Here is a 114,141-nt window from a genome sequence, read left to right as displayed (position 1 = left end):
GAGCGGCAGCGCGCCCTGCGTCGCATCGAGGTGCTCGAGCATGTGCTCGACGAGCTGCGGCGTCTCGAAGCGGTAGCCGGCCATCTCCGCCGGCTGCACCAGCGCGTCGCGCAGGCCCTCGCGGTTGGGCGGGGAGAGGAAGAAGAGGCCCTGGCTCAGCTCGGCCATGAAGCGCTCGTCCTCGGACACGCGGTCCAGGAAGTCGGAGCGCAGCGACAGCACCACGCGCACCGGGGACGTGGCGTCGTCCGCGAGGCCCGCGAGGCACGCGGTGAAGGCCAGGCGCTCCTGGGCGTCCGGCACCAGCGTGTAGAGCTCCTCGAACTGGTCCACGAAGAGCAGCAGCTTGCGGCGAGAGCGGCGGGCGCGGCTGCGCAGCACGGTGCCCACGTAGCCGGGCTCCTGGGCCAGGCGCTCGACGAGCTGCCGCTGCTCCTGGATGTCGCCCTCCAGCGTGGTGGAGCTGCTCACCAGGGGCGCGACGATGCTGGCCAGCGCCGCCAGCGGCTGGCGGCCGGGGCGGATGACGAGCGACTCCCACTTCTCGCCGGAGCGCTTGAGCACGGGGACGAGACCGGCGCGCACGAACGACGACTTGCCCGTGCCGGAGGGCCCGACGATGGCCAGCAGCGGCCGGTCCTGGATGCGGTTCACCAGCGCGGCGATTTCGCGCGAGCGGCCGAAGAAGCGGTCCGCGTCCGATTCCTGGAAGGAGCTGAGGCCCGCGTAGGGGCTCTCGTCGATGCGCAGCTCCCGGCTGTAGCGGCCGGGGAGGAAGGGCTCCAGCGCCTGGAGCAGCGAGGCCGCGTCCGGGAAGCGCTCATCCTTGGGCTTGTAGAGGCAGCGGTCCACGACGGCCGCCAGGTCCGGCGGCACGTCCGGACACATGTCGCCCAGGCGGGGCATGGGCTCGTCGAGCTGCGCCGTCACCATGAGCTGCGGGCCGTACAGCGGATCCAACGGGTGCTTTCCGGCCAGCATCCGGAACAGCATGATGCCCACCGCCCAGATGTCCGTGCGGTGGTCGATGTCCACGCCGATGCCCCACTGCTCCGGGGACATGTACGGCATGGTTCCCATGATGGCGCCGGTGCGCGTGAGCTCGGCCTTCTCCCGGCTACCGTCGGTGTCGGCGGGCTCGGGCGAGGCGGTCCGGGCCTCGTCGAGGTCCACCTCCACCGAGGGCTCCGCCCCCTGGAGCACCTTGGCGATGCCGAAGTCCAGCACCTTGATGCCGCCCGAGTCGGTGACGATGACGTTGTCGGGCTTGAGGTCGCGGTGGACGATCTTCCGCTCGTGCGCGCACGCGAGGGCGCGGACGACGGGCACCATCAGCTCCACGGCGCGTGAGGGCGGCAGGCGCTGGCTGCCCTTGACGAGCTTGTTGAGCGGCTGGCCCTGGAGGAACTCCAGCACCATGTACGGGCTGCCCTGGAACTCGCCGACCTCGTAGATGATGACGATGTTCTCGTGGCTGCACAGCGCGGTGGCCTGCGCCTCGCGGATGAAGCGCCGCGTGACGTCCGGGTCCGTGGTGTGCAGGAACTTGATGGCCACGCGGCGGCCCAGCCGGGTGTCACGCGCGAGGAAGACGGTGCCCATGCCGCCACTGCCGAGCTGGCGGATCAGCTCGTAGTGGTGGATGCGCGTGCCGGGCCGGGGCAGGTGCTCCTGTCCCTCCGGCGGTGTGTCCCCGTACGACGGGTTGGAGTTGGAGGAGATTTCCCCCGTGCCCGAGCCGGTGTTCGGCGTGAACAGGGAGTCCACGTCAGCAGCGATGGTTCGCTCGTCCACTTCGAAGGCCACGGCTTCCTCGTGCCCCACTGGGCGCTCGTCCCCCTCCCACCATGGCCTCCCGCCTGGAAGACCCTGATGCAGGGGTTGAACGCCGTTTCAGGAATGGCGGCATTTTCGTTCTCGCTCGGTGAGAATCGCAAGACGCGGAGCGCTAGAGCCGCATATGACTTCAAGTGGGGGTCGGCAGGGGAGGGGACGCCCGCTCCACGCACACCCGCGGAAGGCTGGTAGAAAGCGCCCCACCCGATGATTCGCGCGCGCCGGAGGATGACTGGATGGGGGTCCTGGCTGACACACCGGGTCCCTGCGGTGCTCGTGTTCCTCGTCGTGGGCCTGCCTCCGGGGGCCTCGGCCGCGGAGCCCGTCGACACGCCCTATTACAAGGAGCGCCGCGCCCTCTCGCTGATCCTCGGCCCGGGCGCCGCGTACACCGAGTACATCGACCAGGGTGACGGCGACGCGGAGAAGGGGGCGGACGCGCACCTGGATTTCGGCGGCACCCGGACGGTGGGCTACGACGGGGACGAAATCTTCGTGCTGATCCGCGGCGGCCTGCGCGGGCCGGATCTGTCGTTCGCCGGCGGCTACCGGAACTTCTTCGGCGTCGACGCGTGGCAGACCTTCTTCGACGTGGGCGTGCTGGTGAGGCCGTTTTCTGGGCCGTGGGTGGGGCCTCGCATAGGTTTGGGCCTCAGACACACCTTCTCCGAGCGGCTCGCGGTGTTCGGCGGGCTGGGACTGACGCTCGGGTTCGGATCAGGCCTGCGCGGGGATGCCGAAGCCTTCACCGGGGTGCAGTGGATCTTCCCGGTAGGATCGCAGTGAAAAAATTGCGATCCCCGAGGTCTGTGAGATGGTGTGCGCATCTGTAGGAGGTTGCGCACTTGGACATGAATCCCCGCCTCACCTCGGTGGTCTTCCGGCTGAACCGCGAGAAGCTCGATGCCCTGAAGGAGCTGTCGCGCTCCACGCGCATCCGTCAGAGCGAGTACCTGCGGGAGGCCATCTCGGACCTGCTGGCGAAGTACGAGGAGCGGCTGGTCGACTGAAGACCGCCGCTTCGGACCCCGCCGCACGTCATCCGGCAGTGAAGGGTGGCTCCAGCGGCAGCCCCGGAGGGTGGAGGCGCTCTCCAGCGGTGAAGGGGTCCACCCCGGGAGGGTAGCGCACCTCCCAGAGCACCAGGCCGTGCGCGGGCGCCTTGAAGCCCTCCACGGCCGAACCCGTCTCCAGCGCCGCCTTCCAGGCCTCTTCCGGCAACAGTCCCGCCGCCACCTTCAGCGCGCTCCCCACGAGGTAGCGCACCTGGTAGCGCGCGAAGCCGTCCCCGCTCAGCCGCGCCTCGTAGAGCCCCCCGCCCAGCGCATGCAGGGTGGCGGACTCCAGGGTGCGCGGCTTGCGGGGGCTGGACTTCTCGTGGAAGGCGATGAAGTCCCGCGTCCCCACCGCCTGGCCCAGCAGCGCTTCCAGCCGCTCGGGCGTCACCCGCGTGCCGCCGCCTTGCAGCAGCGGCTCGGCGGGCACGTCCAGGGAGTAGGGCGCCCACGCCGCGTCGGGAGTCCCTTCGAGCCGGAGCCGGTAGCGGTACACCTTGCCGCTCGCGCTCCACTGCGCATGGAAGGAGCCGGGCCGGCGCACCGCGCACAGGCCCAGGCCGTCCGGCAGCCGGGCGGGCAGTCGCTTCTCCAGCGCCTCCGCCGAGTCCCCCGGCTCCAGCCGCACGCTCACCACCTGCATCCGCGCGTGGACGCCCCTGTCCGTACGCCCCGCCGGCATGATGGTGGCGGGCACGCCGACGGACGCCAGCGCCTCCTCGAGGGCCGCCTGGACGGTAGGCCCCTCCGGTTGACGCTGGAAGCCACGGAAGTTTCCGCCGCGGTACCAGATCCACAGTGCGACGGGAATCCGCTTGGAAGTCGATGGGAGCACGGCGTTGCGAGTGTGTGGGGGAACACGGGATACTCGCGCGCGAAATGGCGGCCGGACAAGACTTTGCGGTGGACGTGGAAGGACATTGGCTCTTTCGACAGGGGGACCTCGTCCTGGGGCCCGTGAGCGGCGGGCAGATTGTCGAGAAGCTCGTCTCGGGGGAGCTGACCCCGGACACGCCGGTGGCGCCCGCGGGTGAGCGCCACTTCCAGCGCATGGCGGATGTGGACGCCTTCCGGGTGCACGTGGCCCGCGCGGAGGCCCGTGCCCGCGTGGACGCCGCCGTCCAGGTGGAGCGCGAGAAGTCCCGCAAGCGGCTGACCTACCTCGGCGCCGGCGCGGGCGTGCTGGTGGTGCTGCTGGGCGTCGGCGGCCTGTGGGTGGCGCGAAACGCCGCCGTCTACGGGTGGCTCGGCGGTGAGGAGGACTTCGACGGCATCGAGATGGACGCGCCCACCATCCGCCTGGCCCAGGCCCGCGCCGACGAGGAGGAGCTCTTCGAGTACCCCACCAACGGCACCCGCCGCCCGGGGACGGAGGCCGGCACCACCACCAAGCCCGCCACCGGCACCACCGGCACCACCGGCACCGGCAAGACGGCCGTGGCCTCCGCCACCCGCGCCGACCCGAAGCGCCCCCGCCCGGCCGGCAGCGTGAGCACGGACCCGGACGGCCTGGAGATGACGCAGCAGTTCGACCAGTCCGCCATCAACCGCATCGTCGCCGGCAACAAGTCCACGCTCTTCAAGTGCCTGAAGGACGAGGCCGAGCGCACCCCGGGCCTGTACGCGAAAATCCCCCTGGAGTTCGTCATCGGCAACGACGGCAAGGTGTCCAAGCTCTGGGTGGACAACCCGCAGTTCAAGAAGGGGGCGCTCTACGAGTGCCTCTTCACGGAGCTGCAGAAGTGGCCCTTCCGGGCCTACGAGGGCGAGCGGGCCACGGTGGGCCTTTCGTTCACCATCGGTAAGCGAGGGTAGGGCCACTTTCTTGCCCACCCCCCGGGCATGGCCGATACCAGGGCCATGTCCGCTGCTTCCGTTGCCGAGGTCGAGATTGCGAAGAAGGCGCTGAGCGTCCCCCCGGGGACCTTCCGGCACACCGTCCTGGTGGCCGCCAAGCGCTTCAAGTCCACCTGGGCCGAGCTGGGCCAGCTGCTCGTTCAGGTCCGGGACGAGGCCAAGTTCGAGGAGTGGGGCTATCCCACCTTCGAGGCCTACTGTCTCAAGGAGCTGCACATCAAGAAGCAGACGGCCCTGAAGCTCACCCGCTCGTTCAGCTTCCTGGCCAAGCACGAGCCCGAGGAGGAGCTCAAGGCGCAGGAGTTCCCCGAGAAGGCCCCCGCCTTCGAGGTGATTGAAGTCCTGGCCGACGCGGAGGAGCGGGGGCAGCTTTCACCCACCGAGTACAAGTCCCTCCGCGACAGCATCTGGAGCCCGGAAAAGTCCCCGACAGAGCTGAAGAAGGAGTTCACCGAGCGCTTCCCGCGCCCGGCCCCCGAGCCCCCGCCGGAGAGCGCCCAGGTGCGGAAGCTGGCGCAGATGGCTCGGAAGCTCGCCAGTGAGCTGGCAGGGTGCCGTCGGATCCCGAACGCTGTCGCCGAGCGAGCGTCCGCCCTGGCGGAGGACGTGGAGGACATCGCCGCGGGCGTGACGGACGCCTGAACCGCTGTTACTGAACGCTGACCCGTGGCCGGGCATGTACGCTCGGCAACGGGCCTGTACCGCCGGGCTTCCTGCCCGAAGGGGAGGGCCCTATAGTGGTTCAGGGCCCCGTGTAGGTGGGCCTGACGGCTGTTCGAGACGTGGGCAGGCCGTGAGGGTAGGGGAGCGGTGGACGGCGTAGCAGGCTCCGGGGGAACCGGGGTCGGTGAACTCGGAGGCGGCAGTGAAGAAGGAGCACCACGTCAACCTGTCCTGTTCGTTCTGCGGTAAATCGCAGCGCGAGGTCCGCAAGCTGATTGCCGGGCCGACGGTCTACATCTGCGACGAGTGCATCAAGCTCTGTAACGACATCATCGCGGATGAGAACGAGCGAGAGGAAGGCAAGCCCCAGGTCTCCCTGCCGACACCGGCGGAGATCAAGGCGTTCCTCGACGACTACGTCATTGGCCAGGACCAGGCGAAAAAGGTCCTCGCGGTGGCGGTGTACAACCACTACAAGCGCATCTACCAGAAGAAGCCGGCCGCAAGGCCGCGCCCCGGGGTGAAGAGTCCCGGCGGCGAGGACGTGGAGCTGAGCAAGAGCAACATCCTGCTCATCGGCCCCACGGGCAGCGGCAAGACGCTGCTGGCCCAGTCCCTGGCGCGCTTTCTCAATGTTCCCTTCACCATCGCCGACGCGACCAGCCTCACCGAGGCCGGCTACGTGGGCGAGGACGTGGAGAACATCATCCAGAACCTCCTCCACAACGCCGACTACGACGTGGAGAAGGCGGCGCGCGGCATCGTCTACATCGACGAAATCGACAAGATTGCCCGCAAGGGTGACATGCCGAGCGCCACCCGCGATGTCGGCGGCGAGGGCGTGCAGCAGGCCCTGCTGAAGATCATCGAGGGCACCCGCGCCAACGTCACGCCGCGCGGCGGGAAGAAGTACAACCAGCAGGAGTACGTCCAGGTCGACACGACGAACATCCTCTTCATCTGCGGCGGTGCCTTCCACGGCATCGACGGCGTCATCAAGCGCCGCGTGGGTGAGAAGGGCCTGGGCTTCGGCGCGAAGATCACCCACCGCGAGGAGCGCAGCGTGGGCGAGCTGCTGGCGCTGACGGAGCCGGAGGACCTGATGAAGTTCGGGATGATTCCTGAGTTCATCGGCCGTCTGCCCATGATCGCCACGCTGAACGACCTGAAGGAAGAGGACCTCGTCATCATCCTCTCGCAGCCGAAGAACGCGCTGGTGAAGCAGTACCAGAAGCTCTTCGAGATGGAGAAGGTGAAGCTGACCTTCACCAAGGAAGCGCTGCGCGCCATCGCCCGCGAGGCGATGCGCCGTCACTCCGGAGCGCGCGGCCTGCGCGCCATCCTGGAGGACGCGATGCTGGAGATCATGTACGACGTGCCGTTCCGCGAGGGCGTCAAGGAGTGCAAGATCACCGAGCAGGTGATTACGAAGCACGAGCCTCCGCAGCTGGTGATGGAGAAGGAGAAGAAGACGGCCTAGCCGCCGCGCTTCTCTTCGAAGCCTGAGGGCCCTTCTTCCCGGTGACGGGGAGCGGGGCCTTCGCTTTTTCAGGCGGCGGAGGCCGCGGCGGGGGCGGGCAGGGTGATGATGAACTCGGCGTACTCGCCGGGGGTGCTCTCCACGCGAATCTGGCCGTGGTGCTCCTGGACGATGTCGTGGCACAGCGACAGGCCCAGGCCGGTGCCCACGCCCGCGGGCTTGGTGGTGAAGAACGGGTGGAAGAGCTTCTCGCGCACGTGCTCGGGGATGCCGGTGCCGTTGTCGCGCACGCGCAGCTCCACCGTGTCCCCGAGGCGGCGGGTGCGGACGTGGACGCGCGGGGTGAAGCCGACGCCGGCCTTCTGCTGCTTCTGCAGCGTCGCGTAGAAGGCGTTCTCCAGGATGTTGATGAACAGGCGGCTGATGTCGCTGGCCACCAGCTCCACCGTGCCCACCGTGGCGTCCAGCTCGGACTCCGTCTCCACGGTGGCGCCGCTCGAGCGGCTGCGCAGCCCCTGCACCGCGAGGCCCAGGCTGTCTCGCACCAGCGTGTTGAAGTCCGCGCGCGAGCGCGTCCCCTCGGAGCGGCGCGAGTGGCGGAGCATCGTCTTGATGATGTCCGACGCGCGCTTGCCGTGGGTGTGGATGCGCTGCGTGTTCTGGCGCAAGTCTTCCAAGAGTCCCAGCGCGTCCTCCAGCGCCTCGGCGTCCAGCTGGCCGGCCCTTCCGCGCAGCGTCTCCTCCAGCTCGACGGCCAGCCGCGTGGACAGGTTGGAGAAGTTGGTCACGAAGTTGAGCGGGTTCTGCAGCTCGTGGGTGATGCCGGCGGTGAGCGCGCCCAGGGACGCGAGCTTGTCCTGCGCCACCAGCTGCTGCCGCAGCTCCTCGACGTTGCGCTCCAGCGCCTGGTTCCGCTCCTTCAGGCGCGCGCACAGGGCGGCGTTCTCCAGGCAGACGGCGGCGGGGCCCGACAGCAGGCGCAGCAGCTCCTGCCGGTCGACGGCGAAGGGGCCGCGCGTGGCGTCGTTCTCCAGGTAGAGCGCGCCGGTGGCCATGCCCTCCTTCACGAGCGGGCTGCACAGCAGGGACGCGGGCCGGGCGGCGCGCAGATAGGGGTCCTCGGAGAAGGGCCCCGCGGGCGCCGTGTCGTGGAGGAGGACCGCCTCGCCCGTGCGAAGCACATGGTGGATGACGGAGGCCGGCAGCACGGTGCACGACGCCACCGGCACTTCCTGCTCCACGAGTACGTCCTCGGCCTCCGCCAGGCCCTCGGCGGTGATGAACAGGCCCTCGGGCTTCTTCAGGATGAGGACGCCGCGCCGCGCGCCGGTGTGCTCGAGGACCCCGGTGAGCAACCTGCCCATCAGCCTGCCCGGGACGAGCTCACCGGAAAGCGCGCATGCCATCTCGAGGACAGTCTGGTAGCCGGGGACCTCGGTCATTGCTCCACCCGTACGAGCCAAGGGGCGGCCCCCCGTGAAGCGCGAGGCTATCCCTGCCTTCCGGGGCTCGCAACCCGGCCCTGGTGCCGAGGGGGATGGCGCGTGCGGCCCGGGAGCCCCAAGGCTACTGCGAGAGCCAGTCGTCGTGGCAGCCGTCCCCTCCCAGGACGTACGAGCCATCGTCAATCGCCGTGAGGTAGTGGGAGGGAATGACGGCGCCGTTCGTCCCGATGCCATAGATGCAGCCGAGCACCTCGTACTGGCGGACCGAGCCATTGCGGCAGACGCCATAGCCCCAGCGGCGCATCGTTCCGCATGCGAAGGTGTAGTTGCCGGTCGGCCCCGGAAAGGCCGGGTCGCGCGTGAACGTGCCATCCGCATGGAACGTGAAGCGCTGGCCGCCCGTGCCGCTCACGGGATAGACGTGCACCGACCTGCCGACGAACGCCCGGTAGCCCGGGTTGCGCACCGTCACGAGTACCGGGAACTCGATGTTCCGATTCGCATCCGGGTCGTACGTCACGACTCGCTGGGTCGAGGCCGGGTGGTCGTTCGGCCCGAGGGCACCGTCGAACTGATGGAACACGAGCTCCCCGAGCGGCTGGCCGTCGCGGGTCCACTGGAAGACTTCCTGCGTCCCCGAGATGGCGTCGAAGGGCTCATTCCGCTGCAGCGTCCGGATGCGCTGGTGTGTCGAGGGTGAGTCGATACGGTGGTAGTCGAGTCCGTACGTCACGCACCGCCGAGGCGCGCCGGAGAGCGAGAGACAGAGCTGGTCCGCGGCGCAGGCCGTCGGGCACATCACGAGGCGAATCGGTACGTGCGCGACCTCGCGTGAGTCGTAGGTCACCACGGCGGTCCCGGTGACCTCGGAGACCGGCTCGTTGCCGGAGTACGCGACGTGCAGCTGGAACCCGTCGGTGAGTGCGGTGGCGGAGGCGGAGAGGCCAGGGTGGCTCGGGTTCGTGAGGGTGACCCGGACGCTCGAGTAGTTCACCAGCCGCGTCGGCGTCCCATCGGCGAGGGTGAGGATGAGCTTTCGCGGAGTTCCGGGGGTGAGGTCCACCACCGCGGGCAGCGCCGCGCCGGAGGCGTCCGCCACGTCGTAGTCGCAGGGGACCGAGGCCCCGTTCTCCTGACAGAGGACCGGCACGAGCCGCGCCTCGATGCGGATACGCGCCACCGGGTTGGAGGGGTCGTCGTACACGAGCTCGTAGGTGAAGGCGTAGTCACTGCCGGGTGTCACGGTGTCGAACCCGAGCCCGAGCTGCCCATCAAGCGCCTCGGTCGGGAGCGCGTAGACGAGGGTGTTCGCCACCACCGTGGCCCGGACGGCGCTCGGGTCGACCGGCACGTACGAAGGTGTCGCGGCCGCGAACGGGATGGAGAAGCGCCCGCCGAGCAGGGCGGGAAGCTTCGCGTTGTAGTCGTTCACCCGGGTGGCGATTTCGGAGAGCCAGGACTCGGGGCTGGCCGCGTCGCCGGGCTGAACGGGGCGGAAGCCGGCGGCGAGCGAGAACTTCACGAACCTGCGGGGAGTGAACTCGTTGAGGCTCGGGCTCCTGACCGCCGAGTTGAAGGACACATTGCCGAACTGGAACACCTCGGTCGACTGGGGGTGTGTCTGGCCCTCGGTCCAGAGAGGCACGACGACGGACTTCATGAACCTGATGCCGAGTGACTTCGCCTCCACCGCCCGCGTGAGGGCCAGACCGTAGGCGATGCCGCCGGTGATGGCGTAGCCGATGCGGCCGAGGGGGGAGAAGCTCAGGAGCGACAACCGCTCCAGCGCGTGCCCGATCCACAGGAGGGAGCCAACGCCCCCCATCTTCCTGACGAACTTGAGGAGGACGCAGCGGCGCCCCTCGACGGTTGTCTCGTTGCCGCAGTCGCCAGGCATGTACACGCGGGCAACCTGCTCGAAGCCGTCGAACAGCGCGAGTCCCTCCGCCGTGTGCTGACGGAGGAGGTGGGCGACGAACTCGACCTGTTCGGGGGGGAGCGTCGCAAGGTCTGCCTCGGCCCGTTGGAACCGCGCCGCTGCCTCGTCGAGGCCCGCATTCGCTTCGACGAGAGCTTCGCCGGAGAGGGTGTCGAGCACGGAGCCGCGCAGCCTGACGACCTCCGCGCGCACGTGGGCCTGCAGGTCGGCGACGTAGCCTGCCGGGTCGGGAATCGGGTCGCTCAGGGGCGTGACCTGGAGGTCGGTGCTGTAGCGGGCCTTGCCGTGGGCGAAGGACAGGGTGTGGCGTCCCTCCCCAATCTCCGGGGGGAGGAACAGGAGGAAGGTTCCGGGCGTGTCGTCCACGGCGTGCAGTGCGATGGTGACAGCGCCGAGCGTCGCGGTGAGCTCGGTCGCGTCGGTGATGGGCGGCCATTCCGTCTTCACACGGACCTGGCCGTAGCGCGGATGGCTCGGGGCATCCGGCGTGAGGCTTCCGTTGAAGTGCGGCCCCGTGCCGGCGTCTGGCCCGCCACCGACCTGCCCGCCGTCGGGGCCCGGAGGACCGCCCGCGTCGGGGCCTGGAGGACCGCCCGCGTCGGGGCCCGGAGGACCGCCCGCGTCGGGGCCCGGAGGACCGCCCGCGTCGGGCCGACCGCCCGGTCCCTCATCTCCCTGGCTCGAGCCCTTGCCTGGGCCACAGGCGAGCGCAGCTGTCAGCGCGAGGAGCAGCAAGAGGACATGGGGTTGGCGCGGGCTTGTCCACGACACTGGCAGGCCGTCGAGCGCGAGAACAGCCTTGGTGCGCTGCTCATATGGCATGTCGTTCAGGGCCGCCGTCTTCACCTGCAGCTCTTCGCAACTCAAGCCATTTCCCCCAGCTCCCTGCCGCGGCGCAGTGCCGCCGCCGATGACCGCATTTGTCCGCCACTTGATGGGCCTGTCAACCGGAGTGCGCTCTCCCTGGCCACCACCGTCCCGCCTGTCCGGCCAGGAGGGCAGGGGATACCTGCGTGACGCAGTACCCCCCGCAGACGGGGTGTGAGAAGATTCGCGCGTCTTGCGGGAGCCCCCACTCCCGTCGCACGGGGCGGACCCCCCCGAGGCCACCACCATGGATGAACACGGCATGTCCGAACGCCAGACTGTGGGCGGCAGGTACGTCCTGGAGCGACGCATCGCCGGTGGTGGCATGGGCACCATCTGGGTGGCGCTGGACCCCAAGCTCCAGCGCCACGTGGCGATGAAGCTGATGGCGTCCCACTGTGCCCCGGCTCCGCTCGCGCGCCAGCAGTTCGAGTGGGAGGCGCAGGCCATTGCCCGGCTGCAGAACCCGCACGTCATCCAGGTCCACGACTGCGACCTCTCCGGGGACACGCCCTACATCGTGATGGAGCTGCTCGACGGGGAGGACCTGGAGGCGCTCCTCAACCGCCGCGAGCGGCTGTCGCTGGCCATGGTGGACCGCGTGCTGACGCAGGCGGCCCGCGCGCTGACGGCCGCCCACGCCGCCGGCGTCATCCACCGCGACCTCAAGCCCGCGAACATCTTCCTGGCCCGCTCCGCCAGCGGCGAGCTGGTGAAGGTGCTCGACTTCGGGCTCGCGCTCCTGATGTCCGGCGGCGCGGCGAAGCCCCACCCGGAAGAGGAGATGGCGGGCACGCCCCGCTACATGAGCCCGGAGCAGCTGCGCGGCATGGAGCCCCGGCTGGACCACCGCTGCGACCTCTGGGCGCTGGCCGTCGTCGCGTACCGCGCGCTCACCGGGCAGCACCCGTTCGCCCTCGAGTCCCTGCGGCAGATGCGCCTGGGCCAGGTGCCCCCGCCGCCTCCGCCGCCCTCCAGCATCGTCCCCGAGCTGGGCGCGGAGGTGGACGCCTTCTTCGCGCGCGCGTTGGACCCGGAGCCCTCGCGGCGCTACCAGTCCGCGCACGAGCTGGCCGCGGCCTTCACCTCGCGCGTGGAGGCGGGCCGCCCGTCGCGCCCGGCGAAGGTGCTGGTGGTGGACGACGAGCCGGACATCGTCGTGCTGATGGAGCAGAGCTTCCGCAAGCAGATCCGCCGCTCCGTCTACGAGTTCCTCTTCGCCGCGGACGGTGAGGAGGCGCTGGAGCAGCTGCGCCAGCACCCCGACGTCCAGGTCGTCCTCTGCGACATCAACATGCCGCGCATGGACGGGCTCACCTTCCTGTCGCGCGTGGGCGAGGTCAGCTCCCTCACGCGGGTCGTCATCGTGTCGGCCTACGGCGACATGAACAACATCCGCACGGCGATGAACCGCGGTGCCTATGACTTCATCACCAAGCCCATCGACTTCCCGGACCTGGAGACGACGCTCGTCAAGACGCTGAAGCACGTGCGCGAGCTGCGCAGCACCATCCGCTCCACGGAGGAGAACGGCCTGCTGCGCATGTTCGTCCCCGGCGGCGTGCTGGAGCGGCTGCCTCCGCTGCTGCAGGGCTCGGACGCGCTGGCGGGGGAGCGGGTGGAGGGCACGGTGGCGTTCATCGACGTGGACGCCTTCACCCCCGTGCTCCACCAGGAGCCGCCCGCGGAGTCGCTGCGCCGGCTCAACGCCAACTTCGAGGCCATCGTCCCGGAGGTGCTGTCCCGGGGCGGCACGGTGGACAAGTTCGTCGGGGACGCCGTCATGGCCGTCTTCCGGGGGCCGGGCCACGCGGACCGCGCGCAGGAGGCGTGCCTCGCCATCCGCCGGCAGCTCGGCACGCTCGCGGACCGGGGCGGCGCGAGTGCCCCGTACGCCCACGGTGTCTGCATCGGCCTGGACTCGGGGGAGCTGGTGTCCGGCAGCATCGGCGCCAAGGCCTCCGGCCGGCTGGACTTCACGGTGCTGGGCGACGCGGTGAACACCGCCTCGCGGCTCGCGGCCGGGGCCGCGCGAGGCCAGGTGCTGGTCAGCGCCCGCGCCCGGGAGCTGGCGACGCAGCCCTTCGAGTACACGTCCCTGGGCGAGCAGGCCCTGCACGGGGCGGGCACGTCGGTGGCCGTCTTCGAGCTGGTGCGCCGTGCGGGCGACGCCCGCGTGGCCCCGGACGAGGCCACGCCCTTCATGCCGTCCCAGCCCCCGTCCCACGACGAGCCGGGGAAGCCGGGGCTCGCGGCCGGGCCGTCCCGGTAGCAACGCCGCAGGGCAGGGCGGAGTCCCGCCTACCGTGTTGCATCTTTATTCCATGACACACCTGTAGTATCGGTGTGGCTCGTCCCCCCCGCGGTGCAACTCCCAGGTCACCCTGGAGTTGTTCACATGCGTAAGAGTTGTGGCTCTTTGTTTCTGGGTACGGCGCTGTGGCTCATCACGGCCTGTACCCCGGTAGTGCCCGAGGCGGAGGAGGAGCAGCCGGAGCGGCTGTCCCAGAACGCGGAGGCCATCCAGGCCGCGCGGGACTCCGTCGAGGCCCGCCCCGAGGCGGACATCCGGGGCAGCCTGGGCAGCATTCCCACCGCGGTGGAAGGCGCGCTGGGCAAGGTGGCGCTGCCGGTGCGCACCGGTGCGGAGCCGTCGTTCCGGGCGGCGCTCGAGCGGCTCATGCCCATGTTCTCGCTCAAGGGCTCGGAGCTCGTGGTGCGCCAGGTGCTGCACGACGACCTGGGGATGACGCACGTGGTGCTCGCCCAGCGCAAGCAGGGGCTGGACGTGGTGGGCGGCGAGCTCGTCGTCCACCTGGAGAAGGACGGCACCATCGGCTTCGTCAACGGCACCGCGCGCGACGGGGTGGACGTGAGCCCCCAGCCGCGGCTGGACGCCGCCCAGGCGCGAGCCCTCGCGAGGGCGGACGAGCGCGGTGTCGCCGGGCTCCAGCGTGACACGCGCCGGCTCGTCTACTTCATCTCCCCCGTGGACCGGATGCTCTCGCTGGCCTGGGAGGTGGAGGTCTCCGGCCCGGGGAGGCTGGACCGGGTCTACGTGGATGCCCGGGACGGGCGGGAGCTGGACGTGCACCCGCAGATTCACACGGCCGTCAATCGCCGCATCTTCGATGCGGCCGGAACGTCCTCCTCGCCCACCACCGTCGCCCGCACCGAGGGCCAGGGGCCCACGGCCGTTCCGACGGTGAACGACAACTACGACTTCCTCGGCGTGGCGCACGGCTGCTACTCCACCTGGTTCGGGCGTGACTCGTACGACAACGCGGGCTCCATCATGTACAGCACGGTGCGGCAGTCACCGGCGTGCGGGGGCCCCAACGCCAACAACGCCTGCTGGCACCCCACGCTCAAGCGGCTCTTCTTCGGCACCGGGGACGGCTACTACTTCGGCGACCTGGGCCGCTCGTTCGACGTCGTCACGCACGAGTTCACCCACGGCGTCACCCAGACCACCTCCAACCTCACCTACAGCGGCCAGTCCGGAGGACTGAACGAGTCCATGTCCGACATCTTCGCGGCCGTCTGCGAGCAGTGGCGGGACGGCGGCATCACCGCGGACACGTGGCTGGTGGGCGAGGACGTCTACACGCCGCTCACCGGCGGAGACGCGCTGCGATACATGGATGACCCGAAGCGGGACGGGTCCTCGATCGACTTCTACGCGGACTACACTTCCGGCACCAATGTGCACCACAGCTCGGGCATCGCCAACCTGGCCTTCAAGCTGATGGTGACGGGTGGCAGCCACCCGCGCGGGCGCTCTTCCGTCGTCGTGCCGAAGCTGGGCATCGACCGGGCCGCGCGCATCTTCTACCGCGCCCAGGCCAACCTCTACCTGACCTCCAGCAGCAACTTCCAGGCGGCGCGCAACGCGACGGCGCGCGCGGCGAAGGAGCTCTACGGCCTGGACTTCGAGGCGTCGGTGCACCTGGCGTGGAACGCGGTGGGCGTGCCCGGCGCGCCCGCGGCCCCCGCCTGCACCGGCGGCACGGGAGGCTGGACCACCGGCTGCCGCGGCACCGGCTGCACGGTGTGCAACGAGAAGGTGGCGCCGTACCCCTGCTATTTCGACAACCACCCGCTGTGCAAGCTCAACACCGGCTGCCTGGGCGCCTTCTTCCTGTGCAGCCCGTTCTGCCCGGCCCCGACGCAGGCGGACCGCTGCGGCTTCGTCCCGCCCCCGTGCGGAGATGGCGTGTGCCAGACGGGGGAAACGTGTGACAGCTGCGCGTCGGACTGCGGCTCCTGCACCCAGTGCGGCGACGGCGTCTGCGACTGGGCGACGGAGGACTGCGGTTCGTGCGCCTCGGACTGCGGCACCTGCCCGGAGTGCGGTGACGGCACGTGCGACGCGACCGAGGTCTGCAACTGCGACCAGGACTGCGGGTACTGCGGGTACTGCGGCGACGGGGACTGCCTGTCCCACGAGCTCTGCAGCTGCGCCGCCGACTGCGGCTACGGGTACTGCCTGCAGTGATGTCGCGGGCCGTCGGGCCGTGGTGATGGCAGCCACGGCCCGAGGGCCTCGTTCCACTGCGGGAGGGCAGGGCGCTTCAGCTCTGCGTCACCCGCACCGTGGTCTTCATCTCCTTGCCCGTGGACGGATCCCTCGCGCGCATGGTGAGGATGCCTTCCACATTCACGTCGAAGGTGATCTCCACCTGCACGCCGCCGGCGCGGGCCTGCTGGATGCCGGAGAAGGTGAACTCGCCGAGCATGTCGTTGCGCGCCACCAGCTCGTGGTCACCCTGGTAGATGCGCATGGCCAGCTCGGTCTGGTTGTCCATGCTGGTGGTGGCCAAGAGCTGCTTGGCGTTGGGGATGGGCGCGTTGCGCGGGAAGACGACGTGGAAGGCGCCGCCCGCCTTCTCCAGGCCGATGGCCATGGGAATCACGTCCAGGAGCTGGATGCGCAGGTTGGTGTCGTCCTGCAGCGAGTGCGCATAGAGGGCCGCGCCGATGGCGACGGCCTCGTCCGGGTGCACGCCCTTGCTGGGCGGCTTGCCGAAGAACTTCGTCAGCCGGTCCTGGACGATGGGCATGCGCGTCTGCCCGCCCACCAGCATCACCTCGTCGATGTCCTTCGTGGACAGCCCGGAGTCCACCAGCACGCGCGCCACCATCTGCAGCGTGCGGTCCACGAGCTGGTTGGTGAGCTGCTCCAGCATCTTCCGGGTGAACTTCATCTCGATGTTCAGGGGCTGGCCCTGCGACGTCATCGTGATGAAGGGGATGTTGAAGGGCACTTCCTCGCGCGCGGACAGGTCGATCTTGGTGCGCTCGGCCAGGTCCTTGATGCGCTGCATGGCCACCGGGTCCGTGGCCAGGTCGATGCCCGTCTTCGCCGCGAAGTCCTTGAGGACGTGGTGGATGATGGCGTTGTCGAAGTCGATGCCGCCCAGGAAGACGTCGCCGCCGGTGGACTTCACCTCGAACACGCGGTCGCGGATCTCGATGATGGACACGTCGAACGTGCCGCCGCCGAGGTCGTAGATGACGACCTTCTCCTTGAGCCCCTTGCCCACGCCGTACGCCAGCGCCGCGGCGGTAGGCTCGTTGATGATGCGCACCACCTCCAGGTCGATGAGCTTCCCGGCGTCCTTCACCGACTGGCGCTGCCGGTCGTTGAAGTAGGCGGGGACCGTCACGACGGCCCGCTTGATGGGCATCTTCAGGTAGTTGGAGGCCACCTCGCGGATCTTCGCGAGGATCTTGGCGCTGATCTCCTGGAGGGTGAACTCCTTCTTGCCCACATCCAGGGTGACTTCGTTCTTCTTGCCGGGGCGCAGGTTGTACGCCACGACCTTCTTCATCGTCTCGACGACGTCGCTGCCGAAGGTCCGGCCCACCAGGCGCTTCGCGCCGTAGACGGTGTTGCGCGGGTTGAGCTGCCACTGGCGCTTGGCCTCGTAGCCGATCAACTCGTTCCCCTTGTCGTCGATCGCGAAGATGGAGGGGATGGTGTACTCGCCCCCCTTGTAGGGGATGAGCTTGACGTTCCCGCTGTCCTCGACAATGGCCGCGCACGAGTTCGTCGTGCCGAGGTCGATGCCGATGATGGGCTCCTTGTGCATCGTACTTGGACTCCGGGGTGGGGGGCGCCGCAGGGAGGAAGAATGGACGCTATCTCACCGCGAACACGTGCGCGAGTATGCTTACACCCCGGCCCCCTGCTCCCCCGGGTGGGAGGCACGGCCCCCGCCAGGGTGGACCGCGTGGCCCCGAACAGACGCCCTGCCGGGGGCTGGACATCCGCGCGGCCGGCTCGAAAAGTTCGGAAGCGTGACGGGGCCGTGCGGCCGTGCGGCACCATGGCTACATCGAACTGACCCCGTACCGAGGAGAGACACCCGTGGACGCGAAGGGCTATCTGCAGGAAGTGGGCGCGCAGGTGAACGCCGACTTCGTCAAGAACCGGTCGATCCTGTCCTTCGAGGAATATCTCTCCCTGTTCTTCAACGACCCGAAGGCCCAGGCGCGCAATGCCGCCCAGTACCTGCGGGACGTGATGGACCACTTCGGCACGGAGACGGTGGCGCACCCCACCGGCACCATCCGGCGCTTCAAGGTGTTCGACGCCCCGGGGGGCGACAAGGGCGACCGGGTGGCCGGCCAGGAGGAGGTGCAGAACGCCATCTACCGGTTGCTCGGCAACTTCGTGCGCGCCGGCCGCATCAACAAGCTCATCCTCCTGCACGGCCCCAACGGCAGCGCCAAGTCCACGCTGGTCAACGCCCTCAAGGAGGGCATGGAGGCGTACTCGCGGCAGCCGCAGGGGGCACTCTACCGCATCGCCTGGGTCTTCCCGTCGGAGAAGCTCATCAAGGGCTCCATCGGCTTCGGCGAGCGCGACAGCGGCCAGGAGGAGGTGACCACCTACGCGCACCTGGACGCGGAGTCCATCGACCTGCGGATGCCGTGCGAGCTCAGGGACCACCCGCTCTTCGCCGTGCCGCCGGGCGAGCGGCGCAAGCTGCTGGAGTCCGCCCTCAAGAAGAAGGGGCTGGGCAACGGGGACGGGGAGACGGGCGACTTCATCCTCTCCGACTATGTGCGGGACGGGGAGCTGTGCTCCAAGTGCCGCCGCATCTACACCGCGCTGCTCAATTCCTACGGCGGGGACTGGCTGAAGGTGATGCGCCACGTCCAGGTAGAGCGCTTCTACGTGTCGCGCCGCTACCAGGTGGGCACGGTGACGGTGGAGCCGCAGATGAGCGTGGACGCCGTCGTCCAGCAGATCACCGCGGACCGCACCCAGCTCAACGTGCCCGCTCCCCTGCACAGCACCGTCCTCTACGAGCCGCACGGCCCCCTGGTCCACGCCAACCGGGGCCTCATCGAGTACGCGGACCTGCTCAAGCGACCGCTGGAGGCCTTCAAGTACCTGCTCGGCTTCAGCGAGACGGGCGAGGTGCCACTGGAGCCCTTCGTCCTCCAGCTGGACGAGGTGCTCATCGCCTCCGCCAACGAGAAGCACCTGGGCGCCTTCAAGGAGCTGCCGGACTTCGCGTCCTTCAAGGGGCGCATCGAGCTGGTCCGCGTGCCCTACCTGCGCCGCTACAAGACGGAGCAGCAGATCTACGACGCGCAGATCACCGCGACCACCGTGGGCAAGCACGTGGCCCCCCACGCCACGGAGGTCGCCGCCATGTGGGCCGTGCTCACGCGCCTGAAGAAGCCCATTCCGGACCGCTACCCCAACGACGTGAAGGAGCTCATCGACCACGTCACCCCGGTGGAGAAGCTGCACCTCTACGAGGAGGGCGCCCCGCCGGACCGGCTGAGCCTGGCCAACACCAAGGAGCTCCGGAAGCTGCGCGAGGAGCTGTTCACCGAGTCGGACGCGTACCCCAACTACGAGGGCCGCTCGGGCGCCAGCGCGCGCGAAATCAAGACGGCGCTGTTCAACGCCGCGCAGAACGCAGACTACAAGTGCCTCAACGCCCTGGCCGTGCTGGAGGAGCTGGAGGCCATCTGCAAGGACAAGAGCGTCTACGAGTTCCTCCTCCAGGAGGTGGTGGACGGCTACCACGACCATGACGCCTTCGTGCGCGTGGCGGAGACCGAGTACCTGGACTGGGTGGACACCGAGGTCCGCGAGTCCATGGGCCTGGTCTCCGAGGGGCAGTACCGCGAGCTGGTGGAGCGCTACATCCAGAACGTCAGCCACTGGGTGCGCGGGGAGAAGATGCGCAACCGCGTCACCGGGGAGATGGAGAAGCCGGACGAGCACCGCATGGCGGAGGTGGAGGCCATCGTCATGCCCAGGGGCGAGGAGGCCGCCGAGTTCCGCCGCGGCCTCATCTCCGCCATCGGCGCGCACCGGCTGGACAACCCGGACTTGGAGATGGACTACCCGCGCATCTTCCCGGACATGTTCCGGCGCCTGAGAGACCACTACTTCGAGGAGCGCAAGCGGGTGCTGCGCAAGAACAAGGAGAACGTCCTCAAGTACCTCTCCGAGGACCGCAACCAGCTCACCCCGCGCGAGCAGACGCAGGTGCAGAGCACGCTCAAGACGATGTCGGAGCGCTACGGCTACTGCGAGTACTGCGCGAAGGACGCCATCCTGTTCCTGATGAAGAAGCGCTACGGGTGAAACCCACCCGCGCATGAGCGGGCAGGCGGACGGGGCCACGCCGGACGCCTGCTTTCAATACCGGCGGAGGCCCGGGATGATTCGAGCTGCAAGTGAGTTGAACCTCACAGTGCAGTCGTCCCCCCCTCGCCGGAGAGTCGATGAGCCGCTTCTTCCCGGGCGTCCCCGCCCTGCTCGCCCTCGTGTCGTGCGCCAGTGCTCCCTCGCAGCAGGCCGCCAGCGCGCCCGCGCCCGTGGAGGCTCCGGTGGTGGAGCACGTCATCGTGAAGACGGAGGCCGCGCGTCCCACGCGCAAGGAGCAGGTGCGGCGCATCCTCCCGCACAACGTGCGGCTGCAGGTCACGGAAGGCGGCAAGGCGCGCAGCACCGCGTCGGGCGTGGTGGTGGGCTCCGAGCGTGACGAGCAGGGCAGGGCGGTGGCCTGGGTCGTCACCAACGCGCACGCGGTGGAGCTGGGCCACCTGAAGGCCCCCGTGCTGCACGTGCTGGTGGACCGCCAGGGCGACGTGCTCGAGCACACTGGCGAGGTGGCGGCCATGGGCCAGGTGCCGGAGCTGGACCTGGCGCTGGTGCGCGTGCCGGGCCTGGCGCTGCCGGCGGTGGAGCTGGCGGACGACGCGGAGCTGGAGCTGGGCGAGGACGTGGTGGTGGCCGCTTCCCCCTTCGGCCGCGCGCTGTCGCTGTCCGGCGGCATGCTGTCCCAGGTGGAGTGGGACAAGGAGACGAAGCGCCCGAAGATGGTGAAGACGGACGCGCCCATCGGCTACGGCGCGTCGGGCGGCGGCATCTTCAGCCTGGAGACGGGGAAGCTGCTGGCCATCGTCGAGGGCTACCGCACCGCGAAGGTGGACTTCGCCGTCCAGGAGCAGAGCTACAGCTTCGACGTGCCCATGCCCGGCGAGACGTTCGCCGCGCCCAGCGCCAAGGTGCGCCAGTTCCTCACGGGAAAGGGCTTCGCGCGGCTGCTCCAGCGCACGGCCTCCACCGAGGGCGGCGTGGCGCAGGCGGCCGGGCGTTAGCCACCCCACGAAGCCTCCGCCCGGGCTCCGGCGGAGAACTGGCGTCTGCCCCCGGCCGGGTTACACCCCGGCCGGGAGGTAGGGATGTCCGGACGCGTTTCGTGGGACCAGTACTTCATGGACATCGCGAAGCAGGTGGCCACGCGGGCCACGTGTGATCGCAAGCACGTGGGCGCCGTCATCGTGCGCGGGAGGACCATCCTCTCCACGGGCTACAACGGCTCCATCCGCGGCCTGCCGCACTGCGACGACGTGGGCCACATGATGGAGAACGGCCACTGCGTGGCCACCGTCCACGCCGAGGCGAACGCCATCATCCAGGCGGCCACCAACGGCGTCAGCATCGACGGGGCGACCATCTACACCACCGCCAGCCCCTGCTGGCCGTGCTTCAAGCTGATCGCCAACGCGGGCCTGGTGCGCATCGTCTTCGGCGAGTTCTACAGGGACCCGCGCATCTTCGAGTTCGCCGCCCGGCTCAAGCTCGAGCTCGTCGGCCTGGGCGAGGCCGCCCGGCCACCGCCGACGACGGCGTGAATCGTACCTTCGTCCAATGCCGGACACCGGGCGGCCCGCGCTGATCGCGGACGGCCCGGATTCGTCGGCTGACGGACACTCGGGAGCCCCTCCAAGTGGGCGTCCTGCCACGGGAATTTGCCGCTTCCGGCAAGAATTACCGACCCAGGGTTGACGTTCCCCAAGGGGCACCCTAACTCTTGGCACCGGTGAGGGTGGCGGGCAGGGAAGACGGTAAAAACCCGAGGAGTTTCCGTTGGTTAGCTCGACGGCTGTGTCCAGTTCTGCACCCTCTGTCCAGGAGTCGGCGGACCCCATGGTGGGCGCGGCCCGCTATGGCGCCGTCCCCACGCTGATGGACAGCCTGATGCACGACGTGCGCAACCCGCTGAACGCGCTCGCCATCCACCTGGAAGTGCTGTCGGAGAAGCTGAAGGCGGAGACGGGCCAGGTGCCGCCGTCGCAGGAGAAGAACCTCAAGGCCATGCGCGATCAGATCCAGCGCGTGGACGGCATCCTGAAGATGTTCTCCGAGTTCGTGGTCCACCGCGGCGCGACGCCGGGTGACACGGACCTGTCCGAGGCCACCACGCGCGCGCTGGGCGTGCTGGGCCACGAGGGCCGCAAGCGCCGGGTGCAGGTGCAGTCGGCGGTGGAGGCCGGGGTGCGGGTGCGGCTGCCGGACACGTCGGAGGTGGGCTTCTTCCTGGTGCAGTCGCTGCTGCGCGCCTTCCGCCGGGCGGAAGGGGGCGGGTCGGTGAAGGTGCTGGTGCGCTCGGACGGACCCCACGCGGTGCTGGAGGTGGAGGACTCGGGCAGCGCGGCCGAGCCCATGCCGGAGGTGGTGGCGGCGCTGGAGCTGCGCTGTGCGCAGCTGGGCGTGGAGCCACACATCCGCGGCGGTCAGTGCCGGCTGGTTTTCCCCCGCGGCTAGAGCGCGGTGCTTCACGCTCGGCGGCTTCTTTCGGATTCAGACAACTTCGCGTCACGACGCAGTACGGGAGGTCTTCATCTTGGGTAGCGCACGAATCCTGGCCGTGGATGACGAACGCGACACGTGCGAGGCGCTGGCAGAGATGCTCAGCACCTGGGGACACAAGGTCGAGATCGCATTCGACGGGCATGACGCCCTCCGCAAGGCGGGCGAGTTCCGACCGGACGTCGTCCTGTCGGACCTGGCCATGCCGGAGACGGATGGCCTGTGGCTGCTGCGCAACCTGAAGGAAGAGCTGCCGGATTGCCCGGTGGTGTTCCTCACGGGGCGCGGCACCATCGACGCCGCCGTGGAGGCCATCCGCGAAGGCGCCTACGACTTCATCGTCAAGCCGCTCGACACCGCGCGGCTGAAGGTCTGCATCGACCGGGCGCTGGAGAAGAAGGAGACGATGCGCGAGGTGCAGACGCTGCGTCGGCGGCTGAAGCAGCTCGGCTCCTCGGACCTCATCGCCCAGTCCGCGAACATGCGGAAGGTCATCGAGCTGGTGGAGAAGGTGGCCCCGTCCAAGGCCAGCGTGTCCATCAGCGGCGAGTCCGGCACGGGCAAGGAAGTCGTCTCGCGCGCGGTGCACAACCTGTCCCTGCGCCGCGACAAGCCCTTCATCGCCATCAACTGCGCGTCCATCCCGCACACGCTCATCGAGTCCGAGCTGTTCGGCCACGAGCGCGGCGCCTTCACCGGCGCGGATCAGCGCCGCCCCGGCGTGTTCGAGATGGCGCACGGCGGCACGCTGTTCCTGGACGAGCTGGGTGAGATTCCCCTGGAGCTGCAGGCCAAGCTCCTGCGCGTCCTGGAAGAGGGGAAGCTGCGCCGGCTGGGCGGCAAGGTGGAGATCGAGGTCGACGTGCGCGTGCTGTGCGCCACCAACCGCGACCTCAAGCAGGAGATCAAGGCGGGCCGCTTCCGCGAGGACCTCTACTTCCGCCTCAACGTGTTCCAGATCCACCTGCCGCCCCTGCGCGAGCGGCGCGAGGACGTCCCCATCCTGGTCCAGCACTTCGTGGACAAGTACCGCGGGGACTCGGCCAAGCGCGTCAACGGCGTGCACCCCGAGGCCATGGAGGTCCTCAAGAACTACGAGTGGCCGGGCAACATCCGCGAGCTGCGCAACGCGGTGGAGCGCGCGGTGATCCTCTGCGACGGGGAGCTGATCACCCGCGAGCACCTGCCGCCGGACATGGCCGGCAAGGCCCCGGAGCGCCACACCTTCCGGCTGCCCTTCGGCCTGAGCCTGGACGCGGTGGAGCGCGAGTACATCCTCGGCAGCCTCCAGCGCAACGGGAACAACAAGGCCCGGACGGCGGAGGTGCTCGGGGTGAGCGAGAAGACGCTGTACAACAAGCTCAATCGCTACGCGGCCGAGGCCCGCGCCCAGCAGTCCCCGGGCGGCCACGGCGGCCCGCTGGGCGGGCAGGGAAGCGACGGCCCCATGGGGGCCAACAGCCTGGTCGTCCGCTGACCTGTCAGGTAGGAAATCCCCTCCGGATTCCGCACGCTTGGCGGGACTCGGAGGGGGCTCGAAAGCTGAGCCCGAACAGGGCCCTTCCAGCCTCGAAACCCCGCGTCAATTCTTGACTTTTGACCTCCGGACGGGGGATTCTGCGGTAATCTCCCACCCACAGGGAGGGCCCGGCCGCAGGACGTACGCACCGGGCAACTCCGACGCCTTTCTCCAGGCCGTCCAGGAGTGTGCATCAGGTGCCGCCGGGGGGGCACAAGGAAGGCCACAACCCAATGAGCGACGCGCGAGTTCTTCACTTCTTCGGCGGCAAGGGCGGGGCAGGCAAGACCACGCTCGCGGCAGCGTACGCGTTGCGGTTGTCGGAGGACGCGCCGAAGGAACGGGTGCTGCTCGTCTCGCTGGACCCGGTGCGCTCCCTGTCGGACCTGGTGAAGAAGAAGCTCACGGCGAAGCCGACGAAGCTGGTGCCGGGCAAAGGCGAGGGCGGCGTGTACGCCATGGAGCTCGAGCCCGCCACGCTGATGAAGCCCTTCCTCGCGGAGTACCTGCCCGCGCTGCAGAAGGCCGCGGCGAAGGGCACGCACCTGTCCGAGGAGGACATGGGCAAGCTGTACCAGCAGGCCGTCCCGGGCCTGGAGGAGCTGGTGGGGCTCTTCCACGTCGTGGAGCTGCTGGAGGGCAAGGAGAAGGAGTTCGACCGGATCATCGTCGACGCCTCGCCCACGAGCCACACGCTGCGCCTGTTCGACATGCCGGTGGGGCTGCGCAAGTTCCTGGGCTTCGTGAAGGCGGGCGGTGAGAAGCCGGCCACCACGGGCAAGGGCAAGAAGGCCGCGGAGCCCGCGGCGCCGGGCTTCCTGGAGCAGCTGGGCCAGAAGGCGGAGAAGCTGCTGGCGCTCCTGAAGGACCCCGCGCGCACGGCCTTCCACCTCGTGGCGCTGGCCGAGCCGGTGCCCGAGGCGCAGACGCGCATGCTCTTCACGCAGCTGCGCGAGCGCGGCCTGCCGGTGACGGAGATCATCGTCAACCAGGTGGAGGACCGCGACGGCTGCCCGGCGTGCATGGGCCGCCGGGGCCTCCAGGCGCCCCACGTGCGCAAGTTCCAGGCGCTGGACAAGGCCGTGCCGGTGAACCTGCTGGGCCGGCGCGAGCTGGCGCCGCGCGGGCTGGACGGGCTGGCCCTGTTCGCCAAGGCGTGGGCGGGTGGCAAGGAGACGAAGGCGCTGGAGTTCGCCGCCGCGGAGGGGCCGCCGGCCCTGGTGCGCGCGCCGTCCATGCCGCCCATCGCCGCGCCGCCGCTGCCTCCCACCCGGCTGATCTTCTTCGTGGGCCAGGGCGGCGTGGGCAAGAGCTCGTGCGCGGCCGCGGCCGCGGTGACGCTGACGGAGAAGGAGGGCCCGGTGCTCCTCATCTCCACGGACCCCGCGCACTCGCTGTCGGACGTGCTGCAGAGCCGGCTGACGGACACCGAGACGCAGGTGAAGGGCACCAAGGGCCTGTACGCCCGCGAGCTGGACATCTCCGGCTGGTTCAATGCCCTGCGCAAGCGCGTGAAGGAGAAGGCGGAGAAGGCCTTCGAGGGCGCGCCCAAGGCGGGCAGCGAGGTGCCCGCGGATCTGCTCTACCTGCGCAACCTGCTGGACTGCGCGCCCCCGGGCATCGACGAGCTGGCGGCGCTGTCCTGCCTCACGGACGCGCTGGTGCAGGAGCGCTTCAAGCGCATCGTCGTGGACTCCTCGCCGGTGGTGACGTCGGTGCGGGTGGTGGAGCTGGCGGAGACGGCCACGACGTGGCTGACCGCGCTGCACACCGCGCTCGGCAAGCACCGCGCGAAGGGCCTGGGCGAGCTGGCGGACGACATCGCCGCGATGATCAAGCACGTGAAGCGCTTCGAGGAGGCGCTGGCCTCTCCCAGCGAGGCGCGGTTCGTCGTCGTCACGCGCGGCGAGGAGCTGGCCGCGGCGCGCACCGAGCGGCTGGTGGAGTACCTCAAGGAGAAGAAGCTCCCGGTGGAGCGCGTGCTCGTCAACCGCGTGGGCCCCAAGTCCACCTGCGAGAAGTGCGAGAACCGGCGCAAGCTGGAGCTGAACGCGGCGAAGGCAATCGAGAAGAAGATCGGCCTGCCCGTCACCATGGCTCCGGCGCTCGGCCGTCACCCGGCGGGCCTGCGCGAGCTCAAGGCGTTCCGCACCGCGTGGTACGCGCTGTCGCCGCCGGCCGCGAAGATCAAGGCGGCCTGAGGCGGCTTGCTGGTGAGTGAAAAGGGGCCCGCCACCCGCGTGCCTCCAGCCCCGGTACCACCCCGAAAGAACTGCCACCCCGCCCCTGACGCGCACTTTGACCATGCGCGTCGTAGGTGCCAAGGGCCGGCTGCCCGCTCGTCGTGTAAGCGTGCGGGCCCCGTCACCCCGAGTGGTGGGCCGCCGTCATTGCCCGCCGGGGTGTCTCACGCATCGCACTCGGACGGTGAGTCGGTGAACGTGCCCAGCTCGGGAAGGGTGAGGGCGCCCTTGTCGGTCAGCGTGCCCACCAGGGGCGCCCGGCCCTTCAGCCGCAGCTCCACCTGGCGGCCGCGCACGGCATAGGTGCCCGGCACCTCCCGGAGGCGCTGCGTCCCGTCCTCGCCCACCTCCTTCAGCCAGAGGGCGGCCCTGCCGTTGGCCCGGAAGCGCAGGCCCTGGGTGGTGCCGAAGACGCCCACGCCCGGGCCGAACCAGGAGACGGAGAGCAGCAGGCGGGGCACGTCGGCCTCGCGCTCCGGGGTGCGGCCCAGCAGCCGCTGCCAGCCGAGGGTGTCGCGGATGGCGTCGAAGTCCCGGTCCACCTTCGCCCGGGCCAGCCGGCGCGCGTCCAGCTTCACCGCCTGGGTGAGGTGCTCGACGATGACGTCCCGGTGGGCGCTGTACTCGCAGACCTTGCCCTGCTTGCGCAGCAGGCCCAGCGTGGCGGCGACGTTGTAGCGGGCGAGGGCATAGTCCGGCGCCTCCCGGGCGGCCGCCTGGAACTTCTCCAGGGCCTCCGGGTAGCGGCCGGCCTGGTACAGCCGGAAACCCTCGGTGTTCAGCGTCCTCGCCGTGGGGGCGGGGGCGGCAGTCAGGGCCAGGGCGAGCAGCAGCGGGGCGGAAAGCATGTACCTCCGACGGAAGGTGGACCTGCCGATTCCAAGGGGTGCGTAACCTCTTGCGCGTTGAAAGCGGCCATACCCTGGTGCTAGTCCCGCGCCATGGCAACCAGTACCAGCTATGCGCTCGACTTCGAGCGACCCCTCATCGAGCTGGAGAAGAAGATCGAGGAGCTCAAGGTCCTCTCCACCAGCGGCTCGGTGGACTTCTCGTCCGAGATTTCCAAGCTCGAGAAGAAGGCCAAGAAGCTCCAGACGGAGATCTTCAGCGACCTGACGCGGTGGCAGGTGGTGCAGATGTCCCGCCACCCGAACCGGCCGTACTTCCTCGACTATGTCCACCACCTCTTCACGGACTTCGTGGAGCTGTGCGGAGACCGGCACTTCGGCGAGGACCCGTCGATTGTGGGCGGCTTCGCGCGCTTCGACGGCAAGCCCGTCATGGTGATGGGCCACCAGAAGGGCCGCAACACCAAGGAGAACATGGCGCGCAACTTCGGCATGCCGCGCCCGGAGGGCTACCGCAAGGCCCGCCGGCTGATGGAGCTGGCCGAGCGCTTCGAGAAGCCCATCCTCACCTTCGTGGACACGCCGGGCGCGTACCCGGGCATCGGCGCGGAGGAGCGCGGGCAGGCGGAGGCCATCGCCGTCAACCTGGAGGTGATGAGCGGGCTCAAGGTGCCCATCATCTCCACCGTGGTGGGCGAGGGCGGCTCGGGCGGCGCGCTGGCCATCGGCGTGGGCAACCGCGTGCTGATGCTGCAGAACAGCGTCTACTCGGTCATCTCCCCGGAGGGCTGCGCCTCCATCCTCTTCCGCGACGCCAGCAAGGCGGACAAGGCGGCGGACGCGATGAAGCTCACGGCCAAGGACTTGCTGGAGATGAAGATTGTCGACGAGGTGGTGCCCGAGCCCGCGGGTGGCGCCCACCGCGACGCGGCGAAGATGGCGGAAGGCCTGGGCAAGGCGCTGCGCAAGCACCTCGGCCAGCTGGCCGAGCTGTCGCCCGATGAACTGGTGAAGGACCGGTACGCGAAGTTCCGCGCGCTGGGTGTGTTCTCCGGGCGCTGAAGACATTACTCCTGGCCCTGCGCATGCGACCTCTCGTTCCACCCTACGTCGAGACCCTCAAGCCCTACGTCCCGGGCAAGCCGATTGAAGAGACCGAGCGCGAGTACGGCCTGAAGGGGGTCATCAAGCTCGCCTCGAACGAGAACCCGCTGGGCCCCTCGCCCCGTGCCGTGGAGGCCATGCGCCAGGCCTCCGCCGCGACGCACCTCTACCCGGACGCCACGTCCTTCCACCTGGTGCGCCGGCTGGCCACGCACGTGGGCGTGCGCCCGGAGGAAGTCGTGCTGGGCAGCGGCTCGAACGAGCTCATCGAGCTGCTCATCCGGACCTTCACCACGACGGAGGACGAGCTGCTCCTCTGCAAGGGCTCGTTCTCCGCGTACCGCATCTCCGCGCAGGCGCACGGGCGCTCGTTCGTGGAGGTGCCCATGAAGGCGGGCCACCAGTACGACCTGGAGGCCATGGCGAAGGCCGTCACCCCGCGCACGCGGATGGTGTTCCTGGCCAACCCGGACAACCCCACGGGCACGGCCTTCAGCCGCAAGGCGCTGGAGGCCTTCCTCGCCGCGGTGCCCCCCGAAGTCCTCGTGGTGCACGACGAGGCCTACTTCGAGTTCGTGGAGTGGCCCGAGTACACCAGCGCGGTGGCGCTGTTCCGCCAGCACCCCAACCTCGTCGCGCTGCGCACCTTCAGCAAGATTCACGGGCTGGCCGGCGTGCGACTGGGCTACGGCATCATGGACGCGAAGCTCGCGGGCTACGTGCACCGCACGCGCATGCCGTTCAACCTGACGGTGGTGGCGCAGGCGGCGGGCATGGCCGCGCTGGAGGACACCGAGCACGTGCAGCGCACGCGCGACAACAACCGCCAGGGCCTGCGCTACTTCGCGGAGGAGCTGCCGAAGCTGGGCGCGACGCTCACGGACAGCCACGCCAACTTCGTGTTCGTGGACTTCCACCGGCCGGCCGTGGAGCTGTACGAGCTGCTCCTGCGCAAGGGTGTCATCGTCCGTCCCTTCGCGAACCAGGGCTTCCCCACCTGCTTGCGCATCTCCGTGGGGACTCCCAGGGAGAACGAGCGCTGCGTGGCGGCACTGAAGGAGATCTTCACGTGAGCGTGCGTCCCTTCATCGTCGCCATCGACGGCCCGGCCGGCGCGGGCAAGTCGTCCGTGTCCAAGCTGCTGGCGCGGCGGATGGGCTTCGCGCTGGTGGACACCGGCGCCATCTACCGCTGCGTGGCGCTGCTGGCGACGCGCGAGGGGATTGCGCTCGACGATGACGTGGCCCTGGAGGCGCTGCTGGGCCGCGTGCACATCCACTTCCAGGTGGTGGGCGAGGAGAACCACGTGTTCCTGGACGGGCAGGACGTGTCCGGGGACATCCGCACGCCGGAGATCTCCATGGCCGCGTCGCGGGTGTCCGGCCGTCCGGTGGTGCGCGCGGGGCTGCTGCACCTGCAGCGGCGGCTCGCGCTGGAGGCGGGGAAGGGCGCGATTCTCGAGGGGCGCGACATCGGCACGGTGGTGTTCCCCGACGCGGACGCCAAGTTCTTCCTGGAGGCCAACCCCGAGGTGCGCGCGCGGCGCCGCTTCGAGGAGCTGTTCCAGAAGGGCGTGGAGAGCACGCTGGAGGAGGTGCTCGCCGACCAGATGAAGCGCGACAAGGACGACTCCGCGCGCGCGGTGGCCCCGCTCAAGGCCGCGGAGGATGCCCTCCGCGTGGACTCCAGCAGCAGCCCCCTCTCCGAGGTGGTGCACTCGCTGGAGGCCGAAATCCTGCGCCGCATGGCCGCGCGGAAGTAGCGCCCGCGCGGGCCGTCCGTCAGGGCGCCACGTCCGTCAGAACGTCACGCCCTCCACCGAGGGCTCCGGCACCTCGAGCGACAGGCGCAGGCCCTTGCCATTGGCGTCGTAGAACGCGTGGTAGAGGAACAGGTCCGCCACCACCTGCTTCACGTAGCCGCGCGTCTCCTTGAAGGGAATCGTCTCCACGAAGAGGTCCAGGGGCAGCGTGCCGCGCTCCTGCGCCCACTTCACCGTGGGGCCCGGGCCGGCGTTGTAGGCCGCGGCCGCGAGCACCGGGTGCCCGAAGCGCTCCATCAGCCGTGAGAGGTACCAGGCGCCGTAGCGGATGTTGCGCTCGGGGGAGAAGAGGTCCGCGGGCGCGGGGGCCGGCTCCGACAGGCGCTCGGCGATGGCCGTGGCGGTGGGGGGGATGATCTGCATCAGCCCGCGCGCGTCCGCCGCGCTCATGACCTCCGGACGGAAGGCGCTCTCGCGCCGCATGATGGCCCAGACGAGGAACGGGTCCACCTTCGCCTGCGCCGCGGCCTGCTCCACCGCGTTGGGGAAGGCGCGCGGGTAGAAGGCCGCGAGCGCGTCCGGCTCGCGCGCGCCGAAGGCGCGGCCCCACAGGTAGCGCGCCGCCACCGCGTGCGCCTGGCCGTACTCGCCCAGCTTGAGCAGGGCGTGCGCGAAGGGCAGCGCCTGGTCCGCTGTGCGCAGCCGGGCCGCGTGCGCCTCCACCTCGTCCGCCGCGTCGCGGAACAGGCCCGTGCGCGTCAGCTCCATCGCCAGCTCCAGCTGCGGCGGGCGGGGCAGCTCCAGCTGCTTCGGCGGCAGCGGGAAGTGGACGGGCGGCTTGCGCCCCAGCTCCTGCAGCCGCTCGGCCGCCATCAGCGCGTAGAAGGACGCCGGCGCGGAGGTGATGAGGGCCTCGTACGCCGGGCCCACCACGTCCGCCTTCGCGCCCTCCAGCTCGCGGCTGCGTGCCACCCAGTAGCGCGCCTGCGGCACCATGTTGCTGCGCGGGTACGCATCCACCAGCGCCTCCAGCGTCGTGCGCGCCTTCGCGTACTCCTCCAGCCGCAGGTGCGCGAGCGCGCGGAACCACAGCCCCTCGTCGCGGCGGCGCGAGCGCGGGTAGCGCGTGTCGAAGGCGGTGAAGGACTGCACCGCGTCCGCGAAGCGGCCGCCCTGCAGGTCCAGCCAGCCCGTGAAGAAGGCGCCTTCGTCGCCCGCGGCCTGCGAGGGGTACTTCGCGTCCAGCGCCGCCATCAGCGTCCGGGCGCGCACGTTGTCGTCGGAGCGCAGCGCGCGCCGCGCCACCACCAGCGCCGCCTGGGAGGCCACGTCCGGCGGGCCCTTCTCCGCCACCGCGAGCGCCCTCTCCGCGTCCTCCAGCCGCTTCAGCCCGAACCAGGCCTGCGCCCGCAGCAGCGCCACCTTCGCCTGCTGGGGCTTCGCCAGCTTCGCGCCCTTCTCCAGCGCGTCCAGCTCGTCCAGCGCCCGCTGCGCCGCGCCCGCGTCCAGGAAGCCCTCCGCGCGGCGGGTGCGCTCGGCGAAGCCCAGCTTCGCGGCGGGCTTCTTGCCCTCGGAGAGCCACGTCACCGCTTCATCCGCGTAGGGGTGTGTGGGGTAGCGCAGCGCCACCGCGAGCAGGTCCGCCACCTGGCCGGCGCGGTTGCCCGCGGCGCCGCGAGAGATGCCACGCTGATACAGCAGCTCCGGAGTCGGCGAGGCCTTCGCGGCGCCCTCCAGCACCGCGGACGCCTCCTTCGCCTTGCCGGCCTTCAGCAGGGACTCGCCCAGGCGCGCGCGGGCGCGGGCCGCCAGCTGCGCGGGGGGCTGGGCCTCCAGCACGCGGGCGAAGTCCGCGGCGGCGCCCACCGGGTCCCCGGCGTAGAAGCGCGCCTGGCCCAGGTAGAAGGCGTGGTAGGGCGCGAGGGCCGCGGGGGCAGGGTGAGCGGACAGGAGCTCTCTTGCCTCGGCCGCCTGCCCGTCGGAGAGGGCCAGCGTGCCCGCCAGCAGCGCGAGCCGCCCGGCGTCCGGGCACTTCTTCGCGACACAGGCCGCCAGCTCATCCCGCGCAAGACTCGCCGCCTCGGATTTGTGCAGCCGCACTGCCTCCAGCGTCGCTGGAGACTGCCCCAGGGCCACCCCCGCAACCAGACCCGCCACCAGCCCGGTCCAACTCATGTGGTCTTCCTTTCCTGACGCGGCTTTGCGGCCTGCCAACGAGACGCGAAGCCCGATCATTCCCCTTGCATTCTCGGGGGGGTGGTTTGACAGAACGAGCGACAAGTCCTAGATCCCCGCGGCATCGAGGCGGTCCGGACTGTTCGTCACCCGTCAACATTCGCCGAAAGAGTCCAGGCGATTACGTGCACTTGGGTAGGAGAAGTCGACCCGTTGCGTCACCTGGAGTGAATCACTATTTTGCGCGGCCGTTACGCGCCACTCCGGTCCGCCCACCAAATAGGTGGGCACGTCGTCCGGTAGCACTGCTCGTTCACAGCGCTCGGGGGGGGAAACAGCTCAGAGGGAGGGCTCCATGAAGCCGTGTCCAGCCGATCTGCCGCAAACCATCAACCCCGAAGCCGGGCCCAAGCGTGCCGGCGTCGAGACGCATCGCAACCTCAACTGCCATCACTATGACAACTGCCTGGACGAGGCCGTCCGGCGGGGTTGGCAGTCCTTCACGTGCATGAAGTGCCCGATGTACCAGCACGTGGCGCCGCCCCAGATGGGGCTCGAGGCCTACGCCACACAGCGTCGTCCCGTCTAGCGAGTGTTGCTCCACGTCCCGGGGTCGCCCCTGCTCTCTGGAAGAGGGGCGTCACGCCGGTGACGACCGCCGCCCGTCTGTCTTTCAGCGGACCGCGGCGTAGATGACGGCCACCCAGTACTGCTTGCCGCCGAAGCGACGGGAGTCTCCCCGCACCACGCCTACGCCCACGCGGTTGTTGGTGGCGTCCGCGAGGCTGCGAGACTCCGGCAGCGCCGTCGGGTCCGACACGACGAAGAAGTCCACCGCCGCCGTGCCCGCGTCCGGCAGCACCTGGAACACGCGCTCGTGCAGCGGCGCGCCCCCGGGCTGCGCCGACGGCTGGTCCAAATCCAGCGCGCGCCGCGCATGGGCCTGGGCCAGCGCATCCAGCGCCGGGCTGCGCTCCAGCGGTGGCAGCTTGTGCGACGTGCGCCAGCGGGCGAGCGTGTCGTAGGCCTCCTGCTGCGGGTCCGCGAAGCTCTGCACCGCGGGGGAAGCTGCGGTGTAGACCTCGGTGAGGAGGGCTTCTTCCCGTCCGTCCACCTTGCGGAAGGTGACGCCCACGCCCATGAAGCGGAAGCCGGCGTCGAGCAGGTTGCGGCGGTGGCCGGGGCTGTGCTCGATGCCGAAGTGCGCGGCGAGCGGCCCGGACGCGAGGCCCAGGTTCTCTCCGGCGCGCACGTAGCGGGCGTCGTCCGGCAGCCGCTGCGTCAGCGTGGAGCCGTCCGGCGCCACGTGGGCGAAGAAGCCCTCCGACGCCATGCGGTCGCTGTAGGCCTGCGCCACGCGCTCCAGCACCGGGTCCGGCGTCAACTCCGGCAGGCGGTGCGCGCGGCGCAGCGAGTTGATGCGCTCGTACACGGCCGCGCGGGCCTCGTTCAGCGTGGTGGGCTCGGTGTCCTCCGTGCGCGCGCCGCGCTGGCGGGGCAGGCCGAGCTGGGCGAGGAAGAGGGCCGCCACCTCCGGTCCGCCGCCCGCCTTGCCCACCACCTCCACCGTGTAGCTGCCGGGCGTGGCGAGCTCCAGGCGGGCGCAGAACTCCCCGTTGGGGCCTCGGCGGGAGAGGGACACCCGGTCCACGTCGCCGTCCGGGCGGGTGACGTAGACGTCGGGGTTGCGCAGGGGCGCCACCAGGGTGCCGCAGAGCGTGCGCGCGGCGCGCTCGCCGCCGGCCAGGTTTCGGGGGAAGGGCTGCAGCTCCGCCTTGCGGTCCGACAGCAACAGCACGAACGCGGTGCGCTCGCCCACCCGGGCCACGCCCAGGCCGAAGTGGGAGGCCCGCTCGGTGTTGAAGTCCTCGCGCGCCAGGAAGGTCTCCAGGCCGTTCTTGGGCGTCCATGCGCGGATGACGAGCGTGCGCGGCGTCGGGTCCGCGCCGCCCGCGTCGCTGACGGCCTCCGTGAGGGAGAAGAGGTCCGGCGCGCCGGTGGTGTCCTCGGTGAGCGCCTCGCGGGCGAGCCGTCGTGCCGCCGTGCCCAGGGCCGCGTCCTGCGCCGGTGCGCGACGGCCCACGCGCTCGAACTCGCGCACCACGTGGCGCGCGGCCTCGGCCTCCATGCCCTCCACGGAGGAAGGCGGGGCCGCGGCCAGGAAGGCGCCGAGCGCGAGCAGGGCAATCATCGGCTCTCCATCCGGAACGTCAGGGCCCTCACCGTGTCCGCCCCGAGCCGCGCGTTGAGCTGCTCGCACAGCGAGGCCGACTCGGCCTCCAGGCTCCGCGCCCACTCATCGCCGTCCACCGTCACCACCAGCGTGGTGCCCTGCAAGGCATGAGGGCGGGTGTGGCGGGCCAGGTGGGGGCCCACCACCGCGGCCCACACGGGCGTCAGCGTCTGGCCACGGCCGGACTCCTCCGCGAGGCGGGCCAGCACACGGGGAAGGAGGCTTTCGAGAGTCTTGGGCTCGCTGCGCGCCATGGCGGGCGATTGTGGTTCCCGGCCACCCGAAAGCCAACCCTCGCCTCGCGTGCCAAGGGGGAAAGCAGGCGGGCGGACACCAGGGCTGTTGGAAGGGACGCGGTGGATGTCGGCGACCGTCGCACGGAGGGCGGCCTGCCTGTAAGGTCGCGGACTGTCCCCCTGGAGCCGCACCCCATGAGCCCCTCACCTCGTTCCCACCCGCTGGTCGGCCCCGCGTGCGCGCTGCTGCTGGCCCTGGCCGGCTGCGCGTCGGACGACAACATGGGGCCCCTCATTCCAGGGGACACGCCGCCGCCGCGTACGTGCGCGGTGGACCAGGACTGTCCGGACGCGGCGTTCTTCTTCTGCGACACCGCCGTCGCGCGCTGCGCCCCCGCGTGCCGCACCCCCTCGGACTGCCGCGCGGACCGGCGCGGCGAGTACGCGCTGCCCGAGTGCGACGGCTCGCCCCTGGGCTGTCAGTGTGACTTGAACCGGTGCATGCCGGGCGTGTGCGCGGCGGACGCGGACTGCGGCGCGGACCGGGTGTGCCGGAGTGGCGCCTGTGTGACGCCGCCCGCCGCGGAGCTGGCGGCCGCCTGCGAGGTGACGCCGGACGTCGTCGTGGGCCGTCCGGGCATGGCCGTGGTGTTCAGCGTGTGGGCCCGGACGCGCGAGGGCACGCCGCTGGTGCCGCGCGAGGGCGCGACGTGGCGCACGCTCGCGCCGACGGTGACGGGTGGTGGGGCCACGGGGCTCGGCGCCACCTTCACCCTCGCCGAGCCCGGCGACGAGCGCGAGGCGGTGGAGGCCCGCGTGGGGAGCGCCACCTGCCGTGCCCGCGTCACCGTGCTGCCCGCGGAGGTGCCGCCGGGCGGCGTGCGCGTGCTGGTGGTGGATGAGCTCACCGGGCGCCCGGTGCCGCTGGCCACCGTGGCGGTGTCCTCCGCGGTGGGCAGCGTGACGGCCAGCTCGGTGACGGGGCCCCAGGGCGCCGCGTGGGTACCGGCCACGGGCGAGGTGGCCCTGTCCGCCTTCCACCCGGACTACGGCTACCTCACGCTGGCGCGCCATGACGCGACGGGCGCGCGCGACGTGCGGCTGGCCCTGCGGCGCAACCCGCTGGACCGCGCCGGCGGCGTGCGTGGCGCCTTCGACGCGGGAGAGAAGCCGGACACGACGGCCCAGGCGCTGCGGATGGGCGTGGCGGGCCTGTCAGTGCCGGGGCTTCCCGCCGAGCTGTCGCCGGAGGCGCTGCTGGGGCCCGAGCGCGAGGTGGAGGTCGGCCTGGGCACCAGCCGGCGGCGCCTGAAGCTGCCCTCGGGCGCGGGCGTGTGGCTGGCTGGCACGCCGCCCCTGGAGGTGCGCGCCCCCGGCGTGGCCGGCGTCTGTGACACGTCCCCGGACGGCGTGCTGGAGCCGGAGGTGGCGGTGCGCGAGGGCGCTTGTGGCACCCGCGCCGCGTGGGCGCTGCAGGGCGAGCTGCCGCTGCGGGAGCTGCCGCTGAATGCCCTGGAGCCAGGGACGGACCCGCTGCTGCTGCTGGGGCAGCTGGTGCCGGGCTCGCCGCGCTTCGCCTCGACGGTGCTGCGCGACACGCGCTTCTCCCTGGCCCCCACGCCCGGCGTGGACACGGGGAGGCCGGACCTGGAGGCGGTGGAGTACCCGCGAGCCGTGTCCTTCGAGACGGGCGGCGTGCGGCTGGCCTTCCCCTTCGCCGTGCGGGTGCCGGAGCTGCCGCGCTACCGCGATGCGTACCTGGACCGCGCCTATGTGCTGGCCACGGTGGCCGTGCCCGGCCGGGGCCTGGTGCCGCTGGGGCTGGGCGCCGCGGCGAACGTGGCCCCGGCGGACCCCAACACGGACAGGGACACGCGGCTGTCCGACGCCGGGCTGGTGCTGGTGCGCATGGCCCCCGCGCATGGCGGCCTGGAGGGACAGCCGTACCGACTCGTGGTGGCCGCCACCTCCGGCGCCTCGCGCGACGACGCGTCCTCCGCCGTGGCCACCACCACGCTGGTGGCGGAGCTGCCGGCGCTGGACTTCGACCCGAGGGGTGACAGGCCCGTGGACCTGGGCTCGGGCTTCCTCGGCATCCCCGAGGCCGCCCGCTACAACTTCAACCCCGCCGCGTACCAGGGGCTGGCGGGCCGGCAGTTCCGCGCCGACGTGGACGAGCGGGCCAGCCTGGTGCGCGTCGTCTTCACCGACCGCGCCGGCCGCCGCTGGACGGTGCTGGCGGATCCGGCGACCACCCGCGAGGGCTTCCGCGTGCCGCGTCCGCCGGCCGGCATCGAGGACCGCACCGCCTGGGGCGACGCGCCAGGCTCGCGCGCGCGCTTCCAGGTGGAGGCGCTCATCGTGGGTGGCCCCGCGTCCGGGGACACGCTGGGCCCGGCCCGGCTGGCCGCGGCGGAGGGCCCCGGGCTGGAGCACGTGGGCGACTTGACGCGCGCCGTGTCCGCGCTGGATGTGGGGCGCCCGGAGGTGACGTGGTTGTACCCGGAGCTGGAGGGCCAGGGCCTCGTCCGGGGCAGCGCCGTGCGCGTGGTCGTCACCGGCTTCAAGGTGGGCTCGGGCGACGGCGCGGACGGCCATGTGCGCCTGTCCCTGCAGGGGGGCTCCGGCTGCGCGGGCACCGTGCTGCTCGGGGACCAGGACGTGTCCCAGGGCCAGGGCCAGGTGGAGCTGCGGCTGCCGGCCACCTGCTCGGGCCTGGGGGTGACGCTGACGGCCGAGCTGGCGGACCCCGACGGCGTCCCCCTGCGCCCGCCCGTCGCCGCCGTGCGTGGCGTGGATATCCCCTGACGGGGTAGGGCGTGGTAGGTCGCCGCTGCACCCCGGGAGGACCCTACCCGCACTCCCGTGTGTGACTCGCTTTCAGGATTTACCGGGTGGTAGCGTTGAACTCCTCGGGAGGCACGGTGCAGAAGGAGACGGTCGTCACGGTCATCTCGAAGATCTCCGACCGGCCGGTCAACCTCGACGCGGCGCTGGTGGTGATCTACGGACTGGACCTGGGGCGGAAGTTCGACCTCACGCGCGAGGAGACGCTCATCGGGCGCTCGTCGAAGGCGGACATCCAGATCGATCAGGAGTCGGTGAGCCGCAACCACGCGGGCATCACCAACACGCGTGAAGGCGTCCGCATCCGTGACCTGGGCTCCACCAACGGCACGTTCATCAACGACGAGCTGGTGGAGGGCACCCGCGACTTGCGCAACGGCGACCTGGTGAAGATTGGCCGCACCATCTTCAAGTACATCGCCGGCGGCAACATCGAGGCGGCGTACCACGATGAAATCTACCGGCTGACCACCATGGACGGCCTGACGCAGATCTACAACCGCCGCTACTTCGACGAGCAGCTGGACCGGGAGCTGTCGCGCAGCCGTCGCTACGAGCGCGTGCTGTCGCTGGTGCTGCTGGACATCGACCACTTCAAGAAGGTGAACGACCAGTTCGGGCACCTGGCGGGTGACTCGGTGCTGAAGCAATTGGCGTCCACGGTGCGCACGAAGATCCGCCGCGAGGACGTCTTCGCCCGCTACGGCGGCGAGGAGTTCGCCATCCTCCTGCCGGAGGTGGGGCTGGGCGGCACGCGGCAGCTCGCGGAGAAGGCGCGGCGGCTGGTGGAGAAGCAGCGCTTCGAGTTCGACAAGCAGCCCATCCCCGTCACCGTGTCGGTGGGCATCGCCACGCTGGAGCCCCAGCACCGCGAGGCCGGAGACCTGGTGCGCACGGCGGACGAGCGGCTCTACGAGGCCAAGATGGCGGGCCGCAACCGCGTGGTGGGCTGAAAAAGGCCGCGCCTGCGGGGCCCCGTTGAACCCGGGGCCCCCTGGCGTGCTCAGCCCGCGAAGACGGAGCGGCGCTCGCGCAGGAGCGACTGGAGCATGCCCATGATGGACTCGCGGGTGCGCTCGGTGAGCCGCTGCACCTCGCCCAGGTCTTCCGCGGCCTCGGGCGGCAGGCCCTCCATGCCGAGCGGCTCGCCGAAGCGGATGCTCCACTTGGCGGGCAGGGGCAGGGGGCCCAGCGGGGTGAGCGGCACGTAGGGCAGGCCCAGGAAGGACGCGGGCAGCCGGCCCAGCATCGGCGACGTCTCCTCCGCGCCGACGATGGCCACCGGGACGATGGGCGCGCCCGTGCGCAGCGCCAGCTTCACGAAGCCGCCGCGCCCGAAGCGCTTGAGCCGGTAGCGCTCCGCGAAGGGCTTGCTGAGGGCCTGGTAGCCCTCGGGGAACACCACCAGCGGGCGGTGCTCGTCGAGCAGCCGCAGCGCATTCTCAGGGCAGGCCCGCACCGCGCCCAGGCGGTTGAAGAGCGTGCCCAGCACCGGCGCGTGGAAGACCTGGTCCTCCACCAGCCACCGGGGCTCGCGCAGGTCCGGGCGCTCGCGGGAGATGGCCAGCGACATCACCAGCCCGTCGTAGGGCAGGGCGCCCGAGTGGTTGGCCACCAGGATGGCCGCGCCCCGGGGCACGTGGTCCATGCCCTGCACCGACACGCGCCAGTATTGCGAGTAGAGGAACTCCAGCACCGGGTCCAGGCGCTCCACCAGCGACGGGTCCTTGCCGTACTCGTCGATGTTGGCGCCGCCGCCCGTGCCCAGCCCGGCGCGCAGCGCGTCCACCAGCCCGTTCATCGCGCCCATCGCCCGGCCGAACCCCTGGCTCGCCAGCGCATGCCCGGCGATGTCCCGGGCGAGTGAGAGCATGCCCGCGGCGCGCTGGGCGAGGGGACGCGGGCCTTCCGGCTCGCGGGCCTGGTCCGTGAAGAACGGCTCGCGCGGTCCGCTTCCCGCGTCGGAGGGAGGCACCAGGGACAGCGGCGTCCGGCGGCCCAGGGGCAGCTCGTCGCGCGTGGCGTCCGGCACCTCCTCCTCCGCCTCCAGCGTCGAGGAGTCCCGGTCCTCGGGGTCCTGCACGGAGAGCGTCACGGACAGCTCCAGCCCGGACGTGTCCCACGGAGAGGCGCCGTCCTCGTCCTCCTCTTCATCCTCCTCGTCGTCCTCGCCGGGGCCGAAGCCTCCCTCCGCTTCCGCCTCCAGGTTGTAGCCCGCGCCGTCCTCGCCCTCGTCGGCCGCGCGCTCCTCCAGGTACCCGTCCTCGGGCCGGGCGGACTTCGCCTGCGCGCCGGCATGGCGGTCGAGGACCTCAGCCACGGCGACCTCGGCGGCGGCCTCGGCCACCTGTGCGGCCACCGCGGCGGCGAGCTCGCGCTCACGCTCCGGGCGCTGCGAGGGTGAGCTGTGGTCGAGCACCTGCTCCACCGCGGCCTCGGCCAGCTCGGTGGCCATCTCCGTGGCCATCAGCCGGTCCTCGTCCTGCTCCTGGCCGGGCCGGCGCTCCATCGCCTCGTCCACCGCGACCTTCGCCGTGGCCTCGGCCACCTCGGCGGCCAGGGCCTCCGCCAGCGCGTGGTCCACCTCGCGCTGTCGCTCCGTGCGCGCGCCCGGCTCGTCCGCCACCACCGGCTTGCGAGGGGGCGGCGGCTTGCGCGGGGTGACGGGCGCGGCGGGCTCGCGCAGGGGGAAGGCCGCGTCATCGTCCACGGGCGCGGCGGCCCGACCCGTGTGCGCGGTTCCTGCTCCGTTTCGTGGCTCGCCCGCGTTCCTCTGGGCACCGCCCGTCACGGACCGCGACTGCGCGGACGCCCGCGTGAGCTCCGAGGCCGTGGCTCCTTCCGCCTCATGCGATGCGGGCTCCTTCCGCCCCTTGCCCACCGAACCCCCGGTCTTCGCATTCCCGGGCTGCTTCGTGGACGTCGACGCGTGCTTGCCGCTCCCGGCCTTCGCATCGCCGGACTGCTTCGCGGCGGATGACGCCGCCATCGCGCCGCCTCCGGCCTTCGCCGCCGACGCCTTCGGAGCCGCCTTCGCGCCACCGTTGGCCTTCGCACCCCCACCGGCCTTCGCGCGCGCGGGTGCCTTCTTCGCGGCCCCCTTGTTCGCGGGCTTCGCGCTCGTGTCGTCGGTGGCCTGCTTCCCACCGTCACCGGCGCGAGCCGCGGCGCCGCGCTGGAAGGGGTCGTTCCCCAGGACTCCCTTGGCCATGACTAGCTCCTTCTCAGCGCCGCAGCGGCGTCCCTGACGTGGTGGAGGGGGATGAAGCCGAGTCCGGATTCGGCACGCTCGCCGTCCGCGACCCACGAGTAATGGATGTAGTCGAGCAGGGCCATGGGCAACGTGCCGGCCCCCACGACGTCCAGCGTGCGCAGCGCGGCCCGGAACAGCGGCCCTGGCAGGGGGAGCGGGCGGGCACCCGCCTGGTGGATGAGGCCGGACAGCGGCAGCACGCCCCGGCCCACGATGTTGAACTCGCCAGACGTCTCCGCGCGCAGCGCCAGGTGCAGCGCCCGCGCGGCGTCCTCCTCGTGCAGCCCCTGCCAGAGCGGGTCATACCCGAGCAGCGTGGGCACCACGCCCCGCTTGAGCAGGCGCGTGGCGGGGTTGTCCACCGAGGGGCCGAGCACCGGCGCGAAGCGCAGCACCAGCACGCGCATGTCCGGGTGGCGCTCGCGGAAGGCGCGCACCTGTCCCTCCACCTCTACCTTGTCGGTGACGAAGCGGCTGTGCGGGCAGCCCTGCAGCAGCGAGTCCTCGCGCAGCAGCGCCGGGTTGTTTCCGCGCGCGCCGTACACGGCCGTCATCGACGGCACCACCAGCCGCGGCAGCCGCGCGCGTCCCGCCGCGGTCAGCACGTTCATCGTGCCGATGACTTCCAGCTCATGGGCCAGCGAGCCGTTGCGGATGGGGCCGAAGAGGAACGCCAGGTGGTAGAGCGCGTCCACCGGGCGGTCGGTGAGCGCGTCGTACAGCTCACCTTCCGCGTCGTACCGGGTGAGGTCCACCCGGTGGTACTCGACCTTGGAACCCTCGGGACGTGCCACGTCCAGTACGAGGATGCTCTCCACGTCGGGATCGCGCTCCAGTCGCTGCAGGAGCAGCTTTCCGTAGTCTCCGCTCGCGCCGGTGACCGCGACGCGAAGCCGCCCCTTGTCTGGTCGTGACACGTCCATTCGCGGTGGCGGGTGTTAGCCCAGCCGTCCGGGAATGTCAGCCAACACCGGTGCCGTCGCGCTTTACAACGTCTTCTGGGTGGCGGAGGGTGAACGGTCGCCATGGCTCGCATTGCCCGTCTCAGTGACGTCCTCATCAACAAGATCGCCGCCGGCGAGGTGGTGGAGCGTCCCGCCTCCGTGGTGAAGGAGCTGGTGGAGAACTCGCTCGACGCCGAGGCCAGCACCATCCGCGTCGAGCTGGAGGGCGGGGGCGTGGACCGCATCATCATCTCCGATGACGGGCACGGCATGGGCCGCCAGGACGCCGTCGCGTGCCTGGAGCGTCACGCCACCAGCAAGCTGCGCGAGCTGGACGACCTCTTCCACATCGACTCCATGGGCTTCCGCGGCGAGGCGATTCCGGCCATCGCCTCCGTCTCCCGCTTCACACTCCACACCGCGGAGGTCGGCGCCGAGGTGGGCACGCGTGTGGTGGTGGAGGGCGGAGGTCCGCCGCTGGTGGAGGACGCGCCGCCGCGCACCGGCACCGTCATCACCGTGGAGGACCTCTTCTTCAACGTGCCCGCGCGCCGCAAGTTCCTGCGCCGGGGTGACACCGAGTTGAAGCACGCGGAGGAGGCCGTGGTGCGCCTGGCGCTGGCGTACCCGGAGGTGGGCTTCTTCGCCTCGCACGAGGGCGCCACGCTCTTCTCCAGCGCCGCCTGTCCGGACGACCCGCGCGAGCGCATCGCCGCGGCGCTGGGCCCCACCGCTCACCCGCACCTGTTCCCCGTCGAGGAGCGGCGGCTGGGCATCACCGTCACCGGGTACGCCGCGTCACCCGAGTTCACCTTCAACAACGCGCGCGGCCTCTACACCTACGTCAACCGCCGCTACGTGAGGGACCGCGGCCTCATCGGCACCATCCAGCGCGCGTACCAGGACTTCCTCGCGTCCGGCCGGCAGCCGGTGGTGGTGCTCCACATCGACGTGGACCCGCGCGCGGTGGACGTCAACGTGCACCCGCAGAAGCTGGAGGTGCGCTTCGCCGACGCGCGCGGCGTGCAGGAGGCGCTCACCGCCGCGCTCACCCGCATGCTGCGCGCCGCCCCGTGGCTGGGCGCCTCGGCGGACGCCAACGCCCCGCAGCCGGGCCAGCCGCGCGAGGCCGCCCACTACGCGCTCGCCGTGGAGCGCTTCCTCACCCGCGCCCAGGAGGCGACGTGGGGCGCGCCGCTGCCCACCGCGATGGATGCACCGGGCGCTCCGTCCGCACCGCCTCGCGCGCCGCTGGGACCGCTGCCCACGGGCCCGGCGGGGCAGGGGACGCGGCCAGGAGCGCTGCCCTTCGCGCCGGGCGTGGGACAGGCGCCCGCCTTCGGTCAGGCGCAGCCGCAGCTCAACGAGGCCCCGCCGCCCGGCTACTTCGCGGCGCTGCGGCCCATGGGCCTGTTGGGCGGACGCTTCCACGTGTGCGAGGGCCCCGGCGGAACGCTCGTGGTCCTGGACCCGCACGCCGCGCTGGAGCGGGCGCGGCTGACGGGCTACCTGCGCGCGCTGGAGGACGAGAAGCCGCCCCCGGCGCCGTCGCTGTTCGGCACCACGCTGGAGCTGCCGCTGCCGGCGGCGAAGGCGCTCGTCGAGGGACGCGAGGCGCTCACGCGGCTGGGCTTCGACGTGGAGCCCTTCGGTGGCACCACGGTGGCGCTGAAGACGGCGCCGCCGGGGCTGGAGGGCGCGGACGCGCGCTCGCTGCTGGAGGCGCTGGCCCGCGCGCTGCCGCCCAAGGGGGCCACACTGGACGCGGTGTCCCTGGCGGAGGCAGTGCGGGTGATGGCGTGCCACGCCGCGCGCCGCGCCAGCGCCACGCCCCTCACCGACGCGCAGCTGCGCGCGCTGCTGGGCGAGCTGGACCGCGCCGACTTCCACCCCCCCTGCATCCACGGCACGGTGGTGGTGCTGGAGATGCCGCTCTTGGAGCTGGAGAGGCGCGCGCGGTAGCCGTCCCGGAAAATTGACGCGTGGGAGTCCCCTGCTACGGTGCGCCACACGCCTGTAGCACCGGGCGGGTTCTGCAAGGACGTACGCGACGGACACCCACGGCAACGCACAGGAGCGGGCACATGCGCGGTGTGATCACCCTGCGGGACGTGGTGGCCAACCTGGACGTCGTGCTCCGCGAGTTCGGCGCGCTGTGCGTCGTGCGCTGCCTCTTCGCGTCGCTGCGCCGCAAGCAGACCACCTTCCTGGAAATCGCGCTGCGCCCCAAGCGCCCCTGAAGCCCCGGCCTCGCGCCAGGGCCCCCAGAGTCCATTGATGCTCCGCCGCCTCCTCCCGCCGCTCGCCCTGCTCATCGCCGCTCCCGCCGCCGCCCAGGACTCCGACGAGGCCGAAGAAGAGGTCTCCACGTCGCTGGACGGGGTGGGGCGCATCTCCATCCAGGCCGGCTACCGCTTCACGTCCAACGAGACGTTCTACAGGAGCTGGTACAGCCGCGACGGCAACAAGGAGCTGCCGCGCGCCCGCGAGGCGTCTGGCGGACCGCTGGCGGTGGGCACCTTCGCCTACGCCATCAACGACCTGGTGGAGCTGGGCATCGACCTGTTCGTCACCGGCGGGCGGCTCTACGTCAACTCGCCCGAGGGTGAGCAGACCATCGACACCCTGAGCTACGGCGCCGCCGTGGGCCTGCGCTTCCAGACGGTGCTGCCGGAGGTGGGCCCGTACGGGCTGCTGCCCTTCGCGGGCATCTCCACCGGGCCCTCGCTCGCGTCGTCGAAGCGCCGGGGAGAGACGGTGCAGGAGACCACCACCCAGATATGGATGGGCTCGCTCGGCACCACGCTGCGCCTGTCACCGCGCTGGGGCGTGACGGCCGAGTACCGGCTCGCCTTCCTGCGCGGGCCCGTGGGCCCCAAGGACGACAAGAACTCCCGCGTGGGCAGCTTCAGCAATGGAGGTAGCTGGTTCGCCGTGGGCGTGACATACAGCTTCCCGCCCGAGCCGACGCGGCCCCTGCCTGGAAGTTTGTAGGGGAGGCGGGCGGGCGTGGCCCGTCTGTCTGCTTTCCGGAAATGGACTGGCCGCGCGGGGCTGTTCCGCTCCGGAATTTATCGCCATACGCCCCGGAGAACTCCTTACGATGCGTGAGTCGGCCGAAGTCGTTTCCGCGCCCAGGAAGATGTCCATGCCAGAGCAGCCGAAGACCGATGTGGAGAAGGAACTGGCGGACCTCCGCCGCGAAATCGTCGAGGCCCGCAACCTCGTCATCAAGAGCGACAACCTGCTGAAGAACCTCCATGCGGAGGTGAAGGCGGTCGGCAAGCGCCACGAGGACTTCCAGAAGCGCCAGTGGCTCTCGTCCGCCGTGGCCTACGTCCTCTTCGCGGTCATCGCCGTGGGCGCCGCGCTGATGATCACCAGCGCGCGCAGCTCCAGCGCCACCAACGAGCGCGAGCGGCTGGAGAAGATGGTCGCCGACCTGTCCACCCAGCTGGAGAAGCAGCGCGCGGACGTGGCCACGCACCAGACGGCGCAGCGCGCCGCGGGCGAGGTCTACAAGATGATGACCACGCTCCCCGGCGACGAGCGCCTCAAGGGCATCGACGCGCTGGTGAAGCTGGACACCTCCCGCCTGTCCTCCCTGGAGCGCCAGGCCCTCAATGACCGCGCCACCGCGCTGCGCCGCGAGACGGGCGACGCCGCCTTCGAGCGCGGGAAGATTGCCTTCCGCAAGAACGAGATGGCGAACGTCATCTCGGAGATGGAGCGCTTCCTGGCCATGAACCCGCCGCAGGAGCAGGCGCTGGACGCGTCCTTCTTCCTCGGCACGGCCTACAACAACTCCCGTCAGCACGACAAGGCGGTGCCGCTGCTGGCCCGCTTCGTCGAGGGCGACAAGGCCTCCAAGACGCGCGACTACGCCATGCTGCTGCTGGCCCAGTCGTACCAGGAGGTCGGCCAGATGGAGAAGGCGCTGGAGACCGCGCGCGACGCGGCCGGCACCTACCCCAACAGCCAGTACCAGCCGCAGTTCCGCGGCCGCATCGCCACGGTGAAGCGCGCCATGAACCCCGAGGCCGCCGCGGCCCCGGGTGCGCCCGCCGCCCCCCCCGCGGTCGCCACGCCCGCCGGCCAGTAGGGCATCCGGGCCCCTGCGTGGGGCCCACACCCGCCCACCGGTTGACGGTGCGGAACACGGAAGCGTTGCCACACGGGGTCCACGGTCGTAAGACCTGGGCCCCGTGTCCGTTCCCGACCCCCGGAAAGATCCCCGCTTCCGCCGCTACCGCGGTGCCGCGTACGGCGTGTACATCCTGCTCACCACGTTGTTCTCGGTGTGGATCATCTGGAACGTGGGCGGCTCGGTCGCCGCCATGACGCCGGAGAGGCCGCCCGCGGCCGCCCAGCTGCTCACCTTCCGCGAGTGCCTGGACGGCGCGCAGGCGCTGTGGGCGGAGCTGGAGTCCGAGCGCGAGAAGCTGGTGCGCGTGTCCCCCGCCCGCAACGTGGACCGGCAGTGGATGGGCTTCCGCACCGCCTGGCTCGAGCGGCTGCGCCAGCGCGAATCCATGTGCGGGCTCGACTCGAGGGACAGGGAGTCGCTGCGCGCGGTGTTCCGCCGCCTGGAGGGTGTGCAGGACCTCTACACCATCCACGCGGTGCAGTACGCGGGCGAGGTGGGCGGCGCGGTGGACGCGCTGCACGCCGCCTTCGCCACCGCGCGCAAGAGCCCGGGTGCCGGCCGGCTGCCCTGAGCGCGTTTCAGCGCACCGGCATCAGCGCGGTGTACCGGCCCTCCTGGTCCGACACCGCCTGCGACAGCAGCACCGTGGTGGGCCGCCCCTCCAGCGTCACCACCCGGTAGAAGCGGATGGAGGCATAGGGCACGACCTGCGCGGTCCCCGCGTCCGCGTTGCCCTCCGTCACCCGGCCGCTGACGGTGCGGCCCTTCTGCAGTGGGAAGGTGGCCAGCACCTGCGGCGCGTCGTCCTCGCCGGGCAGCACGGTGACGGTGCGGCTGACGCGCGGCAGGTTCTCCGTGGGCACGAAGTCCACGCGGTACACGGCCGGGTCCAACCGCAGCTGGAAGACGCCCAGGTCATTCGTGGTGCCCAGCGCCTCGCCGCCCGCGGGCGGACGCGGCCAGCCCGGCACCTGGCCCACCGGCTCCGCCACCACGCGCACGCCCGGCGCCGGGGTGGTGTTGTCCGGCAGCAGGAGGGCACCCTGGAGGACGCGCCGGTCCGGGCAGAGGACGTCCGGCAGCGCGGCGCCGGTGCGCGGCACCTCCACCGACTGCACCGTGAGGCCCGAGGTGTCGCCGGACGGCGGTACCACCACCAGCGACAGCGTCCCGCCCGGCGCGGCCGGCAGCGTGTCCGCGATGAAGCGCCCCTCCGCGCCGGTGGTGGCCAGCGGACCGCGGAAGGTGCCGCCTCCGCCCACCTCGCCCTGGAGCGAGACGGTGGCGCCCGCCACCGGCCGTCCGTCCAGGCCCACCACCCGGCCCGTCACCTGCACCGGCGTGCCGTAGTCGCCCAGCGTCAGCGGCTGGGTGAGCGGCGCGCGCGGGTCCACGGTGAAGGTCTTCTGCGGCACCCACGGCGCCGTGCCGGTGGCCGTCACCCGGAGCAGCACGGCGGTGCGCCGCGCCGCCTCGCGGGGAATGACGACCGTGAAGTCGCCCGTGCCCCGCGACACCGGCACGCGCTGGGACAGGGCCGTGAGGTCCGAGTCCAGGGCCTGGATTTCGAGCGGCGCGTCCACCAGCAGGCCGGCCTGGCGCTCCACCTTCCCGCTCAGCCGCACCAGCGTGTCCGCGGCGGGCAGCACCATGTCCAGCGGCACCGTGGCGCCGGGCTCCACGTGGCTGGTGCCCCGCACCGGAGGCACCTCCAGGTCATCCGCCGTCAGCGTCACCGTGTACCCGCCGGTGCCCACCGGCAGCTTCCAGGCGCCGTTGATGGGCACCAGCGCCGCGTCGTACTGCCGCACCACGCCGGGCAGCAGCAGGCTCTCGCCCGTGGCGCGCAGGCGGAGGGGCTCGGAGTAGGCGCGCATGGCGACACCGCCGTCCGTCGACGGCAGCGAGGTGGCACGCATCACCCGCCCCGTCACGGCGGCGGGGGCGAACAGCTCCAGGTCCTGCTCCGGCCGCAGGGCCTCCACGCGGAAGTCCTGCGCGTTGTGCCGCTCCTGCGGGTTGGGCACCACCTCCACGACGATGTCGCGGCCCGGGTCGCCACAGCCGTCCGGGAAGCACACCTCGTCGACGCCGCACTCGTCATCCGAGCGGCACACCAGCAGGCTGGGGTCCGGCTCCTCCTCCAGCAGCGCGCAGCCGGCCCCCGGCAGCGCGCCCGTGAGCACCGCCAGCAGCGCGAGCCCCGCGCCCCGGCGCGTCACCGGCAGTCCCCCTGCACCGTGTTCACCGCCCACGCGTACGTGGTGACGAACCCCGGGTTCTGGATGACGGTGCCGTCCGGCAGCTCCACCGTCTCCGAGCGCGGCACCCGGTCCACCAGCTCCGAGTCGCTGACGAGCGCCTCCACCAGGTGGGGGCCCGGCGTGGCCAGCGGGTTGTTGGCGGACGCGAGGCTGATGAGCAGCGTGCCCCGGTCCGAGCGCCGGGGCTCGCGGGTGTTCGTCAGCTCGTACTGGCGGTAGGCCTGGCGGGGGTCCTGCGGGTTGTAGTCCACGTACCAGTGCACGACGATGCGGTCGTCCACGTCCGGGTCTTCCACCACCACCTCGAAGGTGAGGTCGCACTGGCCGGCGCCGAAGTCGGAGATGATGCGCGCCTGCGGCGACACCAGGCTCTCCACGATGCGGGGGGGCCGGTTCATGAACTCCGGTACGCGGTCCAGCTGCGTGTCGTCCTGGGGGATGAGGCAGCCGGTGGCGGCCCACGCGGCGGCCACCAGCAGCACTGCCCGGGTCTGTCGCCGCGTCGTGCGTTCCATCATCCGTGCGGGTCGCCCCTCTGACACTAGAGCAGCTCGTCGCCCTCCTCGGGCGGCAGCGGCCGGCCCGACTTCTCCGCCTCCAGCTTCTCCAGGTGCCGGAAGATGGTGCGCGGGTCCACGCCCAAATCCTTGGCCGTCTTGGTGCGGTTGCCGTTGTTCCGGGCGAGCACCTCGTTGATGTAACGCTTCTGGAATTCTTCCTTGGCCTGGAGCAGCGGCATGATGGGCTCCAGGTTCTCCGGCTTGAGGTCCAGGTCGTCCGGGCCGAGCAGCGGCTTGTCCGCGAGCACCACCGCCTTCTTCAGCCGGTTCTCCAGCTCGCGGATGTTGCCGGGCCAGCCGTACTTGCGCATGGACACGGCGGCGGACGGGGTGAAGCCCCGGGCCTTGGAGTTGAACTCGCGCGAGTACTTCGAGAGGAAGAACTTGCCCAGCACCACCACGTCCTCGCCCCGCTCGCGCAGGGGCGGCAGCTTCAGCGTGACGACGTTGAGCCGGTAGTAGAGGTCCTCCCGGAAGGTGTTCTTCTTCACCTCGTCCTCGAGGACCTTGTTGGTGGCGGCCACCACGCGGATGTCCACCGGCTCGCCGCGGTTGTCGCCCACCTTGTAGACGATCTTCTCCTGCAGCGCGCGCAGGAGCTTCACCTGGAGCTGCAGGGGCATCTCGCCAATCTCGTCCAGGAAGAGCGTGCCGCCGATGGCCGCCTGGAACTTGCCCGCCTTGGTGGCCACCGCGCCGGTGAAGGCGCCCTTCACGTGGCCGAACAGCTCGCTCTCCAGGAGGCTCTCCGGGATGGCGCCGCAGTTGATGGTGATGAAGGGGCCCTTCACGCGCGGCGAGCGGCGGTGGATTTCCCGGGCGATGAGCTCCTTGCCGGTGCCCGTCTCGCCGGTGATCAGCACGGAGATGTCCGTGGGGGCAATCTTGTCGATGCGCTTGTACACGTCGCGCATGCCCTGGCATGCGCCGACGATGTCGCCGTAGCGCTGGTCCTCCAGCTTCCGGCGCAGCTCGGTGTTGTCCAGCTTGAGGTCGTTCACCAGCATCGCGTTCTGCAGGACGAGCGACGCCTGCGCCGCGAAGATGGTGAGCATGTCCGCGCTCTTCGGCTCGAAGCGGTTCACCAGCCGGTCATTGCCCACGTAGATGACGCCGAACAGGTCGCCCTTGTGCATCAGCGGCACGCACATGACGGAGTGGACGCGCAGGTTGACCACGGACTCGCTGGCCTTGAACTCGGGGGCGTCCACCGCGTCCGCGACGATGATGGGCTTCTGGTCCTTCACCACCTTGGCGATGATGGAGTCCGACAGCTTCTCCACCGCGTCCTCGATGTTCTCCCGGGCCACGTTGCGGGCCACCTTCACGCGCGGCTCGCCGCTCTCCATGAGGATGAGGAAGCCCTTGTCGGCGCGCGTCACCTCGATGGCCTCGTCCATCAGGCCCTCCAGGATGCGCTCCACGTCGTAGAGCCCCAGCAGCCGCTCGCTGAACGCGGTGAGGCGGCGCAGCAGCACCAGCTCGCGGCCCGGCACGCCCGGCAGCTCCGAGGTGTGCGAGTCCGGGCTGGAGGTGCGGCTCGCCTCGCGAGGCGGGTTGGGTGGGGGAGGCGGCGCGCGGGGCGCGTCCTCGCGGGCGAACGTCAGCTCGGTGCCGCCGACGCGGACCACGTCGCCGGTGGACAGGGCGTGCGCGTCGCGCTTCTTGCCGTTGACGTGGAAGGTGGCGCCGAGGCTGCCCACCTCGTAGCGGCTGCCGTCATAGGTGACGTGGAGGGCGCTGTCGGGCACGCCCGGGTCCTCGAGCTGCACGTCGTTGTCCGGGCCCCTGCCGATGCTGGTGATGCGCTTGAGCAGGGAGACCGAGCGGACCTTGCCATCTGGAGAGCGGACGGTGAGGCTGGCCATGGCGTCGCGTACCTGGAGAGGCTCAGAAGAAGAGGGTGAGGCCGGCGCCGAGTCCGCCGGAGGAGGAGTACAGGCTCAAGCGCGGCGGAGGTGCGGGGGCCTCCACGCGCGATGGGCGGGGAGGGTTGGGCGAGGGCGTGGGCGCTTCCGGACGGGGCTCCACCGTGGTGCGGATGACCTGGTCCTCATGGTGGTACAGCGCGTCCACCACGCCCAGCGCATAGATGGTGTAGAAGCCCGCGGCCGAGGACAGCTTGAGCAGCTGCCACGTGTCGCGCTGGCGGCTGCGGCTGGTGGGGATGTAGCGGACCCGCACGGAGGCCTTGCCATCCGGGTCGAGCACGTTGTCCAGCGGGATGACCTGCTCCTCGAAGAGCGAGTCGTAGGCGAAGAAGGAGATGATGCTCGTCACCGCGAGCGCGCCCTCGGTGGCGGCGAAGACGATGCCCAGGCTGTTGCGGCCCTGCTGGAACTGGCCGGCGCCGAAGGGCACGAAGTTGACGAGGAAGTTGCGCTTCTCCACGGTGCGCACGGTGACCTGGCTGGCCAGCTCCTCGGCGCGGCGGCGCTGCACCTCGGCCTCCACGCGCTCGCGCTCACGGCGCTCGGCCTCGGCCTTCTCGCGCTCCTGGCGCAGGCGCCGCTCCTGGCGGAGGAACTCCAGCTCGCTGGACATCTCCTCCTTGAGCGCGTCCAGGAAGGCCACCGCCGGGGGCGGGACGACGAAGGGGTCCAGGCCGTAGTCCGGGTCCAACCGGAGCAGGGCGCGCAGGTGGCGCGTGGCGTCCTCGGTGCGGCCGAGGTTGAAGGCCGCGAGGCCCGCCAGCTTGTGCAACTCCACCAGGTCGTCCTCGCCCAGCCCGCCGCGGTCGATGCGGGCGCCCGCCCGGTCCAACACCTCGGCGTACTTGCCGTACTCGAAGCTGGCGCGCAGGGCGTCCACCTCCGGGTCTCCGGAACCCTGGGCGGAGCCCTGGGCGAGCGCGGCGGGCGCCGCGACGACGAGCGCCCACAAGAGGAGCAGGAAGCGTCCGCGGCTCATTCGGACCGGAGGCTCCCCTTCAGGATTTCGGGCTTGCCGGGCCGCAGGTGCACCACGCGCCGCTCCGGCAGGAAGCCGGGGTGGGAGATCTCCACCACGACGGTGTGCTGGAAGCCGGCGGGGCCGCGCGGGGAGCGCACCTCGAAGGGCTTCTGGAGGCTCTCCTGCGCGGTGCGCTCCTCGTCGCCCACGCGCACGGTGGCCTCCGCGGGCTCGTAGTCGAGGGAGAGCTTCGTGGGCTTGGGCTGGGCGCGCAGGTGGAAGACGTTCTCCCCGTCCGCGCTCACGTCGATGGTGTCCACCACGTCCTCGCAGTAGTCGCAGGAGATGGTGATGGCATGACGCCCTGGCGTCACCTCCACGTCGTGCTTCTGGAGCGGCTGGGAGCTGGGCGTGCCGTCGTCCACCCGGATGCTGCCGTACGGCCGCACCAGGATGGACACCGGCACCTTGCGCACCAGCGGCTTTCGCAGCGCGGCGTCGTCCGGGGAGGCGAGCGCGGGGCGGCTGACACCGGTGCGCACACCGCCCGGGGTGGGAGGGGCGTCGTCGCGCCCGGTGAGGCCGCCCGGAGGCGAGGTGCGCGAGCCCTGGGAAGTCACGGTGGCGAGGGGCGCCGGAGCTTCTTCGTCCCTGCCGGACGGCTGCTGCGCCATCGCGGGCGGCCGCGGCGCGGCGGTGCCCGTCGCGGAGCCCTTCAGGGGGCTCGTGTCCGCGCCGGTGCCCGGCTGCGCGAGCCCACCCGTCCCCGGAGTGGTGTTGCCCGAGAGGCCCGGCTGCGCGAGCGCGCCCGTGCTGCCCGAAAGGCCCGGCTGCGCGGGCCCACCCGGGCCCGTGCCGTTACCCCGGGGGCCTTCTCCGGTGGTGCCCGGGATGTCCTGCCCGGCACGCGCCTGATGGACCTTCCAGCCGCCCAGTCCGAGCAGGGCGAGGGTGGCCAGGCCGACGCCCGCGCGGATGCCGCGGCGGCGCCACGTCTTGACGCGCTGAGCGCGCTGCAGCCCCTTGAGGAGCGCGAGCGCGCGGGCATTCGTCGCATCCAGCGCGAGCACGTGGTTGAGGCTGCCCAGCGCGCGCGGCGTGCGCTTCTCCGCGAGCAGGCGCTCGCTGCGCTCCAGCAGCGACGCGACGATGCGCTGCCGCGCCAGCTTCCGGTACGAGTGCGGGTCCGCGAAGAAGGACACCAGCTCCTCGCCCACGCGAGCGAAGCCCAGCCCGGCGAGGTAGTCCGCCAGCGCGTCGCGCAGCTTCGCCGCGTCCGGGTAGCGCCGCGCCGGGTCTCTCTGGAGACAGGTGCCGCAAATCTCCGCCAGCTCGTCCGACAGCGTGGGCACGCGGCGGCGCGGGTCCTCGTAGTCGCCGTCGAGGATGCGCTTGAGCGTGGCCGTGGTGTTGGCCGCGGTGAAGGGCAGCCGGCCCGTCATCGCCGCGTAGAACATGATGCCCACGCTGAAGACGTCCGCTTCCGGGCCCGCCTCCAGGCCTTCGATGATTTCCGGCGCCATGTGGGCCGGCGAGCCCACCAGCGTGCCCGTCACCGTCATCCGCTCCTCGATGTCGAGCAGCTTCGCGATGCCGAAGTCCATGAGCTTGAGGACGCCGTCCTCGCGCACCATGACGTTCTCCGGCTTGAGGTCCCGGTGGATGACGCCGGCCTCGTGGGCGTGCGCGAGCGCCGCCGCCAGCTCGTGGATGACCATGGCCGCCAGCTCCGGCGGGTCCATGGGCCCCTCGTCGAGGAAGGTCTTCAGCGTCACGCCGCGGATGTACTCGGTGACGATGAACGCGTCCTGCGCGTCCGCGGAGGAGAAGTCGAAGACCTCGAGGATGTTGGGGTGGTGCAGCTTGGCCACCGCGCGGGCCTCGCGCGCGAGCCGGCGGCGCGACTCGTCCTTGCCGGCCAGGTGCGGGTGCAGCACCTTCACCGCCACTTCGCGGTCCAGGGCCGTGTCCAGGCCCTTGTACACGACGCTCATGCCCCCCGAGCCCAGCTGCTCGAGGATGCGATAGCGACCGATATGGCGGCCGACGAGCGTCATGGCGTGCGGCAGTCCTCCCCCTCAGTCCCCGAAGCTGATGCCCATGGACTTCGCGAAGCGCACCAGCTCTCCGGATGGGTCCACCCGGCGCTCCTTGCGCGACTCACTCAACGGTACCGCGACCACCTCGCCGGCGCGCAGTGCCACCATATGGTTCCACTGCCCGTCACGCACGAGATCCAACACCTTGCACCCGTAGCGCGTGGCCAGCACCCGGTCCGCGGCGCTCGGGCTGCCGCCGCGCTGCAGGTGGCCCAGCACCGTCACCCGAATCTCCGCCTCCACGTGCCGCGCCAGCAGGTCCGCGCACACCTTGCCGGAGCCGCCCAGCCGCACCACGCCCCGTCCGGGCACGTCCTCGGCCTTCTCCAGCACGGCCAGCGTGCCTCCCTCGGGGAAGGCGCCCTCGGAGATGGCGATGATGGAGAAGCTGCGCCGGCGCGTGGAGCGGCGACGGATCTTCTCGAGGATGGAGTCCACCCGGTAGGGAATCTCGGGGATGAGGATGACGTCCGCGCCGCCGGCGATGCCGCTCTCCAGCGTGAGGAAGCCGGCGTGGCGGCCCATGATTTCGACCACCATCACCCGGTCATGCGCCTCGGCGGTGGAGTGCAGCCGGTCCAGCGCCTCGGTGACGATGAGGCGCGCGGTGTCGAAGCCGAACGTCTGGTCCGTGCCGGACAAGTCATTGTCGATGGTCTTCGGGCAGCCCACGACCTTGAGACCCTTGGCCGCCAGTCGGTGGCCAATCGAAAGCGTTCCGTCCCCGCCGACGGCGATGAGCCCGTCCAGCTTCAATTCCTCGCACCGGCGGAGGACCTGGTCGGACACGTCCCGCTCCACCCAGTGGCCGGCCTCATGGAAGGCGTAGGCGAAGGGGTTGGCCTTGTTCGACGTCCCGAGGATGGTGCCGCCCTTGGGGAGGATGCCGCGCGTGTCCTCCTCGGTGAGCGGGTGGGCGAGCCCCGGCTCGACCAGGCCCATGTAGCCGTTCTCGATGCCGACGAACTCGTGGCCGAACTCGTGCGTGCCCCGCTTCACGAGGCCGCGGATCAGCGCGTTGAGCCCGGGACAGTCGCCACCACCGGTGAGGACTCCGAGTCGGAGGGATTGGGGCATACAGGTCGGACGCGGGTGTCAGAGGGACGGGGTGACACCATGACAGCGACGTCGGACCTGATTCTAGGGGTGCCCTCCGGGGGGTGCAACGCGTGAATCACCCGGTACGGCGGAATTGCGAGTGAAGACGGGCTCTTCCATCAGTCGCGCTTGAGGCGGCGCCGCGAAGCGACCCTGTCGAGCAGGGCCTGGAGCCGTGGTTCCGCATCCTTGGGAAGGGCCTTGTCTGTAGGGGACTGTAGGGGCATCTCACGCGCGAGGCCGTAGAGCTCGATCAGCCGCTCCTTGAGCAGCTCGCTGTCCGGGCGTTCCTGGAGGGCCCGGCGGTAGGCGGCGGCGGCTCCCACGTAGTCCCCGAGGGCGAAGAGGCGCTCGCCCTCCTGTGCTGGGGAAGAGGGGGCCAGCGGCAGGGACGCCTCCTCCTCGGGAGGACGGGAGGCCTGGAGGGCCTGGAGCTCCGAGGGCTGGAGCGAGTCGCGCAGGTTGGCGAGCTTGAGGGCGAGCGCCGCGTCGTCGGGGAAGGCCCGGGCGAGCGACTCATAGAGGTGGAGCGCCTCGGCGAGCTCACCCCGGCGCAGGGCGCGATCGGCGCGTGCCTCCATGTCGGCCCGGGCTGCTGGGGTCATCGGGCCGGGGAGGTTACCCGCGACGTCGGGGGGATGTCACAACGAAGGCACGCGGGCGTCGGATGTCTGGAAGCGACCCGGGACGGCAGGGTGAGAACCGCCCCGGGAGGCGCGGCTCACCACACCGGGGTGTCGTAGCAATAGTCGGACGCGTAGGGGCAGTCCTGGGGGCAGATGGAGGGGTTCTCGTGGCAGCAGACGCTGTCGCCGCACGTGTTGCTGCCGCAGTCCTGCGGACAGCTGTAGGCCTCGGAGTTGACGTCGCAGAGGTTGTCGCCGCACTGGGGGACGCAGACGAGGCTCGGCGTGAAGCGCGGGCGCTCCTGCTTGCCGGCGAGCCGCTCCGGGGCATCGTTCGTCAGCGTCCACGGAGTGTCGTAGCAATAGTCGGACGCATACGGGCAGTCCTCGGGACAGAGCGACGGGTTTTCGTTGCAGCAGACGTGGTCGCCGCAGGTGTTGCTGCCACAGTCCTGCGGGCAGCTGTAGGCCTCGGAGTTGACGTCGCAGAGGTTGTCGCCGCAGACGGAGTAGCAGTAGACGCCGTCCTCGCGGGCGCGCAGCGGCTCACCAGCGCCGTCGCTCTCTGATGTCTCGCCTCCACATGCGAGGAGGAGGAGGCCTGCTGCCAGGAAGAGGACTCGCGTCGGGGACATGCGCATTGCGATGGCTCCTTGCTGCTTCGGGACTCGAAGCAGGGCTTCCAGGATAGCGCGCATTACATGGATGCCATGGGTTGCAATGGGTGGAGCCGGGGTCGGCAGGCGGGACGTGGCGCCCTATGCTGTGCGCCGTGCACACCTCGCTCTGGGCCCTGGGACTCGTGGCGCTGTCGGGCGCGCTCGGCTCCGAATTGCGCCGAGACGGCTATCAGTTCCGTCCGCCCGAGGGCTTCCACATGGTGCGCTGGGAGCAGTACGCCGGCTCGCGCGCCGGGGCGGTGGCGCTGGAGGCGGATGCACCGCGCGCCTTGTCCGCCGCGCTCGCGGATGGCGAGGGCCCGGAGGCGGCCACGCTGCTGGTGTCCGTGGTGGAGCAGGGCTTCTCCGCGAGCCCCTCCGAGCGGGACGAGTTCGCGGCGGCGGTGATGCAGCACTTCCAGCGGGATTTAGGCCTGACGCTGTCACCCGAGCGCGTGGCGCGCCTGGGCGGAGCGGCGCCGCGCGTGGAGGTGCTGGGCACGCTGCGCGAGGCGGGGCAGGTGCGCACGGTGCTGGTGGCGGGGCTGGCGTCGGAAGGCCGTCACGCGGTGGTGACGGTGAGCGCGCCCGCGGTGCGGTGGGAGGAATTGGAGCCCCGCGTGCGCGCTTCGCTGGAGACCTTCCGGCTGGAGCAGACGACGGCCGCCGGGCCCGTGCCGCGCAGACTTCTGGGAGCGCTCGCGGGGGCCCTGGCCGGAGCGCTGGTGGCGTCGTACACCGCGTGGCGCAGACGGCGCGTGCGCCATGACTCGGGTGCTTGAGTCATGGCGCCGCGGCCCGTGCCTGCGGCTACAGACGGGTGTAGGCGAACGTGTAGCCGGAGAAGGTGAACTGGATGTGGTCGCAGTCGACGATGACCAGGGTGCCCGACACGAAATAGGGATTCACATAGCCCGGCTGCGCGACCTGACCCTGGCCCGCGCCGGTCACGGTGTCCGCGTACCAGTGAGTCTGCCCGGCGGGCACGTTCCCGACATTGTCGAGCTTGACCGCGGTGGCCGTGGTGCCTGACTGCGTGATGGCGATGCGGAACACCGGCGAGTAGTTGGTCACCTCCCAGCTACCGGTCAGGTCGCAAAGCTCCTGGGTCGTGGACTCGAGCGGGGCCGTGTCCGTGGAGGGGTTCTCCATCGGTCCACCGCAGGCGGTGAGGGCCAGGGCCAGCAAGGACAGAGGAAGCCAGGCGAGGGACGACCTCGATGATGCAGTCATGGGTAAAGCCTTTCAGGTTGTGCAAGGTCCCACCCTCGATTGCCGGCCATGTGTCGAGAGCGAGGGTTGCGCTCTCTTATATCGCCCATCTGACAATGAATGGTGCCAATTCAGCCACGGGGGCGTGCGATTCTCACCCCGTGAACTGAAAGCGATAGAGGCACTCCGCGTCGCCCTTTGAAAAGCCCTTGAGGCGCTCGGACTTCACGTTCTTCGCGCCGAGCACCTCCAGCCCGCGCTTCATGAAGCCCATGGTGATGTACTCGAAGTACGCGTGCGGCCTGGGGACGCCGGTGATGCGCAACTCCGCGTAGCCCTCGCCCGTGTCCACGTGGGCGACGCCCGCGCTGAAGTAGGCCTTCCACACGCCGGGGAAGAATTGGAGGAAGCGGCGGTAGTCGGCCTGGGCGAACATGGCCTTGAGCTGGCCCTTCGTGAGCGCCTGCTCCACCGCCTTCTCCCCGAAGGTCCAGTACGCCATCGGGTCGTTCTTGTAGAAGCGCGCGAGCAGCGCCTCCGAGAAGCGCACGTAGGCGTCCGCCGGAATCCACGTCACGGGCATCACCGGCTTCGTGAAGACGGAGTCCTTCTTCGCGTACTCCACCAGGAACGAGCGCCACGCCGGCTCACCGAAGTCGGCCACCACGGAATCCTGTCTCGCGAGGAACGCCGTGCCCTTGATCTCCATGTCGTCGTCATCTCCCAATGCCTGAAGGCGGGCGCCAGTCCCTGCTTCATGCTCGGGCGCATTCTCCGCGCGCGCGCCCGTTGAATGCGAGGGCAGGCACCCAGGCGTGGATGCCCGTCCGCTCCCTGTCATGAACGGACCCGCGTGCGCTCGCCGCGGTCACTCCACTGCGGGTCCGGGCAGGCGAACCTTGATGGAAGTCGCGCCCATGCGAGAGGGAAAGCCAAGCCTCCCGGCACGGGAGGCCGGGCATGTGCGCGGTGCCCGTCGTGGGAGCAGGCCCCCGTCCTGTCCGTCGCGGACATTCCCGCCGCTGCTCCGCGCCCCCGAGCCAGGCGGGGTGGGGTAGGGTGGGACGCACATGTTCGCCTTCATCCTCGCCGCCGTGCTCGCGCAGGCGCCGGTGGCTCCCGTGGAGCCCGGACCGCCAGCGCCGGACGCCGGAGCCCCCGAGGCCGCGCCGCCGGTGCCCATCTCCGCGCTGCCGCCCGCCACCCATGAGCTGTTCCAGCGCATCCAGGGCCGCGTCGCCCAGGTGCGCATCATCGAGCGCCGCTCCGGGACGCGCTCGTCCATCGGCTCGGCGTTCTTCGTCTCCGCCACCGGCCACGCGGTGACGAACTACCACGTGGTCTCCGACGTGGTCATCCACCCGGAGGACTACACCGCGGAGCTGGTGCTGAGCAGCAGCACGGAGCCGGTCCCCGTGCGCCTGGTGGACGTGGACGTGGTGCACGACCTGGCCGTCATCCAGATGGGCACGCCGGTGGCGGACTTCTTCGCCCTCGAGGACCGCGAGCCGCCGCAGGGCGCGCGGCTGTTCGCCATGGGCAACCCGAGGGACCTGGGCACCACCATCGTCGAGGGCACGTACAACGGCTACATCCAGGATGCCCTCTACGAGCGGCTCCACTTCAGCGGCGCCATCAACCCCGGCATGAGCGGCGGGCCCACCCTGACGGGAGAGGGCCGCGTGGTGGGCATCAACGTCGCCACCATGGGCAACCAGGTGGGCTTCCTCGTGCCGGTGCGCTACGCGCGCGAGCTGCTCGCGCGCGCGCTGAAGGAAACGGCCGCGGACCCGCAGGTGCTGCTGGACCGCGTGCGCACGCAGCTGCTCGACAACCAGGAGCGCCTCACCGAGCGACTCATGGAGGCGGCGCTGCCGAAGCAGGCGCTGGGCGGCTACCAGGTCCCCGGCCGCTGGAGCCCCTTCCTCAAGTGCTGGGGCGACACGCCGCATGACCCCGAGGTGCCGTACACGGTGACGAACTACCAGTGCTCGTCCGAGGAGGACATCTACGTGTCCTCGAACCACCGCACGGGCGTGGTGGCCTACCTGCACCAGCACGCCACCAGCCAGAAGCTGGGCGCGCTGCGCTTCTCCGCGCTCTACAGCGCGCTGTTCTCCCAGGACCCGGACGCGGTGGAGGCCACGCGCCAGGACGTCACCAACTACCGCTGCAAGTCGGAGTTCGTGGACGTGGGGGGCCTGCCGGTGCGCGCCGCGCTGTGCCTGCGCGCGTACCGGAAGTTCCCCGGCCTCTACGACGTGGTGCTGCGCGCGGCCACCCTGAACGCGGGGACGAGCGGCGTGGACACCTCGCTGACGCTCGCCGGCTTCACCGCGGACAACGGCCGGAAGATTGCCCGCCGCTACCTGGAGGGGCTGTCGTGGACGAAGTAATCTTCCTGGAGGTGCTGGAGGGTGACGCCGTCCATGCCCGCCACCGCCTGGAGCGCTTCCCCGCCAGCGTGGGGCGCGGCTACTCCAACGACGTCATCCTCGACGACCCGAAGGTGTCCGCCGAGCACCTGCGAATCGAGCGCCGTGAGGACGGCGTGTTGATGCTGCGCGACGTGGGCAGCCACAACGGCACCTTCCGCGTGGACCCGTGGGCGCCGCTCGCCGAGCTGGAGCTCACGCCCGACACCCGCGTGGCGGTGGGCGACACCGTGCTGCGCTTCCGTGCTCGCAACCACCCGGTGGAGGACACCGTCGTCGGGCCCGCGCCCACCGCGCCGCGCCCCCGCGTCTTCGAGCAGCCCCGCACCTTCGCCCTGGCGCTGGTGGCCCTGGTGGGCGCGAGCCTCCTGGAGGGCTACCTCACCAACTACGGCCGCACCGACTGGGGCGAATTGACGGTGGCGGTGGTGGCGCCGCTGGCCCTCCTGCTCATGTGGGCGGGCGGCTGGTCCGTGGCGAGCCGCATCGCCCGGCGGCAGTTCCATTACCGCACGCACGCCGCCATCGGCACGTTGGTGTTGCTGGGCGCCATCGTCATTCCCGCGCTGCTCACGCTGGTGGGCTTCAGCCTCGCGCTGGGCGGCGGGCTGCCGGGGGTGCACTTCCTGGCCTTCCTCGGGCTGATGGGGTGGGGGCTCTACTGGCACCTGCGCTACGTGACGCGGTGGGAGCCCCGGCGGTTGATGCGCGTGCTCGTCGTCGTCACGCTCGTCTTCGGCGTCGTGTCGCGCGCGGGGGACCTGCTGGGCAACGAGGGCTTCAACGAGGGGCTCGACTTCCCGCGCACGCTGCTGCCGCCGGCCTTCCGGCTCGCCCGCGCGCAGCCCGTGGACGCGTTCTTCGAGGACACGGCGAGCCTTCAAGAGCAGGTGGACGCGCTGACGAAGGAGGAGTGAGCGCCGCCCCTCAGGACACCTTCAGGGTGTAGTTGTCGTCGTCGGTGTCCGGGTACACGGTGATGGTCGCGTCGGGGTTGGTGGTCTGCACCGTCGGCGTGGTGATGCCGTTGACGATGGCGAAGATCTGCCACTGCTGCGCGGTGCTGACCGAGCTCTCGTTGTTCGCGTCCACCACCGTGACGATGTCGATGGGGCTGCCGTTGCGGGTGATGGTGAACTGCACCGGCGCGCGCCAGGTGTTCTCGAGGACGATGGCCTTCGGCTGGGTGGGGCCGATTCGCAGGAGCTCGAAGCCGTAGAGGCCGGGCGCGGTCAACTTCATCCGCGCGAGCAGGAAGGCGGAGTGGGCCTTGAAGCTGACGGTGGCCGTGGTGAGCGCGAGGCCGCCAATGTACGTCATCGCGGAGACCGAATAGGCATCGCCCATGGGCATCTTCGCGCTCGCTCCCGGGGCGACGCTCACCCTGGCAATCTGGTTCGAGCCCTGCATGACGCGGAACTCGGCGGACGTGGGCGTCGTGTTGACCAGGGTGAACCCGGTGTCGGCCGTGGCCGAGACAGGCTCCGCGGACTGCGTGGACGCGGCGGAGGGCCGCTGGGCGTGCACCGGCTCCTGCTTCGCCACGGGGACCTGGGCATGGGTCAGCTCGTTCATGGGGCGCTCCTCATGGAATGTCGTGGGTTGCGCCGCGTGCCGGAGCAACCTCCGTGCCCGCGGGTTGTCCCCCGTAAGGAGCCTCGAAACGACCTGTCGCCGCGTTCGCCCGGGACGCATGCGGCCGCGCTCGTGTCTTCCCCGAACGCGGCCCGCTTCCGGATTCACACAGAAGTGCATTGCGCGAAGTCACGGGAAAGGCTCCCATGCGGGTGAGTCGGGAATGACCCCGATTCCTCACCTGGAGCTGCCATGCGTTCCTCCCTGCGTTTCTCGGCGTTCATCTTCGTGACTTCCCTCCTGGGCCTGGGCTGTGGCGCCGCGCCGCAGCAGGAGCCGCAGCCGTCGGCCGAGGCCGTGCCGGAGCTGGTGGAGGTGGAGCAGGGCGCGGTCGGCGACACGCTGCTGCGGTGTGAGCAGCCGCAGGACGGCACGTACCTGGAGGTGGTGCAGACGGCCACCGGCTACGAGGCCGCGCACGTGTCCGAGGAGTACGACCCGTGGGATTGCCGCTGCACGTACACGAAGCGCACGGTGCTGGGCCAGTACACCCGTTGCTACAAGTCCACGGTGGACGCGCGCATCATGAACTGCTTCCGCATCGAGCCCGGCGGCACGACGGGCAAGGTGGTGCTGTCCACCACGCGCGTGCAGAAGACGCAGATGGTGATTGGCAGCACGCAGACGGTCTCCTACAGCGAGCTGAGCATCGCGGCCATCAACCAGGACCCGGGCCAGACGCCGCGCCAGGACTTCAACTACAACCTGGCGGACTGCCAGTAGTCAGGACGCGGTGGGAGTGGGTTCCTCGACGGAGCCCACTCCTGACGTGTGCCTAGCTCGCGAGCGGCGAGTGAAGGCCCACGTGGTTGCCCTCGCTGTCCTGGATGATGGCGATGTGGCCCATGGGTCCGATGGCCGTCCGGGGCAGCAGCACCTTGCCGCCGGCGTCCTCCACCCGCGACAGCCACGCGTCCAGCTCCGCCTTCGCGTTGAGGTAGATGCGCTGACCCTTGGCGCTCGGCCCGTTGTGCGGGTCCTCGACGAGCGCGCCGTTCACGCCCGGCGTCCGGAAGATGGCGTGCGGCACGTCCATGAAGCGCTCGCGCTTGAGCGTCAGCCCCGTCATGCGCTCGTAGAAGGTGGCGGCGCGGGACAGCTCGGTGCAGGGAATCTCGAACCAGTTCAGGGCGTCGTTGCGTTCCATGGCTTCGCTCCGTGCTCGGAGTCGGCGGCTCCCGGGCGGAAGTGCCCGGGGCCGCGAGCTCCATGAAGCGCAACCTGCGTCCCCCGCGTGACAGGTGTATGTCAGGATTGTCACCGGCGCCGGGTGTAGCGGCTGAACATCTCCTCGAAGTGCCACAGGCCGACGGCGAGGGTGGCTTCCACGGTGGGCTTGCTCCCCAGGCCGAGCCGCAGGTCGTCATACCCACCCCGGGCCACGAGCAGCAGGTGGACATCTCCCACGCGTCCCTGGAGGCCGAGGCTGGCGCGCACGGGCACGTCGAGCCGCGCGCTGCCCGGCGCCATCACCGTCGAGGCCTGCACCCCCACGAAGCCTTCCACGTATTCCGCCACGGGCACGCTCTGTGTCAGGCGCGAGAAGGAGAAGCCCAGCGCGGGGCCCACGCCCGCGTCGTCGCTGGTGCGGGTGGCGGTATGGACATGGAGCCCCAGCTGCATGGCCACGTTGAGCTCATCCGAGAGGACGTCCCGGTACGACGGCGTGAAGCGCAGGTGGTAGGCGGCGTCGGCGCTGAACGCCGCACGGTGGAAGCCCTGGCGGGCCTCGAGGACGAGGCCATCCGACTCATTCGTGCAGGGGAAAGGCAGGTACGTTCCGAGGCCCACCTGATTCGTACCGGTGAGCAGGTCCGTCCGCCAGCTCTCCGAGCCCATGGCCGGCAGCGAGAGCAGGGGAAGCTCCGCGGCCGCCGTCCCGGGCCCGAGGCACAGCAGCACCAGGACGACGTGGATGAACCCAACGACAGACTTTGCCCACTGCCGCTTCTGCTTCGTCATCGCGTGCTCCCTTCGGGGTCGACTGGGATGACCCTAAAGGCAGACACGGGCGCCAATCCTCACGGGCTCTTCATGAATTCATCATCGATGCCGGGAATGGCCATGCGGGCGCTCAATCTCCCGCGACGTCGCAGATGCGAATCAGGTGCTGCGCGTCCTGCTCTACGAGGACGTGTCTGGCGGACTCGCCCGGCGCCGGAGCTGCGCAGGAGTCGGGCCAGGGCCGGGCGCTCGCGGAGGCTCCAGGGAGAGGCGCCGCGCGCCTGTTCCGATTGCCCGTCCGGAGGGCCCTGTCGGGACTTTCTGGCAGGCAGGTTGCCCGGAGAGCGGCAGGGCGGCGCCTGCCCGGTCGGACGCTGGAGGGCGGGTGGGGGATGTCAGACCGGAGGGGTAGGACGTGCGGTGAGGGGAGGGTGGCCCGACGGGCTGTCCGGAGACCACGACCGAGCATTCATGGACGTCCGCCAGAAGCTCCAGATTCTTGCCAACGCGGCGAAGTACGACGCCTCCTGCGCGAGCAGTGGGGGCAAGCGTGAGTCCGCGCCCAAAGGAGGCCTGGGCAGCGTGGAGCGCACGGGCATCTGTCACAGCTACACGCCGGATGGGCGGTGTGTGTCGCTCTTGAAGGTGCTGCTCACCAACTTCTGCGTCTACGACTGCCAGTACTGCATCAACCGCATCTCCAGCGACACGCCCCGGGCGCGCTTCACGCCGGAGGAGGTGGTGGGGCTCACGCTGGACTTCTACCGGCGCAACTACATCGAAGGGTTGTTCCTCAGCTCGGGCGTCATCAAGGGCCCGGACTACACCATGGAGCAGATGGTCCAGGTGGCGCGGCTGCTGCGCGAGGAGCACGCCTTCCACGGCTACATCCACCTGAAGGCCGTACCGGGCGCGTCCCCGGAGTTGATTGCGCAGGCGGGGCGCTACGCGGACCGCCTGAGCGCCAACATCGAACTGCCCACGGAGGCGGACCTCCAGCGGCTGGCACCGGAGAAGAGCCTGTCCGTCACCGGCCGCACCATGGGGGAGATCCACTCCCGGCTGGTGCAGGCGAAGGCGGAGCGCGCACAGAGCCCGAAGGCGCCGCGCTTCGCTCCGGCGGGGCAGAGCACGCAGATGATTGTCGGGGCCACGCCGTCTCCGGACGCGGCCATCCTGGACACGGCGCACCGCTTGTACACGCGCTTCGGGTTGAAGCGCGTGTACTACTCGGCCTTCAGCCCCATTCCGCACTCGGACGTGCGGCTGCCGGCGAAGTCGCCGCCGCTGGTGCGCGAGCACCGGCTGTACCAGGCGGACTGGCTGTTGCGCTTCTATGGCTTTCGCGTCGGAGAACTGGCGCCGCCCGAGCAGCCGGACCTGTCGCTGGAGCTGGACCCGAAGCTCTCCTGGGCCCTGCGCCGGCGGGACGTCTTCCCGGTGGACCTGAACCGGGCGCCCCGGGAGATGCTGCTGCGCGTGCCGGGGATGGGGGTGCGCACGGTGGACCGGGTGGTGCGCATCCGGCGGTGGCACGCGGTGACGCTGGCGGACCTGGTGCGGCTCAAGGTGCCGCTGCGGCGGGCGCGGCCGTTCATCGTCACGGCGGACTGGCGGCCCACGCTGCTGTTGGACTCGGCGCGGCTGGTGGAGCGGGTGCGGCCGGCGTCGCAGCTCTCGCTCTTCGAGGCCGCGGCGTCCGCGGTGACGGGGGAGCTCTGATGCGGGTGAGCCTGGAGCCGGACCTGGCGTCCTTCCGCGCGGTGGCGCGGGGGCTGTTGGCGCGCGGCGAGCCTCCGGAGCGGGTGCTCTTCGAGGAGGCCGGCGCGGCGCAGGGCTCGCTGCTGTCGCTGGGGGCGCCCGTGACGGAGCTGGGGCTGTCCTCGGGGCCACCGGCGCCCGCGGTGCCGCGGGACTTCCTGGGGTTGGCGGAGAAGGTGGCGTGTCACCGGGACGCGGAGCGCTGGGCGCTGCTGTACCGCGTGCTCTGGCGGCTGACGCATGGGGAGCGCAACCTGCTGGAGGTGGACAGCGACGTGGACGTGCACCGGCTGCGGATGATGGAGCGGGCGGTGCGGCGGGACGCGCACAAGATGACGGCCTTCGTGCGCTTCCGGCGGGTGGAGCGGGGCGGGGTGGAGCACTTCATCGCGTGGCACCGGCCGGACCACCTCATCGTCCGGCACGTGGCGCCGTTCTTCGTGCGCCGCTTCCCGTCCATGCGCTGGAGCATCCTCACGCCGGACGCCTGCGTGCACTGGGACCTGGAGCGGCTCACCTACGGCGCGGGCGTGTCGCGCTCGGAAGCGCCGGAGGGGGACGTGCTGGAGTCGCTGTGGGGGACCTACTACGCGTCCATCTTCAACCCGGCGCGGCTCAACGTGCGGGCCATGCGGGCGGAGCTGCCGAAGAAGCACTGGGCCACGCTGCCGGAGGCGCGGCTCATTCCGGAGCTGGTGCGGCGGGCGCCCACGCGCACGTCGGGCATGGTGGCGCCGGTGCGCGAGGTGTCCGCGGCCACGGCCTTCCTCCCGGAGCGCCGCGAGCTGCCGGTGCTCGCGGAGGCGGCCCGGGCATGCAAGGCGTGCCCGCTGCATGTGCGGGCCACGCAGGTGGTGTTTGGAGAGGGGCCGGTGGGGGCGCCGCTGATGCTGGTGGGCGAGCAGCCCGGGGACATGGAGGACCGCGAGGGACGCCCCTTCGTGGGGCCGGCGGGGCAGCTCCTGGACGAGGTGCTGGGCCGGGCGGGGCTGAAGCGCTCGGAGCTGTACGTCACCAATGCGGTGAAGCACTTCGGGTGGACGGAGGGTGAGGGTGGGAAGCGGCGGCTGCACCAGTCTCCGGGGCGGACGGAGGTGCTGGCGTGCCGGGGGTGGCTGGAGGCGGAGGTGGCGGCGGTGCGGCCAAGGCTCATCGTCGCGCTCGGGGCCACCGCGGCGCAGGCGTTCCTGGGGCCGGGGTTCCGAATCAATCTCAGCCGGGGGCAGGTGTTCGAGACGCCGTGGGCGGACGGGTGGATGGCCACCTTCCACCCGTCGGCGCTGCTGCGCATGCCGGACCCGCGCAAGCGGGCGGAGGCGCGCATCCACTTCGAGGCGGACCTGCGCTCGGCGGCGCAGTGGCTGCGGCGGAATGGGGCGCTGCGGGCGGGATAGGGAACGGTCGGCCGCGTCCAGGCGTCCACCTCCACATGCTCTCCACGCTCCTGTTCGTGGCCCTCACCGCGCTGCCCGCGGAGGACGTCCCTTCCGCGCGGGAGCGGCCCTACGCGGAAGTCCTGGCGGACCTCTCGGCCCGGCGCGGTGCCCTCGCCGCGAGGTGGCTCCAGCCGGGGGGGGACCGTGACGCCGTCCGGGACGAGGCGCGCGCCTTCGTGCTCCAGGCGCTCACCCGGCAGCTCCTGCCCGCCTGGTCCGGGACGCCGTGGGAGTTCTACGGGGTCACCCGGACGCCACGCTCCGGGAGCATCGCCTGTGGCTACCTCGTCTCCACCGTGCTCGAGGATGCGGGCTTCCGTGTCGAGCGAGTCCGGATGGCCCAGCAACCCGCCGAGTACATCGTGAAGACACTCGTGCCTCCCCGGCGGACGTGGCGCTTCCGGAACCGTCCCGTCAGCGAGGTCGTCGAGCGGGTGAAGCGCGAGGGCGAGGGCCTCTACCTCGTCGGGCTCGACCTCCACGTGGGCTTCCTGTGGAACGACGGCTCGCGGGTGTGGATGTGCCATTCGTCCTACCTCGGGACGGCGGAGGTCGTCTGCGAGGACGCGCTCACCTCACCGGCGATGCTCTCGCGCTACCACGTCGTCGGACGACTGCTGGAGGAGGGAATGCTCGACGCGTGGCTGGAGGGCAGGGCGCTGCCCACCGTCACGCGCTGAGTCGGGGCGGGAAGCCGTTCCTTCCGCTCCCGGCCACCGGAGTAGGCTCTTCGCATGGCGGACTCCTTCACGAGCGATGACGAGCTGCGACGGCTGCGCGACCGACTGCGGGCCACCGCATGGCGCCAGGTCGTGGTCCTCACCGGAGCGGGCATCTCCGTCGCCTCCGGGCTGCCCACCTACCGCGGCCCGGGTGGGTTGTGGACGCGGCCGGAGGCGGAGGAGGTGCCCGACGCGGCGATGGTGGCCCGGGAGCCCTCCCGCGTCTGGAGCCTGTTCGGCCCGATGCGCAAGCACCTCCGGGACGCGGCGCCCAATGCGGCCCACCGCGCGCTGGCGGAATGGGAGTCCAGGCCCGCTCCGGGACGCACCTTCACGCTGGTCACCCAGAACGTGGATGGGCTGCACATGTTGGCGGGCAGCCGCAACGTCGTCGAGCTGCACGGCTCGCTGCTGCGCACCCGCTGTGGCAATCCGAAGTGTGGGCTGCCTCCGTTCGAGGACCCCACCGAGCGTGTGCAGGCGGAGCCGTGCGAGCGGTGTGGACAGCCCCTGCGGCCGGACATCACGTTGTTCGATGAGCCGCTGCCCGTGGACGCGGAGTGGGCCGCGAAGAAGGCCCTGCGCGAGTGTGACCTCTTCCTCGCGGTGGGCACGTCCGGCACTGTCGCTCCCGCCTCGAACTTCGTGCGTGGCGCGAAGTACGCGGGGGCCTGGACGCTGCTGCTCAACCTCACGCCCATGCAGCCGCGCCACCCGGACTTCGACGTGGAGGTGCTGGGGCGCGCCGAGGAGCTGCTGCCGTTCCTGCTGGGCGAACTCCAGGGGACGGCCTGAGCACGCGGCGCTTCACCGGGGAGGCGCGCAAACCCAGACACGGGTGGACCGGGGCACTACTGGGGAAGGACGTTCTTCTGGAACTCCCCCATCATGTTTCCCGGGGCCAGATAGTTGCAGACCAGATACGTTTCGTACCACCGAGAGCCCTTCCCATGGGCGACGGCACAGCCGACCCGGGTGGTGCCCTTCCAGACCAGCTGAGTGAAGTGGCCGGTGGCTCCAGAGAAACTCCCGCTCCTGAAGTTGTACTGCTTGACCTCGTCGTACCAGGCCTTGACGGCGGCAGTCGCGAAACGGGTGGACGGAGCCTCCTTGGTTGAGCTCCCGGCCCAATAGAGGTTCTCACCGTATTTGCGGTCGAGTCCCCGGTGGCCCTCGCCGAGACCTTCATATTGCGAGACAGCCTTCACGCGGCTCTTCGCGTAGGCCACGAGCACGGGATCCACCACCAGGCTGGGAGCGTGATGTTTCGTGCGGTATTCGTTGTGCAACTTCAGCAAGGTGTTGTTGAGCTCAGCCGTCGTAACGTCAGGGAAGGGGTCGCGCGCGAATGCGTTGAGCGAGGTGACCAGCAGCAGGGGGAACACGATTCGATGGGTGCGCATGGTCTGTAGGCTCCTTGCGGGCAATGGACGGCGACTCCACGCCACCGGGTTACCACACTTGAAGAATGTCCTCCGCGCCGGGGCTGGGCTCGCACATGGCGTGCCCTGGGGGACATGCCTGCCCAGGCACCGCTTGCGCGCTCCTGTCCCCGCATCCCATGCTGGGTGACATGAGCGACTCCAGCTGCCAGCGCGTCCTGGGCGGAGGTGGGGCTGCGGCCGCGCGCCGCGCCTTCCTCGCGAAGGCCTGCGCCGTCGCCGCTGCCGAGCGGCCCGGTCTCGTCATCATGGCGGACGAGGCGCGCTTCGCGCTCAGCGTGGAGCAGCCCGCCGGGCAACTGAGCGTGCCGCTCGCGGAGCTCTATGAGGACGACCGCGCGCTCCCTTTGGAGGAGCGTGGCGCCGCGCTCCGTGAGGGGCTGCGCGCGCTGCTGCCCTGAGACACCGGAGCGGCGCTCACCGCCGCCGGGACGGAGTCCCCTCGTTCCCGGTGAGCTCCATGATGAAGGGAAGCTTCAGCAGCAGCCCCACCTGCGCATTCTCCCGGAGCCGCCGCTCGCCCCGCTCGTACACGGCGTGGAAGCTCGCGTAGGCGGTCACATAGGCGATGGTCAGCAGGCCGCGCACCTGGAAGCCGCCGCCGAGCTGGCCCCGGCGCAGCTCCCCCAGCAACCCCAGGTCCAGCCCCAGCGGCCCCCATCCCACCTCCGGGCCCAGGCTGATGCGCGTGGCCCGGTTGGGCAGCGACTGCACCAGGTCCGCGTAGCCCCCGAGCCATATGAAGTCCCGGCCGCGAAGCTTCACCATGCTCGCCTCGAGACCCACCACCGGGTACGTGTCCCCCTGGGGAAGGATTTCGCGCTGGTCCGCGGACTCGTCACCGCCGAGGCCCAGGTTGAGCCCGAGGGAAAGGTAACGCCCCTCGAGCGGCGCCGTCGCGAGCTGGAACGGCTCCGCGCGTGACGCCCGCCGTCCGCGCCCCGCCGCCAGGCCCTCCGAGGAGACCAGGCCCACCCCGCTCACGGCCAGCACCCACAGGAGGGACGCCGCGCTCCGCGCACGGAGCCGCGACTTCGAATCAGCGGAAGAGCCCATGTCCACATGATGCCGGCTCACCCGAGCCGGACGCCATCCCCCCGCTCTGACACCTGGGCTGGTCGCACGGGGGCGTGAGCAGCCGCCCGTGGCCCGCTGCTGCGCTGTTGCCCGATGCGGTGCCTGCCGCTGGCCCCTCCCCAGAAGGAGGGGCGCCTCGCGGATGGCGGCTGCCTACCTTGGGCGGGCGCGGCAGGAGCCCGAGACGGGGCTGGCGGACAGGTGGGGCGCGGTCATTCACATGGGAACAGGCAGCCTCGGTCCGCGACGTGGAGGGCGTCGGCGCGCCGTCCAGGCGGGGCGGCTTGCTCTGGGAGTGCTGGAGCTCATCTTCGCCGCCTCTCGCGCGGCGGAAGCGACGCTGCCCGAGGATGCCCCCCGGGCCGAGCCCGCAGTCGACGAGGCCACGGCGCCGGAGCGCCACCCGTGGCTCGCGCTGGGGGAGGTCACCGCCATCAACCTGGTGGTGTGGACCTATGACCGGACGCTCGGCCAGAAGGACTGGGCACGTGTGAGCCTCCAGACGTGGAAGGACAACCTGCGTACGGGCTTTGTCTGGGATGGGGATGGCTTCTCCACGAACCAGTTCGCGCATCCCTACCACGGCGGCCTCTACTACACGGCCGCGCGTGACAACGGCTTCTCCTTCGTGAGCGCCATCCCCTTCACGCTCCTGGGGAGCATCCAGTGGGAGTTGTTCGCGGAGACCGAGCCGCCGTCCATCAATGACCTCGTCAACACCACGATGGGCGGGGTGGCCGTGGGCGAGGCCCTCTACCGGCTGTCTTCCACCGTGCTCGATACAGAGGCCACGGGGAGTGACCGGTTCGGCCGGGAGCTGACGGCGGGCCTCATCAGTCCCGTTCGCGGAGTCAACCGGCTGCTGCGCGGTGATGCCTTCCGGCATGAGCCCACCCCCTCCGACTGGCGTTCTCGCGCGCTCGCGGGCTGGGCCACGGTGGGCTACCTGAGGTTGGGGGACGGCAAGCTCCTGGCGCGAGCCAAGGACCAGTTCTTCACCCAGTTCGCCCTGCGCTACGGGGACGCGTTCCGTGGAGACATCCGTCGCCCCTTCGACGCCTTCGACGTGCACATCCAGTTCACCACGCGGGAGGACAGCCTGGTCAGCCACGCGCTGCTGACGGGCCTGCTCGCGGCGAAGGTGCTGGTGCGTACCGAGCAAGACGAGCTGCGGCTGGGTCTCTCGCAGCAACTGAGCTACACGGACACGATTGCCTACGAGGTGGGCGGACAGTCCCTGGACGTGGGCCTTCTGCACCAGCGCCAGCTCTCCGCGCGCTCGAAGCTGAAGGCAGTGCTGTCATTGAAAGGCAGCGTCCTCACGGGCATCTCCTCCGCGCACCAGGGGTCCGAAGGCCGCGATTACGACTATGGCCCCGGCGCGGGTGTGCAGCTCCGTGTCGCCTACGCGCGCGACGCGTGGGACCTCGTCACGCTGGAGATGGACCTGTCACGCGTCGTGGTGCTGGACGGCGCGGGCGGCTCGCACCAGGTGCACACCGGGCAGCTCCAGGTGGACCTCCCCGTGGTCGGCGGGCTGGGCCTGGGCTCGGAGGTCAACGTCTTCCAGCATCACAGCCGCTTCGACGGCTTCCCGGACGTGACCAAGGACACCTATGAGCTGCGTTTCTTCCTGTCCGTGCACTGAAGGGCCACCGTCTCACGGACCCTCCACGCGCGTCGGCTCCTGCACCGGGGCCGTGGGCAGCGCGAAGTCCGCCACCACCGGGAAGTGGTCGGAGAGCCACACGTGCTCGACCTGGGACCTGCGCTGCCGGAGCCCCTGGAAGAAAATCCAGTCGACCTGATGGGGCGTCAGCGTGATTGTGCGGTTGTATTTCTTGAGCGTGGGCTGCAGCCCCTGGCGTTCAATCTCGTGGAGGGACTCCTCACGGCTCCAGAGGTCCCAGTACTTGCTGAGGCTGTTCAGGTCTCCCAGCAGTATCACCGGCGAGTCGGGGTGCGTCGCGCGCCACTCCGCCAGATGGGCGAGGATGACCCGCGTCTGCCGCAGCCGTCCCTCCTCCCAGGTCAGGTGGTCCTTGTTCGGACGATTCTCCAGGTGCGCGTTGTAGACGCGGATGCGCACCGTCCCCGTCCCGTTCGCGGCGGGCACGTCGATGTCCGCCCATACGGCGGAGCGGGGCTGGCGGACGTTCGGCAGCTCGATAGCGCCGGAGTCGACGATGGGATGTCGGCTGAAGATGGCCTCGACCCTGCCGCACATCATCTTCCCGACAGGGTCCGAGAGTGCGAACGCGTAGTAGGACGAGCCACCGAACGAGCGCATGAGCGTGTCGAAGTAGTCGAGCTGCCAGCCGCCCTCATCCGAGCACAGTTCCTGGAGACCGAGGATGTCGACATCTCGCATCCTCTCGCGCTCGTGGAACGCCTCGCTCATCGAGCTGGACCCGCCATCCCGCTCGTCAATCAAGGCCTTGCCGAGGTGCACGTTGTAGGTGATGACGCGCAGCCGTCCCTCGGAAGCGGGGATCCTGTCGAACAACGGCTCCGGCAGACTCATGCAACCCGTGCCGAGCAGGAGCTGCACCACACAGAAGGTCAGCAGCCGAGCGAATCGGGGCCCGCGAGCGTGGAATGGATTCGAAAATGGCACGGGCCCGTAACTTCTGGAGCCGGCCTTCTCTTTCGCCAGGCAGCACATGCAGACGGCCTCCCGCCTCCCCTCCTGGGTCCAGGAAACGGCCGGCGGCCCTGCGGCAACCGGCCTTTTCCTGTCTTGAGCCGGGGTGTTGGCGTCCGCCCCTCCCGCCCCGCGTTGCTCAGGGTAGGCTGGAGGACCAGCCACCGTCCACGGGGTAGGCACCGCCGGTGCAGTAGCTGCTGTCATCGCTGGCAAGGAAGAGGTTCAGCCGGGCGACCTCCTCGTTGGAGGCGAAGCGCTTGAGGGGCACGCGCCCGGCGACCCACTCCCGGATCGCGGCCGCGTTGCCGGCCCCCAGCTTCTGCTCCACGTTGGTCATCATGTCGTTGTCGACGGGGCCCGGGCACACCGCGTTGACCCGGATGCGGTGGGGCGCGCCGTCGAGCGCGGCCGCGCGAGCGAGCCCCACGACGGCGTGCTTGCTGGTCACGTAGGGCGAGGAGATGCCCATTCCACCCAGGCCTCCCGCCGAGGAGGTGAGGATGATGCTCCCGCCGCCGCGCTTCTGCAGCTCGGGGAACGCGTACTTGATGGCCAGCCACGTACCGCGCACGTTGATGGCCATCACCGAGTCGAAGGACTCCACGGAGATGTCGGAGATGGGGCGGAACTCCCCCTGGATGCCCGCGTTGCTCACCAGGATGTCGAGCCCGCCGTGGCGCTCCACCGTCTCACGGAGGTAGCGCTGGGTGTCCTCGACCTGGGAGACATCCGCCACGGTGTAGCCGACGTTCTCCTGGTTGATCGCCTGCACCGTCTTGCGGAGCTTCTCCTCGTTGCGGCCCACCACCACCACCCGGGCGCCCTCCTGGGCGAAGAGCGCGGCCGTCGCCGCTCCAATGCCACTGCCGCCGCCGGTGATGACCGCGACCTTGCCCTGCAACCGCTTCATGATGTGCTCCCTGTCGAGGCGACTGGTGTTCCAGCCCCTGCGGATACTAGAGGGCGCGCGTCAGTTGCACGAGTACCCCAGGTGCACAAGCGGCGATGCTCACGGTGTTGCGCGGCGGCTCCAGGAAATGGGGAGTTGTGCAACGCCTTCGCGAAAAAGGCATATCGCGCACGGACGGATTCATTGCCTGGTGAGAGGCATCCGCGGGGCAGGGGAATGAAGCTGAGGGGCCTGCAAGCGGGTGCCGTTTGTCCGGAAGCGGGATGCGACGGGCGCATCCCCGACCCGGAGACACCTCATGTGGAGAAGTCGATTCGACTCATCACGCGCCTGGTTGAGCGCCGCGTCCCTGGCCCTGGTGCTGAGCACGGGTTGTGGCAGTCCCACGAACCCGCCGTCGCCCGCTGTCCCGGAAGCGCCTGACACCGGGGCGGCGGTGGAGCTGGAGGGTTCCTTCGTGGCCGTACCCCGCGAGGTGAGCGCGGAGCAGAAGCACCAGGCGGAGCAGAAGCTGGACGGCGTGGTGGAGGACTCCGGCACCAGCTTCTACCTGGCCATCCGGCGAAGCGAGCTGGGCCAGAAGTGGTTCATGTCCGCGTACCTCAAGCAGAACCATCCGGGAGGCGCCATCATGAGCGCGGCCCGCTCCGTGGGCACCCGGGTGGTGAGCTTCAAGGAACAGAACGGCAAGCTCTTCGTCCTCGACGTGGACGACCGCAAGGTCTTGAGCGACGTGTTCGACCCGGACGTGGTGGTGGAGGCGTACCCCATCGTTACCGACCACGGCCCGTTCAACCGCGCTCGCGGCTCGGGCCAGTACGTGCTCATCGACCCGACGGCGGGGCTCAACCGCTTCGGGGTGATGGGGGACAGGTTCGGTTCGCGCGGCGCCCGGTTCCAGGTGGAGCTGAGCTTCGCGCAGCGCTTCCGCCGCCTCGTGGACGGCATCGCCTTCGAGCAGGTCTTCACCGGCTACCTGGACGTACCCGCCGCCGACGCCCAGACCTTCCTGGAGAACAACCCGTTCCGAAACTCGGGCACCCTCGCCATCGCCCTGCGCAGGTACGCGGAGGGCGTGGGCTATACGCCCACGCCGCTGCCGCCCCGGGAGCACTACTTCCGGAGCGCGGAGCGCTTCATCCCCAACACGGCGGGCCTGACCGAGCAGGTGGCCGCGAAGTGGAACATCCACCCGGGCATGACGCCCATCCGGTGGCACATCACCTCCAGCATCCTCACGGTGCAGAACGACCCGCGGTACCAGGGCTATGACCTGGTGGGCGCGGTGAAGCGCGGCATCGAGGGCTGGAACTCCGCGTTCGGCTTCAAGGCGCTGGAGGCCGTCGTGGCCGACGATGCGTCGAGCTTCGCGGACGACGAGAAGAACGCCCTCATCTTCGACACGGACGAAGGCGTTCCGTTTGCCTTCGCCAACTGGCGCACCAACCCCAACACGGGAGAGATTCGCGGCGCCAGCATCTACGTCCCCGCGTTGTGGGTGTGGTGGGCGGACGCGCAGTTCGATGACGACCCCACCGCGCGGCTCGCCCCGCCCAGGGCACCCCGGCCCCTCTCCCTGTCGTGGGCCGGAATGCAGAGCGCCTCGTTGTGCGAACTGGAGCTGTCGGCCCCCTGGGAGGCGGAGCTGGAGGCGGGGACGCAGGCCTCGCGCCAGGCCATCGCGTCACTCACCAAGAAGCAGAAGGTGGAGGCGTACCTCACCAACGTCGTGCTGCACGAGATTGGCCATACCCTGGGCCTGCGCCACAACTTCATGGCCTCGCGGGTGAACGACGGCAGCCCCACGAGCCCTCCCGCCTCGTCGGTGATGGACTATCTCGAGGACGGGGAGGCCATCCTCATGGTCGCCCCCGGACCGTATGACGTGGACGCGGTGCGCTACCTCTACGGCCTGTCGTCGCAGCTGCCCGGCCAGGCGTTCTGCACGGACGAGGACACGAGCGTCGACCCGTACTGCAACCTGAGTGACCGCTTCGATGACCCGCTCCGGAAGTTCTACATCCCCCGGTTCCACGAGCGGCTCGACGTGTGGATGCGCGGCACGAGCCCCCTCACGCAGGTGCTCCGCAGCTTCGACTTCAACGTCAAGTTCCCCTTGCAGTTCGTGCGAGCGGGAGATGCCCAGACGCGGGCCGCCGCGTACCTGCTCACCCTGGCCCCGCTGAGGCCGCCCTTGCAGATTCCCGCCAACGCGCCGGCGACGTATGCCGCCCGCGCGGACGAGCTCGCGTGGCGCACGCTCGCGCGCCTGTATCTGGACCCCGCGGCGAGTCGCGGCACCTTCACCGCCAATCCGCCCAACTCGCCGGAGCTGCTGCCGCTGGTGATTGCGGACGCGGAGGCCATCCTCCTCAACACGGACGGCGTCCGCGGCTTCACCGCGCGGCGCACCATGGTGGACATCCTGAAGCTCCAGCAGACGCTGGCGTCCTACGCGGCCCTGCGCGGGGCGCACGACACGCTCAGCGCACAGCTGCCGTCGCTGAGTGGAGATGAGCGCTTGCAGACCGAGGACCTCATCGCCCGCATCTCCGCGGCTGTCTCTCCCTACTACCGCTGAAGTGGGCGCTCGCGCCGGTGGAGCGGCTCTTCCACCGGCGCGGGTTCCAAGAGGTGAATCAGCTGGCCTTGCGCTGCGCGAAGTCACTCCGGTGTTGGGCAATCCAGGCGTGGGCCTCTTCGACGGTTGGCACGAACACCGTCTCGAAGGTCGTCTTGCCGGTGAAGAGCAGCGCCAGGGCGATGGCCTTCCCGAAGGTGCGCTGGACGATATCGGCGCCCACGTAGATGGCGGCGTGGAACCACTCGGAGTGGCCATGCTCGGAGAGGTACCTGCGGCCGGCCGTGTCCAGCTGGGAGCGGCCGACGTCGACGATGCAGAAGTATTGCCCGCGGCGCTCGTAGTGCCCCCTGTAGAGCTGCAACGCGCACATCACCTCTTCCAGGGAGATGAGGCCATTGAAGGTTGCCACCAGGATGTCTGGCGGCTCGAAATGGACGTGGTGCGCGCCGAACTTCACCTCTTCCTGATGCATGTCGTCCCCCCGGGAGTCAGCAATGGCGCGTGCGGTCAGCGCCCGCCTTCTCGAAACGCGGCACCCGCCGGATTCTTTACGCGGGTGCCCCGCGGGGCTGTTCTCTCCACGACATGCACAGGGATTGCGCGAATCGGGGGCGCACCCAGGCGAGCCCCCCATCCCCGTTGCGGCTGGGCGCGCGACAACGGCATCCGCCGACGTGCCTACGGGTAGGTGTCCAGGTACGCGCGGTGGCTGTTGGAGAACTCGAACTGGGTGAACTTGTCCCAGTTGATGGACCAGGTCATCAGCCCCTTGAACCCGGGGTAGCCCGCCGTGTTGCGCAGGACGTAGGCACCGCCGAAGGACTGGCCCTTGATGAGGTAGTCCAGCGCCTTCTGCACGTTGGCCGGCGTGGTGTACCCGCCGCCCGCCGCCTGGGGTGAGGAGGGCAGGCCAATCAGGACCTGCTCGGGCCGGAGCGCCGGGAACATCGCGCTGGTGTTGCCTGCCACCGGGAAGCCGCGCAGGAGCATCTCCGCCATGGCCACGTGGAAGTCAGAGGTGCCCTGCGCGTAGGCCCGGCCATCCAGCGCCGTCACCGTCCCGGTGTTGTAGTGCTGCACGTGCAGGTAGTTCAGCCGGTCGCGCAGCGCGTGGATGACGGGCAGGTAGGCGCCCCAGGGCCCGCCGTAGGCGGCCATGCCACCCTGCACATAGGCCGTCTCGGGGGCCATGGTGAGGATGAAGTTCGCCCCGTTGCGGTCGAGGAGCTGCCGCGTGGCCTGGATGAGGTTGAGGATTCGCGGCGTGGTGGGGTTGCGGAAGTCGGTGTCCCCGCCGTTGAGCGACAGCGAGCTGCCTTCCAGGTCCAGGTCCAGCCCGTCGAAGCCATACGTGTCGATGAGTGACTGCATGCTGGTGACGAAGTTCTGCCGGGCGGTGGCGTCATCCAGGTGCACCGTTCCATTCGCGCCGCCGATGGAGATGAGCACCTTCTTGCCCTGGCTCTTCAGGAAGGCGATGTCCGCCTTGAAGTCGGCGACCGTCGCGTTGTACGGCGAGAACGCCATGTTGCCCGAGCCCGCGCCACCCACCGGCTCCGCGAACGCGACCTGGATGACGTTGAACTTCGGAGACACCTCGCGCAGCCGGATGTTGGTCGAGCCGTTGTCGAAGTTGTGCCAGTAGCCCACGAGAATCTTGCTGCCCGACGGCTGGGTGCCGCTCGTCGTCGCGGACACGGTATTGCTCGCCACCGAGCGGTTTCCGGCCGCGTCCCGCGCCTTCGCGGTGAACGTGTACGTCGTGTTCGCCGCCAGGCCGGACACGGTGACGCTGGTGGCGCCCGGGGTGCTCGCGGACGCGGCCGCGCCACCGTTGACGAAGACCTCGTAGCCGGTGACGCCCACGTCGTCCGTGGACGCGCTCCACGCCAGGGAGACGCTGCTGCTGGTGACGCCCGTGGAGCGCAGGCTGCCCGGAGCGGTGGGGGCCTGGGTGTCGGGGAGCGGTCGTGCTGGCGTAGTGGTGCTGTACGCGGCGCTGGCCGCCGAGCGGTTTCCGGCCGCATCCCGGGCCTTCACGGTGAAGGTGTACGTGGTGTTCTCCGACAGGCCCGTCACGGTGACGCTGGTTGCACCCGTGGTGCTGGCGGATGCGGAAGTGCCGCCGTTGACGAAGACCTCGTAGCCGGTGACGCCCACGTTGTCCGTGGACGCGCCCCAGGTCAGCGAAACGCTGTCATACGTCTTCGCTGGAGAGGTGGGCTGGGACGGCGTGGAGGGCGCCTGGGTATCCACCGGCGGCGGGCCCGACCGCTCCAGCCACAGCGCCAGGACGTTGGGCGGCTCCCACCCGGGCAGGGACGTGTGGGACTGGCGGCAGTCATAGGCCTTGCCTTCATACGAGGCGATGTCGCCCACGGCATAGGCGACGTAGGGAGCCCACTGCCCGCGGTCCGCGGCGGACGCCGGCGTGGGGAGCAGGGACAGCAACAAGGTGGCGAGGACCACCAGGGCGGAGAAGCCCACCCGGTGGAGGTGACGGAGAGGCGGCATGGAGGATTGCCTTTCAGGAACGGTGAGGTGCCCACGCCAAGAGAGCGACGTGGTCCGCCTTTCGGGTCAAACCCTTTGAAACGAAGCGGGGAAGGGCGACGCCTGAGCGCCGTCCTCCTCCAGGTGCCCCGCTCGCGTTGGAGTCTGGATTCGTCACGGGAGCACGCGCTCGCAGCGGCCCGGGATGGCGCCCTTGCGCAGCTCGTGGTTCATCCCGTGCGGGAAGCCGACCTGCTTCGTCTTCGGCTTCTTCCCGCGCGGGTCCACACACTCCGCGGTCGCTGCGACCTGGGGTCCGACCTCAGTGTCGAGTTGCTCACATCTCAGTGCCATGCGCGGCTCCCGGTTCACCTTCGTCTCCGAGCTACAGCGCGCACAGTGTCTGCAACGACGATGGTGGGTTCAGGCTCGGTGGGGCGGGCTCGAGCCCGGCTTGCGCAGGTCCGTTTGGCCGTCATGCAAGTACGTCCCCTGTGGTATGGACGCCAGCGCATCGCAATCCACCCAAACCCGGGAGACGCGAGATGGTCAGCAAGAACACGATATGCCTTTGGTTCGACGGCACCGCGCTCGATGCCGCGACGTTCTACGCCAAGACGTTCCCGGACAGCGCGGTGGGGGCGGTCCATCGCGCGCCAAATGACTTCCCTTCGGGCAAGAAGGGCGACGTCCTGACGGTCGAGTTCACCGTGATGGGGATTCCCTGTCTGGGCCTGAACGGGGGGCCGGCGTTCAAGCACAGTGAGGCGTTCTCGTTCCAGGTGGCGACTGACGACCAGGCGGAGACCGACCGCCTGTGGAACGCGATCGTCAACAACGGCGGCCAGGAAAGCGAATGCGGCTGGTGCAAGGACAAGTGGGGGCTGTCCTGGCAGATCACGCCTCGCGCGCTGACTGCGGCGATCAATGACCCCGACCAGGCAGCGTCCAAGCGCGCGTTCGACGCCATGATGACCATGCGAAAGATCGACATCGCCAAGATTGAAGCGGCGCGACGGGGCTGACGCTCACGGTCTCAGCCGGAAAAAGGGGCGGAGGGACACTTTCCACCTTCGCGACGTCCAGCGTGCGTGGGCACGAGCTCGGAGACAGTGTCCCCGCTCCTGGGCGGTGCAAGACGGGCTCCGGCTCGGAGGTACGCATCCAGGAATCGCCAGAGGCCTGAGCCGGCTCGGCGAGCTGCACCGGCTTCTGTGGGACTTTGGCGGAGTCACGCGCACGTCTTGCGAGTGCCACCGCGGCTGACGTGCTCGCGTGAGGACGTGGCCTGATCAGGGGAGGGGCAGGATCCTCCACTACCTGGTCGGGCAATGGGGGTGCTGGTGCGGCGGGTTGTAATACTGGGGCACCGGCACGCAGTACATCGAGTACATCCGGGAGTGCTAGCCATTGCGGCTCATGGACAACAACTTTCGGGATGAGGTACTCGCGATCCTCTCACCCCACATGCTCATCACGGGCCCGGGCGGCGTCACTTTTGATTTCCAACCGATGAACGCCAGAAGCCAGGCCGCCTTTCCGGGTCTCGACGAGATAAAGCAGAACATCAGCCACATGACCCTCGCGGAGGGCAAGCGGGTGGGCATAACCATGTATGGCGATGCCTCCTTCTCCATCGATGCCTACAAGATGGAGCACTTTCCAAGCTTCGCGCATTTCGTGGCCTCGGTGATTGTCCATGAAGCCCGTCGGGCTCACTCCCTCCGTGGTGTCGAGCTGGAGCCGTTCGTGCCCGAGAAAGGCTGGAAGACGCTCTTCGAACACTTCGCCAGGGGAGTGACCGGGCGTAACATCTTTTCAGGGAGGGGGCGTCTGGGAAACCCGAGCCACGCCTGCAGAATCCTGGCAACCGGCAACGAACAACTGTATGCGATGAATTGCAGCAGCAATTACGCCACCCTCCTCATGCAGACGTCGTAGGTGAAGTCACCCCGGTTGCGCGCCTCTCCCGCACTTCGTGGTGTTCCCCTCGTAAGAGCAAGCAGGCGCGGCAGGCTGCCAGCGGGGGCGAGTACACCGCGTCACGTGCGCCAGAGGCGCGCTGGCGCCACCTGCGCGTGCCCACCCCTGCTACCGCTGCTGCCGCCTCCTCGCCGCCGCGGGAGCCGCGGCGTCACTTCGGCGCGGTGGCGACGGCGCTGGCGTGACGGGCGGAGGCGTCCGCGCGCTCCTTCGCGCGCTGGATGGCGACGGACACGGCCTCGCCCACGGCGCGGGAGAGGCCATGGGTCTCCAGCGCGACGAGGCCCGCCTCGGTGATGCCGCCCGGGGTCGCCACCTCGGCGATGAGCTTCGCCGTGGTGGCGCCCGGTTCGGCCAGCAGCTTCGCCGCGCCAATGAGCGTGCCCCGCGCCAGCGCCTCCGCCTCCGAGGCCTCCATCCCGTGGGCCCTCGCGGCCTGGGCCAGCGCCTCCACGAAGCGGAACACATACGCGGGCCCCGTACCGGACACGCCCGTGCAGACCGTGAGCTCGGCCTCGGAGACCCACAGCGGCCGTCCCGTCGCCGTGAACAGCGCCTCCGCCGCCCTCCTCGCGGCTTCCGTTCGCCGGGTGCCCTCCGTGAGCGGCGTCACGCCCTCGCCCACGCCCACGGGGGTGTGGGGCATGGCGCGCAGGACGGCGACCCGGGAGGGCAGCGCCGCTTCCAGCTGCTCCAGCCGCACGTCCGCGGACAGCGACACGACGACCTGGCCTTCCTCCAGCGCGGGGGCGATGACCTCCATCAGCTCCGCCATCTGGGCCTGGCGCACCGAGAGCAGGACCACCGCCGCGCCGCGCACCGCCTGGGCGTTGTCGGTGAGGACGTGCACGCCGTGGCGGGAGCGCAGCTCTTCGCCGCGCTCGGGCCGGCGCACGGTGACGCGCAGGTTGGACGGGCGCACCTGGCCGGAGCGGAGCAGGCCCCGGATGATGGCTTCGGCCAGCTTGCCGCCGCCGAGGAGGACGATGGGCGTGGGGACGGGTAGGGGCATCATGGTGGACACGCTCTTCGCTAGAATTTCACTCCGACGGTGGTCCGCAGCTGTGTGTCCAGTGCCGGCACCGTCGGGGGCGGGCGCTGTCATAGCGAGTCAGCCAGCACTACGTCGAGTAGCGCCTGCCCATCCGGGCCGATGCCTCCCAGCCCGGCGCCGAAGCAGCCGTCGTCCGGAGCCAGCCTCCGGAGGGCGGTGCACCGGCTGCGCTCACTGCTGGGGCGAGCCGCCTGCTTCCTGGAGCGGAGTCCCCGTGGAGATGCGCCGTGGGGCCGCGCTCAGAAGTCGAAGTTCCAGCCGGCGAGATGTTGCAGGTCGCGGGCGCCACCCACTGGGATGCGTTCCGGCACGGGCTGGTCGTGCGCCGGGGCGGGCACATCGGTAGCAATCCGTTTGACCCCGGGAGTCTTGTCGAGGCCGCTGCACCAGGTCTGCCAGCGCTCGCCATTCAGACGATTCCGGAAGGCGGTGCCTGCCACCTGGTCGCCCGTGGGCGGGGTGGGGGACAACAGGTCGAGGTATTCCATTCGGCCGCGCACGATGCCCCGTTCATCGGTGCGCACCTCGTGGCAATAGGCGGCACCCCACAGGTCTTCGCGGTAGCGGATGGCGTACACGCTGCCCGGGGTCGGCGGGCCGGGAATGGACCTGGGCCGGCCGCTGGCCGGACTGACTGTCTTGCGGCGCCCCGCGGGCCTTGCCGGCGGCGGCATGGGTTCATCCGCCGGTCGCTCGAGATGGCCGAACAGCGTGGTCACCAACGCTTCGTGGATGCCATCCCCCGCCGTCCACCACGCCAGCGGCGCCGGCACCTCGACCCGCGTGGAGGGACGGCGGTCGCGCTCGATGGCCGGGGTGAACCGGGTCAGCATGCCCGGCTGCTCCGGCGTCTGCAGGATGCCGATGAACGCGAGCGCTTCCAGCACCGTCTCGCACCGCGAGGGGTGGTCGGCGCGCAGCAGCCCGGCCTTCTGGAGCGCGGAACGCGCCTGGCTGTAGCGAGCCGTGGAGGGAAGTGCGCGCAGCAGGTCGAGCACGCGGTGGAACACCCAGACATCTCTCGGCGCAGGTCGGGGCAAGTCCGAGGAGGGGCTGTCGATGGCGGCGGCCAGCGCGAGCGCACCTTCGGCCGGGTGGGAGTCTCCCCAGCCCGAGCCCCCCAGATGGCGGAAGTACGCGGCCTGCGTGGTGTCGATGGCCTCTGCCTTGTAGAAGCAGACCCGGCAGCTGCCGCCGCCCATGGGCTGCTCGGCGTGTGCCGGCATGGAGCGCCCGAGAGCGGTGGCGGGCAGCACGGTCAACCAGGCGGGATCGGCCGACACCATCGAGGCCACGAACGCATCGGCCGCCCGGCGCAGGTCGACCGCCGCGGCGGACTGGCGCAGCCGGTCGATGGCGTCGTCATGCCCCCACAGGGTGAAGACATTGGGCACCAGGCCGGCGGCCCTCAGTTGCTGATGCTCCGCCTCCGTGAAGGTGGAGGGAATCCGGTGGCAATAGCGGCCCTCCTCATCGAAGTAGCTGTTGCGGGAGTCGTAGACACGGGCCAGCAGGGGCATCACGGCGGGGTCGAGAGGGCGCATCCGGGCTCTCGTCTACCAGTCTTCCCACGTCCGCGGCGTGCCCTGCGATGCGCCGGCCTCGGCCCACGGTCCCGATCGAGCGGGGGCCGCCGCGCCCGCGCGTCACAGGGGCGTGCACGCGTCTAGTCCAGCTTCTTCGGCTCGTAGTAGTCGGGCAGCGGCGAGAAGCCGAACCAGAGCGCGTTGATATTGCTGGGCTGCCCCATGGTCGCCAGGTCGAAGGCGAGCCCGACCGAGCCGGGCGTGTACTTGCGCCCGATGAACAGCTCCTTCGCGTCGTTGAACTGGCCCAGGCATGTGTCGAGCCACGTCTGTCGCTCGGTCTGCTCGTCGGCGTCGAGTCCCCGGCGATGGTCACAGCCGTAGAGCCCTTCCTCGGACCCTGACATGCGCGTCCGCTGCCCTAGCCCCTGGTGGCCGGTGACGGGCCGTGCACGCCCGGGAGGGCCGAGCTCTCCCGCAGGAGGCGAGGGCCCGGCAGGGTGAGATCTGCGCCACGCTCGGCAGGTGGGACATCCAGCGGCTGTCGGGGCGCGGAACGATGAAGGGACCGGGGGCGGGCTGCGTCATCAAGGACTGGGAGCCTGGCCTCATCGGCGCGACCCTTTGCAAGACGCGCTAGCGTCGCCGGCCTGGAGGACTGAGCACACAGGCCCTGTTCTCCATCCCCGGCTGTAACCTCCTGCCACGCCCGTGCGTAGGGGGAGACATGGCCGACCTCCTCAATCTCCGGACGCTGTTTCGCCCCCCGCCCCCGCGCACCGCCGGGCCGGCGCCGTTCGTACCGACGTCTGCCCAGCCGCGTGCCCCCCTGACTCCGTCGGCTCCGGTCATCAGGAAGCCGCTGGACACCTTCGCCGCGTCGTCGACGAAGCCGCTCGTCAGGAAGCCGCTGGACACCTTCGCCGCGTTGCCGACGAAGCCGCCGCCGGTGGACCTGGGCGGCAAGGAGGGCGGTGTGCCGGTTCCGCCGTACCCGCGCTCGCTGGACGTCCTTCGCTACGAAGTCGCCCAGCGGCAGGAGCCCCAGCGCGAGGACTTCTCGGACCCGCGGGAGTACAACGCCGCGCATACGGCGTGGGAACGCAAGCTGCTGGTGCTCGAGGCTGCCGCGGGTGACGACTACCTCGCCGACATCGAGAAGAAGGCGCAGGAGACCCCGACGGGCAATGCCATCATCGACGCCGCGCGCGAGGCAGGGGTGGAGGTCGTGGTCCTCCCGAATGAGGAGTACGATAGTCGCTACCCGGGCACCGGCGGAATCAACGACGACGGCGTGGTCTACGTCCCGACAAGGTCGGTTGACGACACGTCGGAAGCGGAGGACGTGGACGTGGTCGTCCATGAGTACGTGCACGCCCTCCTTGGGGACAAGCTCGACCCGAACAACTGGCAACTGCTGCGGCCCTTTCAGGCGGCGCAGGCCTTCGCGGAGCTGGGGCTCCCTCCCGAGGCGGGCGCGGCGGTCGCCCAACAGACGAACGGCTGGGAGGACGGCGTCGCGGTCCAGCACGTGGTGACCGCCTACATCACTCGCAGGATGGAGCGCGAGCGGGATGGCCTCCCGCCGGAGTCGCCCGCGGAGGAGGCCGCGGCCATCGAGCGCATCTCCGACCGTGAGCTGGCGCTGCACTTCCAGCGTGCCCGCGGCGGGGAGTCACCGCCCTCGGACGCGCAGCTCGTCGAGGAATGGGAGAACACGCCCACCGGCCAGCGATACCCGCCCGAGGGCGACACCGTCGAGGAGAAGGCCGCGTGGATCGAGGCGCAGTTGGCGACGCTGGCGGACCCGGCGCACGTCGACCCGCCGTAGCCTGGTGACAACGCGCGAGATAGGCGTGTGAAGCCCGTTCATGGAAGTTGAAGTGTGGCAGCTCTATGCTTCACGGCATGAATGTCTCCGCGTTCGACCTGAACCACGCGCGTGCCCTCCACTTCCTGCTGGAGGAGGCCCACGTCGCGCGGGCGGCGCGGAGACTGGGAATCACGCCTGCGGCGGCGAGCAATGCGCTGCGCCGGCTCCGGAGCGACTTCGATGACCCGCTCCTGGTCCGAACGGGGCGAACGTTGGTGAGGACCCCCCTCGGGGAGCAACTGCGGGCCCCTGCCAGAGAGGTGTTGGCGGCGGCGGAGCGCCTCTTCGACGTGAGCGCTCCGTTCGAGCCCGGCAGCCATGACGGCGAGTTCTTCCTCACGACGTCAGACCGGGTGGCCGAGGCGCTCCTGCCGGCACTCGATGGGCTGCTGACCGCGCGGGCCCCACGAGCAAGCCTGGCCGTCCGAACGGTGACGGTCGACGTCGCGACCCTCCTGAGAGACCGGGGCGGCCTTTCCATCGCGCCCGATACCGCTCGCGAGCGAGGCCTCTCGACGGAGAGGGTGTTCCTGGAGGACTTCGTCTGCGTGCTCCGCGAGGGGCATCCCCTGCTGAAGGGCGCGTGGGCCCCTCGACGATTCGCGGACGCCGAGCACATCCTCGTCGCCCCCCAGGCGCAGTCTCGCCGTGGGGCCGTGGACGACCTGCTCGAGGCGCAGGGGCTTGCACGCCGGATAACGCGGGTGGTGACTTCGTTCGCGCTGGCAATGCCCCTGCTGGTCTCCTCGGACCGCATCGCGGTCCTTCCGCGAAGCTTCGCCCTGGCTCGAGCCAGGGACCTTGGCGTCGTCGTCCGAGCCCTCCCCATCAAGATGTCCCCCATCGTGATGGAGATGGCGTGGCACCCGGGGTACGAGCGAGACCCGAAGCACCTCTGGTTCCGGGGACTCCTGCGGGACGCCGTGCGCGTCGCGGGGCTCCAGGCCCCCAGGTGAGCCGCCAACTGGGCGCGCGGCGGCGCCTGCGTCCCGCTCAGATACGGCCTTCCTGGACGAGCGTCCGGGTCCGCGCCAGGGTGGAGAGCAGGGCCCGCTTGTAGCCACGCTCCTCGCTGTCCATGAGGGCCTGCTCCGTCCGCTCCTTCTCGCCCCCCGGCTCCGCGTTCCTCAAGCCCACCAGGCAGTAGAACTTCAGGTGCAGCGAGCCATCGTCGCCCTCGAGCACCTCGTTGACGATGACGCCCTCTCGCGGTCCCTTGAACTGGTGAAAGGACACCTTGGTCCGGGGCTCGAAGGTGATGATCTCCGATACATCGTCGCCCAGGATGGTGGCCTCGCGGATGATGACCTCCTCGCCGTCGACGACCACGTCGCACCTCGTGCAGGCGCCGGGCGGCAGGAACAGCCTTGCGTCACGCGCCTTGAGCACCAGGCCCTTCCAGAGCTGTTCGTGGGTCAGTGGGAGCTCGCCTGGGGGATTCACGGGGACTGTCGCGGTTGAATAGATCATGGCCGTTGTTCCTGTTCGCGGTTCGGGTGGACAGGTCATGGATAGCCCCGTCCCGCCCTTCACGGAACTTGATGTTGGAAATGCCTGTGCTTCAGGCCATGAATGCATGAGGCGCCACCGATAGGGTGCGGTCGAAGCCGAACCGCGCTAAGTCGCCTGCATGCAGCTCCTCCGCGCAGTGAAGGCGGTCGTCTTCGACATGGACGGCCTGCTGGTCGACACCGAGACGGTCGTCTTCGAGGCCATGAAGCTGGCGGCGCAGCGTTCGGGCCGCGAGCTGCCGTTCGAAGTCTTCATGCGCATGGTCGGCCTGCCCCACGTGCGGAGCAACCTGATTGCGCGGGAGCACTTCGGCGACGACTTCGACCTCGAGCTCTGGCGTGAGGGCGTGCGCGAGCACTACTACGACATCGCCCGGGCGGGCATCTGCCTGAAGGCAGGCGTGCTCGAACTGCTCGACGAACTCGATGCCCGCGGTCTGCCCCGGGCCATCGCCACCTCGTCGGGCCGCGAGGCGGTGGAGCACTCACTGGGCCAGCACGGCCTGCTGTCCCGCTTCCACGCCTTCATCACCCGCGAGGTGCAGACCCATCACAAGCCCCATCCCGAGCCGTTCTTGAAGGCCGCCACGGCGCTGGGGATTGCGCCCCAGGACTGCCTGGCGCTGGAGGACTCCCACAATGGCGTCCGCGCCGCCTCCTCGGCAGGCATGATGACGGTGATGGTCCCGGACCTGCTCGCGCCCACCGAGGAGATGCACGGCCTCTGCGTCCGCATCGCCCGCGACCTGCATGAGGTCCACGCGCTGCTGCGGGCGCAGACGTAGGCCGCCGCGCCCATGTGCGCCCGCTTGTTCCTGCTCGAGTGTTGCACTCCTGGCGCGGTTCGATTCCCGCCGCCTTGGCGCGAATGCGCCGCCGTGGCAGGGGCGAGCCCAGCCGCCGAAGAGGACCCTGTCCATTCCGCATGGTCATCGACCAGGTCTCCCTCGCCCGGCTACAGTGTTCAATGTGCCGAGGCACCTCACGCTCCTCTTGCTGGTCACGCTCACGATGCTGGGGTGTGCAGCCACCTCAGGCGGACGCCGAAGGGAGCTTTACCAAGCGGCCCCGGTCTCTGGCCCTGTTCTGCCACCGCCAACCGAGGGGCATGTGGCGTCGTTTTGCGAGCTGAACCCGGAAGCCTGTTTGGAGCCGCTGCCTGCCCAGCGCCTGGGGAGGCCGAGACCACAGCGGACCCATGGAAGTCCTTCGCATGCATCCAGGCATGTCAGGCAGGCAGTCATGCGATGGAGAAGTTCTGCGAGAACCTTTCAGGAAGGACGAAGCGACAGCAGAAGCTCAAGGCCCTTTGCTTTGGCTCGTGCTACGCGGGCAAAGCCGCATGCCTCGTATTCTGCCGGGCCTACTTTGGTCCTCCCAGGGAACCATGAGGTCACGCTCCATGCCTGAGACGGATGAGAACTGGCGTCCGAAATTGAGGCGCATTGAGGATCCGATTGCGGAGGATTGCTGGGAGTACATTACCCCCTCAGGCAAGAAGCGTATTTCGAGGCTCATGGTGGGCCGCCCGGTGCACTACCCCGAGCGGCGGCTCTGGTATTGCCCGGTACTGATCGAGGGCTACACCAAACCTCGGTTCAGACCGATCTTTGGTATGGGACCGGTGGACTCGCTGATGAACGCGATGACCTTCGTCCGAAGGTTCTTCGAGGAGAATTTCGAGGTGCTGCCCGGAGTAACTCCAGCAAGCCCCCAGCGGCCCCGCCCGCTGGGTGTGGGCAAGCGGTCCACGCCGCAAAGGACGTCCCAGAAGAGACAGCAGGGGAGGGCGCGAACCCAGCAGGCGAAATGAAGATGCCGTTCTTCAGCGCTTCATCGAGGTCGGCCCCGACAGCGTCATGGCGCGAGTGGTCCTGCGGCGCGGTCAGCGCCTATTGAGCCCCACCCCAATGGACGGGACTGGACTCACCCGGACACGAGGCCGCTTCCATTTCCAGAGGGAAGATCGGGCGGGAGGCCTGTGGTCCGAGTGTAAGTGTTCGCTGTGCTCCGTCCAGACACTGAGCCTGCCGGGCCGGGGGGCGCGGCCGGAGCGATGGCCAGCTCTGGCTTTTGGGGAGCGTGACGGTGCCCGGGTTCTCGATGGCGGCGAACGCAGCGCGCCGGAGGTAGTGGCCCGGGTCCTCACCCCCCTGTGTCAGGGAAGTTGTGTGATGCCTGGAGGAACTCATGGACCCGTAGGGTGAGAGTCCCGAAGCGGCAACAGGTCGAAGCCGCATAGCTGGGGTGGCGCGGACAGGGGAGACCCCTCCGGTGAAGCCCACCGACAAAGCCCCGTTTCAGCGGGGTGATCAAGTGCGCGGGCCCTAACGATGCGTGAACGCCCAGTCGAGGCCCCGTCAATTGATACCTCCGGGTGCCGAGCCGTCACAACTACGGCGAAGGCAGCAGGCCCCCCCTGGCGGTGTCGGCTTCTTCGTCAGTTCTTCCCTCGCAGCTGTCTCCTCCGACTCACTCGCCTCTTGCGGCCTCGGCTCTACCTATACTTGAGGGAGCTTCGGCGAGGGACTTCTGCGTGGAGGAGGTGGTGGGTCGGAATGGGACGCCCCGGGTGAGGCAGCACCCAGCGAGCGCTGAACGCTCCGGAATGTTAGCTTACGGTCGCGACTACTATGTCGGCGGGAGGGCAAATATGCACATTCAACACGTCGAGATCGGCAATTTCCGAAAGCTCCATGCAGTTCGAATCGACTTCGCCGAGGAAACGACGGTGTTCGTAGGTGCGAATAACAGCGGAAAGACGTCCGCTATGGTGGCGCTTCGCCACTTTCTGGTTGATCGAACAAAGTTTTCAATCAATGACTTCACATTGTCTCACTGGGCAACAATCGATTCGGCGGCAATTGATTGGGAAAAGCAGGCTTCCGGTGCCGAAGAGCAAATGTTCGATTGGGGCTCGGTTTTGCCACATCTGGATGTCTGGCTGAACGTCCCAACGGAGAATCTCCACTACGTCCAGAAGATTCTTCCTACCCTCGATTGGGCAGGCGAACACATCGGCGTCCGCTTGCGCTATGAGCCCATGGATGTGCAAGCTCTCAAGCAGGAGTACCTTGCGGCCAAGCTGGCCGCCGAAGCCGTAATGAACGCGGCGCAACCGGTTGACGTACCAGAATCGGCAGGGGGCGCTGCAGCGATCGCGGAAGGCTTCTCGTTGTGGCCGAAGTCGATGATGGACTTCCTGTCGCGTCGGCTACGATCTTCCTTCGAAGTGCGCGCGTACCTTCTTGATCCCGCCAAGCTTGTAGCACCCACGGGCGGCTTGGCTTCGCCGCAGCTGCTTCCTGAGGGAAGTGAGCCAATCAATGGCGATCCCTTTAAAAACCTTATTCGGATCGATGAGATCAGTGCGCAGCGCGGGTTTGGTCTTGTCAATGCATCGACACATGGGGGTGACTCACCTGAGGATGGTGGCACGGGGGGCGGGAAGAAGCTGTCCAGTCAGCTCCGGTCGTACTACTCGCAGCACCTTGATCCATTCGACCAACCAGAACCGAAAGATTTGGAGGCACTGCGGGCACTGCATGACGCCCAAGCCGCTTTTGGCAAGCGTTTAGCCACGTGTTTCTCGGCGGCTCTGAAAGAGCTTGAGGACATAGGTTACCCAGGTGTCACGGATCCTAAACTCACAATCGCCACACATATCAAGCCTGTTGATGGATTGAGTCATGCCTCTGCGGTTCAATACGAAGTGCCAACACACCTCAGTGAAGGCGGGGGGCATACACACAGGTTGCCTGAAGACTCGAATGGTCTTGGATACCAAAATTTGGTATCAATCGTCTTTGCTCTGATGAGTTTCCGAGATAAGTGGATAAGGGTTGGCAAAGTCTCCAAATCGCCCGAAACGGCTGAGGCGTTTATACCTCCACTCCACCTTGTGCTTATCGAAGAGCCTGAGGCCCATCTTCATGCACAGGTTCAGCAGGTTTTTATAAAACAGGCTTATGGCGTTCTGCGTAGGCATGACAAACTAAAAGAATCGAAGGACCATCGCACTCAACTCGTCGTTAGTACACATTCGAGTCATATTGCACACGAAGCAAACTTCGCTTCTCTGCGGTATTTTCGGCGGCTCCCTGTCAAGGCGGTTGCAGGTTCGGTTCCCATCTCATGCGTTGTTAATCTCTCAGAGATCTTCGGGAATGCGGATCAAACCAGTCGTTTTGTCACACGTTATCTCAAGGCTACACACTGCGACCTGTTCTTCGCCGATGGGGTGGTATTGGTTGAGGGGCCAGCCGAACGCATCCTTGTTCCGCACTTTGTGCGGAAGCTCAAGCAGTACGAATATCTGCGACGCTGCTACATCACTTGGCTTGAGATCGGTGGGAGCCACGCACACCGACTGAAGCCTCTTCTTGAGCACCTCGGTTTGAACGCATTGATCATCACCGATCTTGATGCAAAGGATTCTAACGGCAAGGCTGTTCCTCCCGTGCGCGGGCTAGGCCTCACAACAAGAAACGAGACTCTTAAGACCTGGATTCCGAAGGAGGCGGCACTCGACGATCTACTCGACAAGAAGCCGGATAAAATCGCTCAATGGGATCCAAGTGGTTGCTCTATACGTGTTGCCTATCAGCAACCAGTCGAGACGAAGTTTAAATCCGACAAGACAGTCGAGCTGTTGGCCAACACGTTTGAAGATGCGCTGGTCTATGAAAACATCGATTTGTTTAAGGCGATGGACGGGAACGGATTGATGGGGCGACTCCGAGGGGCGCTTGATTCCGCTGCCGATGTCGGCGAACTTGCCAATGAATTGTTTTTTGCGCTGGCGAAAGGTGGCAAGGCCGAGTTCGCTATGGATTTGCTATACAGCAATGAGATAGATGCAGTCAGGGTTCCGGCCTATATTGACAATGGATTGATCTGGCTTTCTGACCAGTTGAAGCGAAAAGAAGATGGTATTGCCGGAAAGACGCCTGGTGCTCCAGTTGGGGCGACAGTTGATGTCGCAAAAAATGTTGACATTGATCAGGTTGCCGCATGACTTCCTCGATAGATAGCGCGAGCCCAGATAAAATAGATGACCACGTCGATGATGAGATCGCAGACTGCCTGAACCTTGATGCCCCGCGAAGCTTCTTTCTCTTTGCGGGCGCGGGCTCTGGCAAGACGCGGTCGCTCGTGACTGCACTGCATCACGTGCAGAAGAATCTAGGCGAAAGACTGAGGGCCAAGGGGCAGCGGGTGGGAGTGATTACATTCACGAACGCCGCCTGTGACGAAATCAAGCGGAGGCTTCTATTTGATCCTCTCATGGACGTTCGAACAGTCCACAGCTTTTCCTGGTCGCTCATCGAAGGCCTCAATCACGATATTCGCAATTGGCTGCGCGTTGAATTGGCGAACGACATCGATCAACTGAAAGCGGACGAGGCCAAAGGCAGGAAAGGGACCAAAGCTTCGGCGACGCGACTGGCCAAAATCGAATCGAAGACAAGACGCCTCAAGAACCTTCCGCAGATCAAATCCTTCAACTATAGCCCGGTAGGGGACAACCGGGGGCGCGATGCCCTGAACCATTCTGAGGTTTTGAAGATCACCGCACACTTTCTCAAAACCAAGCTTGCTATGCAGAGCATTCTTGCCTGCCGCTACCCAATCTTGTTGATCGATGAGAGCCAGGACACTAACGAGAATTTGATTGACGCGCTCTTTATGGTCCAGGCCACGTTCAAGAAGACGTTCCTTCTTGGCCTTTTCGGCGACATGATGCAGCGTATCTATAGCGATGGGAAGGAAGGACTTGGTAAGGATCTGCCGCAGGACTGGGCGACACCAGGGAAGAAGCTCAACCATCGCTGCCCTAAACGCATTATTACTCTAATCAACAAAGTTCGCAGCACCACGGACAAGCAGCATCAGAGTCCATGTGCCGCAGCCCCTGAGGGCGTCGTACGTCTCTTCATCTTGCCAAGCGGTCATGCGAAGAAGTCCATGGCCGAGCGGTCCATCGCCGCGTACATGTCAAAGGTCACAGACGACAATAAGTGGAACGACCCGAGGTCGATTAAGACTTTGACTCTTGAGCATCGCATGGCGGCTGCACGCATGGGATTTCTCGATGCCTTTTCTGCGCTTTACGATGTGGCTAACTGGCGCACCAGTTTTCTCGAAGGCGCGCTGCCCGCATACCGCTTCTTCTCCGTGCAGGTGCTGCCGCTCGTCAGGGCGATGCGCAGCGACGATCGCTTCGCCGTTGCGCGCATCGCTAAGACCTTTTCGCCGCTTTTAGCGCCCATTGCCTTGCGCGACGCCGAGGACAAGCAAAGGCACCTGCAGCAAGTGAATGCTGCAATCAGCACACTCATGGCGCTTTGGAAGGACGGCGCAGATCCAACCTTGCTGGATGTTCTGAGATGCATTGCCGAACGTAACTTGTTCGAGATACCCGACTCCCTGCAAGCCAACGCGTTTGGAATGATGGAGAGGTCTGGTGCCCGCGCTTCCGAGGAAGACGAGCAAGAGGACCGGCAGAATGAAATGGCCGTCGCTATCGAGAATTTCCTCCGTGCTCCCTTCTCTCAGATCGAGCCCATGACCGAGTATCTCTCGGGCAATGCCCACCTCGATACTCATCAGGGAGTGAAGGGGCTTGAATTTGAGCGGGTCATGGTGATCATGGATGACGAAGAGGCGGGAGGCTTTTCATTCAAATACGAAGACCTCTTCGGCGGCAAAACGGCTGGAGGCAAGACTGTTGAAAACACCAAGCGCTTGTTCTATGTGACGTCAAGTCGTGCAAAAGAAAGCCTTGCTCTTGTTGCTTACTCATTGGCTCCAGACCGGGTTCGGAAATTTGTGCTTGACGAAGGCTGGTTCAGTGCTGACGAAATTGTTATGGGCGAACCGGATTCGAACGTGCTTCCTTTTATTGTTACAGCGGGCTGATGACGCGGAGGACAGTTTGAGCTGAAGGAAGGAGAGAAAGTGGCGGATCCGGGCGGCGAACTTCGCGAGAGAAGTGTCTGCGTGCAGCTGTCGCACTGGTTGGGCCAGCGCATTGACGGCGCGAGGGGCGAGCATGCGTAGTTGCCGCTTCAGGCCGGCCCATCACAGTTCGATGGGGTTGATATCGGGCTGCAGGCCGGCATGCACTCCACGCACGCGCCCGCCCGTCAACGCTTCAGGCCCTGCCCGTCAACCGGTAGTACGCGTGGGGGCGCTTCCAGCGAATGAACGCCCGCGCGAGCACATTCATGCTCCACCGGCTCGGCATGTGCTCCAGGACAAACCCCATGTCCTTCTTGAACTGCCCCAATGCTGCGTCCTCGCGTGCGTGCAGACCACTCACGAGCAGCCGGACCCGCGGAGTCCTCCGACAGAGCTGCGCGAACTCGAAGACCAGCCCGGTCGAGATGTTCGTCGGCAGCGCCCACGTGGCGTAGTACGAGCTCACCGTGTATGCGACGCCATCCACCGCGTAGCTGATGCGAAACCCCCCGAGCCGGTCATCGATGAGGCCGGCGAGCACGCACCAGTGGTTCCCCTGGAAGTAGCTCCTGACCTGCGCGACGAAATCCTCACGTGAGGGCGGCTTCCTGTGCCCCGTCCGTGAGAGTGCCTCGACGAGCAACTCGTATCCCTGCGTCTCCAGAAGGTCGGGGCCCGTGAGCTGCACGATTCTCACGAGCCGCTGGCACTTGCGGAGCCTGTTCCTCCGGCTCGAGGAGAGACTGTTGACGTCATAGCCGGCCAGGTCCGCCAGCCGCATGACGGGGATGCTGCCGTTCGCGGCGTCCGAGTCCCCTGGCTTCAGCGCCGCCCGGTAGCCCCAGCTCAGCGGCGTGGGTCGGGTGGCCTCCTCCGGCGTCAGCTGCGCCAGCAGGTGCACGGGCTGGAAGAACCCGGGTGCCCCCGCTTCCTCCCAGTAGCGCCCGCCATGCTCGACGACACGCGCGCCCTGCTTGCGCCGGTGCTCCGCGTGCTCCTGCTCGGTGAGGACCTCGAAAGCAGCCTCCGAGGCATCGCGCACCTGGGATTCCGACATGTCCCATCCCCCCTTCGGCGAAGCGCAGACAAACATGGCTGGCCGCGCGCAACGACAGTCGGGATGAGCGGCTCCAGTTCAGCATAGGGTCCCCGCTGCCTCGCGCGGAGACTGGCCGGTAATGCCAATGACCATCAATCGGGTGACAGCCGCCCTCCCTGGAAGGAGGGTGCACGCGGACCACGGCCAGTCCGCTCAGCCCTCGAGTTGTTCCGGCGTGAGGCAGGCCGCCCCGGCGAAGAATGGAGCTGATCCAGGGCATGCCTCCGTCTGGACGAGCGTGTGTCCGGGTGCCACTGCGGGAGCGGCATGGCGAGCGCACGGCCCGGCGCGGCATGGGCGGTGAGCGGTCGCGCGCCCACCTTTGGCTGGAGTCCATCTCCCCGGAGGGCCCCCAGATGCGTGTTTCCCTGTCCCTTGCCTGCGTGTTGACGCTGGCGCTCGCCGCGGCGCCCGCCTTCTCCCACGGCCCTCCCGCCGCGCCGACCCTGGAGGGACTGGCCGAAGGCGCCGTGCTGCTCGACGGACTGAGCACCCATGCGCGCCCCGTCACCACGGCCTCCGCCGGGGCCAAGGACTTCTTCGACCAGGGGCTGCGGCTGGCCTACGGCTTCAACCACGACGAGGCCGCACGCTCGTTCGCCCGCGCCGCGCAGCTCGACCCCACCTGCGCCATGTGCTTCTGGGGCATCGCCCTGGTGCTCGGCCCCAACTACAACATGCCCATGCTGGGGGAGAACGCCCCGGCCGCCTGGGCGGCGCTGCAGCGCGCCAAAGCGCTGGCACCGAGCGCCTCGCCGGTGGAGCAGGCCCTCATCTCCGCGCTCTCCCGCCGCTACCCCGGCCCCGAGGCGGTGGCCCCCGAGGCCATGAAGCCCTTCAACGAGGCCTACGCACGCGCCATGCGCGAGGTGGCCCGGCGCTTCCCCGATGACCTGGACGTGCAGACGCTCTACGCCGAGGCCCTCATGGACCTCAACCCGTGGAAGCTGTGGTCGCTCGAAGGGGAGCCCGCGCCCGGCACCAAGGAAATCGTCTCCGTGCTGGAGTCCGTGCTGGAGAGAGACCCGAACCACCTGGGGGCCAACCACTATTACATCCACGCGGTGGAGGCCTCGCGGCACCCGGAGAAGGCGGAGCCCTCGGCGGACCGGCTCGGGAGGTTGGCCCCGGGCGCGGGGCACCTGGTGCACATGCCCGCGCACATCTACCAGCGTGTGGGCCGGTACGCCGACGCCTCCGCGAGCAACAGGAAGGCCGCGGAGGCGGACCTGGCCTACGTGAAGAAGGCGAAGCCGCGCAGCCACATCTACCCCATGTACACCGCGCACAACTTCGGCTTCCTCGCCTTCTCCGCGTCCATGGAGGGCCGCATGGAGGAGACGCTCGAGGCCGCGCGGGCCTCGGCGCAGCACTTCCCGGCCGAGATGCTCTCGGTGATGCCCGGCATGGACTTCTTCGTGGCCGAGCCTCTCTTCGCCATGGTGCGCTTCGGCCGCTGGGATGACCTGCTCGCCGAGCCCCGTCCCGAGGCGAAGTACCCGGTGCAGACGGGCCTGTGGCTGCACGCGCATGGCATGGCCCTGGTGGGCAAGGGCCGCCTGCGGGAGGCGCGCGCCGAGCTCGCGGAGCTGGAGCGGCTGGCCGCCGAGGTGCCTCCCACGGTGGCCGCCAACCTCAACACCGCGCGCGACGTGCTCGGTGTCGCGGCGCGCGTGCTGAAGGCCCGGCTGGCCCAGGCCGAGGGCCGCCCCCAGGCCCTGGCCCTGTGGCAGGACGCCGTCGACGCCGCGGACCGGCTGTCCTATGCCGAGCCCGCCGACTGGTTCTACCCGGTGCGCCACTACCAGGGCGCCGCGCTGCTCGAGGCCCGTCGCTTCCGCGAGGCCGAGGCCGTCTACCGCGAGGACCTCCGCCGCAACCCGAAGAATGGCTGGAGCCTCTTCGGCCTCTCCCGCGCACTCGAGGGCCAGAACCGCCAGGACGAGGCGGCAAGCACCCGCGCGGACTTCGAGAAGGCGTGGGCGCGCTCGGACTTTCCCCTCACCACCACCGCGCCCTGAGGGGCCCGACGCCCGACGTGGGGGCGGCGAGTGCTCCTTGCGCACACCCGGGGTATCAAAGGCGCGGCCCGCTCGGTGGGTAGGCAGGCTGGCACGGAGGCATGCCGGGGAAGCTGGTGGTAGAAGCAACGGGGATGAGCGCTTCCGACGCGCTGGCGCACTCCGGCGCCCTCGCGCGCACCCAGACCGATTCCGATGGTGCCGTCGCCGATGCCGAGCGGCGGCTCCGGGCATTGCTCGACGAGATCTCCACGCTCGACCTGGAGGTGGAGACGCTCGCCTCGGAGCTGGCCACCTTCTCCGCTCTCTACGAGCGTGAGCTGTCGAGCGCCTTCGCCCCGCTCGAGCGGCGTGAGCGCCTGGTCCGGCGGCTCCAGGCGCTCCAGGACGAGCTGGCGCGGCTCGACGCGGAGCTGCGCGCTCCGACACCGAAGGCGTCCGGCCGCAAGTCGAGCAGGAAGTCCGCGCGGTCGCGCCGGGTCGGCGGGGAAGGGGAGGATGGCGAGCGTCCCTGGACGCCCGGCGCCGCGCTCGACGATGACGTGTCCGAGCCGCTCTCGCCGCCTCCCGACGTCGCGTCCGAGGCGCAGACCCTCAAGCGGCTCTATCGCAAGCTCGCGCGACTGCTCCACCCGGACCTCGCCAGGACGGAGGAGGAGCGCGAGCGGCTCCACCAGCTGATGATCCAGGTCAACCTCGCCTTCGAGCGGGCGGACCGGACCCTGCTGGAGGTCTTCCTCCTCCGTGTGGACCAGGGCGAGCTGCTCGACGCGACGGTGTCCGTGGACGAGCGGCTCGCGCACGTGGAGAAGCGCATCGCCTCCCTGACCCCGGTGCGCCGCTCGCTGCTCACGGAGCTCGACCGCCTGCGGGCGACGTCCACCTTCCGGCTCCGTGCCGAATGGCAGGGGCGCCAGGCGCAGGGCCGCGACTACTTCCAGGAGACCCTCACCGAGCTCGCCGAGGACGCCGAGCGCACGATGCGCGACGCCCTGGCGCGCATGGGCCGACTCGACCGGGCGGCCCGGGAGCTGACCACGTTGAAGGACTCGCTCACCGAAGCGAAACCCGAAGGGGCGCTGCGCACCTTCGACCCCATCCTCGAGAGCCCCCTCGTGCGCAAGGGCGCGGAGCGCCTGGAGCGCCGACGGGCCTCATCCGAGGCCCGCGCGCTCGCGCAGACGCTGGAGGAGGCGGCGGAGCGGGCTCCCTGGGAGGCCACGCTGGTGTTGATGGCCTTCTTCGTCGAGCGCGCGGGGCGTCCGCCCGATGCGCTCTCGAACCGGGAGGGCTGGACCGAGCGCTATGCCGCCATGGCCGCGGCGTGGCCGGAGGCCCCGTCCTTCGAGGAGCTGATCACGCGGCTGCCACCTCCCCTGGAGCTCGGGCTCCGCTTCCAGGGTGGCAAGGTGCGCTTCGGCCTCCAGCTCAAGTCCGTCGAGCTGCTCGCCGGAGTGCCCATCGCCCTCGAGCGCCACACCGTCGCGCTGCTGGCGCAGCGGGTGCTCGCGCACCTCGGCCCGCGCGAGCAGTGCAAGGGCTGTGGCGCGGCTGTCTTTCTCGTCCACCTGCTGCGGACCCGGGGCCTGGATGAGCTCAACGGCCTGGTGTGCCCGGCCTGCGGCCACGTCGCCAAGAGCTACTTCCTCTTCAACTGGTCCGAGGGCCAGGAGGCGCTCCTGCCCTTCGCCCTGAAGGTCGGCCTCGTCGACGAGGTGGTGGTGAAGCTCGCGGGCAAGGGCATCGCCTTCCAGCTCCTGCCCGTGTCGCGCGAGGCGCTGACGGTGGGCGCGCTCAAGCAGCTGTTCACGGACCTGTACCTCAAGCCGTACGGCATCGCGGCGGAGCCCGCGGACCTGGTGGTGAAGGCGGGGGCCCGCGCGCTGAAGGACGAGTCCCGGGTCGAGGCGCCCGTGCTGACGCTCGGCATCCGCAAGGCGGGCCGGGACTCGCTCGCGTCCGCGCTGGCGGAGGGCGAGCAGGAGCTGGTGGCGCTGCTGCGCTCACGTATCGAGCGCCGCTTCCGACCGGGCTAGCGCCACTCCGTCGTCACTCCTCCGCGAGGCCCGCGAGCACCCTGGACCAGTGCTCGCGCATCGCCTCGCGAGTCTCCGCGTCCGGCAGCTTCTCCATGTGGACGTGGACGGCGACGCCTCGCGTCTTCGGCATCAGCGTGAGCTGCAGCGTCGCGGGTTTCTTCCAGCCGTCCGGCTGCCAGGTCATGCGGATGCGCTGGCCGGGCTTCACCACCCGGACCTCGCCACGCACGCCGGGGACTCCACGGCGCTTGGGCACCTCGTAGCCCGCCCCCGGCTCGAGCGTCAGCTTCGCGCCGGCACCGAGCCAGTCCTCCGCCTGGGTCGCAACCCGCTCCCACATCTTTGACGCACTCATCGGCAGCGTGCGCACCACGCCCACCTGGAAGCCCGTGGTCGCCGTCTCGCCGACGACCCGCTTGCCGCGGGCCTGCTCGTACGCCACGGAGATGGACTGCTGCCACCACGTGGACTCCACCTCTCGCGCCAGGTGCGCGACGAGCTGCTTGTGGTTCAGCTCGCCGGCCCCCGCCGCGTCCAGCGCGCGCATCCACGCCTTCCAGTCCCGTCCGGTGGCCTCCTTCACGGCGCTGTCCGTTACACGGTCGGTGATGAGGGCCTTCTTCGCGGCTGCCTTCTTCTTCGCGGCCGAGGGCTTCTTCGCGCTCGCGGCAATCTCCGCGAGCCGCGCCTGCACCAGCGTCTTCACCAGCTTCGCGGGGAGCGGCTTGTCGGGAGGGAAGGTGATGCCGCTCTTCGACGTGGTGTAGCCGTCCAGCTGCGCCTTCAACGCCGGCACCACGTTGCCGCTGAAGGGGTAGAAGCCGCAGTGGGTCTTGAAGAAGGCGAAGCCAGCCACGGTCTCCCCATCGACCTTGAAGGCGGGCATCCGGTAGCTGATGGTCTCCTCCGCTCCCGGAAGCAGCTTGCGGAGCTGCAGGCGCAGCGCCCCCAGCGTCTTCTTCGCAGACGGGTTTTCAATCCCCGCCAGGTATGCGTCGATGGGCTGCTTCGGCCCTCTAGGATTCGTCGCCATGGTCTTCGGCCCCCTGGGGTGTTCTCAGCGCCCGGTGCGCACGTGCACCCCGGCGCTCGGGGGACATTACCGCGAGAAGCCCTGGGACGCGGTGTCGGCGTGTCAGCCCGCGGCTCCGGGCTCGAAGCGCGCGAGGAAGACCTTGAACTGCAGCGAGACGAAGATGGGACGCGGCGTCACCAGCCCGGTCCGGGCGAACATCGCGAACAGGGCGGCATCGGACTCGATGGGGCGCAGCTCCGCGTAGCGCTGGCGCCGATGCTCCAGCTGCTCCGGGGTGATTCCATACGCCCGCAGCCGCCGCAGCTCCACGTTCGTCAGCTCGGGGTCATTGCCGATGCGGCAGCCCAGGACGAGCGGCGCTCCGGGCTTGAGCCGCCGGGTCACCTCTCGCAGCAGCGCGAGGCGGGCCTCCTCGCCCTCCACATGGTGGAGGACTCCCATCATCTGCGCGCCGTCGAACGGGGGGCCGGGGGGCAGGGTGTGCAGCTCGCCCACGTGCAGGTGCGTGCGCGAGAGCATTCCCTCGGCCTCCAGGCGCTTGCGGGCGACGGCGAGCATGGCGTCGGAGGGCTCCACGCCCGTGAAGCGCCAGCCCGGCACGTCGAAGCGGGTGTAGGGCATCAGCTCCGCGCCCGTGCCCAGTCCCACGAAGAGCAGCGACGCCGTGTCCTGGCCGTCGAGCTGGGCGGTCAGTGCGCTGACGCCGAGCTCGTACATCGCCTGGGTCCCGGCGAGGTTGACGGACGCCTGGGCGTCGTAGTGGGCGGCGCGGTCGGCGCCAAAGCCCGTCACGAGGTGGTGGTGGGCGGAGGGGTTGGGGTGTTCGTGAGCCATGACGTGTCCTCGGGCGGCCTGGGGGATGCGGGCGACAGGACTCGAAGATGCGTCGGGACTCCGAGGAATGGGAGGGCGGGGATTCAGGCTGGATCGGCGGAAACGAGGGCTCGCCGTGCCCCGGTTCCTAGATGTTGATGCGGGAGCTGACCGTCCGGATGTCCAGTCCCAGCGCCGCGAACTCGGCGGCATGGGTGCGCAACAGCTCCACGAACCGTGGGTGCACGTCGGCTTCCTCATTGGCCAGCAGGAGGCCGTAGTTCGTCTTGGACAGCATCCAGGAGATCCACAGCATCTCCGTGGCCACGTCGGGCGGAGGGGCGACGTCCAGGTCCGCCTCCGTCGAGAGCGCTCCGCCCTTCCCCCAGCGCAGCCCCAGGCACGTGTACAGCACCTCGCCAGCATCCTCCCACTGGAGGTTGTTGGCCCACGCGTGCCGGAAGGTCGCGAAGTAGATGACGTAGCGGCAGAGCTGCTTGAGCGCGTCCACCTCTCCGGGCTGGGGCGCGTCCGTCCGGGTCACCGGGCTGACCGCCTTCGGCGGCGGCTCCACGGCCTTCTCATCCAGGTCCATGCGCTCCGAGCGAACGAACCAGGGTGCGTCCTTCCCCGGCACCGTCGCCCGGAGGTAGCGGCAGATGAAGGCGGGCGCGGAGTGGGCGACGAGGTCGTCCGAGAAGCAGCGGACCTCGAGCCACTGTGCCTCCAACTCCGCGCCGTGCTCCGCGAAGAAGGCGTCGACGTGCTCGCCGAGCAGCTTCCAGAACAGGCCCGCGGCCCGGGCATAGCGGTGCCCCTCGCATACGGGCGGCGCGGGCGTGAAGCCCCGCCAGTCGTAGCTGCCCAGCAGGTGCTGCAGCCGCGTCTCGATGGCCCGCTCGGTCAGCGCACTGGCGCGGGTGATGTAACCCGACGGCCCGACGAGGAACCCGTTGGCCGCATGGTTGATGAGCACCACCTCCCGCAGGTGGGGCATCAGCAGCCAGCGCAGGGGACTGTGGCGCAGGTTCCGCTGGGCCGCGATGGCGTACTGCTCGACGTTGAAGTGGCACTGTCCCAGGTGGTTGCCCAGCTCGGTGTCCAGCGTCGCGCCCACCCGGGCCATCCGCTTGGCGGCGTCCCAGTCCGCGCCATCCGCGGGCGTGAAGCTCCGGCGCGTCACGGGTGAGCCGGGCGCCGTCGCTCCGGGCTCGCGCATCCCCAGGATGATGCGCACGGGCAGCAGCCGGCCTTCCACCAGCCGCAGCCTCACGTCCACGTCCGGCAGGCAGTGGATGCCATCCTGCTCGTACGCGTTCCAGGGGAGGTAGAGCCGGAAGGCCTGGGCATCTCCGGGGTGCTCCGGGTCTCTGTCCAGGAGGGTGGAGAACATGCCGTTGAGCAGGCGCTCCCCGAAGAAGGCATCACTCCGGGTGGAGCCGGGCGACTCCCGCTCCATCCGCACCGTCATCGACTCCGGGTAGTCGGCCTGGATGCGCTCCAGGCCCGGCGCGTGTCCCACTCGGCTCTGGAGCAGGTGCTGTCGTTTGACGAGCTCGATGGGGGCGACGGCCTTCAACATCGCCAGCGCACGCCCCGGGGCATAGGCCGTTGGTGGCGTCCCTTCCTCCGTCACGAGCAACCGGGCCAGGGACGTTCCCGGGTCATACTCCCAGTAGGGCAGCCGGAGCGTGCCGAAGTCGTGGTGGAGCCCACCATGGTCGTCCGGCCCATGCTCCGAGCCGATGCGCCGCCAGGTCTCCACCACCCGGCCATCCTCTCGGAAGGTGTGCTGGGGCTCGAAGAAGCGGACCTCCAGGTCGGGCAGGTCTCCCGAGCCCGCATCCGCCGGGTCATAGCGGATGGAGAACGCGCCCGCGCTGTCCGTGAAGCCCTCCCCGAGCAGGTCGTCGGGAGCGCCGAAGTCCCTGTCCCAGAGCTCGACCTTGAGGTGATGCAAGGGAATGGGGCCTTGGGGGCCGTCCTGCTGGAAGACGATGCGCCCCACCGCGACGGCGGGAAGGCTCGCGGGCTCTCGCCTGGCACCCGGCGCCCGGACGAGGGGAGCCAGCTCCCGGCTGATGGCCAGCCGCTCCTCGAGCGCCAGCCCCGAGTACCACCGGGCAAGCTCTTCCGGCTCGAGGACCTCGTTGCCGTCCCCCCGTTTCCCGAACCCCAGGGACACCCTCAGGCGTCGCAGCGCTGTAAGCATTTTCGTGTGAGAATACCACGGCTTGCAGTGTCCGCTTTCCGCGTCCTACCGTCTGGCCCGTTCGCAGGAGGGCTCAATGACTGTCGAGTACAAGCTCACGATTCGCACGAGCTCGCGGCTGGGGGCGGGGACGGACTCCGCCATCTCCGTCGTCCTGGTCGGCACGCGGGGCGAGAGCGGGCCGCACGTACTGGACAAGCGCTTCCACAACGACTTCGAGGCTGGCGCCGAGGACATCTACGCCCTCTCGACGGAGGACGTGGGCGAGCTGGTGCTGCTGCGGTTCAGCAACGCGGGGGGCGTCGCGGGGGACTGGCTGCTCGACACCGTCTGGGTGACGTCGGGCGGGAGGAGCTGGTTCTTCCCCTTCTACCGGTGGGTGCTGGGGGGCTCGACGACGGAGGTCCTGGAGGGCTCGGCGCGGCTGCCGCAGCAGGTGAAGAACGAGCGCGAGGCCCGGGCCCGCCACGAGCAGCTCCAGCTCCGCCAGCGCATATATGTCTGGCGTCCCGCCGAGGCCACCGCCGGGCTTCCCGGCGCGCTCGACATCAGCAAGGAGCGGCCGCTGCCGAAGGACGAGCTGTACCGGGGCCTGACCGAGGGCAGCTACGAGGTCGTCATCGCCAAGACGCTGGCCTCCATCAAGCTGCACCTGCCCGTGCTGTCCAAGGCGTGGAACGGGCTCGTCGACATCTTCGACTTCTTCAAGGGCATCGAGATGCCCCAGCTCGCCCCGCGCTGGAAGGACGACCTGGAGTTCGCGCGGCAGGCCGTCCAGGGCATCAATCCCCTCCACATCCAGAGCATCGCCCGGCTGCCCGCGGGCATGCCGCTGTCGGATGCGGACGTCCACGGCCTGCTGTCGCCGGGCGACACGCTGGCGCGCGCCTTCGAGGCGAAGCGCATCTTCCTGCTCGACTTCGAAATCCTCGACGACATCCGCATGTTCCGGAAGGTCGGCGAGGACGGCGTCGAGGAGCGGCGCTGGGCGCCTGCGTCCCGGTGCCTGCTGTACCTGGACGACACGCGCCAGTTGAGGCCCCTCGCCATCCAGCTCGGGCGGGACGCGGAGAAGGACCCGGTCTTCACGCCCAACGACAACGACTATGACTGGCTGGCGGCGAAGGTCTTCGTGCGTTGCAGCGAGGGGAACACCCACCAGATGGTGGGGCACGCGCTGCGGACCCACTTCGTGGCGGAGCCCTTCGTCATGGCGACGATGCGCAACCTCCCGGACCCGCACCCCGTCTACAAGCTGCTCCGCCGCCACTTCCGCTACACGCTCGCCATCAACGAGGGCGCGCGAAAGGGCCTGCTCGACGAGGGCGGCGTCTTCGACGACTTCATCGCCACCGGCGGCCCGGACAAGGGGCACCTGCAGCTGGGCAGGAAGGGCTTCCAGCGCTGGAAGCTGTCCGACAACAAGCCGCGCCCGGACTTCGAGGGCCGCGGCGTCCTCGACCCCGCCGTCCTTCCTTATTACCCCTACCGCGACGACGCCCTGCCGCTGTGGGACGCCTTCGAGGAGTACGTCGGCGGCGTGCTCCGGCACTTCTACCGGTCCGACGCCGACCTCGCGGCCGACGCGGAGCTTCAGCGCTGGTGGACCGACCTCACCGAGCACGGGCTGCCCGTCGACAAGCTGCCGTGCCGGGAGCTCCAGCGCGTCGATGACCTCGTGGACATCCTGACCACGCTCCTGTTCACGGTCAGCGTCCAGCACGCCGCCGTGAACTACCTCCAGTACGAGCACTACGCCTTCGTGCCCAACGCGCCGCTCTGCGTGCGCCGGGAGCCGCCGAGGCAGAAGGGCGTCATCGGTCCGGACGACATCGCCGCGATGATTCCCAGCAAGTCCCAGATGCTCTGGCAGGTCGCCGTCGGCCGGGCGCTGTCCAGCTTCGGTGATGACGAGGAGTACCTCCTCCACGAGAGCGGCTGGCGCGAGGACTACTTCCGGGAGCCGGAGCTCGCGGCCATCCGCGAACGGTTCCAGGACCGGCTGCGCGCGCAGCTGGAGGTGGTGAAGGCTCGCAACGCCAGGGTCGAGGTCCCCTATACCGTCCTGCGGCCCGACCGGGTTCCCTGCGGCATCACCGTCTGAGGCGCCCCGGAGGCGCTCCCCCCTTGCCAAACCTGCTCTCCCGCGGCCTGTTCAACCTGTTCTTCGGCGCCCGGCGCAAGGCCTACGCGGGCCTGCCCGGGCCCGCGCCCGGCATCCTCGGCAACCTCGGCGACTTCCTCGGGCCCCCGCCGTGGGACGTCTGCGCGCGCTACGGGCGGACGTACGGGGGCCTCACCCTCATCTGGATGGGGCCCAGCCCCGCGCTGGTGCTCAATGACTCCGCGCTCATCGAGGAGGTGCTCGAGACGCGCCGGCTGGAGTTCGAGAAGGGCAACATCGGCGAGCAGATCCGCCACTCCACCACGGACGACACGCCCTTCATCGCGAAGCAGGGTGAGGACTGGTCGCGCAAGCACGGCATGGACCCGCTGGCACAGCCGTGGACCCGGGACTGGCAGGCCGCCCAGGTGGCACCGCTGCAGGCCGCGGTGTCCGAGTCGGTGGACGCCCTCCTGCGCGAGCCTTCCCTCGACCTCACGCCCACGCTGCGCCGGCTGACGTTCGACGCCTTCTGCGTGGCCACCGTGGGCGAGAAGCTGCCCGGCTCCGTCTACGACGACTTCATGCTGCTGGCCAAGGCCGCGGACGCGCGCATCCAGGCGAAGCTGCCGCTGAAGTTCATCTCGCCCCCCAGCGGCTTCGCGGAGGCGAAGGCGCGCTTCTACGGGCTCTTTTCCGAGAAGGTCCGCGCGGCGCGCGCGGCTCCGAGCCCCCAGCGCGTGGACCTGATGTCGTGGACGCTGCGGGAGATGCCGGAGCTCGACGACACGGTGCATGCCCACCTGCTCGGCGGCTTCTTCTTCGGAGGCGTCTTCTCCTCCAGCACCACCCTGGTCGGCGCCTTCCACCAGCTGGGGAAGTACCCGGAGGCGGAGGCACGGCTGGCGGCCGAGGCCGCCTCGCTGGCGGACGCACCGCTGACGCTCGAGCGGCTGCGCGGCGCGCCGTGGTCCGAGGCCGTCGCCTACGAGGCCCTGAGAATCCTGCCGGCGGTCCGCATCTTCCTCCGCACGCCGTCTTCCGACACGCAGCTCGCGGGGGTGACGTGGCCCGCGGGCACGACGCTGATGATCTCCAACCAGCACCTGCACCGGGACCCGTCCCACTGGGTGAATCCCGAGGTCTTCGAGCCGGCGCGCTGGCTGGACGGTGGCGCCGCCAGGGACCCGCTGGGCAGCGGCCACTTCTTTCCCTTCGGACGTGGCCCCCGGGCCTGCGTGGCCGGAGACTTCGCCATGGTGTACCTGCGGACGGCGCTGATGACCATCGCCTCCCGCACCCAGGTCCAGGTCGACTCGACGGAGCCCTTCGAGGAGGGCTTCTTCTTCGGCGTGGTCCTTCCGAAGGGCGTCATCGGGAGGTTCCGAACCCGCCCCTCCCGACACAGCCAACCTTCCATCGCAGCCCGTCCATCCACTGACCTGAAGAGCGCATGACCCTGTTCCGCAACTCCCGAGACCGCATCCCCGTCCTGCTGTTCTTCACCGTGTTCGCGCTGGACCTCACCGTGTACTTCACGGCGCGAAGCTGGTGGCTCCCCATCCTGTGGCTCGTGCTGTGGGCGATTCCCAAGGGGTGGATCTGCGCGTGGAACCACCACCACCAGCACGTGTCGATGTTCCGCCACGCGCTACCCAACCGCCTCCTGGAGGTTGTGTTCGGGTTCCAGACCGGGGCGACGTCCCATGCCTGGTTCCTGCACCACGTGCTCGGCCACCACCGCAACTACCTGGACCAGGACAAGGACGAGGCCCGCTGGAAGCGCCCGGATGGGACGACGATGGGCGAGACGGAGTTCTCCGTCATCACGGCGCTCGTGGCCTACCCCCGCGCCTTCCGCGTGGGCCTGCAGCACCCTCGGGTGCTCCGCATCTTCCTGGGCATGGGCGCGCTGCAGGTGGCGCTGCTCGGCCTGCTCTTCTGGCATGACTGGTACAACGCGCTCTGGGTGTTCCTGCTGCCCATGTGCGTGTCCCTCTACGTGACGGTCTGGGCCACGTACTTCCACCACGCGGGACTCGACGCGGCGGAGCACGCGCTCGCCTCGTACAACATCGTGCATCGCGGCTACAACTTCGTGACGGGCAACCTGGGCTACCACACCGCCCACCACGCGCGGCACGGCCTGCACTGGTCCCAGCTCCCCGAGCTCCACGCGCGGCTCGCCCGGGACATTCCCGCCTCGCTCTACCGCCAGCCGGGCATTCCGTTCGTCTGGTCCGGCTCGGAGGCCCAGATCGAGCTGAGCCCCGGCGAGGTCGAGTCCCTCGCCCGGTAGCGCCGCGGTGCGTACCGCCCCCTGAAGAAATTCCCTGCTCCGGGGGCGCACATCGCCACCCGATGACAGCTGCATCTCGTGCTTCGCACCGCGTCCCGGGCTTCGCGCCCGGGGCGCACGGTGGCCGTGGTGTCAGGGGCCGCGCGTCCCTCTACGGCGCAGTGCGTCTGGGGGCGGAAGGAAGCGGGCATACCCATTGCTGTGTTCGCTCCTCAGGAGGCGGTCATGAACCTGGGTCGCGCCAGCGTCATCGCAGGGGTCGTCACGCTCGTGTCCACCGGCTGCACCACCACGCTGTACAAGTCGAGTCAGGTCAGTGCTCCGCTGCTGCGTGAGCAGGGAGAGCTGAAGGGCAGCCTCAGTCCGAGCAATGTGCAGGTGGCCTGGTCGCCACGAGCGGGCGTGGGGCTCCTGGCCAACGGCTACTACGAGTCCTACGAGGAGGGACGGCGGGACGCGCGCGGGTTGCTCGCGGAGGTGGGAGGCGGCCTCTACGGCAGCTTCCTGGAGAATGCGGTGTGGGAAGCCTACGGCGGCGTGGGCTATGGGCAGTCCACCGCCAGCGATCAGCTCGACGCGGGGAGCGGTGCCTTGCGGGACGTCGGCTTCACGGCGCGCGGCGTGCGCGCCTTCGTACAGCCCAACCTGGGCTACGTCACCCCGTACTTCGAGCTGGGCGGCTCCATGCGCCTGTCCGCCGTGAAGTACCTCTCGCTGGACGTGGAGGGCTACACGGAGACGGAGCGCTCGCGGGAGTTCCTCATGGCCAACGAGGTGACGGACCCCGTGTGGCTCTTCGCCGAGCCCGCGGTGACCGCGAAGGCCGGCTACAAATGGGTGAAGGCCTTCGTGCAGCACACGTGGACGCTCAAGCTGGGCGGCGACGCGCTCCCCCACGAGGAAGACACCACCGTGGTGGGGCTCAGCGTCAATGTGGCCAGCTGGTACCACGACTTCCGGTGGAGGCCCGGCGCCGACGACTGACCGGCGGAGGCACTTCGGGCAGTAGTCGACACGCGGGACGGCCGGGAGAGCACTCGTCCCGGCGGGACGGCGCACTCACCTTGGGCACCACCTCCGCGCGCGTCCATGCGCGGAGAAGGGAGCCTCATGCGCTTGCCTGCTGGAGTCCTCATCTCCCCGTTGGCCCTCGTCCTGGGCCTGGCCTGTAGTGGCCCGGCGTCGGTTCCTGGCGAGGAGGCCGAAGGGGAACAGGCCGCACTGGAGCTCCAGGCGTCCGTGGAGGGCCAGAACACGTCTTCGACCAGCCTCCCGTACCGGGTGGAGGACAGCGTCCCGGGCCGACTCAGCGCGGGCCCGTTCGAGCTGACGGATGTGAACGGCACGCTCTTCTTCGTCGCCACCGACGCCGAGCACGGCACCGAGCTGTGGAAGAGTGATGGCACGCCCGGCGGGACGCGCATCGTGGAGGACATCCGGCCCGGCCCGGCAGGCGCAGCCCTGCAAGGGCTCATGACCGCGGGACGGCGCGTCTACTTCGCCGCCGACGACGGCACGAATGGCCTGGAGCTGTGGACGAGCGATGGGACGCGCGCGGGCACGAGGCTGGTGAGGGACATCGCCGCCGGAAGCGAGTCGTCGTTCCCGTTCGCATTGGCCGCATTGGACGGAGTCCTCTACTTCACCGCGTTCTCGCCGGAGCTCGGTGTCTCGCAGCTGTGGAGGACCGAGGGCGTTCCGGGTACCACCCGCGTGGTGCCCACGGGACTGGCCTTTCCTCCCAGCGCGCTCGTGCCGATGGGCGGCCAGCTCTACTTCTTCGGGGACAGCGCCTTCCTGCGGCTGGATGGGACGACGGGCGCTGTCGTCACGCTGCTCGACTTCTCCGACCGGTTCGACGTCTATACGGCGGGCCCGGTCGTCGCGGACGGACTGCTGTATTTCATCATCGGCGAGTCCCCCATCATCGGAGCGAAGCGCAGGGCCGGCGTGCGCCAGGACGTGCCGCGGCTCTTCACGCTCTGGAAGAGCGACGGCACGCCCGAGGGGACGGTGGCCGTCGCGGACGTCCCGGCGCTGCTCACGTTCGACGGCCCGAACACGCTCGTCACCGTGGGCCGCAGGCTCTTCTTCAGCGCGGACGACGGGCGGCTCGGCTCCGAGCTGTGGACCAGCGATGGCACGAGCGCGGGGACGCGGCTGGTCAGGGAACTCATCCCTGGCCCGAGCAGCCCGCGCATCCGTTCGCTCACCGCCCTGGGCGGCGCGGTGTACTTCTCCGCGTACACACCCGACGCGGGGGACGAGCTGTGGCGCAGTGACGGCTCGGCGCGCGGAACCTTCCGGCTGAAGGACGTGATGCCGGGCCCCGCCGGGTCCAGCATCGCGCAGCTCGCCGCATATGGCGGACGGCTCTTCTTCACCGCGCGCGAGCAGGGGCGCGGCCACGAGCCGTGGATCAGCGACGGCACGGCCCGGGGGACGGTGCGGCTCGCCGACCTGGTGCCCGGCGCCTTCTCGAGCGCGCCGCATGACTTCACGCGCTCGGGCTCACGCGTGTTCTTCGCGGCCACCGAGCCGAGGCGGGGCACCGAGCTGTGGGCCCTGAAGCTCGGCAGGTACGGGAGTGTGGAGACGGCTGCCGCCGTGGCCGTGTTCCCGGAGATTGGGGACGGCGCGGCCCCGGGGAACGAGCAGGAGCTCAGGAGCAGCGACCCCGGCGCGGGGCCCGCCCGGCTGGTGCAGGACATCACCCCCGGACCGGACGACCCCAGCATCACCGAGAGCGTCGGCGTGGGCAGCACACTCTTCTTCACGGCGGATGACCGGAGCTTCGGCGCCGAGCTGTGGGTGACGAACGGCACGGCGGCGGGCACCCGGCTGGTGGAGGATATCCGCCCGGGGCCCGACGGCTCCGAGCCCCGGGACATGACGCCGTTCGGTCGGGTGCTCCTCTTCTTCGCGGATGACGGCATCCACGGCTACGAGCTGTGGCGGAGCGATGGCACACCGGCTGGCACGTGGCTGGTGAAGGACATCCGCGAGGGACCCGAGGGCAGCCGTTTCTTCGAAGCCCCGTTCGTATACGGCGGCGTCGCCTACTTCGCGGCGGACGACGGGGTGAACGGGACGGAGCTCTGGCGCACCGACGGCACGACGGCCGGTACGCGGATGGTCAGGGACCTGTGGCCCGGCGGCCTGGGCTCCTTTCCCCAGAGCTTCATCGAGCTGGAGGGGCGCCTGTACTTCATGGCCGCGGATGAGGTGGCCGGCTTCGACCTGTGGCGCACGGACGGCACGGCTGATGGGACTGTCGCGCTGGACCTCATGCCTGGAGTGGAGAGCCTCATGCTCACGGACGCCGTCGTGGCGGGAGGGCTGTTCATCTTCCACCAGTACTCGGAGCTCGGTGACGAGATATGGCGCAGTGACGCGACGCCGGAGGGCACCTTCCTCCTCGCGGATGTCTACCCCGGGCTGGACAGCTCCTTCCCCACGGACCTGACGGTGGTGGGCCGGCGTGTCTTCTTCGTCGCGGACAACCCCGACGTGGGCCGCGAGCTGTGGGTGACGGACGGCAGCCGAGAGGGCACCGTGCTGGTGAGGGACATCACGCCCGGCACGGTGTTCGACCCGCCGCAGTTCCTGGTGGCCTTCGGCGGGCGCCTCTTCTTCAGCGCCCAGGACGGTGGCCCCACGGGCCGGGAGCTGTGGATGAGTGACGGCACGGAGGCGGGCACGCGGCTCTTCAAGGACCTCGCGCCCGGTCCGTACAGTGGGTCTCCCTCCTGGCTGTTCCCGGTGGGAGGCACGCTGCTGTTCTCCGCGGATGACGACCGCACCGGGCAGGAGCTGTGGATGAGCGATGGCACGCGCCGCGGAACGCGCCGGCTCCAGGAGCTGGCGCCAGGACTGACAGGCGGCACCCCGTACCTCTTCACCGCGACGCGCGAGCACGTCTTCTTCTTCCTCGGCTTCTCGCCCACGGGCCGGGAGTGGTGGGCGCTGGAGCGCGAGGACCTCGACGACTGAGCGGAGAGGACGCAGGGGCGGCCCGGTTGGGGGTGGGTGCCGGAGCGGAGGGGAGGGTTGTCAGGGACGCCAATCCCAGGGACTACAAGCGAGAGATGCAGAGACGCGCGAAGACATGCCAGCGCGACTCGTTCGGATTGGCGCGCAGCACGATGTCCTGGACCTGGTCCGTCCTGCCGGACTGATGCTCCATGAGGATTCGTGCTTCGACCATCGTCGTGAAATAGGTCTCGATGAGACTGGGTATCGTGTTGGCGGAGCTGATGCTGCCAACGGCGATGGCCTCCTCGTTGGGGGTGTCCTCCGCGGCGCCTCCGGCGAGCCGGAGCCGGCAGTACCCACCGTTCGCCAACTTCTTGTTCTGTATCATCCCATCCAGATCCTTCTCCTCACCTGCGTCGGGCTCATACAGATAGGCCACCGTCGAGAACCCGGTGAGGTGGTACGTGCCTGGCGGAAGAGTGATGATTCCCGTTGCGAGGTCGAGCTGGATGGCGTTGTCCGGCGAGCGCGCCTCCACGCGGGTGAACAAGCGGGTGTGCATTCCCCCGACCTCCATGTATTTCGTTCCGGGAGAGTCCTCGGCGAAGACCGCGAAAGCGCGGGAGTAGCTCACCGGTTCCGAGGTCCAGAAGTAGCTGTCCCTGACCTTCCCGTCCCTGCCGTCGAGCGTGTACACCTGTTTCTGGTCGTTGCCGCGGCCGCCCGAGAGCCACCGTTGTGCTTTGCCGCCCACCTTGAGGCAGATGGGGTTTCCCCGCTTGACGCTGCCGCTGCCCACGGTGTCGATGTCCTGCATCACGGTCCAGCGGTAGCACTCCTCCTCCGTGCCGCCCTCGCCGTCGCGCGTGGACACCTGGTGCTGGTCATTGCCACGACCGCCTGAGAGCCACCGCTGCTCCTTGCCGCCCACCTTGAGATGGATCGCGTCGCCATAGTTCACGGGCCCGCTGCCCACGGTGTCGCGCCCCTTCATTACCGTCCAGCGGTAGCTCTCCTCCACCGTGCCTCCCTCTCCGTCGAGCGTGTACACCTGGGCTTGCAGATCGCTGCGGCCACCCGAGAGCCACAGAGGCGCTTCGCCGCGCACCTTGTTGAGGTAGAGCGTCTCCCCATAGATGAGTTCATCCGTGGTGGGTATGCACTCCGGCGCGGGCTGGGGCTTCGCCGGGCTGCTCATCACGTTCTCACGACTGGCTTGCTTTGACATGGCACCCTCCTGTGGGTGCACGGGACGATGGCACACGCAACAGCGAGGCTTTACGGAGGATACGAAGCGATACAAAAGGAGCCGACGCGGACGTGCTCGTAAAAGATATGCTCCATCCAGGAGCACCGGCGCCCATGGAGAAGAAGAGTCAGACATCCACGTCGACACCCAGCGTCTTCATCGTGGACGATGACCGGGCGCTCACGGCAATGATTGCCGACTACCTGCGAATGCACGGGTTCAGCGCCGAGAGCGAGGGCAGCGGCGAACGTGCGGTGCCGCGGATCCTCGCCACGCGTCCCGACCTCGTGGTGCTCGATGTGATGCTCCCCGGCAAGGATGGCTTCGCCGTCTGCCGTGAGCTGCGCGGCGCCTATCCGGGCCCGATTCTCATGCTGACCGGGCGTGGCGCCGAGGTGGACGAGGTCGTGGGTCTGGAGAGCGGCGCCGACGACTACCTGCCGAAGCCGGTCCGTCCCCGCGTGCTCCTCGCGCGGCTGCGCGCGCTCCTGCGCCGCACGAGCGCGCCCGCCCAGCCGGAGGGCACGCCCGTTCGCGTCGGCGAGCTCACGGTGGACTCCACGCGGCGAACGGCCTGGCTGCGGGGGAGGGAGCTCGAGCTGACGTCTGGCGAGCTCGACGTGCTCATCCTGCTCGTGGCCCACGCTGGACAGGTCGTGAGCCGGCAGCTCATGTACCAGCGGCTCCGGGGCGTGGAGCAGGACGACATCGATCGCTCCGTGGACCTCAGGGTCTCTCGGCTCCGCCACAAGCTGCGCGAAGCCTCCGGCGAGGCGGATGCCATCAAGACGGTCCGCAGGGTCGGTTACCTCTACACCGTGAGCTGACCCTTGGACAGGCTCTTCCTTCGCGTCTATCTCCACATCTTCGCGGGAGTGCTGCTGGCCGGCCTCGCCGCGAAGGTGTTCGTCATCCCTCGCATCGACGCGCAGCTCGCGCGGAACATCGAAGCCTCCTTGGCGGTGCCTGTCGCGTTGATGGTCGAGATGTTCGAGGAGCGCTACCGCGAGCACCACGACTTCGGGGGGGCCGCCGAGCGAGCGTCGAAGCGCTTCGGGGTGCCCGTCGTCATCATCCCCCGGGCGGACGCACCGCTCGGCGCCGACGCGCTCGGACGCCTCGACGTCGGGGAGGTCGTGCGGTCGGGCCCCGTGTTCGAGTCCGTCCTCCATGCTCGCATCGAGGGGACAGGGCACGTCCTCCGGGTGGGGCCCTTGCCCCTCATGTTCCCGCCTGGTGGCGCGCGCGGCGCCGCGCTCTTCCTCCTCTTCGTCGGAGGGCTCTCGCTCGGCGTCTTCGCGCTCCTGCGCCCCATCCGCCGACAGCTCCTGGACCTCCGGGAAACGGCCGAGGCGCTCGGACGTGGGGAACTCGACGCGCGGGCCGTGGTCGGCTCACGCGACGTCATCGGCGCCCTCTCGACGGCGCTGAACCACATGGGCGAAGACCTCCAGCGCTCGATTGCCATGCGAGAAGAGCTCCTCCACATCACGTCGCATGAGCTCCGGGCACCGACCCAGCGGTTGCACTTCGGCCTCGCGCTCGCGCGTGAAGCGGTCGAGCCCGACGAGCGCGAACACGCGTTCGAGCGGGTGGAGCGCAGTCTCGAGGAGCTCGATCAGCTCATCGATGAGCTGCTCTCCTACGTGCGGTTGAAGGGGCGCCGCGCGCCGGCCGGGGCTGCGGTGGACGTGCGCCCGGTCCTCGCCGCGCTCTGCGAAACCCTCACGATTGTGCCTGGCAGAGCGGCGATCTCCGCCCCCGTGCCCTGCACGGAGCCGCTCGTCGTTCGCGTGGAAGCCAGGCTCGTCGAGCGCGCGACGTCGAACTTGATACTGAACGCCCTTCGGTACGCGAGGTCTCGGGTCCAGGTCAGCCTGACGCGGGAGGTCCGCGCGATTCACATCCACGTCGACGACGATGGGCCGGGGATTCCGCTCGCGGAGCGGGAGCGGATCTTCGAGCCGTTCCACCGCCTCGACGACGAACGTACGGAGGAGAGCCCTGGCTTCGGGCTCGGCCTCGCGATTGTCCGCCGCATCGCGGAGATGCACGGCGGGAGTGTCTCCGCGCTTGGCTCGGAACTCGGCGGCGCACGGTTCACGTTGTCCTTCCCGGTGTGACGTGCCGCCCCTCACGCCTGGAAAGGGGAGGACCGTCAGTACGCGTCGTCGTCGCGGATGCTCCACTGGTCATCGCGGGTCTCCGGCTTGCCAGTGGGCCGGAGGTGCGCGAACGACAGGGTGAGCTCCACCACGAAGTCACGCGGCTGCGGAGGCTTGCCCAGATACACGTAGCGCG

General features: G+C 69.6%; 93 protein-coding genes (2 of these 93 cut by a window edge). 52 read left to right on the top strand and 41 right to left on the bottom strand.

Annotated elements, in window-relative coordinates; translation table 11 throughout:
- A protein-coding gene (locus ACX9TP_RS26265) for a serine/threonine-protein kinase (protein ID WP_482973355.1) crosses the window boundary here: on the bottom strand, positions 1-1,806 show its 5' portion. It extends 1,098 nt beyond the left edge of the window; only the first 1,806 of its 2,904 coding nucleotides appear in the window; it begins with the start codon at positions 1,804-1,806; the stop codon falls past the left edge of the window.
- A gap of 300 nt (positions 1,807-2,106) precedes the next feature.
- Here ACX9TP_RS26265 and ACX9TP_RS26260 point away from each other — a divergent pair, with 300 nt between their 5' ends.
- Both ACX9TP_RS26260 and ACX9TP_RS26255 read left to right on the top strand, forming a co-directional pair.
- Complete coding sequence (locus tag ACX9TP_RS26260) at positions 2,107-2,622, top strand: hypothetical protein (protein WP_482973354.1); 516 nt, start codon at positions 2,107-2,109, stop codon at positions 2,620-2,622.
- A gap of 59 nt (positions 2,623-2,681) precedes the next feature.
- Positions 2,682-2,846 carry a ribbon-helix-helix domain-containing protein gene (locus ACX9TP_RS26255; RefSeq protein ID WP_015349436.1) on the top strand — a complete coding sequence of 55 codons (165 nt, stop codon included), beginning with the start codon at positions 2,682-2,684 and terminating at the stop codon, positions 2,844-2,846.
- 28 nt (positions 2,847-2,874) lie between these two features.
- Here the strand turns inward: ACX9TP_RS26255 and ACX9TP_RS26250 are convergent, their stop codons facing one another.
- Positions 2,875-3,726 carry a tRNA pseudouridine synthase A gene (locus tag ACX9TP_RS26250; protein ID WP_482973353.1) on the bottom strand — a complete coding sequence of 284 codons (852 nt, stop codon included), beginning with the start codon at positions 3,724-3,726 and terminating at the stop codon, positions 2,875-2,877.
- 44 nt (positions 3,727-3,770) lie between these two features.
- Here ACX9TP_RS26250 and ACX9TP_RS26245 point away from each other — a divergent pair, with 44 nt between their 5' ends.
- The 3 genes from ACX9TP_RS26245 (at position 3,771) to clpX (ending at position 6,891) form a co-directional block, all read left to right on the top strand.
- Positions 3,771-4,706, top strand: a complete 936-nt coding sequence (locus ACX9TP_RS26245) for an AgmX/PglI C-terminal domain-containing protein (RefSeq protein WP_482973352.1) — start codon at positions 3,771-3,773, stop codon at positions 4,704-4,706.
- 27 nt (positions 4,707-4,733) lie between these two features.
- Complete coding sequence (locus tag ACX9TP_RS26240) at positions 4,734-5,390, top strand: hypothetical protein (RefSeq protein WP_164001921.1); 657 nt, start codon at positions 4,734-4,736, stop codon at positions 5,388-5,390.
- Positions 5,391-5,613: 223 nt separating this feature from the next.
- On the top strand, positions 5,614-6,891 hold the full coding sequence (gene clpX, locus ACX9TP_RS26235) for an ATP-dependent Clp protease ATP-binding subunit ClpX (RefSeq protein WP_164001923.1): 1,278 nt from the start codon (positions 5,614-5,616) through the stop codon (positions 6,889-6,891).
- A gap of 68 nt (positions 6,892-6,959) precedes the next feature.
- Here the strand turns inward: clpX and ACX9TP_RS26230 are convergent, their stop codons facing one another.
- Entirely contained in the window at positions 6,960-8,333 is a 1,374-nt protein-coding gene (locus ACX9TP_RS26230) for a GAF domain-containing sensor histidine kinase (RefSeq protein WP_482973351.1), read from the bottom strand.
- 124 nt (positions 8,334-8,457) lie between these two features.
- Positions 8,458-11,142 (bottom strand): hypothetical protein, encoded by a 2,685-nt coding sequence (locus ACX9TP_RS26225; RefSeq protein WP_482973350.1) that lies wholly within the window; start codon positions 11,140-11,142, stop codon positions 8,458-8,460.
- A 262-nt stretch (positions 11,143-11,404) separates the two neighbouring features.
- Here ACX9TP_RS26225 and ACX9TP_RS26220 point away from each other — a divergent pair, with 262 nt between their 5' ends.
- A complete protein-coding gene (locus ACX9TP_RS26220; RefSeq protein WP_482973349.1) occupies positions 11,405-13,414 on the top strand; it encodes a protein kinase domain-containing protein in 2,010 nt (669 codons plus the stop codon).
- 126 nt (positions 13,415-13,540) lie between these two features.
- Positions 13,541-15,640 (top strand): M4 family metallopeptidase, encoded by a 2,100-nt coding sequence (locus ACX9TP_RS26215; protein WP_482973348.1) that lies wholly within the window; start codon positions 13,541-13,543, stop codon positions 15,638-15,640.
- A gap of 76 nt (positions 15,641-15,716) precedes the next feature.
- Here ACX9TP_RS26215 and ACX9TP_RS26210 read toward each other — a convergent pair whose 3' ends face one another.
- Positions 15,717-17,237 carry an Hsp70 family protein gene (locus ACX9TP_RS26210; RefSeq protein ID WP_482973347.1) on the bottom strand — a complete coding sequence of 507 codons (1,521 nt, stop codon included), beginning with the start codon at positions 17,235-17,237 and terminating at the stop codon, positions 15,717-15,719.
- A gap of 278 nt (positions 17,238-17,515) precedes the next feature.
- On the opposite strand from ACX9TP_RS26210, the gene ACX9TP_RS26205 reads away from it, so the two are divergent.
- The 6 genes from ACX9TP_RS26205 (at position 17,516) to ACX9TP_RS26180 (ending at position 25,996) form a co-directional block, all read left to right on the top strand.
- Positions 17,516-19,762 carry a PrkA family serine protein kinase gene (locus ACX9TP_RS26205; protein WP_482973346.1) on the top strand — a complete coding sequence of 749 codons (2,247 nt, stop codon included), beginning with the start codon at positions 17,516-17,518 and terminating at the stop codon, positions 19,760-19,762.
- Between the two features lie 140 nt (positions 19,763-19,902).
- On the top strand, positions 19,903-20,781 hold the full coding sequence (locus tag ACX9TP_RS26200) for a S1 family peptidase (RefSeq protein ID WP_482973345.1): 879 nt from the start codon (positions 19,903-19,905) through the stop codon (positions 20,779-20,781).
- An 84-nt stretch (positions 20,782-20,865) separates the two neighbouring features.
- On the top strand, positions 20,866-21,318 hold the full coding sequence (locus tag ACX9TP_RS26195) for a deoxycytidylate deaminase (RefSeq protein ID WP_482973344.1): 453 nt from the start codon (positions 20,866-20,868) through the stop codon (positions 21,316-21,318).
- A 295-nt stretch (positions 21,319-21,613) separates the two neighbouring features.
- Positions 21,614-22,231 carry a histidine kinase dimerization/phospho-acceptor domain-containing protein gene (locus ACX9TP_RS26190; RefSeq protein ID WP_482973343.1) on the top strand — a complete coding sequence of 206 codons (618 nt, stop codon included), beginning with the start codon at positions 21,614-21,616 and terminating at the stop codon, positions 22,229-22,231.
- A gap of 79 nt (positions 22,232-22,310) precedes the next feature.
- Entirely contained in the window at positions 22,311-23,753 is a 1,443-nt protein-coding gene (gene nla6, locus ACX9TP_RS26185) for an enhancer binding protein Nla6 (protein ID WP_482973342.1), read from the top strand.
- 275 nt (positions 23,754-24,028) lie between these two features.
- Entirely contained in the window at positions 24,029-25,996 is a 1,968-nt protein-coding gene (locus ACX9TP_RS26180) for an ArsA family ATPase (protein WP_482973341.1), read from the top strand.
- A gap of 206 nt (positions 25,997-26,202) precedes the next feature.
- On the opposite strand, the gene ACX9TP_RS26175 is transcribed toward ACX9TP_RS26180, so the two are convergent.
- Complete coding sequence (locus tag ACX9TP_RS26175) at positions 26,203-26,886, bottom strand: hypothetical protein (RefSeq protein ID WP_482973340.1); 684 nt, start codon at positions 26,884-26,886, stop codon at positions 26,203-26,205.
- 93 nt (positions 26,887-26,979) lie between these two features.
- On the opposite strand from ACX9TP_RS26175, the gene ACX9TP_RS26170 reads away from it, so the two are divergent.
- Genes ACX9TP_RS26170 through cmk form a run of 3 tightly spaced genes read left to right on the top strand, consistent with a single transcriptional unit; the run spans position 26,980 to position 29,752 of the window.
- Positions 26,980-27,948 (top strand): acetyl-CoA carboxylase carboxyltransferase subunit alpha, encoded by a 969-nt coding sequence (locus tag ACX9TP_RS26170; RefSeq protein ID WP_482973339.1) that lies wholly within the window; start codon positions 26,980-26,982, stop codon positions 27,946-27,948.
- Between the two features lie 23 nt (positions 27,949-27,971).
- Positions 27,972-29,063, top strand: coding sequence for a histidinol-phosphate transaminase (hisC, locus tag ACX9TP_RS26165; protein ID WP_482973338.1), 1,092 nt, complete (start codon positions 27,972-27,974; stop codon positions 29,061-29,063).
- On the top strand, positions 29,060-29,752 hold the full coding sequence (gene cmk / locus ACX9TP_RS26160) for a (d)CMP kinase (RefSeq protein WP_482973337.1): 693 nt from the start codon (positions 29,060-29,062) through the stop codon (positions 29,750-29,752). The genes hisC and cmk overlap by 4 nt, the downstream gene beginning before the upstream one ends.
- Before the next feature lie 36 nt (positions 29,753-29,788).
- Here the strand turns inward: cmk and ACX9TP_RS26155 are convergent, their stop codons facing one another.
- Positions 29,789-31,927 (bottom strand): transglycosylase SLT domain-containing protein, encoded by a 2,139-nt coding sequence (locus ACX9TP_RS26155; RefSeq protein WP_482973336.1) that lies wholly within the window; start codon positions 31,925-31,927, stop codon positions 29,789-29,791.
- Positions 31,928-32,282: 355 nt separating this feature from the next.
- Here ACX9TP_RS26155 and ACX9TP_RS26150 point away from each other — a divergent pair, with 355 nt between their 5' ends.
- Positions 32,283-32,516 (top strand): hypothetical protein, encoded by a 234-nt coding sequence (locus tag ACX9TP_RS26150; protein WP_164001952.1) that lies wholly within the window; start codon positions 32,283-32,285, stop codon positions 32,514-32,516.
- Positions 32,517-32,600: 84 nt separating this feature from the next.
- On the opposite strand, the gene ACX9TP_RS26145 is transcribed toward ACX9TP_RS26150, so the two are convergent.
- Together ACX9TP_RS26145 and ACX9TP_RS26140 are read right to left on the bottom strand one after the other, a co-directional pair.
- Entirely contained in the window at positions 32,601-34,118 is a 1,518-nt protein-coding gene (locus ACX9TP_RS26145; protein ID WP_482973335.1) for a CAP domain-containing protein, read from the bottom strand.
- On the bottom strand, positions 34,115-34,414 hold the full coding sequence (locus tag ACX9TP_RS26140; protein ID WP_482973334.1) for a DciA family protein: 300 nt from the start codon (positions 34,412-34,414) through the stop codon (positions 34,115-34,117). The genes ACX9TP_RS26145 and ACX9TP_RS26140 overlap by 4 nt, the downstream gene beginning before the upstream one ends.
- 177 nt (positions 34,415-34,591) lie before the next feature.
- Between ACX9TP_RS26140 and ACX9TP_RS26135 the strand changes: the two genes are divergently transcribed.
- Together ACX9TP_RS26135 and ACX9TP_RS26130 are read left to right on the top strand one after the other, a co-directional pair.
- Positions 34,592-37,204, top strand: a complete 2,613-nt coding sequence (locus ACX9TP_RS26135) for a carboxypeptidase regulatory-like domain-containing protein (RefSeq protein WP_482973333.1) — start codon at positions 34,592-34,594, stop codon at positions 37,202-37,204.
- A gap of 116 nt (positions 37,205-37,320) precedes the next feature.
- Positions 37,321-38,196, top strand: a complete 876-nt coding sequence (locus ACX9TP_RS26130) for a diguanylate cyclase (RefSeq protein ID WP_482982224.1) — start codon at positions 37,321-37,323, stop codon at positions 38,194-38,196.
- 50 nt (positions 38,197-38,246) lie between these two features.
- Here the strand turns inward: ACX9TP_RS26130 and ACX9TP_RS26125 are convergent, their stop codons facing one another.
- Positions 38,247-40,454 (bottom strand): 1-acyl-sn-glycerol-3-phosphate acyltransferase, encoded by a 2,208-nt coding sequence (locus ACX9TP_RS26125; RefSeq protein WP_482973332.1) that lies wholly within the window; start codon positions 40,452-40,454, stop codon positions 38,247-38,249.
- Positions 40,455-40,456: 2 nt separating this feature from the next.
- The gene (locus tag ACX9TP_RS26120; protein ID WP_482973331.1) at positions 40,457-41,419 is read right to left on the bottom strand and encodes an SDR family oxidoreductase; all 963 of its coding nucleotides are present in this window, start codon (positions 41,417-41,419) and stop codon (positions 40,457-40,459) included.
- A gap of 102 nt (positions 41,420-41,521) precedes the next feature.
- On the opposite strand from ACX9TP_RS26120, the gene mutL reads away from it, so the two are divergent.
- The 5 genes from mutL (at position 41,522) to ACX9TP_RS26095 (ending at position 46,158) form a co-directional block, all read left to right on the top strand.
- A complete protein-coding gene (gene mutL / locus ACX9TP_RS26115; protein WP_482973330.1) occupies positions 41,522-43,402 on the top strand; it encodes a DNA mismatch repair endonuclease MutL in 1,881 nt (626 codons plus the stop codon).
- Between the two features lie 122 nt (positions 43,403-43,524).
- Positions 43,525-43,680: a hypothetical protein gene (locus ACX9TP_RS26110; protein ID WP_205520374.1), complete on the top strand. Its 156-nt coding sequence runs from the start codon at positions 43,525-43,527 to the stop codon at positions 43,678-43,680.
- A gap of 37 nt (positions 43,681-43,717) precedes the next feature.
- Positions 43,718-44,434, top strand: coding sequence for an outer membrane beta-barrel protein (locus ACX9TP_RS26105; RefSeq protein ID WP_482973329.1), 717 nt, complete (start codon positions 43,718-43,720; stop codon positions 44,432-44,434).
- A gap of 109 nt (positions 44,435-44,543) precedes the next feature.
- The gene (locus tag ACX9TP_RS26100) at positions 44,544-45,542 is read left to right on the top strand and encodes a tetratricopeptide repeat protein (RefSeq protein WP_482973328.1); all 999 of its coding nucleotides are present in this window, start codon (positions 44,544-44,546) and stop codon (positions 45,540-45,542) included.
- Between the two features lie 103 nt (positions 45,543-45,645).
- Positions 45,646-46,158: a hypothetical protein gene (locus ACX9TP_RS26095; protein WP_482973327.1), complete on the top strand. Its 513-nt coding sequence runs from the start codon at positions 45,646-45,648 to the stop codon at positions 46,156-46,158.
- 7 nt (positions 46,159-46,165) lie between these two features.
- Here the strand turns inward: ACX9TP_RS26095 and ACX9TP_RS26090 are convergent, their stop codons facing one another.
- The 8 genes from ACX9TP_RS26090 to ACX9TP_RS26055 all read right to left on the bottom strand — a co-directional run bounded on the left by ACX9TP_RS26090 (position 46,166) and on the right by ACX9TP_RS26055 (position 55,761).
- Positions 46,166-47,809 (bottom strand): carboxypeptidase regulatory-like domain-containing protein, encoded by a 1,644-nt coding sequence (locus ACX9TP_RS26090; protein WP_482973326.1) that lies wholly within the window; start codon positions 47,807-47,809, stop codon positions 46,166-46,168.
- Positions 47,806-48,369, bottom strand: coding sequence for a hypothetical protein (locus ACX9TP_RS26085; RefSeq protein ID WP_482973325.1), 564 nt, complete (start codon positions 48,367-48,369; stop codon positions 47,806-47,808). Before ACX9TP_RS26085 ends, ACX9TP_RS26090 begins: the two co-directional genes overlap by 4 nt.
- A gap of 23 nt (positions 48,370-48,392) precedes the next feature.
- Positions 48,393-50,279 carry a sigma 54-interacting transcriptional regulator gene (locus tag ACX9TP_RS26080; protein ID WP_482973324.1) on the bottom strand — a complete coding sequence of 629 codons (1,887 nt, stop codon included), beginning with the start codon at positions 50,277-50,279 and terminating at the stop codon, positions 48,393-48,395.
- Between the two features lie 22 nt (positions 50,280-50,301).
- Positions 50,302-51,321 (bottom strand): hypothetical protein, encoded by a 1,020-nt coding sequence (locus tag ACX9TP_RS26075; protein ID WP_482973323.1) that lies wholly within the window; start codon positions 51,319-51,321, stop codon positions 50,302-50,304.
- On the bottom strand, positions 51,318-53,360 hold the full coding sequence (locus tag ACX9TP_RS26070) for a serine/threonine-protein kinase (protein ID WP_482973322.1): 2,043 nt from the start codon (positions 53,358-53,360) through the stop codon (positions 51,318-51,320). The genes ACX9TP_RS26075 and ACX9TP_RS26070 overlap by 4 nt, the downstream gene beginning before the upstream one ends.
- A gap of 21 nt (positions 53,361-53,381) precedes the next feature.
- Positions 53,382-54,479, bottom strand: a complete 1,098-nt coding sequence (locus ACX9TP_RS26065) for a 6-phosphofructokinase (protein WP_482973321.1) — start codon at positions 54,477-54,479, stop codon at positions 53,382-53,384.
- A gap of 140 nt (positions 54,480-54,619) precedes the next feature.
- The gene (locus ACX9TP_RS26060; protein ID WP_482973320.1) at positions 54,620-55,105 is read right to left on the bottom strand and encodes a hypothetical protein; all 486 of its coding nucleotides are present in this window, start codon (positions 55,103-55,105) and stop codon (positions 54,620-54,622) included.
- 116 nt (positions 55,106-55,221) lie between these two features.
- Positions 55,222-55,761: a hypothetical protein gene (locus ACX9TP_RS26055; RefSeq protein WP_482973319.1), complete on the bottom strand. Its 540-nt coding sequence runs from the start codon at positions 55,759-55,761 to the stop codon at positions 55,222-55,224.
- 125 nt (positions 55,762-55,886) lie between these two features.
- Between ACX9TP_RS26055 and ACX9TP_RS26050 the strand changes: the two genes are divergently transcribed.
- The gene (locus tag ACX9TP_RS26050; RefSeq protein ID WP_482973318.1) at positions 55,887-56,567 is read left to right on the top strand and encodes a hypothetical protein; all 681 of its coding nucleotides are present in this window, start codon (positions 55,887-55,889) and stop codon (positions 56,565-56,567) included.
- A 28-nt stretch (positions 56,568-56,595) separates the two neighbouring features.
- Here the strand turns inward: ACX9TP_RS26050 and ACX9TP_RS26045 are convergent, their stop codons facing one another.
- On the bottom strand, positions 56,596-56,973 hold the full coding sequence (locus ACX9TP_RS26045) for a Cyclin D1-binding domain-containing protein (protein WP_482973317.1): 378 nt from the start codon (positions 56,971-56,973) through the stop codon (positions 56,596-56,598).
- Between the two features lie 178 nt (positions 56,974-57,151).
- Positions 57,152-57,706 (bottom strand): hypothetical protein, encoded by a 555-nt coding sequence (locus ACX9TP_RS26040; RefSeq protein ID WP_482973316.1) that lies wholly within the window; start codon positions 57,704-57,706, stop codon positions 57,152-57,154.
- Between the two features lie 361 nt (positions 57,707-58,067).
- On the opposite strand from ACX9TP_RS26040, the gene ACX9TP_RS26035 reads away from it, so the two are divergent.
- Positions 58,068-59,393: a S1C family serine protease gene (locus ACX9TP_RS26035; protein ID WP_482973315.1), complete on the top strand. Its 1,326-nt coding sequence runs from the start codon at positions 58,068-58,070 to the stop codon at positions 59,391-59,393.
- Complete coding sequence (locus ACX9TP_RS26030) at positions 59,381-60,349, top strand: FHA domain-containing protein (protein WP_482973314.1); 969 nt, start codon at positions 59,381-59,383, stop codon at positions 60,347-60,349. The genes ACX9TP_RS26035 and ACX9TP_RS26030 overlap by 13 nt, the downstream gene beginning before the upstream one ends.
- Positions 60,350-60,359: 10 nt before the next feature.
- Here the strand turns inward: ACX9TP_RS26030 and ACX9TP_RS26025 are convergent, their stop codons facing one another.
- On the bottom strand, positions 60,360-61,007 hold the full coding sequence (locus tag ACX9TP_RS26025; RefSeq protein WP_482973313.1) for a hypothetical protein: 648 nt from the start codon (positions 61,005-61,007) through the stop codon (positions 60,360-60,362).
- 252 nt (positions 61,008-61,259) lie between these two features.
- On the opposite strand from ACX9TP_RS26025, the gene ACX9TP_RS26020 reads away from it, so the two are divergent.
- Positions 61,260-61,790 carry a hypothetical protein gene (locus tag ACX9TP_RS26020; RefSeq protein ID WP_482973312.1) on the top strand — a complete coding sequence of 177 codons (531 nt, stop codon included), beginning with the start codon at positions 61,260-61,262 and terminating at the stop codon, positions 61,788-61,790.
- A 52-nt stretch (positions 61,791-61,842) separates the two neighbouring features.
- On the opposite strand, the gene ACX9TP_RS26015 is transcribed toward ACX9TP_RS26020, so the two are convergent.
- Entirely contained in the window at positions 61,843-62,214 is a 372-nt protein-coding gene (locus ACX9TP_RS26015; RefSeq protein ID WP_482973311.1) for a VOC family protein, read from the bottom strand.
- Between the two features lie 110 nt (positions 62,215-62,324).
- Complete coding sequence (locus ACX9TP_RS26010; RefSeq protein ID WP_482973310.1) at positions 62,325-63,029, bottom strand: hypothetical protein; 705 nt, start codon at positions 63,027-63,029, stop codon at positions 62,325-62,327.
- A 453-nt stretch (positions 63,030-63,482) separates the two neighbouring features.
- On the opposite strand from ACX9TP_RS26010, the gene ACX9TP_RS26005 reads away from it, so the two are divergent.
- Genes ACX9TP_RS26005 through ACX9TP_RS25990 form a run of 4 tightly spaced genes read left to right on the top strand, consistent with a single transcriptional unit; the run spans position 63,483 to position 67,725 of the window.
- Entirely contained in the window at positions 63,483-64,733 is a 1,251-nt protein-coding gene (locus tag ACX9TP_RS26005) for a putative DNA modification/repair radical SAM protein (protein ID WP_482973309.1), read from the top strand.
- Positions 64,733-66,166 carry a UdgX family uracil-DNA binding protein gene (locus ACX9TP_RS26000; protein WP_482973308.1) on the top strand — a complete coding sequence of 478 codons (1,434 nt, stop codon included), beginning with the start codon at positions 64,733-64,735 and terminating at the stop codon, positions 66,164-66,166. The genes ACX9TP_RS26005 and ACX9TP_RS26000 overlap by 1 nt, the downstream gene beginning before the upstream one ends.
- 35 nt (positions 66,167-66,201) lie before the next feature.
- The gene (locus tag ACX9TP_RS25995) at positions 66,202-66,888 is read left to right on the top strand and encodes a hypothetical protein (RefSeq protein WP_482973307.1); all 687 of its coding nucleotides are present in this window, start codon (positions 66,202-66,204) and stop codon (positions 66,886-66,888) included.
- A gap of 54 nt (positions 66,889-66,942) precedes the next feature.
- On the top strand, positions 66,943-67,725 hold the full coding sequence (locus ACX9TP_RS25990) for an SIR2 family NAD-dependent protein deacylase (protein WP_482973306.1): 783 nt from the start codon (positions 66,943-66,945) through the stop codon (positions 67,723-67,725).
- Positions 67,726-67,781: 56 nt separating this feature from the next.
- On the opposite strand, the gene ACX9TP_RS25985 is transcribed toward ACX9TP_RS25990, so the two are convergent.
- On the bottom strand, positions 67,782-68,333 hold the full coding sequence (locus tag ACX9TP_RS25985) for a CAP family protein (protein WP_482973305.1): 552 nt from the start codon (positions 68,331-68,333) through the stop codon (positions 67,782-67,784).
- Positions 68,334-68,503: 170 nt separating this feature from the next.
- Here ACX9TP_RS25985 and ACX9TP_RS25980 point away from each other — a divergent pair, with 170 nt between their 5' ends.
- On the top strand, positions 68,504-68,773 hold the full coding sequence (locus ACX9TP_RS25980) for a hypothetical protein (RefSeq protein ID WP_482973304.1): 270 nt from the start codon (positions 68,504-68,506) through the stop codon (positions 68,771-68,773).
- 16 nt (positions 68,774-68,789) lie between these two features.
- On the opposite strand, the gene ACX9TP_RS25975 is transcribed toward ACX9TP_RS25980, so the two are convergent.
- The gene (locus tag ACX9TP_RS25975; RefSeq protein ID WP_482973303.1) at positions 68,790-69,428 is read right to left on the bottom strand and encodes a hypothetical protein; all 639 of its coding nucleotides are present in this window, start codon (positions 69,426-69,428) and stop codon (positions 68,790-68,792) included.
- A gap of 316 nt (positions 69,429-69,744) precedes the next feature.
- Here ACX9TP_RS25975 and ACX9TP_RS25970 point away from each other — a divergent pair, with 316 nt between their 5' ends.
- Positions 69,745-71,097, top strand: a complete 1,353-nt coding sequence (locus ACX9TP_RS25970) for a DUF3943 domain-containing protein (protein WP_482973302.1) — start codon at positions 69,745-69,747, stop codon at positions 71,095-71,097.
- A gap of 12 nt (positions 71,098-71,109) precedes the next feature.
- Here ACX9TP_RS25970 and ACX9TP_RS25965 read toward each other — a convergent pair whose 3' ends face one another.
- Both ACX9TP_RS25965 and ACX9TP_RS25960 read right to left on the bottom strand, forming a co-directional pair.
- A complete protein-coding gene (locus ACX9TP_RS25965) occupies positions 71,110-71,955 on the bottom strand; it encodes an endonuclease/exonuclease/phosphatase family protein (RefSeq protein WP_482973301.1) in 846 nt (281 codons plus the stop codon).
- Between the two features lie 277 nt (positions 71,956-72,232).
- Positions 72,233-73,006 carry an SDR family NAD(P)-dependent oxidoreductase gene (locus ACX9TP_RS25960; RefSeq protein ID WP_482973300.1) on the bottom strand — a complete coding sequence of 258 codons (774 nt, stop codon included), beginning with the start codon at positions 73,004-73,006 and terminating at the stop codon, positions 72,233-72,235.
- Positions 73,007-73,304: 298 nt separating this feature from the next.
- Between ACX9TP_RS25960 and ACX9TP_RS25955 the strand changes: the two genes are divergently transcribed.
- Positions 73,305-75,587 (top strand): zinc-dependent metalloprotease, encoded by a 2,283-nt coding sequence (locus ACX9TP_RS25955; protein WP_482973299.1) that lies wholly within the window; start codon positions 73,305-73,307, stop codon positions 75,585-75,587.
- A gap of 58 nt (positions 75,588-75,645) precedes the next feature.
- Here ACX9TP_RS25955 and ACX9TP_RS25950 read toward each other — a convergent pair whose 3' ends face one another.
- The 3 genes from ACX9TP_RS25950 to ACX9TP_RS25940 all read right to left on the bottom strand — a co-directional run bounded on the left by ACX9TP_RS25950 (position 75,646) and on the right by ACX9TP_RS25940 (position 78,437).
- Complete coding sequence (locus ACX9TP_RS25950; protein ID WP_482973298.1) at positions 75,646-76,062, bottom strand: STAS/SEC14 domain-containing protein; 417 nt, start codon at positions 76,060-76,062, stop codon at positions 75,646-75,648.
- 206 nt (positions 76,063-76,268) lie between these two features.
- Positions 76,269-78,104, bottom strand: coding sequence for a fibronectin type III domain-containing protein (locus ACX9TP_RS25945; protein WP_482973297.1), 1,836 nt, complete (start codon positions 78,102-78,104; stop codon positions 76,269-76,271).
- 153 nt (positions 78,105-78,257) lie between these two features.
- The gene (locus ACX9TP_RS25940; protein ID WP_482973296.1) at positions 78,258-78,437 is read right to left on the bottom strand and encodes a hypothetical protein; all 180 of its coding nucleotides are present in this window, start codon (positions 78,435-78,437) and stop codon (positions 78,258-78,260) included.
- Between the two features lie 191 nt (positions 78,438-78,628).
- On the opposite strand from ACX9TP_RS25940, the gene ACX9TP_RS25935 reads away from it, so the two are divergent.
- Together ACX9TP_RS25935 and ACX9TP_RS25930 are read left to right on the top strand one after the other, a co-directional pair.
- Complete coding sequence (locus ACX9TP_RS25935; protein ID WP_482973295.1) at positions 78,629-79,108, top strand: VOC family protein; 480 nt, start codon at positions 78,629-78,631, stop codon at positions 79,106-79,108.
- Between the two features lie 394 nt (positions 79,109-79,502).
- Positions 79,503-80,024, top strand: coding sequence for a hypothetical protein (locus tag ACX9TP_RS25930; RefSeq protein WP_482973294.1), 522 nt, complete (start codon positions 79,503-79,505; stop codon positions 80,022-80,024).
- Between the two features lie 193 nt (positions 80,025-80,217).
- Here the strand turns inward: ACX9TP_RS25930 and proC are convergent, their stop codons facing one another.
- The 3 genes from proC to ACX9TP_RS25915 all read right to left on the bottom strand — a co-directional run bounded on the left by proC (position 80,218) and on the right by ACX9TP_RS25915 (position 83,053).
- Positions 80,218-81,081, bottom strand: coding sequence for a pyrroline-5-carboxylate reductase (proC, locus tag ACX9TP_RS25925; RefSeq protein WP_482973293.1), 864 nt, complete (start codon positions 81,079-81,081; stop codon positions 80,218-80,220).
- A gap of 278 nt (positions 81,082-81,359) precedes the next feature.
- Positions 81,360-82,664 (bottom strand): hypothetical protein, encoded by a 1,305-nt coding sequence (locus tag ACX9TP_RS25920; protein WP_482973292.1) that lies wholly within the window; start codon positions 82,662-82,664, stop codon positions 81,360-81,362.
- Between the two features lie 122 nt (positions 82,665-82,786).
- Positions 82,787-83,053 (bottom strand): hypothetical protein, encoded by a 267-nt coding sequence (locus ACX9TP_RS25915; protein WP_482973291.1) that lies wholly within the window; start codon positions 83,051-83,053, stop codon positions 82,787-82,789.
- 320 nt (positions 83,054-83,373) lie between these two features.
- Here ACX9TP_RS25915 and ACX9TP_RS25910 point away from each other — a divergent pair, with 320 nt between their 5' ends.
- Complete coding sequence (locus ACX9TP_RS25910) at positions 83,374-84,477, top strand: hypothetical protein (RefSeq protein WP_482973290.1); 1,104 nt, start codon at positions 83,374-83,376, stop codon at positions 84,475-84,477.
- Between the two features lie 47 nt (positions 84,478-84,524).
- The gene (locus tag ACX9TP_RS25905; protein WP_482973289.1) at positions 84,525-85,475 is read left to right on the top strand and encodes a LysR family transcriptional regulator; all 951 of its coding nucleotides are present in this window, start codon (positions 84,525-84,527) and stop codon (positions 85,473-85,475) included.
- A gap of 37 nt (positions 85,476-85,512) precedes the next feature.
- On the opposite strand, the gene ACX9TP_RS25900 is transcribed toward ACX9TP_RS25905, so the two are convergent.
- Positions 85,513-85,989 (bottom strand): AtaL-like protein, encoded by a 477-nt coding sequence (locus ACX9TP_RS25900; RefSeq protein WP_482973288.1) that lies wholly within the window; start codon positions 85,987-85,989, stop codon positions 85,513-85,515.
- A 160-nt stretch (positions 85,990-86,149) separates the two neighbouring features.
- Here ACX9TP_RS25900 and ACX9TP_RS25895 point away from each other — a divergent pair, with 160 nt between their 5' ends.
- From ACX9TP_RS25895 to ACX9TP_RS25880, 4 genes are all read left to right on the top strand, one after another.
- Complete coding sequence (locus ACX9TP_RS25895; RefSeq protein WP_482973287.1) at positions 86,150-86,815, top strand: HAD family hydrolase; 666 nt, start codon at positions 86,150-86,152, stop codon at positions 86,813-86,815.
- Between the two features lie 617 nt (positions 86,816-87,432).
- Positions 87,433-87,843, top strand: a complete 411-nt coding sequence (locus tag ACX9TP_RS25890; protein ID WP_482973286.1) for a hypothetical protein — start codon at positions 87,433-87,435, stop codon at positions 87,841-87,843.
- Between the two features lie 840 nt (positions 87,844-88,683).
- On the top strand, positions 88,684-91,047 hold the full coding sequence (locus ACX9TP_RS25885) for an AAA family ATPase (protein ID WP_482973285.1): 2,364 nt from the start codon (positions 88,684-88,686) through the stop codon (positions 91,045-91,047).
- The gene (locus tag ACX9TP_RS25880; protein WP_482973284.1) at positions 91,044-92,951 is read left to right on the top strand and encodes a UvrD-helicase domain-containing protein; all 1,908 of its coding nucleotides are present in this window, start codon (positions 91,044-91,046) and stop codon (positions 92,949-92,951) included. The genes ACX9TP_RS25885 and ACX9TP_RS25880 overlap by 4 nt, the downstream gene beginning before the upstream one ends.
- Positions 92,952-93,186: 235 nt before the next feature.
- Here ACX9TP_RS25880 and ACX9TP_RS25875 read toward each other — a convergent pair whose 3' ends face one another.
- On the bottom strand, positions 93,187-94,050 hold the full coding sequence (locus ACX9TP_RS25875; RefSeq protein ID WP_482973283.1) for a hypothetical protein: 864 nt from the start codon (positions 94,048-94,050) through the stop codon (positions 93,187-93,189).
- A gap of 398 nt (positions 94,051-94,448) precedes the next feature.
- Here ACX9TP_RS25875 and ACX9TP_RS25870 point away from each other — a divergent pair, with 398 nt between their 5' ends.
- Positions 94,449-96,113, top strand: a complete 1,665-nt coding sequence (locus tag ACX9TP_RS25870) for a hypothetical protein (protein WP_482973282.1) — start codon at positions 94,449-94,451, stop codon at positions 96,111-96,113.
- Between the two features lie 134 nt (positions 96,114-96,247).
- Positions 96,248-98,149 carry a molecular chaperone DnaJ gene (locus tag ACX9TP_RS25865; protein WP_482973281.1) on the top strand — a complete coding sequence of 634 codons (1,902 nt, stop codon included), beginning with the start codon at positions 96,248-96,250 and terminating at the stop codon, positions 98,147-98,149.
- A 13-nt stretch (positions 98,150-98,162) separates the two neighbouring features.
- Here ACX9TP_RS25865 and ACX9TP_RS25860 read toward each other — a convergent pair whose 3' ends face one another.
- From ACX9TP_RS25860 to ACX9TP_RS25850, 3 genes are all read right to left on the bottom strand, one after another.
- Complete coding sequence (locus ACX9TP_RS25860) at positions 98,163-99,185, bottom strand: DUF1801 domain-containing protein (protein WP_482973280.1); 1,023 nt, start codon at positions 99,183-99,185, stop codon at positions 98,163-98,165.
- A gap of 102 nt (positions 99,186-99,287) precedes the next feature.
- Positions 99,288-100,022: a class I SAM-dependent methyltransferase gene (locus ACX9TP_RS25855; RefSeq protein ID WP_482973279.1), complete on the bottom strand. Its 735-nt coding sequence runs from the start codon at positions 100,020-100,022 to the stop codon at positions 99,288-99,290.
- A gap of 127 nt (positions 100,023-100,149) precedes the next feature.
- Positions 100,150-102,186 carry a lipoxygenase family protein gene (locus tag ACX9TP_RS25850; RefSeq protein ID WP_482973278.1) on the bottom strand — a complete coding sequence of 679 codons (2,037 nt, stop codon included), beginning with the start codon at positions 102,184-102,186 and terminating at the stop codon, positions 100,150-100,152.
- Positions 102,187-102,289: 103 nt separating this feature from the next.
- On the opposite strand from ACX9TP_RS25850, the gene ACX9TP_RS25845 reads away from it, so the two are divergent.
- From ACX9TP_RS25845 to ACX9TP_RS25825, 5 genes are all read left to right on the top strand, one after another.
- Entirely contained in the window at positions 102,290-104,317 is a 2,028-nt protein-coding gene (locus tag ACX9TP_RS25845; protein ID WP_482973277.1) for a lipoxygenase family protein, read from the top strand.
- A gap of 23 nt (positions 104,318-104,340) precedes the next feature.
- On the top strand, positions 104,341-105,774 hold the full coding sequence (locus ACX9TP_RS25840; protein WP_482973276.1) for a cytochrome P450: 1,434 nt from the start codon (positions 104,341-104,343) through the stop codon (positions 105,772-105,774).
- Positions 105,771-106,616 carry a fatty acid desaturase family protein gene (locus ACX9TP_RS25835; protein ID WP_482973275.1) on the top strand — a complete coding sequence of 282 codons (846 nt, stop codon included), beginning with the start codon at positions 105,771-105,773 and terminating at the stop codon, positions 106,614-106,616. The genes ACX9TP_RS25840 and ACX9TP_RS25835 overlap by 4 nt, the downstream gene beginning before the upstream one ends.
- A gap of 225 nt (positions 106,617-106,841) precedes the next feature.
- Positions 106,842-107,600, top strand: coding sequence for a hypothetical protein (locus tag ACX9TP_RS25830; RefSeq protein ID WP_482973274.1), 759 nt, complete (start codon positions 106,842-106,844; stop codon positions 107,598-107,600).
- 126 nt (positions 107,601-107,726) lie between these two features.
- The gene (locus ACX9TP_RS25825) at positions 107,727-110,609 is read left to right on the top strand and encodes an ELWxxDGT repeat protein (RefSeq protein ID WP_482973273.1); all 2,883 of its coding nucleotides are present in this window, start codon (positions 107,727-107,729) and stop codon (positions 110,607-110,609) included.
- An 82-nt stretch (positions 110,610-110,691) separates the two neighbouring features.
- On the opposite strand, the gene ACX9TP_RS25820 is transcribed toward ACX9TP_RS25825, so the two are convergent.
- Positions 110,692-111,819 carry a hypothetical protein gene (locus ACX9TP_RS25820; protein WP_482973272.1) on the bottom strand — a complete coding sequence of 376 codons (1,128 nt, stop codon included), beginning with the start codon at positions 111,817-111,819 and terminating at the stop codon, positions 110,692-110,694.
- Between the two features lie 134 nt (positions 111,820-111,953).
- On the opposite strand from ACX9TP_RS25820, the gene ACX9TP_RS25815 reads away from it, so the two are divergent.
- Together ACX9TP_RS25815 and ACX9TP_RS25810 are read left to right on the top strand one after the other, a co-directional pair.
- Positions 111,954-112,667, top strand: coding sequence for a response regulator (locus ACX9TP_RS25815; protein ID WP_482973271.1), 714 nt, complete (start codon positions 111,954-111,956; stop codon positions 112,665-112,667).
- A gap of 3 nt (positions 112,668-112,670) precedes the next feature.
- On the top strand, positions 112,671-113,963 hold the full coding sequence (locus tag ACX9TP_RS25810; protein ID WP_482973270.1) for an ATP-binding protein: 1,293 nt from the start codon (positions 112,671-112,673) through the stop codon (positions 113,961-113,963).
- A gap of 35 nt (positions 113,964-113,998) precedes the next feature.
- Here ACX9TP_RS25810 and ACX9TP_RS25805 read toward each other — a convergent pair whose 3' ends face one another.
- On the bottom strand, positions 113,999-114,141 hold the end of the coding sequence (locus ACX9TP_RS25805) for a hypothetical protein (protein ID WP_482973269.1). It continues 235 nt past the right edge of the window; the window shows 143 of its 378 coding nt (coding positions 236-378); the start codon falls outside the window, past its right edge — the gene reads right to left on this strand; it ends in the stop codon at positions 113,999-114,001.

This window comes from Pyxidicoccus sp. M15 (genome assembly GCF_056858435.1).
This window is presented reverse-complemented; position numbering and strand designations above follow the sequence as displayed.

What these genes read in the sequence shown, in the direction of transcription:
- ACX9TP_RS26120 (WP_482973331.1), bottom strand. Translation starts at nt 41,419, where the DNA reads ATGGACGTGTCACGACCAGACAAGGGGCGGCTTCGCGTCGCGGTCACC.
- ACX9TP_RS25985 (WP_482973305.1), bottom strand. Translation starts at nt 68,333, where the DNA reads ATGCGCACCCATCGAATCGTGTTCCCCCTGCTGCTGGTCACCTCGCTC.
- proC (WP_482973293.1), bottom strand. Translation starts at nt 81,081, where the DNA reads ATGATGCCCCTACCCGTCCCCACGCCCATCGTCCTCCTCGGCGGCGGC.
- ACX9TP_RS26110 (WP_205520374.1), top strand. Translation starts at nt 43,525, where the DNA reads ATGCGCGGTGTGATCACCCTGCGGGACGTGGTGGCCAACCTGGACGTC.
- ACX9TP_RS26025 (WP_482973313.1), bottom strand. Translation starts at nt 61,007, where the DNA reads ATGAACGAGCTGACCCATGCCCAGGTCCCCGTGGCGAAGCAGGAGCCG.
- ACX9TP_RS26200 (WP_482973345.1), top strand. Translation starts at nt 19,903, where the DNA reads ATGAGCCGCTTCTTCCCGGGCGTCCCCGCCCTGCTCGCCCTCGTGTCG.
- ACX9TP_RS25890 (WP_482973286.1), top strand. Translation starts at nt 87,433, where the DNA reads ATGCCTGAGACGGATGAGAACTGGCGTCCGAAATTGAGGCGCATTGAG.
- mutL (WP_482973330.1), top strand. Translation starts at nt 41,522, where the DNA reads ATGGCTCGCATTGCCCGTCTCAGTGACGTCCTCATCAACAAGATCGCC.
- ACX9TP_RS26000 (WP_482973308.1), top strand. Translation starts at nt 64,733, where the DNA reads ATGCGGGTGAGCCTGGAGCCGGACCTGGCGTCCTTCCGCGCGGTGGCG.
- ACX9TP_RS26105 (WP_482973329.1), top strand. Translation starts at nt 43,718, where the DNA reads ATGCTCCGCCGCCTCCTCCCGCCGCTCGCCCTGCTCATCGCCGCTCCC.
- ACX9TP_RS26190 (WP_482973343.1), top strand. Translation starts at nt 21,614, where the DNA reads ATGGTGGGCGCGGCCCGCTATGGCGCCGTCCCCACGCTGATGGACAGC.
- ACX9TP_RS25920 (WP_482973292.1), bottom strand. Translation starts at nt 82,664, where the DNA reads ATGCGCCCTCTCGACCCCGCCGTGATGCCCCTGCTGGCCCGTGTCTAC.
- ACX9TP_RS25960 (WP_482973300.1), bottom strand. Translation starts at nt 73,006, where the DNA reads ATGAAGCGGTTGCAGGGCAAGGTCGCGGTCATCACCGGCGGCGGCAGT.
- ACX9TP_RS26055 (WP_482973319.1), bottom strand. Translation starts at nt 55,761, where the DNA reads ATGTCCCCGACGCGAGTCCTCTTCCTGGCAGCAGGCCTCCTCCTCCTC.
- ACX9TP_RS26080 (WP_482973324.1), bottom strand. Translation starts at nt 50,279, where the DNA reads ATGGCCAGCCTCACCGTCCGCTCTCCAGATGGCAAGGTCCGCTCGGTC.
- ACX9TP_RS26180 (WP_482973341.1), top strand. Translation starts at nt 24,029, where the DNA reads ATGAGCGACGCGCGAGTTCTTCACTTCTTCGGCGGCAAGGGCGGGGCA.
- ACX9TP_RS26135 (WP_482973333.1), top strand. Translation starts at nt 34,592, where the DNA reads ATGAGCCCCTCACCTCGTTCCCACCCGCTGGTCGGCCCCGCGTGCGCG.
- ACX9TP_RS25915 (WP_482973291.1), bottom strand. Translation starts at nt 83,053, where the DNA reads ATGTCAGGGTCCGAGGAAGGGCTCTACGGCTGTGACCATCGCCGGGGA.
- ACX9TP_RS25835 (WP_482973275.1), top strand. Translation starts at nt 105,771, where the DNA reads ATGACCCTGTTCCGCAACTCCCGAGACCGCATCCCCGTCCTGCTGTTC.
- ACX9TP_RS25940 (WP_482973296.1), bottom strand. Translation starts at nt 78,437, where the DNA reads ATGGCACTGAGATGTGAGCAACTCGACACTGAGGTCGGACCCCAGGTC.
- ACX9TP_RS25855 (WP_482973279.1), bottom strand. Translation starts at nt 100,022, where the DNA reads ATGGCTCACGAACACCCCAACCCCTCCGCCCACCACCACCTCGTGACG.
- ACX9TP_RS25820 (WP_482973272.1), bottom strand. Translation starts at nt 111,819, where the DNA reads ATGTCAAAGCAAGCCAGTCGTGAGAACGTGATGAGCAGCCCGGCGAAG.
- ACX9TP_RS25875 (WP_482973283.1), bottom strand. Translation starts at nt 94,050, where the DNA reads ATGTCGGAATCCCAGGTGCGCGATGCCTCGGAGGCTGCTTTCGAGGTC.
- ACX9TP_RS25980 (WP_482973304.1), top strand. Translation starts at nt 68,504, where the DNA reads ATGAGCGACTCCAGCTGCCAGCGCGTCCTGGGCGGAGGTGGGGCTGCG.
- ACX9TP_RS25995 (WP_482973307.1), top strand. Translation starts at nt 66,202, where the DNA reads ATGCTCTCCACGCTCCTGTTCGTGGCCCTCACCGCGCTGCCCGCGGAG.
- ACX9TP_RS26175 (WP_482973340.1), bottom strand. Translation starts at nt 26,886, where the DNA reads ATGCTTTCCGCCCCGCTGCTGCTCGCCCTGGCCCTGACTGCCGCCCCC.
- ACX9TP_RS25950 (WP_482973298.1), bottom strand. Translation starts at nt 76,062, where the DNA reads ATGCATCAGGAAGAGGTGAAGTTCGGCGCGCACCACGTCCATTTCGAG.
- ACX9TP_RS25845 (WP_482973277.1), top strand. Translation starts at nt 102,290, where the DNA reads ATGACTGTCGAGTACAAGCTCACGATTCGCACGAGCTCGCGGCTGGGG.
- ACX9TP_RS25825 (WP_482973273.1), top strand. Translation starts at nt 107,727, where the DNA reads ATGCGCTTGCCTGCTGGAGTCCTCATCTCCCCGTTGGCCCTCGTCCTG.
- ACX9TP_RS25910 (WP_482973290.1), top strand. Translation starts at nt 83,374, where the DNA reads ATGGCCGACCTCCTCAATCTCCGGACGCTGTTTCGCCCCCCGCCCCCG.
- ACX9TP_RS25990 (WP_482973306.1), top strand. Translation starts at nt 66,943, where the DNA reads ATGGCGGACTCCTTCACGAGCGATGACGAGCTGCGACGGCTGCGCGAC.
- ACX9TP_RS26220 (WP_482973349.1), top strand. Translation starts at nt 11,405, where the DNA reads ATGTCCGAACGCCAGACTGTGGGCGGCAGGTACGTCCTGGAGCGACGC.
- ACX9TP_RS26230 (WP_482973351.1), bottom strand. Translation starts at nt 8,333, where the DNA reads ATGACCGAGGTCCCCGGCTACCAGACTGTCCTCGAGATGGCATGCGCG.
- ACX9TP_RS25815 (WP_482973271.1), top strand. Translation starts at nt 111,954, where the DNA reads ATGGAGAAGAAGAGTCAGACATCCACGTCGACACCCAGCGTCTTCATC.
- ACX9TP_RS26070 (WP_482973322.1), bottom strand. Translation starts at nt 53,360, where the DNA reads ATGACGCTCGTCGGCCGCCATATCGGTCGCTATCGCATCCTCGAGCAG.
- ACX9TP_RS26155 (WP_482973336.1), bottom strand. Translation starts at nt 31,927, where the DNA reads ATGAGTTGGACCGGGCTGGTGGCGGGTCTGGTTGCGGGGGTGGCCCTG.
- ACX9TP_RS25900 (WP_482973288.1), bottom strand. Translation starts at nt 85,989, where the DNA reads ATGATCTATTCAACCGCGACAGTCCCCGTGAATCCCCCAGGCGAGCTC.
- ACX9TP_RS26050 (WP_482973318.1), top strand. Translation starts at nt 55,887, where the DNA reads ATGCTGTGCGCCGTGCACACCTCGCTCTGGGCCCTGGGACTCGTGGCG.
- ACX9TP_RS26075 (WP_482973323.1), bottom strand. Translation starts at nt 51,321, where the DNA reads ATGAGCCGCGGACGCTTCCTGCTCCTCTTGTGGGCGCTCGTCGTCGCG.
- ACX9TP_RS26020 (WP_482973312.1), top strand. Translation starts at nt 61,260, where the DNA reads ATGCGTTCCTCCCTGCGTTTCTCGGCGTTCATCTTCGTGACTTCCCTC.
- ACX9TP_RS25945 (WP_482973297.1), bottom strand. Translation starts at nt 78,104, where the DNA reads ATGCCGCCTCTCCGTCACCTCCACCGGGTGGGCTTCTCCGCCCTGGTG.
- ACX9TP_RS26210 (WP_482973347.1), bottom strand. Translation starts at nt 17,237, where the DNA reads ATGCACAAGGAGCCCATCATCGGCATCGACCTCGGCACGACGAACTCG.
- ACX9TP_RS26245 (WP_482973352.1), top strand. Translation starts at nt 3,771, where the DNA reads ATGGCGGCCGGACAAGACTTTGCGGTGGACGTGGAAGGACATTGGCTC.
- ACX9TP_RS25860 (WP_482973280.1), bottom strand. Translation starts at nt 99,185, where the DNA reads ATGGCGACGAATCCTAGAGGGCCGAAGCAGCCCATCGACGCATACCTG.
- ACX9TP_RS25880 (WP_482973284.1), top strand. Translation starts at nt 91,044, where the DNA reads ATGACTTCCTCGATAGATAGCGCGAGCCCAGATAAAATAGATGACCAC.
- ACX9TP_RS25975 (WP_482973303.1), bottom strand. Translation starts at nt 69,428, where the DNA reads ATGGGCTCTTCCGCTGATTCGAAGTCGCGGCTCCGTGCGCGGAGCGCG.
- ACX9TP_RS26145 (WP_482973335.1), bottom strand. Translation starts at nt 34,118, where the DNA reads ATGATTGCCCTGCTCGCGCTCGGCGCCTTCCTGGCCGCGGCCCCGCCT.
- ACX9TP_RS26005 (WP_482973309.1), top strand. Translation starts at nt 63,483, where the DNA reads ATGGACGTCCGCCAGAAGCTCCAGATTCTTGCCAACGCGGCGAAGTAC.
- ACX9TP_RS25935 (WP_482973295.1), top strand. Translation starts at nt 78,629, where the DNA reads ATGGTCAGCAAGAACACGATATGCCTTTGGTTCGACGGCACCGCGCTC.
- ACX9TP_RS25895 (WP_482973287.1), top strand. Translation starts at nt 86,150, where the DNA reads ATGCAGCTCCTCCGCGCAGTGAAGGCGGTCGTCTTCGACATGGACGGC.
- ACX9TP_RS26035 (WP_482973315.1), top strand. Translation starts at nt 58,068, where the DNA reads ATGTTCGCCTTCATCCTCGCCGCCGTGCTCGCGCAGGCGCCGGTGGCT.
- ACX9TP_RS26065 (WP_482973321.1), bottom strand. Translation starts at nt 54,479, where the DNA reads ATGCCCCAATCCCTCCGACTCGGAGTCCTCACCGGTGGTGGCGACTGT.
- ACX9TP_RS25865 (WP_482973281.1), top strand. Translation starts at nt 96,248, where the DNA reads ATGAGCGCTTCCGACGCGCTGGCGCACTCCGGCGCCCTCGCGCGCACC.
- ACX9TP_RS25885 (WP_482973285.1), top strand. Translation starts at nt 88,684, where the DNA reads ATGCACATTCAACACGTCGAGATCGGCAATTTCCGAAAGCTCCATGCA.
- ACX9TP_RS26060 (WP_482973320.1), bottom strand. Translation starts at nt 55,105, where the DNA reads ATGACCCCAGCAGCCCGGGCCGACATGGAGGCACGCGCCGATCGCGCC.
- ACX9TP_RS26150 (WP_164001952.1), top strand. Translation starts at nt 32,283, where the DNA reads ATGAAGCCGTGTCCAGCCGATCTGCCGCAAACCATCAACCCCGAAGCC.
- ACX9TP_RS25955 (WP_482973299.1), top strand. Translation starts at nt 73,305, where the DNA reads ATGTGGAGAAGTCGATTCGACTCATCACGCGCCTGGTTGAGCGCCGCG.
- ACX9TP_RS26140 (WP_482973334.1), bottom strand. Translation starts at nt 34,414, where the DNA reads ATGGCGCGCAGCGAGCCCAAGACTCTCGAAAGCCTCCTTCCCCGTGTG.
- ACX9TP_RS26170 (WP_482973339.1), top strand. Translation starts at nt 26,980, where the DNA reads ATGGCAACCAGTACCAGCTATGCGCTCGACTTCGAGCGACCCCTCATC.
- ACX9TP_RS26010 (WP_482973310.1), bottom strand. Translation starts at nt 63,029, where the DNA reads ATGACGAAGCAGAAGCGGCAGTGGGCAAAGTCTGTCGTTGGGTTCATC.
- ACX9TP_RS26040 (WP_482973316.1), bottom strand. Translation starts at nt 57,706, where the DNA reads ATGGAGATCAAGGGCACGGCGTTCCTCGCGAGACAGGATTCCGTGGTG.
- ACX9TP_RS26240 (WP_164001921.1), top strand. Translation starts at nt 4,734, where the DNA reads ATGGCCGATACCAGGGCCATGTCCGCTGCTTCCGTTGCCGAGGTCGAG.
- ACX9TP_RS26215 (WP_482973348.1), top strand. Translation starts at nt 13,541, where the DNA reads ATGCGTAAGAGTTGTGGCTCTTTGTTTCTGGGTACGGCGCTGTGGCTC.
- ACX9TP_RS26085 (WP_482973325.1), bottom strand. Translation starts at nt 48,369, where the DNA reads ATGATGGAACGCACGACGCGGCGACAGACCCGGGCAGTGCTGCTGGTG.
- ACX9TP_RS25870 (WP_482973282.1), top strand. Translation starts at nt 94,449, where the DNA reads ATGCGTGTTTCCCTGTCCCTTGCCTGCGTGTTGACGCTGGCGCTCGCC.
- ACX9TP_RS26100 (WP_482973328.1), top strand. Translation starts at nt 44,544, where the DNA reads ATGCGTGAGTCGGCCGAAGTCGTTTCCGCGCCCAGGAAGATGTCCATG.
- ACX9TP_RS25930 (WP_482973294.1), top strand. Translation starts at nt 79,503, where the DNA reads ATGGACAACAACTTTCGGGATGAGGTACTCGCGATCCTCTCACCCCAC.
- ACX9TP_RS25830 (WP_482973274.1), top strand. Translation starts at nt 106,842, where the DNA reads ATGAACCTGGGTCGCGCCAGCGTCATCGCAGGGGTCGTCACGCTCGTG.
- ACX9TP_RS26195 (WP_482973344.1), top strand. Translation starts at nt 20,866, where the DNA reads ATGTCCGGACGCGTTTCGTGGGACCAGTACTTCATGGACATCGCGAAG.
- ACX9TP_RS26015 (WP_482973311.1), bottom strand. Translation starts at nt 62,214, where the DNA reads ATGGAACGCAACGACGCCCTGAACTGGTTCGAGATTCCCTGCACCGAG.
- hisC (WP_482973338.1), top strand. Translation starts at nt 27,972, where the DNA reads ATGCGACCTCTCGTTCCACCCTACGTCGAGACCCTCAAGCCCTACGTC.
- ACX9TP_RS26125 (WP_482973332.1), bottom strand. Translation starts at nt 40,454, where the DNA reads ATGGCCAAGGGAGTCCTGGGGAACGACCCCTTCCAGCGCGGCGCCGCG.